Source organism: Bradyrhizobium sp. USDA 336, assembly GCF_044908355.1.
Taxonomy (GTDB): domain Bacteria; phylum Pseudomonadota; class Alphaproteobacteria; order Rhizobiales; family Xanthobacteraceae; genus Bradyrhizobium; species Bradyrhizobium yuanmingense.
The window spans coordinates 1,465,462-1,574,601 of the sequence record NZ_JBIYDC010000002.1 but is presented as its reverse complement, the minus strand read 5'-3'; the positions used below and the strand labels follow the sequence as shown (position 1 = coordinate 1,574,601).

114 protein-coding genes, 1 tRNA gene and 1 pseudogene (1 of these 116 only partly in view) are annotated in these 109,140 nt (G+C 64.6%); 51 read left to right on the top strand and 65 right to left on the bottom strand.

The features are described from left to right. The 3 genes from ABIA45_RS08365 to glmS all read right to left on the bottom strand — a co-directional run. On the bottom strand, positions 1–34 hold the 5' end (the start) of the coding sequence (locus ABIA45_RS08365; protein ID WP_271537966.1) for an NAD(P)-dependent oxidoreductase. 824 nt of this gene lie to the left of the window's left edge; 34 of the gene's 858 nt are visible here — the first part of the coding sequence; the start codon lies at positions 32–34; its stop codon lies beyond the left edge, outside the window. 103 nt (positions 35–137) lie between these two features. Beyond that, a complete protein-coding gene (locus ABIA45_RS08360) occupies positions 138–908 on the bottom strand; it encodes a DUF502 domain-containing protein (protein WP_157286027.1) in 771 nt (256 codons plus the stop codon). A gap of 83 nt (positions 909–991) precedes the next feature. Next, a complete protein-coding gene (gene glmS, locus ABIA45_RS08355) occupies positions 992–2,818 on the bottom strand; it encodes a glutamine--fructose-6-phosphate transaminase (isomerizing) (RefSeq protein ID WP_404651672.1) in 1,827 nt (608 codons plus the stop codon). A gap of 207 nt (positions 2,819–3,025) precedes the next feature. On the opposite strand from glmS, the gene ABIA45_RS08350 reads away from it, so the two are divergent. After that, positions 3,026–3,244: a hypothetical protein gene (locus ABIA45_RS08350; protein WP_036012532.1), complete on the top strand. Its 219-nt coding sequence runs from the start codon at positions 3,026–3,028 to the stop codon at positions 3,242–3,244. A 6-nt stretch (positions 3,245–3,250) separates the two neighbouring features. Here the strand turns inward: ABIA45_RS08350 and glmU are convergent, their stop codons facing one another. Next, a complete protein-coding gene (glmU, locus tag ABIA45_RS08345; RefSeq protein ID WP_404651670.1) occupies positions 3,251–4,606 on the bottom strand; it encodes a bifunctional UDP-N-acetylglucosamine diphosphorylase/glucosamine-1-phosphate N-acetyltransferase GlmU in 1,356 nt (451 codons plus the stop codon). Positions 4,607–4,780: 174 nt separating this feature from the next. Here glmU and ABIA45_RS08340 point away from each other — a divergent pair, with 174 nt between their 5' ends. The 3 genes from ABIA45_RS08340 (at position 4,781) to ABIA45_RS08330 (ending at position 6,998) form a co-directional block, all read left to right on the top strand. Continuing rightward, positions 4,781–6,151, top strand: a complete 1,371-nt coding sequence (locus ABIA45_RS08340; protein WP_404651668.1) for a hypothetical protein — start codon at positions 4,781–4,783, stop codon at positions 6,149–6,151. A gap of 133 nt (positions 6,152–6,284) precedes the next feature. After that, on the top strand, positions 6,285–6,725 hold the full coding sequence (locus ABIA45_RS08335) for an MgtC/SapB family protein (protein ID WP_036012541.1): 441 nt from the start codon (positions 6,285–6,287) through the stop codon (positions 6,723–6,725). A gap of 117 nt (positions 6,726–6,842) precedes the next feature. Further along, on the top strand, positions 6,843–6,998 hold the full coding sequence (locus tag ABIA45_RS08330; protein WP_162131179.1) for a hypothetical protein: 156 nt from the start codon (positions 6,843–6,845) through the stop codon (positions 6,996–6,998). Positions 6,999–7,031: 33 nt separating this feature from the next. Here ABIA45_RS08330 and ABIA45_RS08325 read toward each other — a convergent pair whose 3' ends face one another. After that, the gene (locus ABIA45_RS08325; protein WP_157286031.1) at positions 7,032–7,178 is read right to left on the bottom strand and encodes a hypothetical protein; all 147 of its coding nucleotides are present in this window, start codon (positions 7,176–7,178) and stop codon (positions 7,032–7,034) included. A 141-nt stretch (positions 7,179–7,319) separates the two neighbouring features. On the opposite strand from ABIA45_RS08325, the gene ABIA45_RS08320 reads away from it, so the two are divergent. Next, positions 7,320–7,700, top strand: a complete 381-nt coding sequence (locus ABIA45_RS08320) for a hypothetical protein (RefSeq protein WP_036039729.1) — start codon at positions 7,320–7,322, stop codon at positions 7,698–7,700. Here ABIA45_RS08320 and ABIA45_RS08315 read toward each other — a convergent pair. Continuing rightward, on the bottom strand, positions 7,660–9,219 hold the full coding sequence (locus ABIA45_RS08315; RefSeq protein WP_271537959.1) for a beta-(1-6) glucans synthase: 1,560 nt from the start codon (positions 9,217–9,219) through the stop codon (positions 7,660–7,662). The two genes, ABIA45_RS08320 and ABIA45_RS08315, sit on opposite strands and share 41 nt — an antisense overlap. Positions 9,220–9,547: 328 nt before the next feature. Here ABIA45_RS08315 and ABIA45_RS08310 point away from each other — a divergent pair, with 328 nt between their 5' ends. From ABIA45_RS08310 to ABIA45_RS08270, 9 genes are all read left to right on the top strand, one after another. Continuing rightward, positions 9,548–10,135 (top strand): hypothetical protein, encoded by a 588-nt coding sequence (locus tag ABIA45_RS08310; protein WP_036012549.1) that lies wholly within the window; start codon positions 9,548–9,550, stop codon positions 10,133–10,135. A gap of 231 nt (positions 10,136–10,366) precedes the next feature. Further along, positions 10,367–13,030 (top strand): glycosyltransferase, encoded by a 2,664-nt coding sequence (locus ABIA45_RS08305; RefSeq protein ID WP_404651665.1) that lies wholly within the window; start codon positions 10,367–10,369, stop codon positions 13,028–13,030. 320 nt (positions 13,031–13,350) lie between these two features. Further along, positions 13,351–13,426 (top strand) — tRNA-Lys (locus tag ABIA45_RS08300). Positions 13,427–13,605: 179 nt separating this feature from the next. After that, positions 13,606–13,953, top strand: a complete 348-nt coding sequence (locus ABIA45_RS08295) for a response regulator (protein ID WP_036012559.1) — start codon at positions 13,606–13,608, stop codon at positions 13,951–13,953. Positions 13,954–14,068: 115 nt separating this feature from the next. Continuing rightward, on the top strand, positions 14,069–14,260 hold the full coding sequence (locus ABIA45_RS08290) for a hypothetical protein (protein WP_246732387.1): 192 nt from the start codon (positions 14,069–14,071) through the stop codon (positions 14,258–14,260). Between the two features lie 48 nt (positions 14,261–14,308). Further along, positions 14,309–14,737, top strand: coding sequence for a hypothetical protein (locus tag ABIA45_RS08285; protein ID WP_404651662.1), 429 nt, complete (start codon positions 14,309–14,311; stop codon positions 14,735–14,737). Between the two features lie 964 nt (positions 14,738–15,701). Then, positions 15,702–15,839 carry a hypothetical protein gene (locus tag ABIA45_RS08280; protein WP_404651661.1) on the top strand — a complete coding sequence of 46 codons (138 nt, stop codon included), beginning with the start codon at positions 15,702–15,704 and terminating at the stop codon, positions 15,837–15,839. Between the two features lie 111 nt (positions 15,840–15,950). After that, complete coding sequence (locus ABIA45_RS08275) at positions 15,951–16,109, top strand: hypothetical protein (protein WP_164936882.1); 159 nt, start codon at positions 15,951–15,953, stop codon at positions 16,107–16,109. 323 nt (positions 16,110–16,432) lie between these two features. Further along, complete coding sequence (locus ABIA45_RS08270) at positions 16,433–16,603, top strand: hypothetical protein (protein ID WP_198399911.1); 171 nt, start codon at positions 16,433–16,435, stop codon at positions 16,601–16,603. Between the two features lie 13 nt (positions 16,604–16,616). Here ABIA45_RS08270 and ABIA45_RS08265 read toward each other — a convergent pair whose 3' ends face one another. Together ABIA45_RS08265 and ABIA45_RS08260 are read right to left on the bottom strand one after the other, a co-directional pair. Continuing rightward, a complete protein-coding gene (locus tag ABIA45_RS08265) occupies positions 16,617–17,288 on the bottom strand; it encodes a hypothetical protein (RefSeq protein WP_271537947.1) in 672 nt (223 codons plus the stop codon). Positions 17,289–18,558: 1,270 nt separating this feature from the next. Continuing rightward, positions 18,559–21,657 (bottom strand): DEAD/DEAH box helicase, encoded by a 3,099-nt coding sequence (locus tag ABIA45_RS08260; protein WP_404655629.1) that lies wholly within the window; start codon positions 21,655–21,657, stop codon positions 18,559–18,561. A gap of 502 nt (positions 21,658–22,159) precedes the next feature. Here ABIA45_RS08260 and ABIA45_RS08255 point away from each other — a divergent pair. After that, entirely contained in the window at positions 22,160–22,444 is a 285-nt protein-coding gene (locus tag ABIA45_RS08255; protein WP_275509943.1) for a hypothetical protein, read from the top strand. A 4-nt stretch (positions 22,445–22,448) separates the two neighbouring features. Here ABIA45_RS08255 and ABIA45_RS08250 read toward each other — a convergent pair whose 3' ends face one another. Both ABIA45_RS08250 and ABIA45_RS08245 read right to left on the bottom strand, forming a co-directional pair. Beyond that, positions 22,449–22,841 carry an NUDIX hydrolase gene (locus tag ABIA45_RS08250; RefSeq protein ID WP_157286040.1) on the bottom strand — a complete coding sequence of 131 codons (393 nt, stop codon included), beginning with the start codon at positions 22,839–22,841 and terminating at the stop codon, positions 22,449–22,451. 134 nt (positions 22,842–22,975) lie between these two features. Beyond that, entirely contained in the window at positions 22,976–24,055 is a 1,080-nt protein-coding gene (locus tag ABIA45_RS08245; RefSeq protein WP_404651659.1) for an AI-2E family transporter, read from the bottom strand. Between the two features lie 227 nt (positions 24,056–24,282). Here ABIA45_RS08245 and ABIA45_RS08240 point away from each other — a divergent pair, with 227 nt between their 5' ends. Both ABIA45_RS08240 and ABIA45_RS08235 read left to right on the top strand, forming a co-directional pair. After that, on the top strand, positions 24,283–24,510 hold the full coding sequence (locus tag ABIA45_RS08240) for a hypothetical protein (protein WP_157286041.1): 228 nt from the start codon (positions 24,283–24,285) through the stop codon (positions 24,508–24,510). A gap of 102 nt (positions 24,511–24,612) precedes the next feature. After that, complete coding sequence (locus ABIA45_RS08235) at positions 24,613–24,915, top strand: hypothetical protein (RefSeq protein WP_027575377.1); 303 nt, start codon at positions 24,613–24,615, stop codon at positions 24,913–24,915. A gap of 598 nt (positions 24,916–25,513) precedes the next feature. Here the strand turns inward: ABIA45_RS08235 and ABIA45_RS08230 are convergent. Continuing rightward, positions 25,514–25,729: a hypothetical protein gene (locus ABIA45_RS08230; protein ID WP_275509944.1), complete on the bottom strand. Its 216-nt coding sequence runs from the start codon at positions 25,727–25,729 to the stop codon at positions 25,514–25,516. Positions 25,730–26,160: 431 nt separating this feature from the next. On the opposite strand from ABIA45_RS08230, the gene ABIA45_RS08225 reads away from it, so the two are divergent. The 3 genes from ABIA45_RS08225 to ABIA45_RS08215 all read left to right on the top strand — a co-directional run bounded on the left by ABIA45_RS08225 (position 26,161) and on the right by ABIA45_RS08215 (position 27,829). After that, positions 26,161–26,748, top strand: coding sequence for a formyltransferase family protein (locus ABIA45_RS08225; RefSeq protein ID WP_036012580.1), 588 nt, complete (start codon positions 26,161–26,163; stop codon positions 26,746–26,748). A 240-nt stretch (positions 26,749–26,988) separates the two neighbouring features. After that, on the top strand, positions 26,989–27,339 hold the full coding sequence (locus ABIA45_RS08220) for a hypothetical protein (RefSeq protein WP_197963953.1): 351 nt from the start codon (positions 26,989–26,991) through the stop codon (positions 27,337–27,339). Then, on the top strand, positions 27,284–27,829 hold the full coding sequence (locus ABIA45_RS08215; RefSeq protein ID WP_271537936.1) for a hypothetical protein: 546 nt from the start codon (positions 27,284–27,286) through the stop codon (positions 27,827–27,829). Before ABIA45_RS08220 ends, ABIA45_RS08215 begins: the two co-directional genes overlap by 56 nt. 51 nt (positions 27,830–27,880) lie before the next feature. On the opposite strand, the gene ABIA45_RS08210 is transcribed toward ABIA45_RS08215, so the two are convergent. After that, entirely contained in the window at positions 27,881–28,279 is a 399-nt protein-coding gene (locus tag ABIA45_RS08210) for a RidA family protein (protein WP_271537934.1), read from the bottom strand. 146 nt (positions 28,280–28,425) lie between these two features. Here ABIA45_RS08210 and ABIA45_RS08205 point away from each other — a divergent pair, with 146 nt between their 5' ends. Both ABIA45_RS08205 and ABIA45_RS08200 read left to right on the top strand, forming a co-directional pair. After that, positions 28,426–29,301: a DMT family transporter gene (locus ABIA45_RS08205; protein ID WP_404655627.1), complete on the top strand. Its 876-nt coding sequence runs from the start codon at positions 28,426–28,428 to the stop codon at positions 29,299–29,301. Positions 29,302–29,502: 201 nt separating this feature from the next. Continuing rightward, positions 29,503–30,936, top strand: a complete 1,434-nt coding sequence (locus ABIA45_RS08200) for a caspase family protein (protein WP_271537932.1) — start codon at positions 29,503–29,505, stop codon at positions 30,934–30,936. Between the two features lie 241 nt (positions 30,937–31,177). Here the strand turns inward: ABIA45_RS08200 and ABIA45_RS08195 are convergent, their stop codons facing one another. Together ABIA45_RS08195 and cysK are read right to left on the bottom strand one after the other, a co-directional pair. Further along, positions 31,178–31,417 (bottom strand): BrnA antitoxin family protein, encoded by a 240-nt coding sequence (locus ABIA45_RS08195; RefSeq protein WP_157286049.1) that lies wholly within the window; start codon positions 31,415–31,417, stop codon positions 31,178–31,180. Between the two features lie 3 nt (positions 31,418–31,420). Beyond that, entirely contained in the window at positions 31,421–32,398 is a 978-nt protein-coding gene (gene cysK / locus ABIA45_RS08190) for a cysteine synthase A (protein ID WP_157286050.1), read from the bottom strand. A 223-nt stretch (positions 32,399–32,621) separates the two neighbouring features. Between cysK and ABIA45_RS08185 the strand changes: the two genes are divergently transcribed. Continuing rightward, the gene (locus ABIA45_RS08185; protein WP_036028144.1) at positions 32,622–32,840 is read left to right on the top strand and encodes a hypothetical protein; all 219 of its coding nucleotides are present in this window, start codon (positions 32,622–32,624) and stop codon (positions 32,838–32,840) included. Between the two features lie 15 nt (positions 32,841–32,855). On the opposite strand, the gene tgt is transcribed toward ABIA45_RS08185, so the two are convergent. Continuing rightward, positions 32,856–34,001: a tRNA guanosine(34) transglycosylase Tgt gene (tgt, locus tag ABIA45_RS08180; RefSeq protein ID WP_404540989.1), complete on the bottom strand. Its 1,146-nt coding sequence runs from the start codon at positions 33,999–34,001 to the stop codon at positions 32,856–32,858. Positions 34,002–34,214: 213 nt separating this feature from the next. On the opposite strand from tgt, the gene ABIA45_RS08175 reads away from it, so the two are divergent. The 4 genes from ABIA45_RS08175 to ABIA45_RS08160 all read left to right on the top strand — a co-directional run bounded on the left by ABIA45_RS08175 (position 34,215) and on the right by ABIA45_RS08160 (position 38,422). Beyond that, a complete protein-coding gene (locus ABIA45_RS08175; protein WP_404540987.1) occupies positions 34,215–35,399 on the top strand; it encodes a patatin-like phospholipase family protein in 1,185 nt (394 codons plus the stop codon). A 135-nt stretch (positions 35,400–35,534) separates the two neighbouring features. After that, on the top strand, positions 35,535–36,281 hold the full coding sequence (locus ABIA45_RS08170) for a TetR/AcrR family transcriptional regulator (protein ID WP_036012628.1): 747 nt from the start codon (positions 35,535–35,537) through the stop codon (positions 36,279–36,281). 254 nt (positions 36,282–36,535) lie between these two features. Further along, on the top strand, positions 36,536–37,138 hold the full coding sequence (locus tag ABIA45_RS08165; protein WP_192893429.1) for a PepSY domain-containing protein: 603 nt from the start codon (positions 36,536–36,538) through the stop codon (positions 37,136–37,138). Positions 37,139–37,396: 258 nt separating this feature from the next. Beyond that, positions 37,397–38,422 carry an aspartate-semialdehyde dehydrogenase gene (locus ABIA45_RS08160; RefSeq protein ID WP_404651654.1) on the top strand — a complete coding sequence of 342 codons (1,026 nt, stop codon included), beginning with the start codon at positions 37,397–37,399 and terminating at the stop codon, positions 38,420–38,422. 97 nt (positions 38,423–38,519) lie between these two features. Here ABIA45_RS08160 and queA read toward each other — a convergent pair whose 3' ends face one another. The 5 genes from queA to coaD all read right to left on the bottom strand — a co-directional run bounded on the left by queA (position 38,520) and on the right by coaD (position 41,730). Continuing rightward, on the bottom strand, positions 38,520–39,593 hold the full coding sequence (queA, locus tag ABIA45_RS08155; protein WP_404651653.1) for a tRNA preQ1(34) S-adenosylmethionine ribosyltransferase-isomerase QueA: 1,074 nt from the start codon (positions 39,591–39,593) through the stop codon (positions 38,520–38,522). Positions 39,594–39,736: 143 nt separating this feature from the next. Next, positions 39,737–40,201 (bottom strand): peptidylprolyl isomerase, encoded by a 465-nt coding sequence (locus ABIA45_RS08150; protein ID WP_018642141.1) that lies wholly within the window; start codon positions 40,199–40,201, stop codon positions 39,737–39,739. Further along, on the bottom strand, positions 40,198–40,623 hold the full coding sequence (locus ABIA45_RS08145; RefSeq protein WP_157286054.1) for a hypothetical protein: 426 nt from the start codon (positions 40,621–40,623) through the stop codon (positions 40,198–40,200). Before ABIA45_RS08145 ends, ABIA45_RS08150 begins: the two co-directional genes overlap by 4 nt. 9 nt (positions 40,624–40,632) lie before the next feature. After that, positions 40,633–41,196: a peptidylprolyl isomerase gene (locus ABIA45_RS08140; RefSeq protein WP_212373138.1), complete on the bottom strand. Its 564-nt coding sequence runs from the start codon at positions 41,194–41,196 to the stop codon at positions 40,633–40,635. A 39-nt stretch (positions 41,197–41,235) separates the two neighbouring features. After that, positions 41,236–41,730, bottom strand: coding sequence for a pantetheine-phosphate adenylyltransferase (gene coaD / locus ABIA45_RS08135; RefSeq protein WP_036028155.1), 495 nt, complete (start codon positions 41,728–41,730; stop codon positions 41,236–41,238). A 268-nt stretch (positions 41,731–41,998) separates the two neighbouring features. On the opposite strand from coaD, the gene ABIA45_RS08130 reads away from it, so the two are divergent. Further along, positions 41,999–42,256 carry a hypothetical protein gene (locus tag ABIA45_RS08130; protein ID WP_404651650.1) on the top strand — a complete coding sequence of 86 codons (258 nt, stop codon included), beginning with the start codon at positions 41,999–42,001 and terminating at the stop codon, positions 42,254–42,256. Between the two features lie 81 nt (positions 42,257–42,337). On the opposite strand, the gene gyrA is transcribed toward ABIA45_RS08130, so the two are convergent. The 3 genes from gyrA to ABIA45_RS08115 all read right to left on the bottom strand — a co-directional run bounded on the left by gyrA (position 42,338) and on the right by ABIA45_RS08115 (position 46,304). After that, positions 42,338–45,070: a DNA gyrase subunit A gene (gene gyrA, locus ABIA45_RS08125; RefSeq protein ID WP_036044192.1), complete on the bottom strand. Its 2,733-nt coding sequence runs from the start codon at positions 45,068–45,070 to the stop codon at positions 42,338–42,340. Positions 45,071–45,262: 192 nt separating this feature from the next. Beyond that, entirely contained in the window at positions 45,263–45,661 is a 399-nt protein-coding gene (locus tag ABIA45_RS08120; protein ID WP_404540979.1) for a DUF2306 domain-containing protein, read from the bottom strand. 148 nt (positions 45,662–45,809) lie between these two features. Then, the gene (locus ABIA45_RS08115; protein ID WP_025036423.1) at positions 45,810–46,304 is read right to left on the bottom strand and encodes a single-stranded DNA-binding protein; all 495 of its coding nucleotides are present in this window, start codon (positions 46,302–46,304) and stop codon (positions 45,810–45,812) included. A gap of 437 nt (positions 46,305–46,741) precedes the next feature. Here ABIA45_RS08115 and ABIA45_RS08110 point away from each other — a divergent pair, with 437 nt between their 5' ends. The 5 genes from ABIA45_RS08110 (at position 46,742) to ABIA45_RS08090 (ending at position 53,361) form a co-directional block, all read left to right on the top strand. Then, positions 46,742–47,539: an outer membrane protein gene (locus tag ABIA45_RS08110; RefSeq protein WP_271537907.1), complete on the top strand. Its 798-nt coding sequence runs from the start codon at positions 46,742–46,744 to the stop codon at positions 47,537–47,539. Between the two features lie 237 nt (positions 47,540–47,776). Next, complete coding sequence (locus ABIA45_RS08105; protein ID WP_157286061.1) at positions 47,777–48,475, top strand: outer membrane protein; 699 nt, start codon at positions 47,777–47,779, stop codon at positions 48,473–48,475. A 223-nt stretch (positions 48,476–48,698) separates the two neighbouring features. Beyond that, entirely contained in the window at positions 48,699–49,454 is a 756-nt protein-coding gene (locus ABIA45_RS08100; RefSeq protein ID WP_404655625.1) for an outer membrane protein, read from the top strand. Positions 49,455–49,727: 273 nt separating this feature from the next. Beyond that, positions 49,728–52,709: an excinuclease ABC subunit UvrA gene (uvrA, locus tag ABIA45_RS08095; protein WP_275509954.1), complete on the top strand. Its 2,982-nt coding sequence runs from the start codon at positions 49,728–49,730 to the stop codon at positions 52,707–52,709. An 82-nt stretch (positions 52,710–52,791) separates the two neighbouring features. After that, positions 52,792–53,361, top strand: coding sequence for a DinB family protein (locus ABIA45_RS08090; protein WP_275499632.1), 570 nt, complete (start codon positions 52,792–52,794; stop codon positions 53,359–53,361). A gap of 1 nt (position 53,362) precedes the next feature. Here the strand turns inward: ABIA45_RS08090 and ABIA45_RS08085 are convergent, their stop codons facing one another. After that, complete coding sequence (locus ABIA45_RS08085; protein WP_404651645.1) at positions 53,363–53,899, bottom strand: RNA 2'-phosphotransferase; 537 nt, start codon at positions 53,897–53,899, stop codon at positions 53,363–53,365. A gap of 72 nt (positions 53,900–53,971) precedes the next feature. Here ABIA45_RS08085 and ABIA45_RS08080 point away from each other — a divergent pair, with 72 nt between their 5' ends. Then, the gene (locus ABIA45_RS08080; RefSeq protein WP_404651643.1) at positions 53,972–54,118 is read left to right on the top strand and encodes a hypothetical protein; all 147 of its coding nucleotides are present in this window, start codon (positions 53,972–53,974) and stop codon (positions 54,116–54,118) included. Between the two features lie 179 nt (positions 54,119–54,297). Here the strand turns inward: ABIA45_RS08080 and ABIA45_RS08075 are convergent, their stop codons facing one another. Together ABIA45_RS08075 and ABIA45_RS08070 are read right to left on the bottom strand one after the other, a co-directional pair. Next, positions 54,298–54,555, bottom strand: a complete 258-nt coding sequence (locus tag ABIA45_RS08075) for a DUF5615 family PIN-like protein (RefSeq protein ID WP_404651641.1) — start codon at positions 54,553–54,555, stop codon at positions 54,298–54,300. Positions 54,556–54,633: 78 nt separating this feature from the next. Further along, positions 54,634–54,861, bottom strand: a complete 228-nt coding sequence (locus ABIA45_RS08070) for a DUF433 domain-containing protein (protein ID WP_100230657.1) — start codon at positions 54,859–54,861, stop codon at positions 54,634–54,636. 98 nt (positions 54,862–54,959) lie between these two features. Between ABIA45_RS08070 and ABIA45_RS08065 the strand changes: the two genes are divergently transcribed. Continuing rightward, complete coding sequence (locus ABIA45_RS08065) at positions 54,960–55,601, top strand: HAD-IA family hydrolase (protein WP_404651638.1); 642 nt, start codon at positions 54,960–54,962, stop codon at positions 55,599–55,601. A gap of 115 nt (positions 55,602–55,716) precedes the next feature. Here the strand turns inward: ABIA45_RS08065 and ABIA45_RS08060 are convergent, their stop codons facing one another. The 6 genes from ABIA45_RS08060 to ABIA45_RS08035 all read right to left on the bottom strand — a co-directional run bounded on the left by ABIA45_RS08060 (position 55,717) and on the right by ABIA45_RS08035 (position 62,123). Next, a complete protein-coding gene (locus ABIA45_RS08060; RefSeq protein ID WP_404651636.1) occupies positions 55,717–56,670 on the bottom strand; it encodes a cytochrome D1 domain-containing protein in 954 nt (317 codons plus the stop codon). 2 nt (positions 56,671–56,672) lie between these two features. After that, complete coding sequence (locus tag ABIA45_RS08055) at positions 56,673–57,236, bottom strand: SRPBCC family protein (protein WP_157286070.1); 564 nt, start codon at positions 57,234–57,236, stop codon at positions 56,673–56,675. A gap of 945 nt (positions 57,237–58,181) precedes the next feature. Next, positions 58,182–58,949, bottom strand: a complete 768-nt coding sequence (locus ABIA45_RS08050) for an AAA family ATPase (RefSeq protein ID WP_275499638.1) — start codon at positions 58,947–58,949, stop codon at positions 58,182–58,184. A gap of 96 nt (positions 58,950–59,045) precedes the next feature. After that, a complete protein-coding gene (locus ABIA45_RS08045) occupies positions 59,046–59,906 on the bottom strand; it encodes a PCC domain-containing protein (RefSeq protein WP_271537887.1) in 861 nt (286 codons plus the stop codon). A gap of 9 nt (positions 59,907–59,915) precedes the next feature. Then, on the bottom strand, positions 59,916–61,523 hold the full coding sequence (locus ABIA45_RS08040) for an acyl-CoA synthetase (protein ID WP_271537885.1): 1,608 nt from the start codon (positions 61,521–61,523) through the stop codon (positions 59,916–59,918). A gap of 105 nt (positions 61,524–61,628) precedes the next feature. After that, positions 61,629–62,123: a hypothetical protein gene (locus ABIA45_RS08035; protein ID WP_271537884.1), complete on the bottom strand. Its 495-nt coding sequence runs from the start codon at positions 62,121–62,123 to the stop codon at positions 61,629–61,631. Between ABIA45_RS08035 and ABIA45_RS08030 the strand changes: the two genes are divergently transcribed. Continuing rightward, a complete protein-coding gene (locus ABIA45_RS08030) occupies positions 62,122–62,577 on the top strand; it encodes a hypothetical protein (RefSeq protein WP_404651632.1) in 456 nt (151 codons plus the stop codon). The two genes, ABIA45_RS08035 and ABIA45_RS08030, sit on opposite strands and share 2 nt — an antisense overlap. 83 nt (positions 62,578–62,660) lie before the next feature. Beyond that, positions 62,661–62,936 carry a GNAT family N-acetyltransferase gene (locus tag ABIA45_RS08025; protein WP_225133681.1) on the top strand — a complete coding sequence of 92 codons (276 nt, stop codon included), beginning with the start codon at positions 62,661–62,663 and terminating at the stop codon, positions 62,934–62,936. Between the two features lie 49 nt (positions 62,937–62,985). On the opposite strand, the gene ABIA45_RS08020 is transcribed toward ABIA45_RS08025, so the two are convergent. Next, positions 62,986–63,381: an SPW repeat protein gene (locus tag ABIA45_RS08020; RefSeq protein WP_404651630.1), complete on the bottom strand. Its 396-nt coding sequence runs from the start codon at positions 63,379–63,381 to the stop codon at positions 62,986–62,988. Between the two features lie 320 nt (positions 63,382–63,701). On the opposite strand from ABIA45_RS08020, the gene ABIA45_RS08015 reads away from it, so the two are divergent. After that, a complete protein-coding gene (locus tag ABIA45_RS08015; RefSeq protein ID WP_036044205.1) occupies positions 63,702–63,977 on the top strand; it encodes a GNAT family N-acetyltransferase in 276 nt (91 codons plus the stop codon). Between the two features lie 54 nt (positions 63,978–64,031). Here the strand turns inward: ABIA45_RS08015 and ABIA45_RS08010 are convergent, their stop codons facing one another. After that, entirely contained in the window at positions 64,032–64,430 is a 399-nt protein-coding gene (locus ABIA45_RS08010; RefSeq protein ID WP_157286077.1) for a DUF3597 domain-containing protein, read from the bottom strand. Positions 64,431–64,768: 338 nt separating this feature from the next. Here ABIA45_RS08010 and ABIA45_RS08005 point away from each other — a divergent pair, with 338 nt between their 5' ends. Next, a complete protein-coding gene (locus ABIA45_RS08005; protein ID WP_404651627.1) occupies positions 64,769–65,677 on the top strand; it encodes a DUF2189 domain-containing protein in 909 nt (302 codons plus the stop codon). 119 nt (positions 65,678–65,796) lie between these two features. Beyond that, the gene (locus ABIA45_RS08000) at positions 65,797–66,621 is read left to right on the top strand and encodes a lytic murein transglycosylase (RefSeq protein WP_404651625.1); all 825 of its coding nucleotides are present in this window, start codon (positions 65,797–65,799) and stop codon (positions 66,619–66,621) included. A gap of 71 nt (positions 66,622–66,692) precedes the next feature. Here ABIA45_RS08000 and ABIA45_RS07995 read toward each other — a convergent pair whose 3' ends face one another. Then, positions 66,693–66,956 carry a hypothetical protein gene (locus tag ABIA45_RS07995; protein ID WP_404651624.1) on the bottom strand — a complete coding sequence of 88 codons (264 nt, stop codon included), beginning with the start codon at positions 66,954–66,956 and terminating at the stop codon, positions 66,693–66,695. 554 nt (positions 66,957–67,510) lie between these two features. Between ABIA45_RS07995 and ABIA45_RS07990 the strand changes: the two genes are divergently transcribed. From ABIA45_RS07990 to ABIA45_RS07975, 4 genes are all read left to right on the top strand, one after another. Then, a complete protein-coding gene (locus ABIA45_RS07990; protein ID WP_007590701.1) occupies positions 67,511–67,663 on the top strand; it encodes a DUF1127 domain-containing protein in 153 nt (50 codons plus the stop codon). Positions 67,664–67,790: 127 nt separating this feature from the next. Continuing rightward, a complete protein-coding gene (gene trmFO, locus ABIA45_RS07985; protein WP_157286081.1) occupies positions 67,791–69,218 on the top strand; it encodes a methylenetetrahydrofolate--tRNA-(uracil(54)-C(5))-methyltransferase (FADH(2)-oxidizing) TrmFO in 1,428 nt (475 codons plus the stop codon). Between the two features lie 7 nt (positions 69,219–69,225). Further along, a complete protein-coding gene (locus ABIA45_RS07980; protein ID WP_128261565.1) occupies positions 69,226–70,320 on the top strand; it encodes an AMP-binding enzyme in 1,095 nt (364 codons plus the stop codon). A 95-nt stretch (positions 70,321–70,415) separates the two neighbouring features. Then, positions 70,416–70,970 (top strand): CAP domain-containing protein, encoded by a 555-nt coding sequence (locus ABIA45_RS07975; protein WP_198399917.1) that lies wholly within the window; start codon positions 70,416–70,418, stop codon positions 70,968–70,970. 12 nt (positions 70,971–70,982) lie between these two features. Here ABIA45_RS07975 and ABIA45_RS07970 read toward each other — a convergent pair. Beyond that, positions 70,983–71,455, bottom strand: a pseudogene (locus tag ABIA45_RS07970) (VOC family protein). A 148-nt stretch (positions 71,456–71,603) separates the two neighbouring features. Between ABIA45_RS07970 and ABIA45_RS07965 the strand changes: the two are divergent. Further along, positions 71,604–72,782 carry an aminotransferase class V-fold PLP-dependent enzyme gene (locus tag ABIA45_RS07965; protein WP_404540963.1) on the top strand — a complete coding sequence of 393 codons (1,179 nt, stop codon included), beginning with the start codon at positions 71,604–71,606 and terminating at the stop codon, positions 72,780–72,782. A gap of 7 nt (positions 72,783–72,789) precedes the next feature. Here the strand turns inward: ABIA45_RS07965 and ABIA45_RS07960 are convergent, their stop codons facing one another. Genes ABIA45_RS07960 through yajC form a run of 6 tightly spaced genes read right to left on the bottom strand, consistent with a single transcriptional unit; the run spans position 72,790 to position 78,431 of the window. Continuing rightward, positions 72,790–74,031 (bottom strand): threonine ammonia-lyase, encoded by a 1,242-nt coding sequence (locus ABIA45_RS07960; RefSeq protein ID WP_271537858.1) that lies wholly within the window; start codon positions 74,029–74,031, stop codon positions 72,790–72,792. Between the two features lie 45 nt (positions 74,032–74,076). Continuing rightward, positions 74,077–74,940, bottom strand: coding sequence for a phytoene/squalene synthase family protein (locus ABIA45_RS07955; RefSeq protein ID WP_271537856.1), 864 nt, complete (start codon positions 74,938–74,940; stop codon positions 74,077–74,079). Next, positions 74,937–75,320, bottom strand: coding sequence for an Mth938-like domain-containing protein (locus ABIA45_RS07950; protein ID WP_404651622.1), 384 nt, complete (start codon positions 75,318–75,320; stop codon positions 74,937–74,939). Before ABIA45_RS07950 ends, ABIA45_RS07955 begins: the two co-directional genes overlap by 4 nt. A 60-nt stretch (positions 75,321–75,380) precedes the next feature. Beyond that, positions 75,381–76,400: a protein translocase subunit SecF gene (gene secF, locus ABIA45_RS07945; RefSeq protein ID WP_271537853.1), complete on the bottom strand. Its 1,020-nt coding sequence runs from the start codon at positions 76,398–76,400 to the stop codon at positions 75,381–75,383. Between the two features lie 10 nt (positions 76,401–76,410). Then, positions 76,411–78,015 (bottom strand): protein translocase subunit SecD, encoded by a 1,605-nt coding sequence (gene secD, locus ABIA45_RS07940; RefSeq protein WP_271537851.1) that lies wholly within the window; start codon positions 78,013–78,015, stop codon positions 76,411–76,413. Positions 78,016–78,062: 47 nt separating this feature from the next. Beyond that, complete coding sequence (gene yajC / locus ABIA45_RS07935; protein ID WP_036012751.1) at positions 78,063–78,431, bottom strand: preprotein translocase subunit YajC; 369 nt, start codon at positions 78,429–78,431, stop codon at positions 78,063–78,065. Positions 78,432–78,613: 182 nt separating this feature from the next. Here yajC and ABIA45_RS07930 point away from each other — a divergent pair, with 182 nt between their 5' ends. Beyond that, complete coding sequence (locus tag ABIA45_RS07930) at positions 78,614–79,594, top strand: ATP-binding protein (RefSeq protein ID WP_271537849.1); 981 nt, start codon at positions 78,614–78,616, stop codon at positions 79,592–79,594. 176 nt (positions 79,595–79,770) lie between these two features. Here the strand turns inward: ABIA45_RS07930 and ABIA45_RS07925 are convergent, their stop codons facing one another. Then, positions 79,771–81,153, bottom strand: coding sequence for a peptidoglycan DD-metalloendopeptidase family protein (locus ABIA45_RS07925; protein WP_404651620.1), 1,383 nt, complete (start codon positions 81,151–81,153; stop codon positions 79,771–79,773). A 109-nt stretch (positions 81,154–81,262) separates the two neighbouring features. Further along, positions 81,263–81,913, bottom strand: a complete 651-nt coding sequence (locus tag ABIA45_RS07920) for a protein-L-isoaspartate(D-aspartate) O-methyltransferase (RefSeq protein WP_157286090.1) — start codon at positions 81,911–81,913, stop codon at positions 81,263–81,265. 230 nt (positions 81,914–82,143) lie between these two features. On the opposite strand from ABIA45_RS07920, the gene ABIA45_RS07915 reads away from it, so the two are divergent. After that, complete coding sequence (locus ABIA45_RS07915) at positions 82,144–82,515, top strand: response regulator (RefSeq protein WP_157286091.1); 372 nt, start codon at positions 82,144–82,146, stop codon at positions 82,513–82,515. 3 nt (positions 82,516–82,518) lie between these two features. Here the strand turns inward: ABIA45_RS07915 and surE are convergent, their stop codons facing one another. The 12 genes from surE to ABIA45_RS07855 all read right to left on the bottom strand — a co-directional run bounded on the left by surE (position 82,519) and on the right by ABIA45_RS07855 (position 94,521). Next, entirely contained in the window at positions 82,519–83,286 is a 768-nt protein-coding gene (gene surE, locus ABIA45_RS07910; protein WP_404651619.1) for a 5'/3'-nucleotidase SurE, read from the bottom strand. A 111-nt stretch (positions 83,287–83,397) separates the two neighbouring features. Beyond that, positions 83,398–83,760 (bottom strand): hypothetical protein, encoded by a 363-nt coding sequence (locus ABIA45_RS07905; protein ID WP_157286092.1) that lies wholly within the window; start codon positions 83,758–83,760, stop codon positions 83,398–83,400. A 119-nt stretch (positions 83,761–83,879) separates the two neighbouring features. Continuing rightward, on the bottom strand, positions 83,880–85,211 hold the full coding sequence (serS, locus tag ABIA45_RS07900) for a serine--tRNA ligase (RefSeq protein WP_404651617.1): 1,332 nt from the start codon (positions 85,209–85,211) through the stop codon (positions 83,880–83,882). 137 nt (positions 85,212–85,348) lie between these two features. Then, a complete protein-coding gene (tatC, locus tag ABIA45_RS07895) occupies positions 85,349–86,161 on the bottom strand; it encodes a twin-arginine translocase subunit TatC (RefSeq protein WP_157286094.1) in 813 nt (270 codons plus the stop codon). Then, complete coding sequence (tatB, locus tag ABIA45_RS07890; RefSeq protein ID WP_404651615.1) at positions 86,158–86,652, bottom strand: Sec-independent protein translocase protein TatB; 495 nt, start codon at positions 86,650–86,652, stop codon at positions 86,158–86,160. The genes tatC and tatB overlap by 4 nt, the downstream gene beginning before the upstream one ends. Before the next feature lie 89 nt (positions 86,653–86,741). Further along, a complete protein-coding gene (locus ABIA45_RS07885) occupies positions 86,742–86,975 on the bottom strand; it encodes a twin-arginine translocase TatA/TatE family subunit (protein ID WP_036012762.1) in 234 nt (77 codons plus the stop codon). Between the two features lie 164 nt (positions 86,976–87,139). After that, positions 87,140–87,895, bottom strand: coding sequence for an SMC-Scp complex subunit ScpB (gene scpB / locus ABIA45_RS07880; RefSeq protein WP_271537830.1), 756 nt, complete (start codon positions 87,893–87,895; stop codon positions 87,140–87,142). Between the two features lie 21 nt (positions 87,896–87,916). Then, the gene (locus ABIA45_RS07875) at positions 87,917–88,756 is read right to left on the bottom strand and encodes a ScpA family protein (RefSeq protein WP_036012765.1); all 840 of its coding nucleotides are present in this window, start codon (positions 88,754–88,756) and stop codon (positions 87,917–87,919) included. Further along, positions 88,753–89,781 (bottom strand): beta-N-acetylhexosaminidase, encoded by a 1,029-nt coding sequence (gene nagZ / locus ABIA45_RS07870; protein WP_404651612.1) that lies wholly within the window; start codon positions 89,779–89,781, stop codon positions 88,753–88,755. The genes ABIA45_RS07875 and nagZ overlap by 4 nt, the downstream gene beginning before the upstream one ends. A gap of 46 nt (positions 89,782–89,827) precedes the next feature. After that, positions 89,828–91,372: an SPOR domain-containing protein gene (locus ABIA45_RS07865; protein ID WP_404651610.1), complete on the bottom strand. Its 1,545-nt coding sequence runs from the start codon at positions 91,370–91,372 to the stop codon at positions 89,828–89,830. A 140-nt stretch (positions 91,373–91,512) separates the two neighbouring features. Beyond that, positions 91,513–93,303 (bottom strand): arginine--tRNA ligase, encoded by a 1,791-nt coding sequence (gene argS / locus ABIA45_RS07860; protein ID WP_404651608.1) that lies wholly within the window; start codon positions 93,301–93,303, stop codon positions 91,513–91,515. Between the two features lie 9 nt (positions 93,304–93,312). Continuing rightward, entirely contained in the window at positions 93,313–94,521 is a 1,209-nt protein-coding gene (locus ABIA45_RS07855; RefSeq protein WP_271537822.1) for a deoxyguanosinetriphosphate triphosphohydrolase, read from the bottom strand. 110 nt (positions 94,522–94,631) lie between these two features. On the opposite strand from ABIA45_RS07855, the gene erpA reads away from it, so the two are divergent. After that, the gene (gene erpA, locus ABIA45_RS07850; RefSeq protein ID WP_024342679.1) at positions 94,632–94,961 is read left to right on the top strand and encodes an iron-sulfur cluster insertion protein ErpA; all 330 of its coding nucleotides are present in this window, start codon (positions 94,632–94,634) and stop codon (positions 94,959–94,961) included. Between the two features lie 5 nt (positions 94,962–94,966). Here the strand turns inward: erpA and ABIA45_RS07845 are convergent, their stop codons facing one another. Next, complete coding sequence (locus ABIA45_RS07845) at positions 94,967–97,276, bottom strand: ATP-binding protein (RefSeq protein ID WP_404651606.1); 2,310 nt, start codon at positions 97,274–97,276, stop codon at positions 94,967–94,969. Positions 97,277–97,430: 154 nt separating this feature from the next. Here ABIA45_RS07845 and xth point away from each other — a divergent pair, with 154 nt between their 5' ends. Then, complete coding sequence (gene xth, locus ABIA45_RS07840) at positions 97,431–98,228, top strand: exodeoxyribonuclease III (protein WP_036028256.1); 798 nt, start codon at positions 97,431–97,433, stop codon at positions 98,226–98,228. Positions 98,229–98,243: 15 nt separating this feature from the next. Here the strand turns inward: xth and ABIA45_RS07835 are convergent, their stop codons facing one another. From ABIA45_RS07835 to ABIA45_RS07810, 6 genes are all read right to left on the bottom strand, one after another. After that, positions 98,244–99,071: a tetratricopeptide repeat protein gene (locus ABIA45_RS07835; RefSeq protein ID WP_157286102.1), complete on the bottom strand. Its 828-nt coding sequence runs from the start codon at positions 99,069–99,071 to the stop codon at positions 98,244–98,246. Next, entirely contained in the window at positions 99,058–100,779 is a 1,722-nt protein-coding gene (gene ilvD, locus ABIA45_RS07830; protein ID WP_404540953.1) for a dihydroxy-acid dehydratase, read from the bottom strand. The genes ABIA45_RS07835 and ilvD overlap by 14 nt, the downstream gene beginning before the upstream one ends. A 1,511-nt stretch (positions 100,780–102,290) precedes the next feature. After that, the gene (locus tag ABIA45_RS07825; protein ID WP_271537812.1) at positions 102,291–102,548 is read right to left on the bottom strand and encodes a hypothetical protein; all 258 of its coding nucleotides are present in this window, start codon (positions 102,546–102,548) and stop codon (positions 102,291–102,293) included. Between the two features lie 121 nt (positions 102,549–102,669). After that, positions 102,670–102,882 carry a hypothetical protein gene (locus tag ABIA45_RS07820; protein ID WP_036044357.1) on the bottom strand — a complete coding sequence of 71 codons (213 nt, stop codon included), beginning with the start codon at positions 102,880–102,882 and terminating at the stop codon, positions 102,670–102,672. Positions 102,883–103,032: 150 nt separating this feature from the next. Continuing rightward, positions 103,033–103,209 (bottom strand): hypothetical protein, encoded by a 177-nt coding sequence (locus ABIA45_RS07815; RefSeq protein WP_167361664.1) that lies wholly within the window; start codon positions 103,207–103,209, stop codon positions 103,033–103,035. Between the two features lie 122 nt (positions 103,210–103,331). Next, complete coding sequence (locus ABIA45_RS07810; protein ID WP_404651603.1) at positions 103,332–105,068, bottom strand: adenylate/guanylate cyclase domain-containing protein; 1,737 nt, start codon at positions 105,066–105,068, stop codon at positions 103,332–103,334. Between the two features lie 319 nt (positions 105,069–105,387). On the opposite strand from ABIA45_RS07810, the gene ABIA45_RS07805 reads away from it, so the two are divergent. Then, positions 105,388–107,568, top strand: a complete 2,181-nt coding sequence (locus ABIA45_RS07805; RefSeq protein ID WP_404651602.1) for a lytic transglycosylase domain-containing protein — start codon at positions 105,388–105,390, stop codon at positions 107,566–107,568. A gap of 180 nt (positions 107,569–107,748) precedes the next feature. Further along, entirely contained in the window at positions 107,749–107,979 is a 231-nt protein-coding gene (locus ABIA45_RS07800) for a hypothetical protein (RefSeq protein ID WP_404651601.1), read from the top strand. Between the two features lie 124 nt (positions 107,980–108,103). Here the strand turns inward: ABIA45_RS07800 and ABIA45_RS07795 are convergent, their stop codons facing one another. Together ABIA45_RS07795 and ABIA45_RS07790 are read right to left on the bottom strand one after the other, a co-directional pair. Beyond that, positions 108,104–108,292, bottom strand: a complete 189-nt coding sequence (locus ABIA45_RS07795) for a hypothetical protein (RefSeq protein ID WP_036009825.1) — start codon at positions 108,290–108,292, stop codon at positions 108,104–108,106. Continuing rightward, complete coding sequence (locus ABIA45_RS07790; RefSeq protein WP_244941489.1) at positions 108,289–108,681, bottom strand: hypothetical protein; 393 nt, start codon at positions 108,679–108,681, stop codon at positions 108,289–108,291. Before ABIA45_RS07790 ends, ABIA45_RS07795 begins: the two co-directional genes overlap by 4 nt. Positions 108,682–109,140: the final 459 nt, after the last annotated feature.

Sequence of the window (109,140 nt, the reverse complement as noted above, 5' to 3'; positions counted from 1 at the left end):
CACCGGGCGCGAGGATCGCAATGGTTTTGGACATCGTGCACTCCAGGTCGAATTCCGAGCGGCAGGTTCGGTCGACCTGAGCCTAGCAGAGGACGAATGCGCCCGCGTGAACGCGACCATCCCGCAACGGAATGGCCCTACTCCGCCTTCGCAGGCTCGGGCCGGAGCGTGGAGGCATTGGCGATCCGCGCAGCATTCGCCATGCCCGCAAGCGCGGCCGCCTTCTTCGGATCGGGCGACGAGCCCGGCTGCACCACGCCGGCCGACATGATCAGCGTCGCGGCGTCCTCGGCGGTGAGATCGACCTCGATGATCTTGCTCTTGGGGACATAGAAGAAAAAGCCGGTTGTCGGATTCGGCGAGCACGGCAGGAACACCGACACGTGCTCCTCCTGCCCCGGCAGGCTGCGCGAGATGTCCTCGTTCGGCGATTGCGAGATCAGCACGATCGACCACATGCCCGGCGAAGGAAACTCGACCAGGCCAACTCTCCGGAAGCTCGAGCCCTTGCCCGAGAACAGCGTCTCGAACACCTGCTTCAGGCCGCGATAGATCGCGCGCACCGCCGGGATCCGGCCGAGAAAGGTCTCGCCGACATCGACCAGCGTGCGGCCGATCAGATTGGCCGCGAGGAAGCCGACCAGCGTCAGCGTGAAGAATGCGACAATCAGTCCCCAGCCGGGAATGACGTAGGGAAGATAGGTTTCCGGCCGGTAGGCCAGCGGCACAAACGGCCGCACCACGCCGTCGACCCAGGTGACGAACCACCAGACCAGATAGAGGGTGATAGCGATCGGCCCCGTCACCACGAGGCCAGTCAGGAAATAATTGCGGAAACGGCCCATCAGGCCGGTATGCGGTTCCGGAACGGGATCAAGAGGCGCAGGCGCGTCGTCGCGGGGGGTCATTCGGGTTCCAGGTCGGTCGCTACCACAAGCTAGAGTCTTCTAGCAGGTTTTGGAAGAGAGCGGCCGATCGATATCCAGATTGCCTATTCCACGGTCACCGATTTCGCGAGATTGCGCGGCTGGTCGACGTCGGTCCCCATCACGACGGCCGTGTGATAGGCGAGCAGCTGCACCGGGACGGCATAGACCATCGGCGTGAAGGCTGCTGCCATATCGGGCATGACGATGGTGACGAGGGACTCGACCGTCGCCTCCGCCGCGCCCATGGCATCGGTCATCAGGATGATGTTGCCGCCGCGCGCGGCGACCTCCTGCATGTTGGAAACCGTCTTCTCGAACACGCGATCATGTGGGGCGATGACGACGACCGGCATGGTCTCGTCGATCAGCGCGATCGGGCCGTGCTTGAGCTCGCCGGCGGCATAGCCCTCGGCGTGGATGTAGGAGATCTCCTTCAGCTTGAGCGCGCCTTCGAGCGCCAGCGGGAAGCTGGTGCCGCGGCCGAGATAGAGCACGTCGCGCGACTTGGCGATCCGGTGCGCCAGCTTCTCGATCTGGAGCTCGCTCGTGAGCGCATCGGCCATCAGGCGCGGAACCTCGACGAGCCCGTGGACCAGCTTGGTCTCGTCCTCGTCCGACAATTCGCCGCGCGCCTTGCCGGCCGCGATCGCAAGGTTTGCCAGCACCATGAGCTGGCACGTGAACGCCTTGGTCGAGGCGACGCCGATCTCCGGTCCCGCCAGCGTCTGCAGCACCGTCTCGCTCTCGCGCGCGATCGTCGAGGTCGGCACGTTGACGACCGCGATCGTGTGCACGCCCTCGGCCTTGGCATAGCGCAGCGCCGCCAGCGTGTCGGCGGTCTCGCCCGACTGCGAGATGAAGATGGCGAGGTCGCCCTTGCGCAAGGGGGCCTCGCGGTAGCGGAATTCGGAGGCGACGTCGACCTCGACCGGCAGGCGCGCAAAGCGCTCGAACCAGTATTTGGCGACGAACCCGGCATAGCTCGCTGTGCCGCAAGCGGTGATGTTGATGCGCTGGATGTTCTTGAAATCGAAAGGCAGCTTGACCGGCAGCGCGACGCGCTCGGTCGCCATGTCGACGTAGCGCGCCAGCGTGTGGCCGACCACCTCCGGCTGCTCGTGGATCTCCTTGGCCATGAAGTGACGGTAATTGGCCTTGTCGACCAGCGAGGTCGAGGCGGCGTGCCTGATCTTGTCGCGCTGGACGGCATGGCCGTCCTTGTCGAAGATCGCGGCGCTCTTGCGGGTCAGCACCACCCAGTCGCCGTCCTCGAGATAGCTGATCGTGTCGGTGAACGGGCCGAGCGCGATGGCGTCCGAGCCGAGATACATCTCGCCGTCGCCGTAGCCGATCGCCAGCGGCGGGCCGTTGCGGGCACCGATCATGAGGTCGTTGTCGCCGGCGAAGATGAAGCCGAGCGCGAAGGCGCCGCGCAGGCGCGCCAGCGTCAGCTTCACCGCTTCCACTGGCCTATTGCCGCGCGTGAGCAAATCGTCGACGAGATGCAGCACAATCTCGGTGTCGGTCTCGGTGTGGAACACCGTGCCCTTCTTTTCGAGCTCCTCGCGCAGCTCGCGGAAATTCTCGATGATGCCGTTATGGACCACGGCGACGCGCTCGGTCGCGTGCGGGTGGGCGTTGTTGACGGTCGGCTTGCCGTGGGTGGCCCAGCGGGTGTGACCGATGCCGGTGGTGCCCTTGAGCGGCTCGGCCTCGAGCCGCTTCTCCAGATTCTTCAGCTTGCCCTCGGCGCGGCGGCGCTCCAGGTGCTTGCCTTCGAGCGTGGCAACGCCCGCGGAATCGTAGCCGCGATATTCGAGACGTTTGAGCGAATCCACCAATTGCTCTGCAACCGGCGCGCGCCCGAGAATGCCGACAATCCCGCACATGCGGATCACTATCCCCCAAATCGTCGAAAAATCGCCTAAACGACGCGCCCGGTTTTTAGCGAAAATCGCAGGGAACCAGATACTCAATAATTATTGCTGATTGAGACAGCACGGGCGACCGCTGCGTCGATTTGGCCGGCTTAAACCGCGCGCATTAACCTATTGTCAATACATTTGGCCAACGATTCCGGTCGGGAGAACCAGGCCATGAAAGGCTCATCCGACCGCAAGGGTCTGTCGTCGATGTATCTGCGCGCCAGCGAGACCACGGGCACGCACCTTGCGCATTGGCCGCCGCCGCTGCGCGGCAAAGAGAACAAGCCCCTCTTCATCAAGCATCCCGAAGGCGAGCCGGTGAAGCGCGCCAAGCCGCGCGGCTGGCGCCTGACCCGCGCGATCTTCTCCGAATTCGCCGACGAAGAATAGCGCCTTTCACGTCTCCGGCTTCTTGCCGCCGGTCTTCATCTCGCGATAGCGCGCCGCGCCGCCCTCGCGAATGGTCTGCTGGTTGCGCTCCAGCGCCATCGCGTCGTCGGGCACGTCTTTCGTGATCACCGATCCCGAGCCGATATAGGCGCCTTTGCCGATCGTCACCGGGGCGACCAGCGAGGAGTTGGTGCCGACGAAGGCGCCCTGCCCGATCACCGTCTTGTGCTTCTTGAAGCCATCGTAGTTGCAGGTGATGGTGCCGGCGCCGATGTTGGAATTGGCGCCGACGGTGGCATCGCCGATATAGGAGAGATGGTTGACCTTGACGCCGGCCTCCAGCGTCGCCGCCTTAGTCTCCACGAAATTGCCGATGCGCGCGCCGTCGCCGAGCGAGGTGCCGGGACGCAGCCGCGCATAGGGTCCGATCGAGACCTTCTTGCCGAGCGTGGTCTCGACGATGTGCGAGAACGAGTGGATCACCGCGCCGTCCGCGATCGACACGCCGGGGCCGATCACCACGAACGGCTCGATCGTCACGTCCTTGCCGAACACGGTGTCAGTGGACAGATACACCGTCTCCGGCGCGATCAGCGTGACCCCGGCCTCCATCGCCGCCCTGCGCAAACGCGCCTGCATTACGGCTTCGGCCTCGGCCAGTTGCGCCTTGGTGTTGATGCCGCGCACCTCGTCCTCGCTGGTCTCGATCACCACCGACTCCCATCCTTGCCTGCGGACGATTTCGACCGCATCCGTCAGATAATATTCGCCCTTGGAATTGGCATTGCCGATCTGCCCGAGAATGTCGAGCGCACGGCGGCCGTCGATCGCCATCACGCCGGAATTGCACAGATCGATCTTGCGCTCGTGCTCGCTGGCGTCGGCTTGCTCGCGGATCGCAACCAGGCGGTCGCCTTCGACGATGAAGCGGCCGTAGCCGGTCGGATCGGCGGCGCGAAAGCCGAGCGCAGCAATGGCAGCGCCGCGGGCAAGCGGCGCGCGAAGCCGCGCAAAGGTCTCGGCCGAGATCAGCGGCGTGTCGCCGAACGCGATCAGGAGATCATCGGCGCCGCGTGCGATCGCCTCGCGCGCCGCCAGCACCGCATGCGCGGTGCCGAGCCGCTCGGCTTGCACGAAGGTCAGCGCGTCGGGGCGGATGCGCTTGGCTTCATCCGCGACTGCCTGATGATCGGGGCCGATCACGACGGCAAGCGAGGTGCCGGTTCCCTTGGGTGCGGCGGCGAGCACATGCGCGAGCAGACTCTGGTGCGCGACCGTATGCAGCACCTTCGGCAGGCTCGATCGCATGCGCGTGCCTTCGCCGGCGGCGAGCACGATCGTGAGGCTGGAACGGGCGGTCATCGAAATCCTGACAGCTATGGCCGAATCAAATTGGCGCGGACGGGCGGCAACGCCCTCGGAAGCTATCGCCTAGCTACCCCCGCAAACGCCCGGAATTCAAGTGCGGCGCCCTTTTCCTGTTAATGTTCCCTGATTGATTCGGGGAAGCCGGACGGGGCTGGGCGCTTAACATTCATGGCAAAGGATTCCGACCCACTGGCGGACGCCTTCTCCACCAAGGAGACCGGCGGGCTGTTCTCCGGACTTTTGGCCGAGGAAAGCACTTTCGACCGGCGCTTGATGTGGCGGCTGGGCTCGTGGGGCGTGGCGGCCGTCGGCGCCGTCGTCTTGGCCGTGATGGCCAACCAGGCCCAGCTCGGCTGGCGGCGCGACCAGGTTGCGTCCGCCGATCTCGTGCGCCAGGCCGACCGGCTGCAGCTGCTGACCAAGGAGAGCCAGAACGAAGCGCGCCGGCTCGCCGCCGCGATCGAGACGCTGAACAGCGACCGCGACCGGCTGTATTCGCGCGTCACCGTGCTGGAGCAAGGGCTCGATTCCGTCACCGGCGCCATTGCCAAGCAAACGGCCACGCCGCCGCCGGGCGCGAAGCCGCAGGACGCAGCACCCACGGCTCCCAGTGTCGCGCCGGTCGCTTCGACGCCGACGGCGACGAGCGAGAAGCCGCGCAGCGAAGCCGCCAAGGATGGTCAAAAGGACGCTCAGAAGGATCCGCCAAAGGATGCTCAGAAGGAAACGTTGAAGGAGCCGCCGAGCCCGCCGCCGCAGACCGCGGCCGCAGCCTCCCTCGTGCAACAGACTCCAGCAATGACTTCGGCGCTGCCGACCATTCCGCTGGTGCCGGCCAAGTCGCTCATGGCGCCACCTGATCCGGCCGCATCGAAACTGATTCAACCTGAGGCAGCCGAGCAGAAGGCCGAGCCGGCGCCCGCCGCAGCCGAAATCGTGGCGGCAGCAACCAAGCCGCCAGAGCCAGCTGAGAGCGAATCCCCTGCCATCGCCGTTCAGCAGACGCGCTTTGCGATCGATCTCGGCGGCGCCAACTCGATCGACGGCCTGCGCGCGCTCTGGCGCGGCGTGACCAAGTCCAACCCGGAGATCGCAGCGCTGCGGCCGATCATCATGATCAAGGAAGGCAACACCGGCCTCGGCATGCAGCTCCGCCTGGGCGCCGGCCCCCTGGTCAATGCCGCCGCCGCCGCAAAATTCTGCGCGGGTCTCGTCGAGAACGGCCGCCCTTGCGAGACCACCGTGTTCGACGGCCAGCGCCTGTCGATGCGTGGCTCCGACAAGACGCAAGAGAAGACTCAGGACAGAGTCCCGGACAAGGGTTCGGAGACGAGCCAGGACGCTGGCCCTGCAGCCGAAACGGCGCCTGTGTCGAGCGCGAAGCCCGAAAAGCCGCAACGCCGCCGCAGCTACTCCTCAAAACGCACCAAGCGCGAGGAGTCCGCTCCCGCCGCGCAGCCGGCACCAGCGCCGGCGAAACCGGAGGCGGCAGCGTCGTCCGCGGGATCGACGCTGTCGTCGTTCTTCAGGCGGCCATGACGCCTCGGTCCCGGCGCGCACGCAGCCAGCATGCGACCAACGGACGCTTGGACCTCGGCCGCGCTTGGCAGCAAGTTCGCAGGTCCATGTCCGACGTGCGCGAAGCGTCGCCCCTCCAGAAACGCGGGTCTTGATGAACGAACTGGATGATGTGCTGAGGCTACTCGTCGCGGCGGCTACGGGCCTCGTGATCGGCATCGACCGCGACATGAACGACAAGCCGGTGGGCATGCGCACCCTGGCGCTGGTGGCCTTGGGCTCTGCGCTGATCTCGATTTCCGTGATCGAGTTTCAGAATTTGCGCGACCACCCGGATGCAGTCTCGAGGGTGGTCCAAGGCATTGTTACCGGCGTGCTGAGCGGCGTCGGCTTCATCGGTGCGGGCGTCATCCTGCACGACGTCAAGGCCAAGACGGTTCATGGCCTCACTACGGCGGCGACTGTCTGGATCGCTGCCGGTCTTGGCATCGCCTGCGCGCTGGGCGCCTGGCTGCTGGTGGGCGCCGCCATCGCAGTCACGTTATTCGTGCTGTTCGCGCTCAGCTGGCTCGAACGTCGCTTGGGGTTGAAGTAAGTCTGGTAGTCGCACATCGCCGGTGAGCGGCTTCATGCCTCCGCCCAAGTACCAAATGATACGAACGAGACCAACCAGACACGGCACACTCCGCACCGGACTTGATTCGGAGCGGAGATGACGGACGCGAACTTTCTGCGGGAGCAACTCGCGTTGATCCGCGAACTGGCCGAGCGGGCCGATCCCCACATCAGGAAGCGACTGCTCGCCTTGGCTGAAAAATACGAGCGCCGGCTGGCGGAGCAGAGCCGGAACACGCAAGGTCGCAATTGATCGCCCGCTGATCGTCCTTGGCGCAGGCGATGACTATTCCATGCGCGCCTTTTCCTTCAGATCGCGGATGCGCATCTCCGCCTCGTCCTTCGAGCGGACGATTTCCGACCAATCCTCGACCCGCGCCTCCCTGCTCAGCCTCTTGAGCTCGCTCAGCTGCTCCTGCGTCGGCTTCTCCATGCCTCACTCCTAGGCGGTGTTGGCAACACAACGTTGAGAACCAGCGGGAGGCTCGCGTGTTCCTGGAGAGTGCCCGGGCGGATCAACAGAAACCTCGCCTGCCCTGTTGCCTGGCCGCGCCTTCCCGACCATATTGCCGCCATGACAAAGAAGCCCTTCCGCCTCACGCCCTACCAGGTGCAGTTCCTGCTCGTGGTCGGATTCGTCACCGTCGGCTCTGCGCTCTACGTGCGCTATCTCGCGATCGAGTTTTCGCAAGTAGCGCTCGCCTGCGACGCCGGGCTTCAGACCCTGGTCTGCAAGTCGCGCTCGGTCTCGACCGTGCTGTTCAAGAATTCGGTATTCGGTATCGTGGCGCTGGTGGTTGCGACGCTGAACCTGATGCGGCCGTCGATCGTGCTGCTGACCGTCGGCCTCATCGCCGCCGGCCTCGGCATCGTGCTCTACAATGTCGTGCTGTCGGGCCTTGCGATCGGCCTGCTTATTCTTGGCTTTGCTCGGCCCGCGCCCGCCACAGCGTGAGGGCGAACAACAGATAGATCGCGCAGGTCCATAGCGACTGCCAATTGTCGCGGCCTTCGTTGAACAGCACGTACACGGCCGACAGCGCCAGCACCCCCGCGAACACCGCTTCGGCGATCGGACGCTGGCCGATCTGCGGCCGGTTCAGCATCAGAAGCGCAAACGGCACCACCGCCATCGTCAGCGCGGCGTAAGGAAAATCCTTGTAACGCGGGTCGAACACGAAGCCGAGCGCGGTCGCGGAAGCGATCACCGCGGTCACCGCCAGCGTCAGGCCGAGCACCGCCGTGAGCTTCGACCATTTCCGACCCTCGCGCGGGCCGAGCAGGTCGAGGAAGGTCGGCAGGCTGCGGCCGATCACCATCGCCTGCGCGCAGAAGATCGGCGACAGGATGCCGGCCAGCAGCAACGCGCCCCAGAGCAGCCAGCCGCCGATCCCGTAGCTCTCGTAATACATCTTGTCGGCGCCGATCCCGAGCAGGATTCCGGCGGTCGTCGCCGAGATGCCGACGCCCAGCCAGGCCGGGAAACGCGGCGTCCACGGCCGGCGGCGCAGCGTGATCAGCGCGACCGCGAACACCAGCACGGAAAGGCCCATGCCCGCGCCCATGTACCATTTCCAGTACGGGAAATTGCTGATCGGCTGGCCCGGCGGATATTTCAGGCTCCGGCGCACGGAGTCGTACAGGCCCCAATAGCCGCCGACGGTGCCTTCCAGCCTGCGCTTCCAGGGCTGGTCGTAGGACTCGATGAGGTTGACGCGGAACTTGTTCGCCTTCGCGAGGCCGAGGATTTCCGAGACGACGCGCGCCTGATTGGTGCGCGAGGGCAGTGCGCCGTCGCGCATGCGGCCCGCGCTCGGCCAGCCGGTTTCGCCGATCAGGATCTCCTTGCCGGGAAACGCCACCGCCATGCGCTCGCGGATCTGTTCGACATGGGCGGCAGCGAACTTCGCCTTGATCGGGAAATCCTCCCAATAGGGCAGGATATGAATCGTGACGAAGTCGACGGCGTCATACACCTCGCGGTTCTTCAGCCAATATTCCCACACATCGGCATAGGTGACGGGCACGCCGACCTGGGTCTTCACCAGGCGGATGAGAGCGACGAGGTCCGCCGTCGTCATCTCACCGCGCAGCAGCACCTCGTTGCCGACGATGACGGAGGTGATGACGTCAGGGAATTGCTTGATGAGGCGAATGGCGAGCCCGGCCTGCTCGTAGTTCTTGGTGCGGTTGCTGGAGAGCCAGATGCCCTGCAGCACCTTCATCCCGCCGACCTTGGCGGCGATCGCCGGCACCTGGTCGAGCCCGTTCTCCAGCGAATAGGTGCGGACGCAGTCGGTGATCTCCTTGAGCTGGCGCAGGTCCTGCTCGATCTGGTCGGCCTCGATATGGGTCCATGCCTCCAGCGGCGACTGCTCGCCGCGGAACGGCGCGTAGGAGACGCATTGAACCTTGTCGGCGGGATCGATCGGGGCGCGCGCGAGCGTGATCGGCGTGGCAAGCCACCACCACACGGCAGCGATCGCACCCAGTGAGACGAGCAGAAGCGCCAGTGGCGTACGAAGAGAAATCGGTTCCGTCCTCCGCGAAGGGCCGTCGATTACCTTCTCGCACGCCGTCTGCCAAGGGGGCACGTCCGGTGGATCCCTCGCGCCCCCAGGGAATTTACCTGCGCCGGTTCAAAGGTGATCTAGGATCGTGACTTTGCTGGACAAAATTCGAAATACAGGTCATGGACTCCGAAAGACTTTTCCGCCGCATTGGAGACCCATTTGGACGCCATCAGCTAGCGCGTCCGCGGGGCTCCTGACGCGGACGGCCAGCGGATACATTGGGGAATTCATGCGGCAACGGGTGTTCGAGTCACGAAATGCGGTCCTGCGGCAGTTCGCCGCCACCTTGGCCGTCTCCTGCCTGCTCGTTCTGACCGGTGCTGGCGGCGCCTCCGCCCAGAGCGGTCCGCCGGGCCCCGAACAGGGCAAGGCGGCCGCCCAGCCCGCCGACGCCGCCAAGGACGCCGCCCAGAATCAGCGCCGCACCGACGAGTTCGCGGAAGCCGCCCAGGTCATCAACGGCCCGGCCGGCAATCCCGAATGCGTCTGGCTCGGCCGGCGCGTGGTGCGGCTGATGTGGCGGGATGACCTCGACACCGCGTTCCGCCATCTCGACCTCTACGACCGTTTCGGCTGCCCCGGCGGCCACATCCAGGCCGCGTTCCGCTGCCTGACCCGCTTCGGCGGCCAGATCGATCCCAAGGTGGCGGAAACCCTGGATAGCCGTGTGCACGCGTGCTGGATCAACCCGGCCGCCCAGCCGCAGCAGGCGGCGGCTGCGGCCGCCCAGCCGGCAGCGCCGGCCGCCAATGCGCAGCCGCAGCCGGCCGCGAGCCCCTCGCCTGCGGCAAGCCCGTCCCCCACGCCGGCGAAATAGCCCAAGCCAAAATAGCTCCGGTCGTTTCAGCTGCCGTTCAGGAACGACCGGCCATAGAGACGGTTGGCACTGCCGCGCGTCGTTCAAAAAGGCCATGCCCTCATAAGGACATGAGGCCATGACAGTTGTGAAACCGCGCGGCAGAGATATGCTCCCTTTGCCGCGGACTTGGTCGGATCTCGGGGTCGGATCCGCTTCCCTGCCACCTCAGCCCCTATTGGTTTAGCCGCGATGCGCGTTGTCGCCGCCGTTCTGTTGCTCGTGTCTGCGCTCCACGCAGGCAGTTGGGGAGTCCTGCGCGACAGGGAGCCTGCGCCGGACTTCAAGGGCCTGGTGCCGAGCCTGTCCTATACGCCGTTCGAACCGGGCCATGTCGTCGACCTCAACGTCGACCCCGACAAAATTCGGTCGGACTTGAAGAAGCTCTCGACCCTCACGCGAGCGATCCGGTCCTACACCGCGACGGAAGGCAGCGAGCTGGTGCCGCCGATCGCGGCCGAGTTCGGCCTCAAGGTCACGGTCGGCGCGTGGATCGACAAGGACGAGGATCGCAACGAGCGGGAGATCAAGGCCGCCATCGAGCTCGCCCGCAAGAACAGCAACGTGATCGGCATCGTGGTCGGCAACGAGGTGATCTACCGCGGCGAGATGAAGGTCGAGGACCTCATCAGCAAGATCAAGAAGGTCAAGAGCGCGGTCCGTGTTCCCGTGACGACGGGCGAGATCTGGAACATCTGGCGTGATTTCCCGGATCTCGCCTCGAGCGTCGACTTCATCGCCGCGCACGTGCTGCCCTACTGGGAAAATTTCCGTTCGGATCAGGCCGTCGACCAGGCCGTGGACCGCTACAACCTCCTGCGCAATCAGTTCCCGGGCAAGCGCATCGTGATCGCCGAGTTCGGCTGGCCGAGCGCAGGCTATAATTTGCGCAACGCAGACCCGGGTCCGTTCCAGCAGGCGCTGACCTTGCGCAACTTCGTCACCCGCGCCGAAGCGCTCGGCATGGACTACAACATCGTCGAAGCCCTCGATCGGCCCTGGAAGTTCTTCGAAGGCGGCGTCGGTCCGTACTGGGGCGTCCTCAATGCCAGCGGCGAGCCGAAATTCGCCTGGACCGGCCCGGTCGAAAACCCCGACTATTGGAAGCTGATGGGCATCGCGCTGCTGGTCGGCGTGCTGCTGTCGCTGCCGATCCTGCGGATCGAGAAGGCGACCGCGAGGCAAGCCTTCCTGCTGTCGGCGACCGCCAACGGCGTCGGCGCCTGGGCCGCGACCGTGTTCGCCTATTGGAACGGCCACTACTTCCTGTTCGGCTCGGCTTTCGCGCTGACGCTCGGCATGATCCTCCTTGTTCCGCTGGTCCTCATCGCGATGGCGCGCATCGACGAGATCGCCGCGGTTGCCTTCGGCCGGCCGCCGCAGCGCCTGATCGCCAAGAACAAGCCGGTCGAGAACGTGCCCGAGGATTACTGCCCGAAGGTCTCGATCCATATCCCCGCTTATTTCGAGCCGGTCGAGATGCTGAAGCAGACGCTGGATGCGCTGTCGCGGCTGAACTACCCAAACTACGAATGCGTGGTCATCATCAACAACACGCCGGATCCCGCCTTCTGGCAGCCGATCCAGGACCATTGCCGCGCGCTCGGTGAACGCTTCAAATTCATCAACGCCGAGAAGGTGCAGGGCTTCAAGGCCGGCGCGCTCCGGATCGCGATGGACCGCACCGCGGCGGATGCCGAGATCATCGGCATCCTCGATGCCGACTATGTCGTCGAGCCCGACTGGCTGAAGGACCTCGTGCCTGCTTTTGCCGACCCGCGCGTCGGCCTCGTGCAGGCACCGCAGGAGCACCGCGACGGCGATCTGTCGATCATGCACTACATCATGAACGGCGAATATGCCGGCTTCTTCGACATCGGCATGGTCCAGCGCAATGAGGCCAACGCCATCATCGTGCACGGCACGATGTGCCTGATCCGCCGCGCCGCGATGGACATGGCCGGCGGTTGGTCGAGCGACACGATCTGCGAGGACAGCGATCTTGGCCTCGCCATCCAGGAGCTCGGCTGGACCACCCACTACACCAACACCCGCTACGGCGCAGGCCTGCTGCCGGACACCTACGAGGCCTTCAAGAAGCAGCGGCACCGCTGGGCCTATGGCGGCCTGCAGATCGTCAAGAAGCACTGGCGCCGCTTCCTGCCCGGCGCGAGCCGGCTGACGCCCGACCAGAAGCGCGAATATGGCCTCGGCTGGCTGAACTGGCTGGGCGCCGAAAGCCTCGGCGTGGTCGTGGCGCTGCTCAACCTCATCTGGGTGCCGATCGTCGCCTTCGCCGACATCGCCATTCCCGACAAGATCCTGACGCTGCCGATTATCGGCGCCTTCATCGTCTCGCTGGTGCACTTCCTGTCGATGTACCGCGCCCGCGTCGCCATCAAGCCCGGCCAGATGCTGGGTGCCATGATCGCGGCGATGAGCGTGCAATGGACGGTGTCGCGCGCGGTGGCGCAGGGCCTGATCACCGAGCACATCGCCTTCGCCCGCACCTCCAAAGGCGGCCTTTCCCGCATGTCGATCGAGTTCCAGGCGTTCTGGGAGGCCGTGATCGGCACCCTGCTCCTGGTCGGCGCCGGCGTGCTGATCGCCACCAACAGCTACAAGCAGATCACCGAGATCTACATCTTCGCCGGCGTCTTGGTGCTGCAGAGCCTGCCGTTCCTCGCCGCGGTCGCCATCGCCATCCTCGAGCTCAGCCGCATCAACTCGTTCCAGTTCTGGCGCGACAGCGCGATCCGCACCGCCGAGCTGATCGGCCTGCGCCCTGTCGCGCTGCCCCACCCGAGCGCAACGCCGCAGCCGGTGCCGAGCGAGGTGCGGCGGGAGACGAACTGATCCTGCTCCACGCCGGTCTTCGGACCTCGTGCTTTGAAGTCACGAGGTCTTCGGCGTGGATGGCCGGCCGCCAATCGAGGTGAGAATTTTGGCCTAAGCGACGGATAGCCCAGGCCAATCCCCGCTCCTGCCGCGATCTTCGGCAACCACCCGCACTATTGACCTCGGCAGCCACTCCCCCTACACAGCGCGGGCCGAAGGCATGATCCGGAAACAGCCGGTTTTCCCCGCAACGCGATCTCTAGGCGAAGCGGCAAGACATGCCTCTCGAATGTCCGAACACGATGGCGATCTCTTATCTTAGCCATCAGCGGCCATGGGAGCGCGTAGCTCAGCCGGTAGAGCACGTGACTTTTAATCACGGGGTCCTGGGTTCGAGCCCCAGCGCGCTCACCAATAAAATCAAGTAGCAAAAATCGAAATGCCGTCCGGCTCACCAGGAGGGCAGGAACAAAGGCCACCCGTTCCAGCTTGAGTCTCGCTGGCTCGTTGGCCGAGGCGGCCCGACCAGCCGGCACTACGTTTTCTGCGCATGGTCCTCACGTCGTGGACGAAGAGCGCGACTGGAGGGAGACTTGCGGGTTCTTGTAGCCGAAGACGAAGACCTGATCCGGGACGTGGTGGTCGACATCCTGGAAACTCACGGGCATGAGGTGATGGAAGCTGATAGCGGCGAGCGCGCGCTCGAGCTTTGTGCCGAAGCCACACCCGATCTCTTGTTCACCGACATCAGGTTGGCAGGTTCGCTGACGGGCTGGGATGTCGCCATCCAGTGCAGGCAATCCAATCCGCGCATGCCTGTGATCTACGCGACCGGCTATACGCACGCCGCTCCGCGTCCGGTGTCCGGGAGCATCATGCTCCAGAAGCCGTTCGGGCTTGAACGCCTCTTGGAAGCGATGCAGTCGCTCGCGGGCGATTAGCTGCAGCCAGCCGCGGTCATGCTCCGCAGACTGACAATTGTCAGTCGTTCGACTCCACGCAGGAACGAAGGGCCTTCCGCACGCTTTGGCAGGAATGCCAAATATCTCGCCCGGGATGATCAAGCCGCTGCGGCTCGCTCTGCTGTATGGGCACCTGATCGCGCGGGGCGCGCGGCTGTATCATCCGGGCGGCTCGCATCCGGTGTGCAGCCTGTCATTAGCCAAGCAAATGGTCGCGGCGGGTTTGCTCCACGCAAATGGCGAGAGCTTCGAGCTGACGCAGGAAGGCCGAACCTTCGCCGGTTGATGCACACTGCATCATCGGCTTCCCCATGAACTCAACGCCCGCTGGCGCGTGACCACGGTCGTGAAGTCAAGCGAGGCGTTCCAAGCAGCCCGCCCACCGGATCTGCCAAAACCGCTGAAAACTACGGTGACAGTGCACTCAACTGTGAACGAAAACCCGACCAATTACCACTTTTTCCCGAAACGATTCACATATGCGAATGAAGCTACAAAGAAGAATGCCGCTTCTGAGAGGTGCTGGGCGAATCGGGAGCATGCTTCATTGACTGACGAGGTTCCGTTGCAAAGCCGATTCTTCATTCGCATGGGCGGCAAGGGTTGGATGGTCTACGATCGAGAACGCAGGGGCCCAGCACTGATCGGGACCGACATGGCGGCCAATCTGACCAAGGAGCGAGCTGAACAATTGCTACTTCTGCTGATGCCCTCGCGCGCGGAGAAACCGCGTGCGGCGAATGGGGGTGGCTCGCGGGCGTGAACCGGCGGGCCTCCAAGGTTGCGGTCCACTTTCTCGGGCGCCGCATTCGAACGTGTTCACCGGCCACCGTTCGCGTTGCCGTCGGGGCTGGTTCTGGCCTAGACCTCGAAGATTTAATTCTGAACGGTATCTTTTGAGACACCCAGCTCGAATGTTTGAGCAGACGATATCACCCGGCGTGCCACGCTGAGTGGTGCGTCGGGCGGCCTCGGTGTGTCCGCAGCCAGCCCCGGGACGCCCGGGGCCGTTCCTTTGGATTCACGTTTGTTGATGCAGGAACATCCCTCCCGGACGAACCTGTCGTTACCAGGGCTGGCAAGTTTCATGTCGGACCTATGGTAACCAGGTAGGACCGCTATCCAGAGCGGCGGCCCTCGTTCTGAAGCGTGGCACGGGGGCCGCGCCTAGCGCCTCTTTGGCCGATCGGTTTCTGCTGATCGCGATTTAGGGTTGGCACCCTTGCGAATTGTCGGGGGCGGCTTGCCCTCGTGACTATGCCTCTCTTGCATTTGCTCGGCTGCGACTACGCGCGAGCGCAGGTCTTCCAATTCGGAAAGCCCAGAAGCAAGCTCATCGAAACGCTGCTTCAGAACAGCGGTGTGATCGAAAGTGCCCATGTACCCCCTCCGTCACCCGAGCCGACCAAAAAGTGGGAAAATCATGCAATCGAGGAATGCAGAGGCATGGAGCCAGTTCCTTTGAACAGTGCTGCGCCGTTGTCGCAGTTCGAGCGATGCGACTCGGCTCCTCCATCCGCGAACGTTCAGGGGCAGGCGTCACGGCTGCGATCCAATGACGGCCCCGACCGTGGGGGGCTTTTGGGGTGTGAGGCCGGGGCCGCTGGAGGTGCTTGGACCTTGGGGAAGGCCAAAGCCATCGAAGACTAGGAAAAATCGGCAATCACTTCTGCTCGCTTTCGCACATTGCTTGTACGTTTTGTTTGCGCAAACGGAGCCAGTTGCCAATGAAGGACTATCTGGCGCAGATCGAGAAACTTCGCAAAGATGCGGCCGAACGCGCCCTGATCCGCGACTTGGCTACCGATCCAGCCAAGCGCGAAGTATTCGACAGCTCGGAGCCGCGGTGGTGGTCGACATGCTGAGCGGAGCTGAAGAAATGCTGATGCACGGCCAATCCAGCTCAGCATAGGAACGTTTCGACCGGCGGTGAGTCCTACAGGCGCAATCCATCCCGTTTCCTCGCGGATCGAACGATGGAAAAAGCACTCGCCTATGCCATCTCGGCGGCTCTCGTGGGCTTCGGTCTCTTGATCTTTTTCGCCGGTCTGTCTTCCAGCTCGCCCGCCTTATGGACAATCGTCGCGCTGGTCCCGATCACGATCGGGATCGTGAGCGCCTTTGGTCCTGTGTGACTGATGTGGAAACCAGGGCTTTAGGTCAGCCCGTCTGTATTTTTCGAATCGGCAACCCGTGTTCGCTCTCTCGTAGCTTCCAACCGCTGGTGACGCGCGTGAGCCATTTCGTCTCGATGCTTCTGCTTGCGACGGCCCTGGTCCTGACGTTGTGCTTCGGAGTGGCGGCCTGGCGCCTCTCGGCAGACAAAGAGGCCGACATCACCGCCACGATTTCCCATCAGGAATACGGTTGGAGGCCAAGGCCCAGCAACTGAAACTTTGACAAACCCGCTGACATCGCCCCGGAAACGTGTACGCTTCCCCAAAACCGGAGGAACGGCATGTTTGAAATCAACGGTTTCGACACGGCGGGCGTCGTCAATCTCAAGCGGTCCTCACTCGCTGCGGCCCTCAAGAAGGCCCGAGAGCTGGTCCAGGACGGATGCTGGGACGTTCAGGTCGTTGATCCGACAGGCCGGGTCTATACCTCGTTCGAGGAGGAAGCGGCCTAGCTAAGACGCATCCTCAGCTCTCCGGCCCCGCCACCGCAGCCGGGACGCTCAGCGGCGCCCCTCCGATCGACACCGGGCCCAGAGGCCCCAGCGGCTTGGGCTCACGCACCAGCCGCTTGCGCATCGCGGCGGACAGTCCGTAGCGCGCATTCGCTCTGCGAACGGACGACGTCACGTCCGACATCATCACATTCTGCAGCGAGTCGACCTTGGCGATCAGCGTGGAGAGCTGCGACGAGATCTTCTTCACGTCGACCCGCTCCTCCGTGATGCTCTGCCGCAGGGACAGCAGCACCAGCGAATCCTGCTGCAGCAGGGCTGCATTCTGCTGCAGGGTCTGGTTGTTCTCCTGCAGCGAAGCCGTGTGCTGCTGCTGGGCCGACTGGATCTCTTTCAGCGCGGTGACGACCGGATCCGGCTTCGGTGCCGGTGCCTCCTGCCGCGGCAGCAGTTCGGCGAGGCTGGTAACATTCAATGACGGCATGCCGGAGGGCGACGTATAGATGGCCGCCGCGCCGTTGATGGCGAGCGCACACACCGCCAGCGGCAGGATCGTCTTGCGGCGGGGCGTGATTGGCGGCGTTTCAGCTTCCGGGCCTGCGGGCTCCTGCGCGCCTGCAGCGTCTGCAAGGGCGACGGCGTCGAGCTCTTCGGCGAAGCTTGGCGTTTCGAAGGACGTGGTCATTTGCACTGACCCCCATGGAGCGAGCAACAGGAAGCCGCCCCTGGAACGCCTCGCGACGATCCGCTTACGCAGCACCCATACACAACTGCCTAAAATTGTCGGCTTTCTGGATTAATTCCGCGTTAGCGGCGCGGACGGCGGACGGCCCGGCAACCCCGGGCTGATTACGGATCCGGTGCAAGCTCCTCGCCGCGCACCGGCAACAGCCATGCCAGCAACGGATTTTCCGAAGTTGGCATAATGCCACTGTTTTGCCCGACAAATCAACGGCCAAGTGACGGCGCCTCCGTCACGGACCCGGCACGATAGGCCTGATCCGGGTCGTGGACCACGCTTGCTTGGGCCAACCTCGGCCGCGATGGACGCGCCGATGCAGAACGCCTTATCGCACAAGCACATAGCTACTGTGCATGGGGTTGTTTTCGCACTTTCCGGTTTACCCCTCGTCCAGCAACTCGAACAGCTCGTGCGTCCGCTCAAACGCGAGCGCCACATTCCTTTGGAGAGCGCGATGCACCGAATCGACCTGTTCCCCCGTCGCTCGCAGATTACAAACCTGGTCCTATCGGGCTCGTAACGCGTTTGGGCGACACAGTCGTTCGTCGCTCGACCTGGGCCTTGGCATCCAGCACCTTGTCTCCAGCTCGTGCGGCTCGCGGCCGACTGATCTGGTCCGAAAGGCTCGAGCCTCTCCCTGACAGACGATTTGAACCAACACTGGCGTTTCCTTGAGCCTGTGTTGCCGGTCGGAATCTGCTTTGGGAGAACGCCGAACCAGCGGCCTTTTGATCTTCATTGCTCGTGCCGCTGCCAATCGCGCCGATCGGGAGGCCATTTTGAGCGTGACCAGCCCCGGCATTTCTCGCGGCCTGAGCTGCCGCCCGCGACCTCGCAGGCGTGGCGGGCTGGACGTTCGAATTGGTCGCTCCGCTGTTGGTGCGCAGATCTCCGCCGGGCGCGGTGTCCTTCGTCCCCATCCCTGGGGGAGCTGAGGGACCTGCATTGCCCGCACTCGTCCCCATTCCAGAAGGCGCCGAGCCGCCAGCGCTACCCTGCCCCGTTCCCATGCCCGCTCCGGCGGAGCCGGCATTTGCGCCGCCTGCTTGCACCAGGGCCAACAGACATGAGCTTGCGACAATCGTGGCAATCACTGGACGAATGGCATGTGACATCGGACGATCTCCTTCGCCACGCCCAAATTAACTATAATAGTGAAGCAGGGTTTCCGCTACGAATTCGCGGTTGTGCGCGCTGACGAACGCGCAAGCCCCTACCCCTCATCCAGCAGCTCGAACAGCTCCTCCACCAGCTCGAACGGCGCATCACGCACCGGGCTGTGATAGACGACGCGGTCGCCGTCGCGTTGCAGCGATTTTCCGCGCGACTTGCGCAGGCGTCCGGGCAGGAACGTCGCGGCGGCAGCTTCAGGGCCGACGTCGAGGCGGATGATGCCGCGTCGCTTGCATTCGATCCTGAGCTTGGCCGCGGCGAAGAAGTCGCGCGCGAGCTTTGGCAAGGGTCCGAAGCGGCGGGAGGTTTCCTCCTCGAGGTCGTCGAGATCGTCCTCATCGTTGCATCGTGCGGCGCGGGCATAGAGCTCGAGCCGCACCGGCTCGGACTGCACGTAGCTCTCGGGCAGCATGTCCCCGACCGGCAGGTTGAGGTCGGGCACCCACAGCTGCTCGTCGCTCTTCTCCGAGGCCATTTTCAGCAGGTGGCTGTAGAGCACCGGCCCGAACACCTGGACGTGGCCGGATTGCTGCTCCGAGAACAAATCGCCTGCGCCTCGCAGATCCAGATCGCGCTCGCTGATGGCAAAGCCCGCGCCCGGCCGGCTGAACTCCTCGAGCACGGCGAGGCGCTTCTCGGATTGTCCGGACTCCGTCTCGGTCAAGAGATGCGCGAAGGCGCGGATGCCGCCACGGCCGACGCGTCCGCGCAGCTGGTGCAGTTGAGCGAGGCCGAACTTTTCCGGCCAGCACACCACGATGGTGTTGGCGCGGGGAATGTCGAGGCCGCTCTCGACGATGTTGGTCGCGAGCAGGACGTCGGCATGGCCTTCGACGAAGCTCATCATGCGATCGTCGATCTCGTCCGCCGCCAACCTGCCATGCAGGCAGACGATGCGCAGGTCAGGCGCGACGGCCCGCACCCGCGCCAGCATGGGATCGAGATCCTGGATGCGCGGGCAGATCAGGAAGCTTTGGCCGTGGCGGCGCTGCTCGCGCAGCAGCGCCGAGGCGATCGCCGCATCCGACAGCGGCGCGATCCGGGTCGCGACCGGAAGCCGGTGCACCGGGGGCGAGGCGATCACGCTGAGATCGCGGAAGCCGGCAAGGCCGGCGGCCAGCGTCCGTGGGATCGGCGTCGCGCTCATCATCAGCACATGGACGTTCTTGGCGAGCCCGGCGAGCTTGGCTTTCTCCGCCGCGCCAAAATGCTGCTCCTCGTCGACGATGACGAGGCCGAGATCGTCGAACCTGACGTCCTTGCCGGTGAGCGCCTGCGTGCCGATCACGACCTTGATCCGGCCGCTGCGCAGGCCCTCCCTGGTCTCCCGCAGCGCCGCGCCCGATGTCGCGCGCGAGAGGTTGCCGACCTCGATGCCGAACGGGGCAAAGCGCTTCTGAAACGTCGCGACGTGCTGGCGCGCCAGCACCGTCGTCGGCACCGCGACCGCAACCTGCTTGCCCGACAGCACCACCGCGGCCGCAGCGCGCAGCGCGACCTCGGTCTTGCCGAAGCCGACGTCGCCGCAGATCACCCGATCCATCGGATGGCCGGATGCGAGATCATCCAGCACGTCCCGGATCGCCTGGGCCTGGTCGATCGTCGTGAAGTAAGGGAAACGCGCGACGAACTTCTCGTAGGCCGATCCCGGCGGCACCAGCTTTTCGCCGCGCCGCCGCCGGCGCTGGCTGATGTGCTTGGCGAGCGCCTTGCCGGCGATCTGGATCTCGCGCTCGGCCTCGCTGCGGCGCGCCCACCACGTGCTGCCGTCCGCCTTGTCGAGCGAAAGCCTCCCGAGCTCGGCGGCGTAAGGCCACATCAAGGCGAGATCGGGCGGCGGCACCAGCACCGCATTGTCGCCGGCGAACTTCAGGCGGATCATCTCGCGCATCGCGCCGCCGCCGGTGTTGACGGTCTGCAGGCCGTCGAGCACGGCAAGGCCGCGCTGGAGATGAACGACCACCGTGCCCTGCTCCGGCGCATCGGCATGGTCGAAGGCCGCGCTCCAGGCGCGCGCCATCGGCTGCGGATGATGCGCGCGGCTGCCGAGCACGTCGGACGCCGTCACCACGACCAGAGGCTTCTTCGCCGGCACGACGAAACCGGCATCGAGATCGGCGAGCAGCGCCATCTCACCGCCCCGCCCGCGCGCCGCCTCCTCCCAGTCTTCGCAGCGCTCCGCCTTGACGCCGCTCATCCGCTCCATCACGCGCAGATCGTCCTCGTGCGCGGCAACGAGGATCAGCCGCGACCCGGCCCGGCGCGTCTCCTCGACGAAGCCGCGCAACGCCTTCCGGGAGGATGTCAGCTTCGAAAATTCCGGGATGGCCTGGAACGGTGCCGTCCGCGGCAGCACCTTGATGCCCTTGGAGAGCCGCTTCCAATCGCTGCGCCCGAGATATTCGCGCTCCCGCTCGCTGCGGGGCGCGGCCTCCTCGATCGTATCGAGCCATCCGTCGGCATGCGACGGCACGCCGGCATCGGCGATCCATCTGGCGCCCGCGCAATAATCGAACAGGCTGGCGCGCTTGCCGCCTTTGCCGGCAAGGCCGAGCCGCTCCGACATGGGATCGACGAGCAGCTCCTTGGTCTCGAAGATGATCCTGTGCTCATGCGGGTCGAAGGCCACGATCCGTTTGATCGTGTGCTGCGAATGCTCGATCCGGAACGGCCCCAGCGCGCCTGCGGGAAATATCTCGAAGGTCTGGCCGTGGAACAGCGCCCCGCCCGGATAGTCCGGCTCATCGTCGAGATCGTAACCGAGGGATTGGAGGCGGGACTCCAGCTCCTGCTCGGAGAACGTGCCGCCCACCTTCAAGCTCAGGCTCAGGCGCGACAGGCTGGCCGGCGGCGGCATGCGCTCCATCACCGCTTCCGCCGTCGATACGAGAAACACGGGCTTCTTGGATTTCGCAAGACGCCTCAGCACGGAGGCTCTGCGCCCCGCGAGCTCGTGCGAGGGCTCCAGCTGATCGAACGGCAAGGTGTTCAAGCGCGGAAACACCAGCACCTCGCAGGCGGGGTCGAGCGCGTGAATGACGCTGCCGAGCCGCTCCGCCCTGTTCTCGCTCTCGGCGAGAAACACGATGCCGCTGCGTCCGGACTGCTTCCATTGTGCAAGCAGATGAAGGGCCATCATGCCGACAGGCGACGAAGACGAGATCGTGGCGCGCTGCGATCCTTTGCTCTTCTTCGGCGGCTTCTTGGCCACCCTTGCCTTCGTGGAAAGCCTCACTTGGACCCGTTTCTGCTCTTGAACCGCCGCAAACTGAATGCGAGCCGCCTTGCCCCTCGAATCGGCAGCTCGGCGCCATGCATATGGGATTTGCCCTGCGAACGCACCCCTCCTCAACAACGTTCGAGACGGCGGCGCGATCCCTTTCGATCTGCTCTTGGCTGTGAGAATGGAGGCACGAAAAAGCCCCAGCGCTTGGAGCCACGCTGGGGCGTTTCGTTCGAAATGAATCGGTTAAGCAATGACGTCTTCATAGCAGCGGTTTCGCCGCGCGCTTGTGAACTGGTTCACACGCCTTGCTGGCTCGGCGATATCTGGCGGCATCCAGCCACACGCCGGCATTCAAGCTTTCTTCAGACATTTCGGATCAGCTGACGATCCATTTCAAAGTGATTGTCATCCGCGCATGAGTTCGGTCCAGGTTCAGTGCACGCGGTGCAAGAACGTGTTTCGCGATCGCGCCGGCCGATTGCAGGACGGCTATTCCAGGCAATGTCCGAGCTGCGAAGTCGTGCTGTTCTTCGCCGAGGACTCGCAGCATCCTTTCATCAAGCGGGCAATGCGCAGTGCGCGCCAGGTCCGCAAGGAGATGCGGGAGCTCCAGGCCGCGAAGCTCGCCGCACCCGAGCCGGCGGCGGCGCAGTCGAGGAGATTTGCCGGCAGGACGCGATCGGCGACGCGGGAGGACTAGCGGCTCAGCTTCGCCGCCGCTTGCGCGGAAACAGGCGGTCGCGGATGTAGCGCGAGGTCGCCGTCAGGCGGATGCCGCGGGGCTTATGCCAGGCGGCGCGGTCGATCTCCTTCTTGTCGCCGATCGCCAGCCTGCCCTTGGCGGACTTGGCGATGAAGATCGCGTCGCTCATCTTGCGGCCGGAGCGCTTGTTCCTCGCCTTCACTTCCTTCCAGAGGCTGATCCTGCCGAGCTTCAGCTTAGGCAATTCCTCCTTGATCTCGCGCCGCAGGCAGTCCTTCTCCGACTCGCGCGCACGCTTGCGGCCGCCCGGAAACATCCAAAGGCCGTCCGACCGGCGTCTGACCAACAATACCTTGCCGCGCCTGGCGGCAACCAGCTTGGAAGACTTTGCCATTGCTGCCGTTGTCGAAAACAGAATCGACCCAATGGTAACTTGTCTAGTCGAACAGACAAGTTAGCGACGCGCCTTGATCACAGGCCACGAGCTATCCGGCATGGGCGGCTGACACTGCGCTGGCGGGCGCGAGATCACCCCTTCCCCGCCTCCGCCCGGTCCTCGGTCCTGATCCAGGCCATCATCATTTCCCAGGCCACCGACAGGATGATCGGTCCGATGAACAGTCCGACGATGCCGTGGGCCAGCGTACCGCCGATCACGCCGACGAAGATCACGATGGTCGGGGTGGTCAGGCCACGGCCCATGACGAGCGGCTTCAGCATGGTGTCGATGAAGCCGACCAGGACGAGGAACACGGTGAGCAGCAGCGCCGTGGTGACGTCCTTGGCGGTCCAGATCCAGATGATCACAGGCAGCAGCACCAGGAAAGCACCGATCTGCACGATCGAGAGCAGCAGCACGATGAAGGCAAGGAGGCCCGCGCTCGGCACCGAGGCGAGCTTGAAGCCGATTCCGGCGAGCAGCGCCTGGACGATCGCCACGCCAATGACGCCCTGCGCCACGGCGCGGATGGTCGCACCGGCGAGCGAGAGGAAATGCTCGCTTTGCTCCGGCACGATGCGAAACAGGAAGTTGCGGCCGGCCGCGACCAGGCGTGGCCCATGCGGAAACAGGAAGCCGGCCACGAACACGGAGACGAGAAACTGGAGCGTGCCAAGGCCGGCGTCGCCCGCGAGCGAGAGCAGCGGGCCGGCCAGCGGCTGAAGATACGGCGCCACCTCGCGCACCGCCGTCCGAACGTTGTTGTAGGCCTGATCCCAGAGCTCGTAGAGCCAGGGGCCGACCAGCGGCCAGGACTTGAGCTGCTCCGGCGCCGATTGGAGCACGAGGTCGCCGGTGCCGAGCTGGTGCGCCAGCTCACGCACGCCGTCCACCGCGCTGATGCCGAGCCAGGTCGCCGGACCGATGACGATACCCAGCGTGACCAGGGTCAGGATTGCTGCTGCGATTTTGGGCCGGCCGCCCAGGATCTTTGCAACCCAGCTGAACGCCGGATAGAACGCGACCGCCAGCACGCCGCTCCAGGCCAGGATCGGCACGAATGGGCGGATGATCAGGAAGGTCCAGATGATCAGCAGGGCGAGCAGGCCGAGGCGGATCACGAGCTGGATGACGTCCTCGCCCGTCAGCAACTGACGGAGGCTTTTCACGGGCACAGCTTTCCTTGCGGCATGAACGCAACTTCCGCGCTTGCGGGCTCAGCCGTTATTGCCAGCAACGCATCTGGCGTCAAGACGACCGGGTGCCGGATACCGCATCGTCCGTCCCAACCCGGCTTGGCTAACGCGGGTTAACCGGATTTCCCCGCGCCGGTTTACGCCGCTGCAAATGCTGGTGACTACCTTCCATCCGCAGTCACCGAAATGCATTCTGGGCCATGGCCAACAGCATCTGGACGATCGAACAATTCACCTGTGCGAGTTGCGGCATGAACTACACCGCGACCAGAGAGGAGCACAGCGAGGCTCACAGCGGCAGCTTCAAATGCGGCATCTGCAGCGGCATCGTGCATGCCTGGTCCGGCAAGCACCACTTCTTCGGCTGGCAGGCCGTGAAGACGAGGCCGCCCGTGTTCGGGCGGCGCTGGGCCGGCGTCGAATGGTAAGCCGCCTGCGCTGACGCCGGATCCGCCGAATTGCGCCGGCGCCGTTTGCACTCCGTTCACCGATCGCGGCTAGATCAGGACGGATCCTCCGCTTCGAACGCCATGGCCGATCTTAACGCCGTCCTGACCAGGCTCAACGACCGTCTGCTCCGCCTCGAGGGCGAGCTGTTCGTGCTGCGCTCGCTGGCGCGCGCGACATTGACCGCGGGCGACGACCATGCCGCGCGCATGCGCAAGCTGGTCGAGGCCGCAAAAGTCGCGCTCGACGACGAGGCCAAGCGCCCTCTCGACAAGCCGACCCGAAAGTATGTCGATGCCGCAACCGCACTGGTGGAGGAACTGCTGGTCGAACCCACCCCGGCGCGGCCGCTGTTCACGGTGATCGACGGCGGCCGGCGCGACTGAGCGCGCCCGCCTCAGCACGGCGATGACTACCGCCCATACATGCCCGGCGCACGTGCCCTGTTCGGGTAGCACTGTCCCAGCGAGTAATTGTAATCGTAGCCGTGCGGACACAGCCCGCCGCGTTGTCCATAATATTGAGGGTGACCGTAAGCGCCGGGCGCGTGCGCACGATTTGGGTAGCACTCGCCTGTCGAGTAATTATAGTCGTAACCGTGCGGGCACAGGCCACCACGGCGCCCATAGCCAGAGCCGTGGCCCCCGGTGTAGACACCCGGCGCGTGACGGTCGTTGGGATAGCAGCGGCCATTCGAGTGGTTGTAATCGTAGCCGTGCGGACATTGCCCGCCCGGACCGCCCCTGAACTGAACCTGCTCCACCATGGGCGCTGTCGGCGCCGCAGGCACGGTTGCAAACGCAAGCAGGCCGGCCAGCGCAAGTTCGATCATGACGATTCCTCCAAATCACGGGGACAAGCCTATCAGGATTCGCGTCCCACGAAACGACATGGCAATTGAGGCATGGCTGGCCTGACCCCCGCATGAACCGGGCTCGGACTGCGACAATGCATCAACGCCGGCATCGCGCACGATGCCGACGTCTAGATCGTGGACTTATCCGCCTTGAGCCGGCCGAGCCCCGCCTCGATGATCGCGATCTCCTCGTCGATCTGACCGATCGGCAGGCTGAAATCATAGCCGGACCGGCTCTTCAGATCGACCGCGAGCCGCTGCCTGTGCATCATCAGCTCGTCCAGTCCACGGCGGTTCTTCAGACGCACATAGGCGTCGACGATCTGCTCGATCGCGTTCGGCATGAGATCTGTCCCGGCGAAAAGGCCCGGCGGCGCGCCCACGCAGGCAGGCGATTTCGATGTCGCGGTACGCAATACAAATCCGCGACGGATTCGTCGATACGCCAAGCTGGTTGAGATCGTGTTACCGTCCGATGACTTCGTGAGGCGCGGCGTGAAAAGGCCGCCGGCGGCCAAAGCCGGGTTCGAAAACGGATGCGGGTTGAAATATCGCCAGCCCCCGGTTGGCGCACCTTTATCAGCTGATCGGACGCATCTCTGTTAAGAACGAAACACAGGAACCGCTACAGGCGCTCGTCGACGAAGCAGGGCCCCAGGCAACGCTAGGCGCCCGGCGCATTGTTGATAACCCACGCAAACGCTGTGCGGGTGGTGACAGGGCACGCGGACGTGTTATCGGGGGATGACGCAGATGCGAGACGGATCGGACACCCATGCGAATTACCCTCGTCGGCTCCCGCCATTTTGGCGTGACCACCCTGAACATGCTCCGGGAGCACAGCGTCTCGGTCGTCCGGGTCGTGGTGGCGGACGCCGATGACCGCCTTGCCGCGGCGGCCAAGGCGGCGGGCATCGAGGTGCAGGTGCAAGCCAATCCCAAGCTGGTGGTGGCCTCCGAGATCGCCCCGGACACCGATCTGATCATCACAGCGCACAGCCATGCCAGGATCGGCAAGGATGCGCTCGCCGCCGCCAGGCTCGGCGGGATCGGCTATCATCCATCGCTGCTGCCGCGCCACCGCGGCAAGGCCGCGGTGGAATGGACCATCAAGGAAGGCGACCCGATCGCCGGCGGCACGATCTACCATCTCGCCGACCGCATGGATGCCGGCGCGATCGCCGCCCAGGACTGGTGCTTCGTCAAGAAGGGCGAGACTGCACGAGAGCTTTGGGAGCGCGCGCTGGCGCCGCTCGGGCTCAAGCTGCTGGCCGATGTGATCGATTACGCCAAGGTCCACAAGGCGCTACCCGCCAAAGTCCAGGACGAGCAGTTCGCGACCTCCGCGCCAAGTCTCTCCTGAGCCAAGCCCCTCTGAGCCAGTCCTCTGAGCCGAAGTCTCCTGGAGCAAGCTCTTTCCGAGTCGTCCTGACGTTTACCCTTAACGTGCGGCGCTCTTGATTCTGCTTCGGAAATTGGAGCCAAAAGCGCAAATAAACCATTGTTCCCAAAGGAACAATTTTCGCTTTGGCATCGCAACAAATTTCCGTCACATTTCGTCCGAATAAGCGTCAGCAACTCAGACACATTCAAGGACGAATTCATGCGTTTTGGTCGCATTGCGGTGTTCTGTGCCGCCCCAGTTCTCGCTGGCACCCTCGCCGCCCCCGCCTTCGCCCAAAATCCCTACGACGGCAATTGGCAAGTCACCATCGTGACCAAGAGCGGTTCGTGCGAGCCGACCGCAAGCTCGATGCTGACGGTTGCCGACGGCAAGATCACCGCGCCCGGCGCTAACGTTTCCGGCACCATCGGCAGCGGGGGACTTGTGAAAGTTTCGATCAATGGTGCATATGCCAACGGTCAACTCAGCGGCAACGCCGGATCGGGGAAGTGGAATGGAGCATCTGCAGGCATACCGTGCAGCGGGCGGTGGGAAGCATCGCGTCAATAAACCAATTGAGGCTCGCGCCCGGAACCGGCGGCTGCTGATTGCGGCCGCCGTTTTGTTTACGGCGGGGATCGCTACCACCCAAAGCAAGGCCCAGTCCGGCCCGTTCGCCCCGCTGGCGGGCAGCTGGAGCGGCGGTGGCACGGTTACGCTGGATGACGGCTCGACCGAGCGGATCCGCTGCCGGGCCAAATACGCTCCGATCGGACCGACCATGGAGATGTCGCTGACCTGCGCCAGCGATGCCTACAAATTCAACCTCGGCGCCAACGTGAAGGCCGAAGGCGGCGCCATTGCAGGCAGTTGGTCTGAGACCAGCCGCAATATCTCCGGTTCGCTCCAGGGCCGCGGCAGCGGCGGAAGCTACGAGCTGGTGGCCTCAACCGCGGGCTTCAACGCCAACATCTCTCTCAAGACGTCCGGCAACAAGCAGAACGTCACGATGCGCGCGGACAGTCAGTTCCGCGGCGCGAACATCTCGATGTCGAAATAAGACGCAAGTTGACGCGACAGTCGATCCGGCGCCCGCGCCGGATCGATTTTTTTATGGGCCGGGCACGTACGCGGTGACCTCGATCTCGACCTTGGCACGCTCGTCCACGAGGCCTCCGATATAGAGCAGCGTCGAGGGCGGAAAATTGCGGCCGAGCGTTTCCTTCCAGGCCGCGCCAATGCCGGCACCTGCCGCTTCGTACTCGGCGCGGCTGGTCAGGTACCAGGTCAGGCGGACGATGTGCTCGGGGCCGGCACCGGCCTCGGCCAGCAGCTTGACGATCCGCTTCAGCGCCGTCGCGACCTGGGCTGCCATGTCGGGATCGTAACTGCCGGCCTCGTCGCCCCCGGTTTGGCCGGCGAGTACCACCCACCGGCCCGGCCCCTCGGTCACGACGCCATGGGAAAAGCCGCGCGGTTTTTTCCACTCGGCCGGCTGCAAGATGCGCATGGGCAATGCCTCCCGATCTTTGTCGTTGTTCGCTGATTGCCTTAGCATGCAGCCCAGCATCGCTGCATCCACAGATTTGGCCGTTGCAAACGGCGGCAATGTCGCCGATACCGGCCGCCCCTCCTATCCGTCCACATCCGCCGCAGATGAGCACCACACCGTCGAAAATGATGGCTGCACTGTGGATGGCCGGCTGGCTGTCGCTGATGCTGATCATGGCGGTGGCCGGGCGCGAGACCACGCGCGAGCTGAATGTTTTTCAGATCATGGAAATGAGGTCGCTGGCCGGCTTCGTCTTGCTCTCACCGATCATCTACCGCGCCGGCGGCTGGAGGGTGCTCAAGACATCGCGCCTGCCGCAGCATGTCGGCCGCAATTTGGTGCACTATGTTGCCCAGCTCGGCTGGTTCTTCGCACTGACACTGATTCCGATCGGCCAGGTGGTGGCAATCGAGTTCACCATGCCGATCTGGACGGCCGTCCTCGCGGCGAGCTTCCTGTCCGAGCGGATGACGCCATGGAAGATCGCCGCCATCGTGCTCGGCCTCGTCGGCGTTATCGTCATTGTCCGCCCCTCGACCGGGGAGATCAATCCAGGGCAGGTCATCGCGCTTGGCGCCGCCATGGGATTTGGCGTCGCGATGGCGCTGGTCAAATCGCTGACCCGCACCGAGAGCGCGCTCTCGATCCTGTTCTGGATGCTGGTGGTGCAGTCGGTTGCGGGCTTCATTCCGACGCTGATGGTCTGGACCTGGCCGTCGCTCTATGTCTGGGGCTGGGTCGGCGTGATCGCCGTCTGCGGCACGTTCTCACATTATTGCCTGGCCAGTGCGATGCGCTACGCCGACGCGACGATCGTGGTTCCGATGGACTTCCTGCGGGTTCCACTGACTGCAACTGCCGGTTGGCTGTTGTATTCCGAGCGGCTCGACTCCTGGACCGTGCTCGGCGCCGCGCTGATCCTGTTTGGCAATTTACTCAATTTGAAGCCCGCTTCGTCGGTTCCTGCCCGCGCTAGGTGAACCTCGCGCCGCCTCGCGCGACAAAACCAAGTGGCCGTGTGATTTGGATCACGTTGGAGCGACACTCCATCGTGCACATTCGGCCACACAGCAGCGGGTTGAACGCAACGGACTGCCGTTTTGGTGGCGCGAAGTCGGGCACTTCGTGTAGGTTCGTTGCCGATCTGTTGCTGCCTGCAATTCGATTCTGGGGATTTCAGAATGCGCTATCTCACCCTCCTCGCTTCGCTGATGTGCATTGCGCTGTCGGTCAGTGCCGCCAAGGCTGACCGCCGCGTCGCTTTCGTGGTCGGCAACGGCTCCTACAAGAATGTCGCACAATTGCCGAACCCGCCGATCGACGCCAAGGCGATGGCGGCCACGCTGCGCAATGTCGGATTCGAGGTGATCGAAGGCTCCAATCTCAGCCGCGACCAGATGACCGAGAAGCTGCTTGATTTCGGCCGCAAGGCGCAAGGCTCCGATATCGCGCTGTTCTATTATGCCGGCCACGGCATCGCCGTCAGCGGCACCAATTACCTGCTACCCGTCGACGCCGACATCAAGTCGGAGATGGACGTCAAGCTGGGCGCCGCCATCAATATCGACCTGACTCTCGAGCAGACCATGGGCGATGCCAAGGTCAAGCTCGTCTTCCTCGATGCCTGCCGCGACAATCCGTTCGCCGCCAAGATCAAGTCGAATTCGGCGACGCGCAGCGTCAACGTCCAGAGCGGCCTCGCCGAGATGAAGTCCGGCGAAGGCACGCTGATTGCGTTCGCCACCGGCCCGGGCCAGACCGCACTCGACGGCCAGGAGGGCAACAACAGCCCGTTCACGCGGGCGTTGATCGACAACATCACCAAGCCTGGCGTCGAGATCCAGCAGGCCATGACGTCGGTGCGCGCTCAGGTCAATGAAGAGACCCGCAAGGGCCAGCTGCCCTGGGGCCACACCAACCTGACCGGCTCCGTCTATCTCAATCAGGCGCCGACCACCCAGGTCGCCGCTGCGGCCCCGACCGCGACCGGCATCGTGCCGGCGGCGACCGGAAGCTCGGACGGTGTCGAGCTCGAATACTGGCGCTCGGTCAAGGAGTCCAACAAGGCCGAGGAGCTCAATGCCTACCTCACCGCTTACCCGAACGGCCAGTTCAAGGCGCTGGCGCTGGCGCGGCTGGCGGCGATCAAGAGCGGCCCCTCGACCGCGACCCGCACGCTCAATGCCGGCGTCGATCCCGCCACCTTCACGGATGAGGCTACCCAAGTGACCGAGGACCAAATCGGTCTCGACAAGAACAAGCGTCGCGACGTGCAGCGTCGACTCACGGCGCTCGGCTTCGACACCAACCAGACCGGCGTATTCAACGACGAAACGCGGTCCGTGCTCAAGCGCTGGCAGACGGCGCGCGGCTACCCGTCGTCAGGCTACCTCAACAAGCACCAGCACAAGGCCCTGCTCTCGGAAATCGTGGCTGCCCCGGCGACGGCGAGCGACGGCAGCCAGAAGCCGGCTCGGCGCGCCGCCACCGCCCCGGCTCAGAGCAGCGCGCCGGCACCGGCTCCCCAGCCACGCAGCAATCCCGGCGATGCTGCCGGTGCGGCCTTCGTCGGCGGCGTCGTCGGCGGCATGATGGGCGGCATGTTCCGTCGTTGAGTCGAAACGAGATCGACAATGCAAAAAGCCCGGCTCGCGCCGGGCTTTTTCGTTGGTGCGATGATGCTGCCGCGTACTCCGTCATTGCGAGCGCAACGAAGCAATCCAGAATCTCTCCGCGGTGACAGCCTGGATTGCTTCGTCGCAAGAGCTCCTCGCAACGACGATGATAGAGATGTGCGCCAAACGGATGTCACAGTCTGCGGAGAGACGCCGCTGGTCGGACGTGTCCGGTCGGAGCCTACTTCCCTGCCACCTTGCGCAGCGCCTCGTTGATGCGATCCTGCCAGCCGGGACCGCCCTCCTGGAAGAACTCCAGCACGTCCTGGTCGATGCGCAGCGTGACCTGCTCCTTGATGCCGGGCACGGCGTTTTGCTTGGGCGGCGCGGCGGCGACCTTGGCCGTTACCTTCTTGAACGCCGCCTCGGCCTCGGTCCTGGCATCGCCCAGCGTGCGCGGCCGTCTCGTTTGATCCGCCATGTCCTAGATTCCCTCAAACAGAGCCGTCGAAAGATACCGCTCGGAGAAGGACGGCACGATCGCCAGGATGGTCTTCCCGGAAGCTTCCGGCCGCTTGCCGATCTCGAGCGCGGCGGCGATCGCAGCGCCTGAGGAGATGCCGCCCGGAATGCCCTCATGCCGCGCCAGCGCGCGCGAGGTCTCGATCGCCGTGGTCGAGTTGATCTTCACGATCTCATCGATCACGGAGCGGTCGAGGATGTCAGGGACGAAGCCGGCACCGATGCCTTGGATCTTGTGGGGAGTATGCTGTCCCCCCGAGAGCACCGGGCTCTCCTCCGGCTCGACCGCAACCACACGCAAGCCCGGCTTGCGCGGCTTGAGCACCTGGCCGACGCCGGTGATCGTGCCGCCGGTGCCGACGCCGGCCACGAAGAAGTCGATGCTGCCGCCGGTGTCGCTCCAGATCTCCTCCGCGGTGGTGCGGCGGTGCACCTCCGGATTGGCGAGGTTCTTGAACTGCTGCGGCATCACCGAATTCGGCGTCGTCTTCAAGAGCTCCTCGGCGGCCGCGATGGCGCCCTTCATGCCCTGCGCCGCCGGCGTCAGCACCAGCTCCGCGCCGAGAAAGGCCAGCATCTTGCGTCGCTCGATCGACATCGATTCCGGCATCACCAGCTTGAGCCGGTAGCCGCGGGAGGCCGCCACGAAGGCGAGCGCAATGCCGGTATTGCCGGAGGTCGGCTCGATCAGCACGGTGTCCGGCTTGACGATGCCCGCCTTCTCCATCGCGATGATCATGGCCGCTCCGATACGGTCCTTCACGCTCGCGGCAGGATTGAAATATTCTAGTTTTGCCAAAATGGTCGCGTTCACGTCGTGCATACCGGGCAGCCGGCGCAAGCGTACGATGGGCGTGTTGCCAAACGCATCGACGATCGAGTCATAGATCCGGCCACGGCCGGGTTGGTGCGCTGCACCCGTGTTGGACGATGCGTCCATGATGAACTCCCTGTGGCGACGATCTGCACGTCTGTCGCGGCCTTGCGCAGTTACGGACAGCTTGCGGCGACGCGCAAGCGGCAATGCAGCACATGTTAAATACGCTGCATCGCAAAATCGCGTGAGCTTTAATTAGCAGAAAACCAACGCATTTGTGTTGCGACCTCGTCAACTGATTCTGCTTATGTTAGACTTAGGTCTAGAAAGCAGGGAGGTCACCACGATGTCAGCGGTTGCTGAAGTGATGTCGACCGTAGCGCTAAGGCGTGATCCGCGTTGCAGCGAGTTGCCGACCTGTCCCGTCTGCGCCGACTCCATGGTCGCCGCTGAAGCGTCTGCCTACGTCTCGGACCACATCATCAGCTATCTCTGGACGTGCGACAATTGCGGCTACGGCTTCGTGACCAAGCATGCCGTGAAGCGGCGGCTCGTGTGCAACTGAGTTTGGACCATTGATCTAGCGCGGGGCGATATCGCCCCTCGCCCAGTCCGCGCGCGTACGCTGATAGAACTCCTCGAAATTTCCTTGTGCGATCGCGTCCCTGATGCCCTGCATCAGGGACTGGTAGTACGCGACATTGATCTCGGACAGCAGCATCGCGCCCAGCGTCTCGCCCGCCTTGACGAGATGATGGAGATAGGCGCGCGCGCAGTTCCGCGTCGACGGCCATGAGCTCTCTTCATCGAGCGGACGCGGATCGTCCGCATGGCGCGCGTTGCGCAAATTGACCTGGCCGTGGCGCGTGAAGGCGACGCCGTGCCGGCCGTTGCGGGTCGGCATCACGCAGTCGAACATGTCGATGCCGCGCCTCACCGCTTCGAGGATGTCATCGGGCGTGCCGACGCCCATTAGATAGCGTGGCCGCTGCTTCGGAAGCAGCGGCGCGGTCTCGTCGATCATCGCCAGCATGACCGCCTGCGGTTCGCCGACGGCGAGCCCGCCGATCGCATAGCCATGGAAGCCGATCCCGACCAGGCCTTGCGCGCTCGCGTGGCGTAGCTCGGGCACGTCGCCGCCCTGCACGATGCCGAACAGCATGTAGCCATCCGGGGCGCTCGCGAAGGCGCGCTTGCTTCTCTCCGCCCAACGCAGCGACAATTGCATCGCGCGCTCGATGTCGGCGCGCTCGGCAGGCAACCGCACGCATTCATCCATCTGCATGGCGATGTCGGAGCCGAGCAAACGCTGCACCTCGATCGACCGCTCCGGCGACAGCTCGACCTTGGCGCCGTCGATGTGCGAGCGGAACGTGACGGCGTGCTCGCTGACCTTGCGCAAATCCGCCAGCGACATCACCTGAAAGCCGCCGGAATCCGTCAACATCGGTCCGTTCCAGCCTGTGAACGTCTGCAAGCCGCCGAGCGCCGCGATCCGCTCGGCGCTTGGACGCAGCATCAGATGGTAGGTGTTGCCGAGCACGATGTCGGCGCCGGCATCGCGCACCTCGCGCCAGTGCATGCCCTTCATGGCACCGGCGGTGCCGACCGGCATGAAGGCCGGGGTCCGCACCACGCCATGCGGGGTGGTCAGCCGCCCGGTGCGCGCGGCCCCGTCGGTGGCGAGCAACTCAAAGTGATTGGGAAGGTCATTGTCGGGATTCATGGCGGTGCTTATTGCGTGTCGGAGCAGGCTGATCAACCCGCCGACCGCGCTGGGGCCGGTTTTTGCATCAGACTGGGACACCGACCACACAAGGATCGTGCGCCGCGCCCTTGTCAAACGAAACGATACAGTGTAGTTTTGTGCGCGGGGCTGGACGAGATGCCGCGGCGAACTTGCCGGCGGCGGTAGATGCGTGATCGCCAGCCACCGACAATGCCGTACCCTTCGTGTTCGACCGACGCATCCGTCTCCTCGCGTGACCGGATCAGGCAGACTGGTGTCGGCCTGATCGGATTAGTGCTCCTGATCTGCAGCCTGGCGCTCGGCGCCTGCACCTCCCTGCCCCGCACGCCCTATACCGCCGCGGAGGCGAGCACGTCGCGCGTGCTCGATATCGAGGGTCTGCGGCGCTACGCCGACGAGCCGGTCACCAAGTTCAGCTTCGAGAAGGACAACAGCACTGCCACGAGAACCTATCTGGCGCTCTCCGGCGGCGGCGCTGACGGCGCCTACGGCGTCGGCGTGCTCGCCGGCTGGACCGCGACCCGAACCCGCCCCAGCTTCTCGGTCGTCTCGGGCGTCAGCACCGGCGGCCTGATCGCACCGTTCGCGTTTCTCGGACCGCAATATGACGACACGCTGAAGGAGGTCTACACCAGCGGTATCGCGGAGAGTCTCCTGAACGATCCCAGCATCATGCGCGTGCTGTTCGGATCCGGCCTATTCGGCAACACCAGGCTGCGCGAGCTCGTCGCACGCTATGTCGGACCCGAGATCATGGCGCAGGTCGCGCGCGAGAATGCCAAGGGCCGCAGGCTCTTGGTGGTGACGACCGATCTCGACACGCAGCGCACCGCGATCTGGGACATGGGCAGGATTGCCGCGGTCGGAACGCCCGAGGCGCTCAAGCTGTTTCGCGACGTGATGGCAGCCTCCGCCAGCATTCCCCTGGTGTTTCCGCCCATCATGATCGACGCCGAAGGCGGGGGCCGCAAGTTTCAGGAGATGCATGTCGACGGCGGCGTGACCGCGCCGGTGCTGACCTTGCCGGAAGCTCTGCTGTTCCAGAGCGGCCGTCTGCCCGGCAATGCGAGGATGGACATCTACATCCTCGTCAACAAGAAGATCGAACGCAATTTCGAGCTGGTGTCCAATGGCACCATCGACGTCGCTTCACGCAGCTTGTCGGCGATCACCCAATCGCAGACGCGCTCGATCATCTTCTCGACCTACGATTTCGCCAAGCGCAACCGGCTGGGCTTCCATCTTTCCTACATCGCGCGCGACTATCCCGCCCCGCCGTCGGAAGGATTCGATACCGGCTATATGCGGGCGCTGTATCAGTACGGATACGAGAAGGCTGCATCCGGCCAGGCCTGGTCCTCAACCCTGCCGTGATCCCTCGTGACGGAACGAGGCAATACCGAAACCGTTGACGATATGGCCAATTCGGCCAGATTCGCGATGACGATTCCGCTCCTGCGCGATATAGAGCGAATGACCGATATCACGACCGCGCAGGAATCATTGGGCATGGGATTGACTGCGACCAGGACAAGACCGGCAGCGCCACGGCGCGAGGTACCGAAATCGCGCGGTGGCCGGCCGACGAAGACTGCTGCGATCGAGCGCGATCTGCGGCTGATCGAGGTCGCCACCCGCCTGTTCCTTGATCGCGGCTTCGATGCGACCTCGCTCGATGCGGTCGCGGAAGCTGCGCGGGTCAGCAAGCCCACCGTCTATTCCCGCTATGGCGACAAGCGCGGCCTGTTCGCGGCCGTGCTGAGGCGCGAGATCGAGCGCTGGCTTGCGCCGCTGTCGGCGGCGGCGGAGACGCAGCTCTCCAGCGCCTCGAACATCCCGGTCGAGCAGCGGCTGGTCGAGATCGGACGCGAGATGCTGACCTTCACCTGCGGCCCGGATGCCGTCGCCTTCAGCCGCATGATGACGGCACAGGCGATCAACTTCCCCGACGTCGCCAAGCTCGGCAAGGAGGAAGGCTGGCTGAAGGCCGTCGCCACCACGGCGCGCTTCTTCGACCATCTGGTGGCGCAAGGCGCGCTCGATGTCGACGACACCACCATCGCAGCCGAGGTGTTCCTCGACGTCGTCGTCGGCCACACCCATCGTATGGCGACGTTCGGAACGGCGCTGGAGCTGAAGGCTGCCGAGAAGCGCATGCGCGCGGCGATCAAGCTGTTCCTGGCCGGCGCGCTGGGGCCTGCCGACCGCGTCCAGGACACCTCGAAACTCGCGCCACGGCGCCGCTCCTCCCGCTGACAATTCCGTGAGCTTGCGTGCTTTCCCCAAGGGGCGACGATGCGGCGTCATTGACCGAAATAAAACGATACGGTATGGTTTAGTTATAAGGCGATGCGGACCGCTTTTTTCACCAGCCCCAAAGGAGGCCCGTATCACCCAGATCGCCGCGCCGGGTACAGCCTGCCGCGGCGCTCCGCGGCCGGCCGATGCCCAAGGCCGGCCGCGAATTCTTTACGATCATCCGGCACACTCGCTGGCCGAGGGTTTCGAGCATGACGACTGCCAAACGATGGACCTCGCACCTGCTTGCGATCGCATTGCCCGCGCTGCTCATCGCCGCGCCGGCACAGGCTGTCGTGACCGCGAGCACGCCGACCGCGCTTCACAGCGACACAGATGGTGATGCCGAAGCGGACCGCCAGGCAGTCAGCCGCGAAATAGAGCGATTCCGCAGCTCCTCGATCACGATCAGCCAGGCCATGGCGATTGCCGAAGCCCGCCATGCCGGCGCCACCACTGCCGATGTGAGCTTCGACGGCGGCTCGGGCGTGCCGGTCTACCGGGTGAAGACCCTGCACAACGACCGGATCTGGCGCCACACCATCAATGCTTCGACCGGCGAACTGGTCGGCGGGGAAGCCGCCCTGCCCCTCACCGAGCTCGACCGCGAGGACCGTAGCAACCTCGCAGCGCTGGGTGCGATCAGGCACCGCCTCTCCGATGCCGTGCGCGTCGCCGAGCGTGCCGCCGCGGGCAAGGCCATCAGCGGCGGGCTGGTCCGTGAACGCGGTCGGCTGAACTTCTCGATCGTCGTCGTCAGCGGCGACGACCTCAAGGAGGTCACCCTGGAGCCACCGGGCGCCAAGGGGAAATAGCGGGTGCCAAATAGCGGCAGGCTGCCCCCGGCATCGTCCGGACCGAAAAGCCATTGACGGGGGCAAGACTCTCCCGCATAAGTCGCCGCCATGTTCACGACCACCAAACGCACGACCAAAACCACCACGGCCGAAGGGGCCCGGGGAGGCGTGCGCGCGTAGGTCGTCGACTTAAACGCATCAGCTCTACGGCAAGCCCCGCCCTCGATGGTCCGGGGCTTTTTTGTTGTCTAAATTCTCAATGCAACGGAGGACAAAGTGAGTAACGATCCCGTCGTCGCGATTGTCGGCGTCACCGGCGCGGTGGGCGCCGAATTCATCGCCACCATGGACAAGCGCGGCTTTCGCGTCGGCAAGCTCAAGGCACTGGCGAGCGCCCGCTCGGCCGGCAAGACGGTGTCGTTCCGCGGGCAGAGCGTGGCCATCGAGGAGTTGACCGAGCGCTCCTTCGACGGCGTCGACATCGCCCTGTTCTCCGCCGGCGGCAGCATCTCAAGGAAGTATGCGCCGATCGCGGTGAAGGCCGGCGCCATCGTGGTCGACAATTCCTCGGCCTTCCGCATGGATCCGAACGTGCCGCTGGTGATCCCCGAGATCAACGCGAGCCGCATCCGCGACCACAAGGGCATCATTGCCAACCCGAACTGCGCCGCGATCACCGCCCTGGTGCCGCTGTGGCCGATCCACCAGCACAACCGCATCAAGCGCGTGATCATCTCGACCTATCAGGCGGCCAGCGGCGCCGGCGCCGCCGCGATGGAGGAGCTCGTCGAATCCACCCGCGCCAACCTCAACGGGCAGGTCTATACGCCCAAGGTGATGCCGCACCCCTACGCCTTCAATCTGTTCAACCACAACACCGCCATCGACCCCGAGACCGGCTACAACGACGAAGAGACCAAGGTCATCAAGGAGACCCGCAAGATCTTCGAGGACGACAGCATCGCCGTCGGCGTCACCTGCGTGCGTGTGCCGGTGCTGCGCGCCCATTGCGAAGCCATCACCTTCGAATGCGAGAAGCCGATCAGCGAGGACCAGGTCCGTGCCATCATGGCGCAGGCGCCCGGCGTGAAGGTGGTCGACGACCGCGCCAAGAACTACTTCCCGATGCCGATCGACGCCTCGGGCCAGGACGACGTCCTGGTCGGCCGCATCCGCAAGGATCTCAGCGACCCCACCGGGCACTCGATCTCGATGTTCGTGGCGGCCGATCAGCTGCTCAAGGGCGCGGCGCTGAATGCGGTGCAGATCGCGGAACTCCTGCCGCAGCGGGTGATGGCGTAACGAAGGTTGCGTAGGGTGGATTGGCCGAAGGCGTAATCCACCTCTTCGCTTCCGCGGAGACGAGCAGTGGTGGGTTACGCCTTGCGGCTAACCCACCCTACCGCTCGGCCCGAAACAGCAAACACGCATCGCCATACGAATAGAAGCGATAGCCCTGCGCGATCGCGTGCGCATAGGCCTGCTTCATCGTCGCGAGCCCCGAGAAGGCCGACACCAGCATGAACAGCGTCGACTTCGGCAGGTGGAAATTGGTTATCAGCGCGTCGACCGCGCGGAAGCGGTAGCCGGGCGTGATGAAGATCGACGTCTCGGCTGCGAATGGCTGGATCGTGCCGTCCTCGCTCGCGGCGCTTTCGAGCAGCCGCAACGACGTCGTGCCGACCGCAACGATGCGGCCGCCGTTCTTCCGCGCAACGTTGAGCCGCTCCGCCGTTTCGGCCGAGATCGTGCCCCACTCGGCGTGCATCTTGTGGCCGTCGGTGTCGTCGACCTTGACCGGCAGGAACGTCCCTGCCCCGACATGCAGCGTCACGCGGTTGAGGGCAACGCCGCGGTCGCGCAACGACTGTTCCAGCGCCGGCGTGAAATGCAGTCCCGCGGTTGGCGCTGCAACTGCGCCTTCACTCGCCGCGAACATGGTCTGGTAATCAGCGAGGTCCTGATCGTCTGGCGTGCGCTTGGAGGCGATGTAGGGCGGCAGCGGCGGGCTGCCGAGATCGGCGATGGCCTGGTCCAGCGCCGGGCCGTGGAACGAGAACGCCAGCGTCACCTCGCCCTCGGTGCCCTTGGCCTCGACCTCGGCGTCGAGATGACCGAGCAGGCAGACCTTGCCTTCGTTGCCAAAGCGGATGCGGTCGCCGGGGGCGAGCTTCTTGGCCGGCTTCACCAGCGCCTGCCAGCGCGAGCCGTCGAGACGCTTGATCAGTGTCGCCTCGATCTTCGGCTCGGTGTCGCGGCCGATGCGGCGACCCTTCAATTGCGCCGCAATCACCTTGGTGTCGTTGACGACGAGTTGGTCGCCCGGCCTCAGCCATTGCGGCAGGTCGGAAATGATCTGGTCGCGCAGCGCGCCATTCTCGACGACTAGCATCCTCGCGGAATCGCGCGGGCTCGCCGGACGCAAAGCGATGCGCTCGGGCGGCAGATCGAAATCGAAGAGATCGGTGCGCATGAGCAGGCTTGGCGCGACACAGCCAGACCTCATGGTGAGGAGGCGCTTAGCGCCGTCTCGAACCATGAAGGCCGGGTTGCAGCAGTGGGGCCTTCATCCTTCGAGACGCGCGTTCCGCGCTCCTCAGGATGAGGATCGAGTGACTATTCCTTGTCCGCGGCCATCCGCGCCTTGACGATCTTGTCGGGGTTTTGCACCGGCTCGCCGCGCTTGATCTTGTCGACGTTCTCCATGCCCTCGGTGACCTTGCCCCACACCGTGTACTGGTTGTCGAGGAAGCGGGCGTCGTCGAAGCAGATGAAGAACTGGCTGTCGCCGGAATCGGGATTGGCGGCGCGGGCCATCGAGGCGGTGCCGCGCACATGCGGCTCCTTGTTGAACTCGGCCTTCAGCTTCTTGCCGGAGCCGCCGGTGCCGGTGCCGTGCGGGCAGCCGGTCTGCGCCATGAAGCCCTCGATCACGCGGTGAAACACGATGCCGTCGTAGAAGCCCTCACGGACCAGCTCCTTGATGCGCGCGACATGGCCGGGCGCGAGGTCGGGGCGCATTTCGATGGTGACGGGGCCCTGCGTGGTCTCGAGGATCAGGGTGTTTTCGGTGACGCTCATGCTCGTCTCTCTTGCGTTGGGGGTGAAGTCTTCTCGGGTGACGTCTTGCGGCTGCGGAACTGGATCGCGAATGGACGTCCCGCGGCGGCGCCGGCCATTGCATCGGTAAATGGCACCGGCGTGCAGCGTTGCAACGCCTCCATCACCGCGATCCGGTATTGCAGCCGGTCATTGTCGGAGGCCTCCGCGGATTCATAGGTAATCCTCGGATGGCCCAGAATGTTTCCGGCCCGGTTAAAGCTCACGAGGACGGTGATGTCGAGTGGGCGGGCCCTCGCCGGCGACGGCGGTCTCCAGCAGGTGCGCAGGTGCCGGAAGATGTCCTGGATCGTGTCGACCTGGGCGGCCTCCACGGCCGCACGGGAGGTGGCGAGCAGCAGCACCACGGCAACCAGCAGGAGCCTGCCCCCGCGCCACGCCATGGCCCCCGCCTATTTGATGTCGGAGGCGACCTGCACCTTCACCATCTTGTCGGGATCGGTGACGGAGCCGCCGGGCGAGCCGGGGGGCGCCTTCTTGAGCTTGTCGACGACGTCCATGCCCTGCACCACCTCGCCGATCACGGTGTACTGGCCGTCGAGGCTGCCGCCGTCGGCGAACATGATGAAGAACTGCGAGTTGGCGCTGTCGACGCTGTCGCCGCGTCGGGCCATGCCGACGATGCCGCGGGCAAAATGCACCTTGGAGAATTCCTGCTTCAGGTTCGGGTATTTCGAGCCGCCGGTGCCGTTGAATTTCTCGCCGTCGCCGGTCTGCGCCATGAAGCCGTCCATGACGCGGTGGAACGGCACGTTGTTGTAGAAGCCCTCGCGCGCGAGCTGCTTGATGCGCTCGGCATGCTGGGGCGCGATGTCGGTCCTGAGCTTGATGACGATGCGGCCCTTGGTGCTGTCGATGACGATGGCGTTGGCCTTGTCGAGATTTGCCGGCAATTGCTGCGCCACCGCCGGTACCGCGAACAGAAGCGCGGCAAGAACTGCGAGAATTCGGATCATGACAACTCCGGATCAGAGAGAAGAGGAAGCGCGCCGTTTTCAGGCGAATTTGGCCTTGAGCTGTGCCGCGACCTGCGGCGGGACGAAGGCCGAGACGTCCCCGCCCATGCCGGCGATCTGGCGCACCAAAGTGGCGGTGATCGGGCGGACCATGGGAGAGGCCGGCAGGAAGACCGTATGCACCTCGGGAGCCATGGCCTCGTTCATGCCGGCGAGCTGCATCTCGTAGTCGAGGTCAGTGCCGTCGCGCAGGCCCCGAATCATGATGGTCGCGCCGTGCTTGCGCGCTGCGGTGACCGACAGATCGTCGAACGTCGTCGCCTCCAGCACGCAGCCGGCTTGCGCCGCGATCGGACCGCAGACGTCCTCGAGCATCTTGAGGCGCTCCTCGGTCGAGAACAGCGGTTTCTTGCCGGGATGCACCCCGATCGCGACCACGAGCCTGTCGCACAAGGAAACGCTGTGCCGGACCACGTCCAGATGGCCGTTGGTGATGGGGTCGAAGGAACCTGGGTAGAAGGCGATGCGCGGCATGGCCCCGTCCTACCGCGCCCGGCCCGGGCCGGCAAGCCGGGCAGGTTCCTTGCCCGTTTCCGGTCCAGCCCCTCCGAAAATGTCCCGTCGGGGGTCAGCGGCAGCCGGTTTGTTTCGCCCTCGGGGCGACCACGAAACAAAACGGAGCGGGAACGAAACCATTTCCCACATCGGCGAAGACGTCCGGAAACTGGCCATGGTTACTAATCCGGGCCAACGAACGACGGGCGCGTACTGGGCGTAGGCGGCCGCATCACAGGGGACTGTCATGATCAAGACCATTTCAGCGATCGTTCTGTCTGCGTGTGTTGCCGCGGCCCTCACCCTACTGCCCGGCTTTGCCCCGAAGGTTGAAGCCAGCGTGCCGCAGCCGCTGGCCAAGAGCGACCGGCTCGACATCCGCAGCATCGGCCGTGACTGCTCGCAGCAGGCCTGGCCGAACTTCGAAGCCTCCTGCCTGCGTAGCGCCGGCACCAAGGCCAATGTCCGCGAGGCACGCCTCGTGACCGCCAACCGCACGCCGTAATCGGGCTTGACGATTTCGCGTCAGCTAGGCGGTTCACAGCCCGGATCGAGCGCAGCGCAATTCGGGCTGCCTGGCTGAACGTTACTCCCCGTTGGCTCCGTTGCCGTTCTCGGCCTCTTCCGTGATGTGCTCGACTGACACCACGTGCTCGTCCTCGGCGGTGTCGAACACGATCACGCCTTGCGTCGAGCGGCCGGCGATGCGGATGCCTTCGACCGGGCAGCGGATCAGCTGACCCTTGTCGGTGACCAGCATGATTTGATCCGCCTCCTCCACGGGGAACGAGGCGACGAGATTGCCGTTGCGGTTGTTGACGCTCATGGCGACGATGCCCTTGCCGCCGCGGCCGGTGGTGCGGTACTCGTAGGACGAGGTCCGCTTGCCGTAGCCGTTGACGGAGACGGTCAGCACGACCTGCTCCTGCGCCGACATTTCGACATAGCGCTCCTGCGGGAGCTGGAAGCTGCCCGAGGTCTCCTCGGCCTCGGCATCGGCCGGTGCCTCTTCCGCGGCGGCTTCGCCCGCGACCGCGCGGCGCATCTTCAAATAGGCCGAGCGCTCGTCCGAGGTGGTGTCGACGTGGCGCAGGATCGCCAGCGAAATCACCTTGTCGCCTTCGCCGAGCGCGATGCCACGCACGCCCATCGAGGTGCGCCCGGTGAACACGCGCACGTCGGTGACGGGGAAGCGGATGCACTGGCCGCCGGCAGCGGTCAGCAGCACGTCGTCGCGCTCGGTGCAGATCTGCACGTCGACGATCGCCTCGTTGTCGTCGAGCTTCATCGCGATGATGCCGGAGCGGCGGACGTCGACGAAGTCGGACAGCTTGTTGCGCCGGACGTTGCCGCCCGTGGTCGCGAACATCACGTCGAGCTGGCCCCAGGTCGATTCATCCTCCGGCAGCGGCATGATGGTGGTGATGCGCTCGCCCTGCTCCAGCGGCAGGATGTTGATCATGGCCTTGCCGCGCGCGTTCGGCGCGGCCATCGGCAGCCGCCAGACCTTTTCCTTGTAGACCTGGCCGCGCGAGGAGAAGAACAGCACCGGAGTATGGGTCGAGGCGACAAAGAGCCGGCTGACAAAATCCTCGTCGCGGGTCTGCATGCCGGAGCGGCCCTTGCCGCCGCGGCGCTGCGCCCGGTAGGCCGACAGCGGCACGCGCTTGACGTAGCCGGCGTGCGAGACCGTGACGACCATGTCCTCGCGCTGGATCAGGTCCTCGTCCTCGACCTCGCCCTCCTGCTCCATGATCACGGTGCGGCGGGGCGTTGCGAACTCGGCCTTCACCTCGGCAAGCTCGGTCTTGATGATGTCCAGGATGCGCGCGCGTGAGCGCAGGATCGCGAGATAGTCGCCGATCTCCCCGGCGAGCTTCGACAGCTCGCCGCCAATCTCGTCGCGGCCGAGCGCGGTGAGACGTGCGAGACGCAATTCGAGGATCGCCCTCGCCTGCTCCAGCGACAGGCGGATCGTGCCGTCCTCGTTGATCCGGTGACGCGGGTCATCGATCAGCGTGATGATGTCCTCGACGTCGCGCGCGGGCCAATCGCGCGTCATCAGGGTATCACGGGCCGCCGCTGGTGTCGGCGAGGTGCGGATCACCTTGATGATCTCGTCGATGTTGGCGACCGCGATGGCGAGGCCGACCTGCTCATGGGCGCGCTCACGCGCCTTGCGCAGCTTGTACTTGGTGCGCCGGGTGACGACCTGCTCGCGGAAGCCGACGAAGATCGTCAACATATCCTTCAAGTTCATCGTCTGCGGACGCCCGGAATCGAGCGCAACTGCGTTGACGCCGAAGCTCGTCTGCAGCGGGGTGAACTTGTAGAGCTGGTTCAGTACCACGTCGGGCACGGCGTCGCGCTTGAGCTCGACGACGACGCGATAGCCTTCGCGGTCGGACTCGTCGCGCAGGTCGGAGATGCCCTCGATCTTCTTTTCCTTGTAGAGCTCGGCGATGCGCTCGACCATCGTCGCCTTGTTCACCTGATAAGGAATCTCGGTGATGACAATCGCCTCTCGATCCTTGCGAATGGTCTCGAACGTGACCTTGCCGCGCATGACGATGGAGCCGCGGCCGAGATGGTAGGCGCTGCGGATGCCCTGGCGTCCGAGGATGATGCCGCCGGTCGGGAAATCCGGGCCGGGAATGATGTTGATGAGCTCGTCGATGGTCAGCGAGGGATTGTCGATCAGCGCAATACAGGCGTCGATCACCTCGCCGAGATTGTGCGGCGGGATGTTGGTCGCCATGCCGACGGCAATGCCGCCGGCGCCGTTGACCAGCAGGTTCGGGAACCGCGCTGGCAGGACCACCGGCTCCTTCTCGGAACCGTCGTAATTGTCCTGGAAGTCGACGGTGTCGCTGTCGATGTCCTCGAGCAGCTTCAGCGCGATCTTGGTCAGGCGGGACTCGGTGTAGCGCATGGCCGCCGCCGGATCGCCATCGACCGAGCCGAAATTGCCCTGCCCGTCCACCAGCAACTCGCGCATCGAGAAGTCCTGCGCCATGCGCACCAGCGCGTCATAGATCGCCTGGTCGCCATGAGGGTGGTATTTACCCATGACGTCACCGACGATACCGGCGGACTTCTTGTGCTTCTTGTCGGGCGTGAAGCCCTGCTCGTTCATCGAGAACAGGATGCGCCGATGCACCGGCTTCAGGCCATCGCGCGCATCGGGCAGCGCGCGCGATACGATCACGCTCATGGCGTAATCGAGGTAGGACTTCTTCATCTCGTCGAGGATGGAGACGGGGCGAATGTCCGAGGGTTGCGCCGGCTGGTCGCCGGGCTTGTTATCGTCGTCAGCCAAGGGGAAATCCGGTGAGGTTTTATCTGGGAATCATATAGCGCATCGAGGGTTGGATAACCACCCTGACAGGGCCGCCGGAAGCGCTTTTTCCCTTCGTTTTTTCATGCACTTACCGGGGTGACGAGAGGTCATTTCCGGACAGCCCTCGGACGTCGGCAACCCCTGCGCCGGAGAGTGGATTTCGGCCACGGCTCAAGGCCCGAAAACCACTGTATGCATGAGCCGGCCGGGCATGAGGGTGAACAGCCCGGCAATGACGAGTGCGCCGAAGAAGATCGAGGCCATCGTGATCTTGTGGCGGCGAACATTGTGAGCTCTTGCAGCCGTCACGCCCAATACGAGCATCGCCAACGCGAAGATCGAGAGCAGATGGATCGGGCTCCATTGACCGACCAGACGGATTTCGTGAATCCAGAACGAGGTGAGCGCCACGACGAGCATCAGCACCACCCAGACCCAGCCCAGAGCCCGGTGCGGAAGGGTGCCCTTGGGGGCGATGAGCTGAACAATTCCGAGGACGAATGCAGCCATCGCGGCAAAGGCATGCAGCGGGATCGCCGGAGCAGCAGCAAGAAGCGGTCCAAGACTCATGCAGCAGTCCCCGATCGGCAGCGGCTCGCCGTCTGACGCACAACATGAGGCAAGCTTAGAAAATCAAGCTTTGCCCGTTGATTGACGAGAAATCCAAGCGCGGCACGCGAGCACACCGATGCAAAGGACGAGCGCCCGCTATTTGACCTCAGAACGGGATATCGTCGTCCATGTCGCTGTTGCGGCCGCCGCCGGCGGCAACGGGACGGCGCGGCGCGCTGCTGACGGGTCCGGAGGAGCCGAAGTCGCCGCCCGGCTCGTCGCCGAAGCTGCCGCCTCCGCCGCCGCCACCGCGGCCGTCGAGCATCGTCAGCGTCGAGTTGAAGCCCTGCAGCACGACCTCGGTCGAGTACTTCTCGACGCCGCTCTGGTCGGTGTACTTGCGGGTCTGCAGCGCGCCCTCGATGTAAACTTTCGCGCCCTTCTTCAGATATTGTTCGACGATCTTGCAAAGCGGCTCAGAGAAGATCACGACCCGATGCCACTCGGTCTTCTCCTTGCGCTCGCCCGTGTTCTTGTCGCGCCAGGTCTCCGAGGTCGCGATGCTCAAATTCGCGATCGGCCGCCCGTCCTGGGTGCGGCGGATTTCGGGATCCTTGCCGAGATTTCCAACCAGAATGACCTTGTTGACGCTTCCCGCCATCGCCGCTCTCCACTCCGAATGCCACTGAATTTCAAAAGGGCGAATCCGCTGCCCGCGTTCCTCTGCGCCCGCTAGGGCGACCCTATACGCTTGCGGGCACCGATCAGCCTGCCACCCCCGGGGTTATCCCCATATATAGCATCCCCTTCCGTTTTGTTCCAGATTTGTTCTTCATCGCAATAGGACAGCCATTCTGGCCCATTGCCAAAATAATGAGCAGCGCTCCGATGGAACCTTCTTGGGTTCCCCTGAACGAGAAAAACCGCTTAACATTCATTAATTTGTTCCATTCACTTGAGTGGCGAGTGTGGCATTCCGGAGACGGACTCTGCCCCATTCTTAGGCTACATTCGCGTTGGAATTGATTCATATGGGCGTCGCGCCTGATCAGCCGCTTCGGGGAGTTTCAAGAAGCGGACGAAACTGGGGAGACTGTAATGAACAAGGTTCTGTTTGGTGCAATCGGTGCAATGGCGTTGGGGCTGTCGGGGCCGGCAAGTGCAGCGGATCTTGCTGCGCGTCCCTACACAAAGGCTCCGGCCCCTGTCGCTACCGTTTACGACTGGAGCGGCTTCTACATCGGTATCAACGGCGGCGGCGGCACGAGCCGTAAGTGCTGGGATTTCGTCGACACCACGGGCCTCGTCACCGGCGCCGCCGGCACCCTCGTCGGTGAAGGATGTCACAACGCGACCGGAGGCACGGTCGGTGGCCAGGTCGGCTACCGCTGGCAGTCCGCTAATTGGGTGTTCGGCGTCGAAGGCCAGGGCAACTGGGCCGACTTCTCCGGCGACAATGTCAGCCTCGTCTTCCCGGGCTCCGCGCTCGTCACCGGCAGCCGCAACCGGTCTCAGATCGATGCCTTCGGCCTGATCACCGGCCAGGTCGGCTATGCCTGGAACAATATCCTGGTCTACGTCAAGGGCGGCGCCGCCGTCGTCAGCGACGAGTTCGACGTCTACGCGGCGCCAGGCACGCCCGGTGCGGGCACCCTGCTCGCCTCGGCCGATCACACCCGCTGGGGCGGCACCGTCGGCGCGGGCGTCGAGTTCGGATTCGCACCGAACTGGACGCTCGGATTCGAGTACAACCACCTCTTCCTGGGCCACCAGACCCGGGACTTCACGACGCCAGGCGGTGCCTTCTTCGGATCCGATCGCATATATCAGGACGTCGACATGGGTTTGGTCCGGCTGAATTATCGCTTCGGCGGCCCGCTGGTCGCGAGGTACTGATTCCCTCTGATTTCGTGAGCGATGGAAGGGCCGGCCCCAGCGCCGGCCCTTCTTTTTTGCGCACGACGGCTGGACGTCAATAAGTCAGCAACCATCACCTTTTCGGCTGTTGTGGCTTTTCGGAGACACAACTTGCGGCTTTGGTGGTGTAAAGACGGCGCCAGTTGGGCCGTTGAGTCCGCTGCCCTTCCGTGAGGGAAGGCAACAACAGAAACTGGGACTGGGATTAAGTTGAAAATGAAAAAGGTTTTGTTGGCTTCGGCCTGTTTGTTCGCTCTCGCGGCCCCCGCTTCGGCTGCTGATCTGGCAGCCCGCCCCTACACCAAGGCGCCCGCGCCTGTGGCCTCGGTCTACAACTGGACCGGCTTCTATCTCGGTATCGTCGGCGGCGGCGCCTGGGAAAACAGCTCCGATGATCCGCGCATGCAGGGCGGTTTCGTCGGCGGCACCGTTGGCTACAACTGGCAGACCTCCAACGTCGTGTTCGGCATCGAAGCTGATGGCGCGTGGGCTGACGTAAACGCCTCAGCGACCGGTCTTGTTGATTTTGGTGGCGCCCTCGTTCCCACGACGGTCAGTTCGCGTATCGACGCGCTCGGCACCGTGCGTGGTCGCATCGGCTGGCTCGCTTCCCCGAGCGTCCTGCTGTACGCCACGGGTGGTTACGCCTGGATCAACAACAAGATCAGCGTCAGCGCGCCCCCTGTTCTGAGCCTCTCGGAGAGCCAGTTCCATTCGGGCTGGACGGTCGGCGCGGGCGTCGAGGCGATGTTTGCTCCGAACTGGTCGGTCAAGGGCGAGTACCTCTATCGCAGCCTGGGCGGCGAGACCTACTTCTCGGGCGTCTTCCCGGTCAACACCGGCACTCTCGACCTCCACACCGTGCAGGTCGGCGTGAACTACCACTTCGGCGGCCCGGTCGTCGCCAAGTACTGAGCTTCGTCTCTGACGCATCATCGTCACGAAAGGCCGGCCTCGCGCCGGCCTTTTTGTTTGTTGCGGCCGCCCGTTCGCTCGCGTTTTCGAAGGGGTGTGGCCGCTGGGTGACACAACCTTTGGCTTAAATGGTGTAAAAGCAATGACGTTGCTTGAGTCATAAGGTCCGCTGCTCTTCCGCTCTCCGGAAGACCGGAATGAGAAATGGAAGTGGGGAATGGATATGAAGAAGCTTTTGATGGCTTCGGCCAGCTTGTTCGCACTCAGCGCGTTGTCACCGGCCTCGGCGGCCGATTTGGCGGCCCGCCCCTACACCAAGGCTCCGGTGGCGCCGATCGCGGTGTACAACTGGAGCGGTTTCTACCTCGGCGCCAACGCCGGCGGTGGCTGGAGCCGCAACTGTTGGGATCTCACCAGTGTCGGCCCCGTCGTGGTCGCTCCGGCGGTGGCCGAAGGTTGTCACAATGCGACCGGCGCACTCGTCGGCGGCCAGATCGGTTATCGCTGGCAGTCCGCCAACTGGGTGTTCGGTCTCGAAGCCCAGGGCGACTGGGCTGACCTGAAGGGTTCGAACATCAGCTCGCCTGCCGCGCTCGCGCCGCTGGTGAACGAGACCAGGATCGACGCCATCGGCCTCTTCACTGGCCAGGTCGGTTATGCCTGGAACAACGTGCTTTGGTACGTGAAGGGCGGCGCTGCCGTCACTCACAACAAGTACACTGGCAGTTTTGGCGGCGTTACGCTCGACACCGCGAACGAAACGCGCTGGGGCGGTACGGTCGGCACCGGCATAGAATTCGGCTTCGCCCCGAACTGGTCGGTCGCTGTCGAATACAACCACCTGTTCATGGGCAGGCACAACGAGACCTTCACCTTCCTCGGCGTGACCACTCGCACCGACAGCATCAAGCAGGACGTGGACATGGCTACCGTTCGCCTCAACTACACCTTCGGTGGCCCGGTCGTCGCGAAGTACTGATCAAGACCGACGTCACATCGTCACGAAAGGCCGGCCTCGCGCCGGCCTTTCTTTTTGCCGGGTTGCTCCGGGAGCGGTTCCGCGCGTTCCTGCTGCCAGATCCCGCCAGCACGCCAACAATCCGTTGACGATTCGCAAGTCCCACTGGAAATCCGCCGCCGTTCTTCCTACGTTCGCTGCCATACCCATCGGCGCCGATCCCGGTTCCGGGCGCAGCGCGCCTTTTTTGTTGGCGCGATCGCGCACCTTTGGGCTTCCTTGAGGGCAACTCGGATGGATGAAGTGATCAAGGCGAAGCGCCAACAACAGAACGCGGGCTCGAGCCTGCGCGCAATTACGATCCGCGGCGCGCGCGAGCACAACCTCAAGAATATCGACGTCGAGATTCCCCGCGACAAGCTGGTGGTGTTCACCGGGCTATCCGGCTCCGGCAAATCCTCGCTCGCCTTCGACACGATCTATGCCGAGGGCCAGCGCCGCTACGTCGAATCGCTGTCGGCCTATGCTCGCCAATTCCTGGAGATGATGCAGAAGCCCGACGTCGACCAGATCGACGGCCTGTCGCCGGCGATCTCGATCGAGCAGAAGACGACGTCGAAGAACCCGCGCTCCACCGTCGGCACCGTCACCGAGATCTACGACTACATGCGCCTGCTCTGGGCCCGCGTCGGCGTGCCCTATTCGCCGGCCACGGGCCTGCCGATCGAGAGCCAGACCGTCTCGCAGATGGTCGACCGCGTGCTGGCGCTGCCCGAGGGCACCCGCCTCTATCTGCTCGCCCCCGTCGTGCGCGGCCGCAAGGGCGAGTACAGGAAGGAGCTCGCCGAATGGCTCAAGAAGGGCTTTCAGCGCGTCAAGATCGACGGCACCTTCCACGAACTAGCGGAAGCCCCCAGCCTCGACAAGAAATTCCCGCACGACATCGACGTGGTGGTCGATCGCATCGTGGTGCGCGCCGATATCGGCCAGCGCCTCGCCGAGAGCTTTGAGACCGCGCTGAAGCTCGCCGAAGGCCTTGCCGTCGTCGAGTTCGCCGATGCGCCCGCGGCTTCTGCGCCTGCGGAGGAAAAGAAGAAGACCGCGAAAATCCACGACAAGAGCGGGCCCGAGCGCATCCTGTTCTCGGAAAAGTTCGCCTGTCCGGTCTCCGGCTTCACCATCCCCGAGATCGAGCCGCGCCTGTTCTCCTTCAACAATCCCTATGGCGCCTGCCCCGCCTGCGGCGGCCTTGGCGTCGAGCAGCATGTCGACGAGGACCTCGTCATCCCCGAGAAGGATCTGACGCTGCGCAAGGGCGCGATCGCGCCCTGGGCCAAGTCGTCGTCGCCCTATTACGTGCAGACGCTGACCGCGCTCGGCAAGCACTACAAGTTCACGCTCGACACCAAGTGGAAGGATCTGCCGAAGAAGACGCAAAACGCGCTCCTCTACGGCTCGGGCGAGGACGAGATCAAGTTCTCCTACGAGGACGGGGTGCGCTCCTACGACACCAAGAAGCCGTTCGAGGGCGTCATCACCAACATCAACCGCCGCTACCGCGAGACCGAGAGCGAGTGGGCCCGCGAGGAGCTGGCGAAATATTTCCACGACGTCCCCTGCGAGGGCTGCAAGGGCTTTCGGCTCAAGCCCGAGGCGCTCTGCGTCAAGGTCGGCGGCAAGCATATCGGCGAAATCTCGGAGCTGTCCGTGAAGGGCGCCGGCGCGTGGTTCGAGACCGTGCCAGAGGCGCTGAACGCGCAGCAGAACGAGATCGCGGGCCGCATCCTGAAGGAGATCCGCGAGCGCCTCACCTTCCTGCTCGACGTCGGCCTCAACTATCTCACGCTGTCCCGCTCCTCCGGCACGCTGTCCGGCGGCGAGAGCCAGCGCATCCGCCTCGCCTCGCAGATCGGCTCGGGGCTCACGGGCGTGCTCTACGTGCTGGACGAGCCTTCGATCGGCCTGCACCAGCGCGACAACGCCCGCCTGCTCGATACGCTGAAGCGGCTGCGCGACCTCGGCAACACCGTGGTCGTGGTCGAGCATGACGAGGACGCCATCCGCCTTGCGGACTACGTGCTCGACATCGGTCCCGGCGCCGGCATGCATGGCGGCAACATCGTCGCCGAAGGCACGCCCGCCGAGATCATGCGCAACCCGAAATCGCTGACCGGCAAGTACCTCACCGGCGAGCTCGAGGTCGAGGTGCCGGAGCGGCGTCCGCCGAACCATCGCCGTACCATCAAGGTGGTGAACGCGCGAGGCAATAACCTCAAGAACGTCACGGCGGAGATTCCGCTCGGCCTGTTCACCTGCGTCACCGGCGTCTCCGGCGGCGGCAAGTCGACGCTGCTGATCGACACCCTCTACCGCGCCATCGCCCGCAAGCTGAACAATGCCAGCGAGGGCGCCGCCCCGCACGACCGCATCGAGGGCCTCGAGCACATCGACAAGATCATCGACATCGACCAGTCGCCGATCGGCCGCACCCCGCGCTCGAATCCGGCGACCTATACCGGCGCCTTCACGCCGATCCGCGAATGGTTCGCCGGCCTGCCTGAAGCGAAGGCGCGCGGCTACGAGCCCGGCCGCTTCTCCTTCAACGTCAAGGGCGGCCGCTGCGAGGCCTGCCAGGGCGACGGCGTCATCAAGATCGAGATGCACTTTTTGCCCGACGTCTACGTCACCTGCGACGTCTGCAAGGGCAAGCGCTACAACCGCGAGACGCTGGAGGTGCTGTTCAAGGGCAAGAGCATCGCCGACGTGCTCGACATGACTGTCGAGGAAGCCGCTGAGTTCTTCAAGGCGGTGCCGCGCGTGCGCGAGACCTTCCAGACCCTGCATCGCGTCGGCCTCGACTACATCCATGTCGGCCAGCAGGCGACGACGCTCTCGGGCGGCGAAGCCCAGCGCGTCAAGCTCGCCAAGGAATTGTCAAAGCGCGCCACCGGCCGCACGCTCTACATCCTGGACGAGCCCACCACCGGCCTGCACTTCCACGACGTCAAGAAGCTCCTGGAGGTGCTGCACGAGCTGGTCGCGCAGGGCAACACGGTCGTCGTCATCGAACACAATCTCGAAGTCATCAAGACCGCCGACTGGGTCATCGACTTGGGGCCCGAAGGCGGCGACGGCGGCGGCGAGATCGTCGCGTGGGGCCCGCCGGAGGACATCGCCAAGGCGCCGCGGAGCTATACGGGGAAGTTCCTGGCTCCCGTGCTGGAGAAGGCGCGGAAGCCGAAGCGGAGGCGAACCGCGAGCGAGGCGGCGGAGTAGATTGCGCTGCATCGAAGCCACAGGGCTGTAGCGCGGATTAGCGGAGCGTAATCCGCCACTATTCGATCGGGAAAGAGCCGACATGTCCGCTGGACTCGTCCAAACCTACCGCGCCTTCGCCCACAACAACGCTTGGGCGAACCATCGCCTGCTCGCCGCCTGCGCTGCGCTATCCCAGTCTGAATTCGAAGCCCACCGCACCGGCTTCTTTCCAAGCCTGCAGCGTACGCTGAACCACATCTACATCATCGACTTCTTCTACATCGATGCGCTTGAAGGGGGCTGGCTCGGACCGGCAGCCTGGAAGAACGAGGTGCCGTACCCCTCGTTAGCCGAGCTCAAAGCTGCCCAAGCCGCAATGGACAACCGCCTGATTGCGATCTGCGATGCGCTGACAACTAAACGGCTCGACGCCTTCGTCCGGATCAACCGCGACACGACCGTGCAGACCGAACGCTGCGACCGACTGCTCATGCATCTCTTCCAACATCAAATTCATCATCGCGGACAGGCGCATGCCATGCTGTGCGAAACGGATGTCGCGCCCCCGCAGCTCGACGAATTCTTCGCGGAAGGCGAAGCGCCGCTGCGAGCCGCCGAATTCGCCGAACTAGGCTGGACCGAGGAGACTGTTTGGAAATCCAGGACGTAAGCTAGGCCAAGAACTCCGGCGGCACATGGTCGGTCAGCCACACACCGTTCTCTGCGCGAAAAAAATTGAATCCCTTGGCATGCATGCTGCCGGCATCGACCTTGAAGATGTGCGGCTTGCCGTGGCGCTGACCGACACGCTGCGCCGTTGCCTCGTCGGAGGACAGGTGCACCTGCTGGCGCGCCTGCGGCTTCAGGCCCTCGGACAGGATCGCCTCGACAAACCGTGTCGCCGTGCCATGATACAGGATCGACGGCGGCTCCTGCGGCGCCAAGCCAAGTTCAACCGAGAAGGAATGTCCTTGCGCGGCGCGAATGCGATCAGTTTCAGGGGATAGCGAGAAACGCTTCTTGTCGCTCTCTGCGACGACACGCAGCAGATCGTCGCGGCCAAACTTTGTGCCGGCGGCATTTCCCTTGGCGATCAGGTCGTCGATGCTGGCCCACCCGTGCGAATCCAGCACCAACCCGATCGTTTCCGGCTGGTGGCGCAGGATGAGGCTCAGAAACTTGCTGAGCTGGGTGTCATTGATCGGCATGGTTACCCTTCCAGTCCCGCATCACTACACTCAAGTGGTTGGCAAGGCCAGATGATCGATCTGGAGGGAGCAATGGCCAGTCGAACCCATACGCTATTTCGGAACGCGATCCTTGCCGAGCAACAGGTGACTTGCGTCTACGAGGGCCGCCGTCGCGAGCTCTGTCCGCATATCATCGGCACCAACAAGTCCGGCGAGGAAGCCGTGCTGGCCTGGTAGTTTGCAGGCGAAAGCAGCGGACGGCTGCCGCAATGGCGGTGCCTAAAGCTGGCCAATGTCAGTGGTGCCCGGGCGCGGGATGGCCGCTGGCATGAAGGCGGCTCGCATCGAACAACCCAGACTTGCGTCAGCAACATCGATCTCGACATCAACGTTGACGTCCGCGGGCTGCGGTCTCGCTAGCTTCCGACGAATTCAATCACCGCCTCGCCCCGTGCGACGGCTTCGGCAATTTGAGGCATGGCGGCTAGAAACTGGCGGATCAGCGCGCGATTATCGATGTTGCCCACGCGCACCCATAGCACGATCGGTCCCTGACCCTTTGCAACGCGAAGAAGCGAAAAGTCGCGATCCTTGGTGACGAGAACAGCCGATCGAGAAATGGCTTCGTTCCAGATCACCCCGTCGATCGCATTTGCCATCCCGAACTCGGCCACATGACCGCGTCGTATCCGGCGCGACGCATGGCTTCCGCGAGTGCCGAAGGAAGCTGAGCATCGATCAAGTATGGCAAGCTATTTGGCCGCTATGATCGGGTGGTCGACCTGACGGGCGGCGTAGGCGAGCACCGCGTCGATGTCGGCCTCTTCCAAATATGGATAATCCTCGAGAATACTCTCGCGCGACTGTCCCGCGGACAGCAATCCCAGAATGTCGGCGACCGTAATGCGCAGATCGCGAATACAGGGGCGTCCATGCATACGCTGCGGATCGACCGTAATCCTTGCCAGTAGCTCCGACATCTGTCACCTCTGGATCTCAATATAGCATTTCCAATCACATCTGTCAGCGCGTCGCCGGCTGGACACGACGTGCCAGCCCCCGGTGCTTCCGTCTCCTCATGCCCTACGCCCTCGCCATCTTCGATCTCGACGGCACGCTCGCCGACAGCTTTCCCTGGTTCCTGCGCACCATCAACGATGTCGCTGATCGCTTCAATTTTCGTCGCGTCGCGGATGGGGAGATTGAAGAGCTGAGGCACGCATCGAGCCGCGAGATCCTCGCCCGGCTCGAGGTGCCCTTGTGGAAGCTGCCGGCGATCGCGCGGCATGCGCGGCGGCTGAAGGCGGAGGCTGCAGCTGAGATTCCGCTGTTTGCCGGCGTCGAGGCGATGCTGCGGACGCTGGCCGAGAACGGCGTGCAGCTGGCGCTGGTGACGTCCGACAGCGAGGCCAATGCGCGCGAGAAGCTTGGCGAGGCTGCAGCGTTGTTCGAGCAGTTCGACTGCTCTGCCTCGCTGTTCGGCAAGGCCGCGAAATACCGCCGGGTCATCCGGCGCGCGGGCGTTGAGCTCGACAAGGTCATTTCGATCGGCGACGAGGTCCGCGACATCGAGGCAGCACGGGCCGTTGGAATTGCCTGCGGGGCGGTGTGCTGGGGCTATGCGGCGCCGGCGGCGTTGCGGGCGTTCGGGCCGGATCATGTGTTCGAGAGGATGGATGAGATTGCATCGACGCTAGCTCGGACTCGTAGGGTGGGTTAGCCGCGCATTCGCGGCGTAACCCACCACTTCTGTCTCCCCTGAAACCAAAGAGGTGGGTTACGCCTTCCGACTGCGCTCCGCGCAGCCGCAAGGCTAACCCACCCTACACACCCCCCTACTCCGTCCTGCGCAAGAATGCGCCGAACGCACGTGGGCCGTCGCCGGTCTTGATCTCGCCGATCACCTTGAGCTCGGCCGCGTCGATGATGCTTAGCGTGTTGCTCTCCCAGCAGGCGACGATGACGCGCTTGCCGTCGGCAGTTGCCGCAATGCCTTCGGGATAGTCGCCGACATGGATGCGCTTGACCGGCTTGAGGCTCGCCAGGTCGAACACGCTGACGGTGCCGCCATATTGGTCGCTGACGAAGCCCCGGCCTTGCGTCAGCGCCACCGCATAGGGGCGCATCCCCGCCGGCACGCGGCCGATCTCGCGGGCCTTCGCGATATCGATCACGGAGACGTCGTCGGAGCCGACATTGGCGGTGTAGGCGCGCTTGCCCTCGACATCGATGGTGACGCCGAATGGACGGGTGCCGACCTTGATCAGGGCCTTGCGTTGGCGCGTCGCCGTGTCCACCACCGAGACGCTGTCGTCGTCGCGGTCCGCCGAGAGCAGTAGCTTGCCGTCGGGCGTCACCGCAAGACCCGACGGCGAGGCGCCGACCGCGATGCTGGCGACAACGCTGCGCGAGGCCGTATCGATCACCCGCACCGCGGCCGCGTACCAATCGGCGACATAGACTGTCTTGCCATCGGGCGCCACGGCAATGCCGAGCGGCCCGCCACCGACCTCGACGCGGCCGGCGACCTGCCGCGTGGCAGCGTCGACCACCGTCACCGCCTTGGCATCCGGGCTCGTGACATAGGCAAAGCGCCCGTCGGCGCTGACGGCGACGCCCGCCGGCTTGCCGCCGATCGGGATGGTCGCAACGCCGCGCGATGCCGCGAGGTCCACGACCATCAGATCGTCGCTGAGCTGGTTGGTGACGAACGCCTCGTCGGCAGCTGCGCTGCCGAGGCTCGCATGACAAAGGCTGGCGGCGAGCGCCGCCAGAACCCGCGCCCGCACGATCAGCTACCGCTCTCGATCTTCTTCTTGAGCGCCTCGAGCCCGGACTTGTAGAGCCCGCTCACCGCCTTGATCGCGGCCTCGTCGCTCAGCTCCGGCGGCGGGTCGTTGTTGGGATAGCCGCGATAGAATGCGCCGGCCCATTCCAGCTTGGCCTTGCCGTCGGGCGCGGGCGAGACCGTCAGGGTCGAGGAATAATTGGTCACAGGCAGCACCTTCACGTCGACCTTGGTGATCCGGTACGAATAGCTCTGCATGTCGGGCTCGTATTTGTAGAGCTCCTCCTCGACCGTTCCGCCGCCCGTCAGGGTCAGCTTGCGTGTGGCGCCGATCTCGTTGCCCTTCTCGCCTTCGGTCTTGGTGACCGGCTGAAGCCAGCTCATGTCCTGAAAATTGCCGATCACCGCCCACACCTTGGCCGGAGCCGCGTTGATCTCGATGGATTCCCGCACCTTCTGCCGCGTCGGTCCATGGGCCCGGACCGGCTCGAAGGCCGTCATCAGAGCCATCCCCGCCACCGCCAGCGCCGCCACCCCGGCGATCGCCGGTCCGCTTCTCATCCTCATCTCGTTTCCTCGTTTCTCAATCTGCGCGACTTGGGACGCGCGCTGAGGTCATGCTAGCGCATTTTTGGGCCATGGGGAGACCCGTTCGTGGCACGGCGGTGGCAAAGCCAATGCACACCATTGATTGGGTTGGCGGACGAGCAAAACACCAGACCGGGGTCAACCATGCCAAGCCGAAATAATTCGCTTTACTCGAATTCGGAATTATCGCATGTTGCGACCACCCCAACCCGGGCCGAGGGGCGCATCGCGATCGTCACGAACGCGGGATGGGAGGTGGTGGACGCAGGCAGCGTCGCGCGCAAGCGGTTTGCAGGGCGGATCACTCCGTGAGCAGGCGAGGCGCGCACACGACGGGCGCAGTCTGCGTACGGCAAAATCGTGTGGTCCTGGCGCCCCGGGGTCTGTGCGCCAAGGCTTGCGGTGACGTTGCGGGCCGACCGGGCCCCGCACCGTCAGTCATCCGCAAGGCGACGGGGGGCAATAGTGCATCGCTCCCCGGGGAGAGCACGACATAAGCCGTCAACCCACTGCGCAGGGAAGGCCGGATGTTTGGCTTCACCTGTATGCCGCTGTGCAGCTTTTTCAAGCACACGCTTCGCACAGTGGACCGCGGGTGCCAGCCGGCACCCGGCCTTCCCTGCGCCCTCGGCATTTTCGAGGGTGGTGAATGCAGCAAAGCTCGGGCGGACTCTGCCGCGAGGATGCGAGCCTATGCCAGCCAATCGACGACGGTCTCGTGCCCCGGACGCTGCGCAGCACGAAGTGATGCGCTGCAGAGCCGGGCCCACGTATCCGCGGTATTGGGAGTTGCTGGGTCCCGGCTCTGCGCCGCAACGCTCACGCGTTGCAGCTTGTCCGGGACACGAAGGTTGGCCGCTGGATTGCTTCGTCGCAAGAGCTCCTCGCAATGACGGCGGAGAGAACGACCGTCGACTACGACATTCACTCCCCCAGCGTCGCCTCCACGAACCCGCGCGGATCGGCACAAAACTCGCGCATCAGCCGGTAATGGTCGGTCTGCTCCACCGTGACAAGCTCCAGGCCGTATTTGCCGAGCCGCAGCAGCCGCGCGTTGGGATAGGCCATGAGCATCGGCGAATGCGTTGCCATGATGACCTGGCAGATGCGGGACTCTTCCATGCGCCGCAGCAGCTTGAGGAATTCGATCTGGCGCGCTGGCGACAACGCCGATTCCGGCTCGTCGAAGATGAAGATGCCCTGGCGCTGGCAACGCTCCTCGAAGAAACGCAGGAAGCCTTCGCCATGGGAGTGCGACAGGAAATCGGGGCCGACCTGGCCGGCGTCGCGCGCAGCCTTGTCCAGATATCGCGCGACCGAGAAAAAGCTCTCCGCACGAAAGAACCAACCGTTCGTAATCTTCGGCAGCCAGCTTGCGCGCAGCGCCTTGGAGAGTTGGCCGCCCATCTCCTCGCGCGCTTCGGAATGATCGACCGGCCTGTAGCCCTTGCCGCCGCCGGCATCGTCATAGCCGGCGAGCGCTGCGATGCCTTCGAGGATGGTCGACTTCCCGGTGCCGTTTTCTCCGACGATGATCGTGATGGGGCTGTCGAAGCTAAGCTCGAAATCATCCGGGAAGATGGGCAAGCAAAACGGATAGGCCTCGCGGTCGCGAACCTGCGACGGGTCGAGCCATATCCGCTTCAGATACGGCGCTGGCAGGTTGATCGTTCGATTGCCTTTTCGTGCCATGACGTCCTGCCGCTACTCGCATCCGCAACGGAACATGACAGGAACATCCGGATTGCAAAAGCGCTATCTTGCACCCGCCACGTCACGGCGCACGAGCTAGTCCCCTGCCTCCAGCACCAGCTCCATCGTCATCAGCACCGGATTGTCGCCACGGATCAGACGCCCCTCCGCAACGCCGCCGGTGTAGTCGATCAGGGCGACATCGAGCGCAGCTTCCAGCGCGCCGGAGGCGCCGGGCGCGATTGTCCCTGCCGTGATTGCCAGCTCCGTCGCAAACGGCTCGGTCACGCCGCCATGGCTGAAGCGCGCGCCGATGGTCGAGCCGACGCCGCCATGGATCTTCGCGCGGGCGATGCCGTTCGTGCGGCAGAACGCTTCGAGTGCGCCGGCAAAATCCTGGTTCGGGCGCAGGCGGAGCGCGAAGGCGCGGCTCGTCGTGCGCGCGCCGGTGCTTGCAGCCGCGACCGGTCCGAACAGCTTGAAATTGGTCTCCGCATCCGGCTCGGCCGTGAACATCGCACCGTCCAGACCGAAGGCCTCGACCTCGAACGGCTCGGCGACGACGGTCTCGTCCGGCATCATGTGGCCACCGCTCGTCTTGCCGTCAGCCTCCGTCCACAGTCCGTGGCAATGAAAGAACGGCGCACCGTCGCGCGTGCCGAGCGTCATGCTGCCGAGCCTCAAACGCGTCGCGCCGGCGGGCCGGAACGTATCGCTGTAGAACGCCGCATTCTCACCGGTCTTCGACAGCGCCGGCATGACATAGGCGAACGGCCCCAGCGCGCCGCGGCGGAAGTTCAGCACGCCGCCAGCAAAGCCCTCCGACGCAAAGCCGCGCCGCGCTGCCTCCAGAAGCGGCATGCCGGCCTGAAGCGTGAAGGAAAAGGCGCGCCCCCTCGCCTCCACCCATTGAATGCGTTCGGGAGGCGGCGCCCCCGGCTGCTTGATACTCCGCATCTGCTGTGCTCAGCCGGTCTTCGTCTTGTCGAGGTCGAGCAGCCCGCGCGCCTCGAGCTCGTCGCGCACCATGCGCTTCGGCACCTTGCCGTAGCCCGATTTCGGCAGCGCGTCCCAGAAGAAGAAGCGCTTCGGCATCTTGTAGCGCGGCACTTTCGGCGACAGGAACGCCGCCATCTCCGCTTCGGTCACCGCCTTCGCGCCTTTTCTGACGACACAGACGGCGACGCCGACCTCGCCCCAGGTCGCGTCGGGCACGCCGAGCACGGCGACCTCGCCGATCCCGGGATGGGTCAGGATCTTCTCCTCGATCTCACGCGGATAGATATTGGAGCCGCCGGAGATGTACATGTCCGACGCACGTCCGGTGATGTACACAAAACCCTCCTCGTCCATGTGGCCGAGATCGCCGGTGCGGAACCAGCCGTTGCGGAACGCCTTCGCATTGGCTTCGGGGTTGTCGTAATACCCGGCGAACACGGCAGGCCCGATCACGCAGATCTCGCCGCTCTGGTTGGCCTTGAGCTCGCGGCCCTCATCGTCCTGAATCGACACCTGCATGCCGGTACGCTCGAAGCCGCAGGTGCCGATCCTGGCGTGCGGGCCGTCCTCCGGGTCGTGCAGCGCCGCCGGCAATACGGTGATGTTACCGGTGACCTCACCGAGGCCAAAATACTGCACGATCACCTTGCCGAGCTTCTTCAGCGCCGCCTTCTGGTCCTCGCGATACATCGGCGCGCCCGCATAGATGACGTAGCGCAGCGAGGAATGGTCATACTTGTCGGCGGCGGGATGCTCGACCATCATCTTCAGGATGGTCGGCACGGTGAAGAGATTGCTGACGCGATGCGCCTCGATCAGGCGGAACGCCTCGTTGATGTCGAATTTCTCGGTCGGCAGCAGCACGGTGCGCGCGCCGCGCGCGGTCTGCATCAATTGGTGCACGCCGGCGCCGTGCGACAACGGTGCCACCACCAGCGAGGCATCCTGCTCGGTCGTGCCGGGCGTCAGATCGGCGAGATGATTGGTGACGACGAATCCCATCTGGCCATGGGTGAGCACGGCTGCCTTGGAGCGTCCGGTGGTGCCGGAGGTGAAGAAGAACCAGCAGGGATCGTCATGCTCGACGGCGACATTCTCCACAACGGCGCCCGCATGCGAGGCGATCGCATCGGCCACCGAGCGCTCGCCGAACGCGGCCTTGCCGTCGACGCTCCAGGTGAACTCCAGCGCACCGTCCTTCACCGCCGCGGCGTGCTCGGGGAAATCGACATGGCACAGGAACGCCTTGGCGCCGGAGGCCTGCGCGAGATAGCTGACTTCATCCGGCATCAGACGGAAATTGGTGGGCACCCAGACCGCGCCGAGGCGAAACGCGGCGAACATCGAGACAAACATCTCATCGCCATTCTTGGAATGGACGAGGATGCGATCGCCCTTGGCAATTCCCCGCGCGGCGAGCGCCGCGGCCAGGGCGGAGACCTGCGCATCGATCTCGCGCCAGGTCCAGGACTTGTCTCCCCAGACGAAGCCGGGACGCGCGCCATGCCGCCGCGCATTCTGGGTCAGCATATAGGCGAGATTCATGACGCGGCGGGACATGCGCAGGGGCTGCATTGGGCTTCCTCTTCGACGACGGGCGGCACGCAAGCCGTCCGTTCATTGCAGCCCATTTATCGCCATCGCCAGCGGCCCTGCAAGGCCGGCTGCCGCGGACTTGGCCTACTGCTTGAACGCAAAAGGCGTCGCCGTGATGGCCTTGGTCTTCCAGCAGGCTTGCGGACCAAAGCCGCCGCAGAAACTGCCATGCAGATCGAAGCGGATCGTGCGCGCGGCGCCGCGCTTCACCGGCGGGGCCATGATCTTATAGCGGAGCACGTAGCCGTCGAACACCTCGCGCACGCTGCCGTCCGGCAGCGTCACCAGGATCTTCACGACGCAGCCGCCGGTTCCGCAATAGGTCGTCTCGCGATCGCCGCATTTGGTGTCCTGGAAATCGACGATGTAGTCCTCACGTCCATCGCCGGTCAGGTCGATCCGGCGCACCGTATCATGCGCGAAGGTCACCTCGCCGCCTTGCTGGCTCTCGCATTCCTCATTGGCAAAGCGCACAGCCTTCTGCACGCCGGGCGGATAATCGGCCGGATTGAACGGCTTTGCGTCGTCGGCACGCGCGCCGGTCACGAGCAAGCTGAGCAGAAGGATCAGATATCGCATGGTCGTTGGTCGCAACCACAACCGCTATCGTTCAGAGAATCTTAAACATGATCGACGCAACCTCGCTCAGTTCTCGCGTACAGAGTGCCGCATCATGGTCAAAGCGCCTGCCCTCCTTCTGTTGTCATTGGCGCTCGCCGGATGTGCCGCGACTCCGCAAGCGCATCTGGCATCCGGCCCCGTCGTCAAGCCTGCGCGCTATGCCTGGGATGGCGCCGGCGAGGATCCCAACCGGCCCCGCGCTGCCTCGCAGCCGACACGAACCTACAGCCGCTCCGAGCGCAACAGGTTGCAAGCCGAGGCTCAGCCCCATTCGAGGGAATGGTGGCAGGCGCAGGATGGCATCGAGGCCGAACAGGATGCCAGGGTCAACCGCTCCCTGGTCATCTGCCAGGGCTGCCTCCGCCCGCAGCCACAGGCCGAAGATTCCAGGCTCGCCAAAGCGACCGATTAAACGGAACAGCTTCGGATTGGAAACCCCGGCCGGACCGTGCGTTACGCTCTCGTGCGCGAGGCCCGCAGCTGCAAGGCAACGATATGAGCGACGTCATCAACAACAAGGCCCATCACCGCTATGAGCTCGACGTGGAGGGTCATCTTGCGACCGAGCACTACCGGCTCGACGGCGGTGTCATCACCTTCGAGCACACCGACGTGCCGAAGGAGCTTGGCGGCAAGGGCATTGGCTCGAAGCTGGTGCAAGGCGCGCTCGACCAGGTCCGCGCCGAGGGATTGAAGCTGATCCCGCAATGCCCGTTCGTGAAGGCGTGGATCGACAAGCACCCGGACTATGCGGATCTCGTGACACGGTGAGTGCACAGGCCCGCCGCTCGTGGCCGGCGGGCCTGCCGTAACTTACGGTCTATTGTCCGTGCTTGAGCAAGTCCTGGTCATTCATATCCCAGTCCTGCCACAGCTGGAGAATGCCGAGCAGCACCACCACCGCACCAAGGGTCGTGTGATAGATGCGGAGAAATCCCTCACCGGAATAGCCGATCACGTATGGCGAGGCGATGAGCCACAGTCCGACCAGGATCGTCGTCACCTCTTGCCAGCGCTGCAAGGCGACATATTCGAGCTGGCTGATGCCAAATACGACGAGACCGATCGCAACCGTGTTCAGGATGGCCGTCTGGTGACCGGAGATCGCCTGATCCTGGATCGGGAACCACGGCGAGGCCACGATCAACGCGCCCAGCAGCATCCCACACCAGTCTTCCCATGTTCGATGAGTATTCAAGAAACCAGAATCCGACATCGTACCCTCCTGCAAAAGAGGCATACGTCTGCGGCTGGCGATCATGACACTCCGAATGTGTAGCGACCCTGCCGGCCGCATTCGGGCGTATGTCCTTTCCAGGACGTGGGAACCGAACCCCGGCTTGCAAGAGCGGTATCGGGAATTATTTGCGGAGCCGCGGACCATGCTCGCCGGGCGCCATGGCCATACCGCAGTGCGGTGAGGGCGGCGCGCATTTGCAGATATCTCATCTGCGCCAATCTCCCCTGGTCTCACCTTGGCAAGGGCCGTGTCAGCCCCCTAGATCAGGAGGCATCTGCAGTTCGGAGGGATCCCGCATGGCGGCTTCGGTACGCGACAACAAGGACAGGAGCCGCTTCGAGCTCGATGTCGGCGACGACATCGCCTTCGCCAATTACCGGCTGACTCCGTCGGCCGTAATCATCACCCACACCGAGACGCCGCGCGCGTTGCGCGGGCGCGGCATCGGCTCCGAGCTGGTCAAGGGCGCGCTCGACTTGATCCGGCGCGACGGCAAGAAGGTGATCGCCGGCTGCGGCTTCGTCGTCGACTATCTCGACCGGCATCCGGAGGATGCGGATCTGGTCGCCTGAACGCAAAAGGGCCCGCGGCGATCGCGGGCCCTGCGGCACTACCCCCAGGTCCGGTCAGTGCTTGATCTCCGGCGGCAGCTTGCCGCCATTAGCGGCGAGCTTGGACATCACCTGCTTGTGCAGCCAGACGTTCATGCTCGCCGAGTCGTTCATGTCGCCGCTGTAGCCCAGCTCCTTGGCGAGATCCTTGCGCGCAGCGAGGCTGGAATCGATGTCGAGCGCCTTCATGAGATCGACGATGGAGGTACGCCATTCCAGCTTCTCGCCCTTGTGCGCGGCCGCCGCCTTGTCGACGATCGCCGCCACGTCGACCGCGGCCATGGGCGCGCCGGCCGGAGCCGAAGGACTTGCCGACCCTGCGGGGGCGCCCGGCGAAGCGGCGCCACCGGCCGGTGCAGCGGAGGCCGGCTGGCCGCCGAAGATCGCGCTGATGATTTTCCCGAAAATGCTCATGTCTGCTCCCCGAAAAGGAATCCGTTGGAAGGGCCTTGCGTGGCACTTATAGACGAAGTTGGTGCGCCGCGCCCGCGAACTTCCGCGAGCGGACAGCAGCATCAGCTTATCTGCGGCGAAATGACGACAGAATGACGCCGCATTGATTGCGCCGCGGCATCGAATTTCATCCAAGCGTGAGGGACAGGACTCGGACTTGGGAGTATGCTTGCCGTTCAGCTCGCGATGCCATCCGGAATTCGCGTCTGGTCGGGATCGCGGGATTTCAAGAGAATGGGCGGCCGCTTGCGCCGTTTGCCGGCGCCGGATGCAGCCGCTTGGCAAGGGAGCTAGCGACCATGGCCACACTCTACCAGGGCAATGTCCCCACGGTGGCCCAGCCCACGGATGCGGCTGGACCGGTGATCCGAACCATTCAATTGTCCGATCTGCACGACGCGCTCAGGCGCGGCTGGGAGGATTTCAAGGCCGTTCCGAGCCACGCGATCATCCTCTGCGTGATCTACCCGGTGCTCGGCCTCATGCTCGCCCGTGTGGTGATGGGCTATTCGGTGCTGCCGCTGCTGTTTCCGCTCGCCGCGGGCTTCGCGCTGATCGGGCCCTTCGCTGCGCTCGGGCTCTACGAGCTTTCCAGCCGACGCGAGCGCTATGAACCGGCCAGCGCCTGGGATGCCATGGAGGTGCTGCGATCGCCGTCGTTCGGCGCGATGCTCGGCCTCGGTACGTTGCTGCTCGCCCTGTTCGTCACCTGGGTGGCGACCGCGCAGGCGATCTATGTCGCGGCGTTCGGCTACGAGGGCGTCACCGGATTCTCAGACTTCATGATGCGCGTGCTGACGACGCAGCAAGGCTGGTGGCTGATCGTGGTTGGCTGCGGCACCGGATTCCTGTTCGCGCTCGCCGCGCTCTGTCTCAGTGCCGTGTCGTTCCCCTTGATGCTGGACCGCCATGCCGGTGCGTTCGAGGCGATGAGCACCTCGCTGCGCGTGGTCGCGAAAAACCCGGTGCCGATGGCGGCCTGGGGCCTGATCGTGGCGGTGCTGCTCGCGCTCGGCACGATCCCGGCCTTCCTCGGCCTCGCCGTTGTGGTCCCGCTGCTCGGGCACGCCACGTGGCACCTCTACCGCAAGGTGATCGCGTCCGATCCGGGCGCACGTCCGGTCCCCCCTCCGCCGCATCGGCCGCGCAAGCCGGCCGCCGACTTCCCGGCCAACCTTTTCCCGTGGCGGAATCGGACTGACGTCTGACAATCTCGTGACGTGCGGCCCTGGCCGGTTCGGACAGGGCCGCGCGCCTTGCTTTGGCCGCGGTTACAGCCGAGATTATGCTGCCGGTCAGGTCAATTCACGGAAATCCATTTCATCTGATGACTCCGACGATTTCTCGTCTTGCTCTCGCAGCCTTGGCCGTCTCCGCGTCCCTTTTCTCAGTCCAGGCAGCGCCCGCCGCGGTTGCCTGCGACTCGGGCAATTTCGACGCTTGGCTGGCTGATTTCAAAACCGACGCTGCGGCGAAGGGCATCTCGCAGCAGACCATCACTGCCGGCCTTGCCGGCGTCACGCTCGACCAGAGCGTGCTCAACCGCGACCGCTCGCAAAAGGTCTTCACCCAGAGCTTCGAGGAGTTCTCCGGCCGCATGGTGCCGCCACGCTTGGAGCGCGGCTCCAACAGGATGAAGCAATACGGCTCGGTGCTGTCGCGCATCGAGCAGGCCTATGGCGTGCCGGGCGAAGTCCTGGTCGCGATCTGGGGCCTGGAGACCGATTTCGGCGTCAACACCGGCAAGTTCGCAACCATCCGCTCGCTTGCAACGCTCGCTTACGATTGCCGTCGCTCCGAGCAGTTTCGCGCCGAGCTGTTGGATGCGCTGCGCATCGTCCAGCGCGGCGATCTTGCGCCCGCCGAGATGAAAGGCGCCTGGGCCGGGGAGCTCGGCCAGACCCAATTCATGCCGTCATCCTGGATGAAATATGCCATCGACTTCGACGGCAACGGCAAGCGCGATCTTCTGCATAACGTGCCCGACGTGCTCGCCTCCACCGCCAATTATCTGGTCGGCTATGGCTGGCAGAAGGGCAAGGACTGGCAGCCGGGCAGCCCGAACTTTGAGGTGCTCAAGCAGTGGAACAAGAGCGAGGTCTACTCCAAGACCGTGGCCTATTTCGCCGCCCAGCTCGCACGCGCCCCTTAGACTAACACGTCAAAACGCTTGGGCCGATCGCAAGGCGACCGGCCCTCTTGGGTGAATTTACTTGGGGGCGTTTACTTGCCCATGGTGGCGTGCATCGCCTTGCTTAGATGCGCGCCGCATGCACCCATTTTGCCGTTGAGCAGCGAGTCCTGAGCCGCAGCGATCTCCTTCTGCGCGACGAACTTGCTGTCGCCGTCGGCCATGTTCTCGATCGCAGTTTCGGTTTTCTCCAGATTGGCCCCGCTGCAACCGCCGATGGCGTGCTTGGCGGCCTGGGCGGGCGCGACGGCGAACGCAACAGCGGCGACGGCGATAACCCCGAGTAACTTCGTCATGACGTTACTTCCTTCTTCAGATGAGGCAGACCAGCGAAATTGCCGGAATCTGCAGCACGACTTTTCTCAGGGCGCGGCAACTTGCCGCAATCAACTCCTCGCGAGAACTGCGTGATGTTGCACTCGGCACAGAGCAGCATGCAGAGATTCGGTGCGCCGATGTACGAATATCGGTGCCGGAACGGCTTTTGAATGAATCAATTTTCACTTCTAAGATTTCGGATGCATGCAAATCATGCATACGTGTTTTGGGCTGAGTCGCTATTACGCTCGCTAGCGCACTGTGAAAAGCACCCTATGTCCACGTGGGCGTTGCACGTCTAGGGTTTGAGCATAAGCCCGTGAATTCACGGTGATTTGTGGCTCCCAGTCGGACATAGTGCCCGGCGGACGAGCAGGAGCGCCCGTCAGTTAATCGTTGGTTACGATCGATATGCGTACAGCGCTTAGCTGCATCGCAACATCGGAACTTTCGCACTGCACCACTCTCACTTATATTCATTTCAACGATGAGGCCTCAAGCAAAGGCTGAATCGAACTACAGGAGACTACCAATGCTGCTCTCGCTCATCCGCATGATCCAGGCCTTCCGGGACTATCAGCGCAATGTTGCCGAGCTGTCCCAGCTCAGCGATCGCGAATTGGCCGACATCGGCCTCGATCGCTCGGACATCCCGCGCGTTGCCGCCGGTCAGTATCAGGGCTGATATCCTTCAGCCCTCCACTAGAACGGACCGATAGCGCCCGCCTCGTGCGGGCGTTGTCGCATCTGGTGGCAGAAAACTCGATCTCGGCGATTCCACTCTCCGCCGAAAAGCGCTACCTGTCCGCCCCATGACAGGACCCCAATCCAACCTCGTCCACGTGATCGGTGCCGGCCTCGCCGGTTCGGAAGCTGCCTGGCAGATTGCGAAGTCCGGCGTGCCCGTGGTGCTGCACGAGATGCGGCCGACCCGCATGACCGAGGCGCACCGCACCGACGGACTTGCCGAGCTCGTCTGCTCCAACTCATTCCGCTCGGATGACGCCGCCAACAACGCCGTCGGCCTGCTCCATGCGGAGATGCGCCGCCTCGGCTCGCTGATCATGCGCGCGGCCGACGCCAACCAGGTGCCCGCCGGCGGCGCACTCGCGGTCGATCGCGACGGCTTCTCGGCGGCCGTCACCAAGGCGCTGAACGATCATCCCCTGATCGAGATCGCGCGCGGCGAGATCGCGGGCCTGCCGCCGGCCGCGTGGAGCAACGTCATCGTCGCCACCGGCCCCCTCACCTCCGCGCCGCTGGCCGACGCCATCCGCGAGCTGACCGACGAGAACGCCCTCGCCTTCTTCGACGCCATCGCGCCGATCGTGCACCGCGAATCCATCGACATGTCGGTGGCCTGGTTCCAATCGCGCTACGACAAGATCGGCCCCGGCGGCAACGGTGCCGACTACATCAACTGCCCCATGACCAAGGAGCAGTATGAGGGCTTCGTCGCCGCACTGATCGCCGGCGAGAAGACTGAGTTCAAGGAATGGGAGACCAACACGCCCTATTTCGACGGCTGCCTGCCGATCGAGGTGATGGCGGAGCGCGGCCCCGAGACGCTGCGTCATGGTCCCATGAAGCCGGTCGGCCTCACCAATCCGCACGATCCCACCACCAAGCCCTACGCAATTGTTCAGCTGCGCCAGGACAACAAGCTCGGCACGCTCTACAACATCGTCGGCTTCCAGACCAAGCTGAAGTATGGCGAGCAGCAGCGCATCTTCCGCACCATTCCGGGGTTGGAGAACGCCGAATTCGCCCGCCTCGGCGGCCTGCATCGCAACACCTTCCTGAACTCGCCGAAGCTGCTCGACGGCCAGCTGCGGCTGCGCGCACAGACGCGGCTGCGCTTCGCCGGCCAGATGACGGGCTGCGAAGGATATGTGGAATCCGCCAGCGTCGGCTTGATCGCGGGTCTCTATGCAGCCGCGGAAGCGCGCGGCGAGACGCTTGTCAGCCCGCCGGCTACGACCGCACTGGGATCGCTGCTCGGTCACATCACCGGCGGCCATATCGAGACCATCGAGCCGGGCACGCGCTCGTTCCAGCCGATGAACATCAATTTCGGCCTGTTTCCACCGCTCACGAGCGTGCCTACGAAGAAGCCCGACGGCACGCGGCTGCGCGGCAACGAGAAGACGGTGGCCAAGAAGCAGGCGCTGAGCGCACGGGCGCTCGCCGATCTCGATCGCTGGATCGCCGATCACCTGCGCATTGCCGCCGCCGCGTGAGTTTGCAATGAGCTTGCCCAAAGACGACGCCGCAGAGCTGTCGGCGCGCTGGACCGAAGGCGTGATGCTCAAGCGCGACGTGTTCTCGACTGTCGAGCGCGGCCGTTTCCGCAGCGAAAGCGGCGAGATCGACGCGGTGCTGCGCCGGCTCGACGAGGTGCCATGGTGGTCGTTTCTGCTGGCACGCCACCTGTTCGCCCGCGAGAAGCAGGCCCTGGTGCGGGCCAAGGGCCTCGACGTCGGCCCCGAGCTGCTCTGGGCCGGGCGCCGCGCTCTGGTGCGCGGCTTCGTCGACGGCGTCGCGCTGCACCTGGCAAAGCCCCATGGCGATGTCGCCTATTTCCGCTCCGCCAAGGCCGCACTGCGTCGGCTGCGCCGCGCCGGCATCTGCCACAACGATCTCGCCAAGGAGCAGAACTGGCTGGTCGGCCGCGACGGCCGCGCCTATGTCACCGACTTCCAGCTCGCCGCGTGCTTCAAGCGCCGCGGCCGGCTCTATCGCATCCTCGCCTATGAAGACCTCCGGCATCTGCTCAAGCACAAGCGCTCCTACGCGCCCGAGGCGCTGACGCCGCGAGAGCGAAAGATCCTGGCGAGGAAGTCGTTCGCCGCGAGCCTGTGGCTCGCCACCGGCAAGAAGGTCTATCGCGCCATCACCCGCGGCCTGTTCAACTTCACCGACCGCGAGGGCGGCGGCCGTCGGCTCGTCAACGACGCGCCGGTGCTGGCCGAGTTGATCCGCCGGAATCCCGCCGTGCGCGACGCCGCCATCGTCGCCTTTGCCGACCGTCGCTCCGGCGTCGGGCTTTACGCCTTCGTCGAAGCCGATCAGGCCGCGCTCGAGGGCCAGCTCCGCAGCGAGCTTGCCGCCGCCAAGGGACCGAAGCCGCCCGAGCACATCCAGGTCGTGCACGCCCTGCCACGGAACACCAGCGGCAAGCCGCGCATCGAGGTCCTGCAACTGGTCGCCATGAACCAGCTCGACCTGATCGAGCCGATGATGAAGAACGAGCAAGATCGCGCCTTCCTCAAGGATATCCTGGAGCAGCGCAAGAACCTGCGCGACCGCTTCAATTTCGAGGCGAAGCTCCCGACGAGCTAGCGCGGAATCTGCGCCTTGAAGCCTCCACAATGGCGATCGAGAAGCGCTTGGATCACGCAGAATTGGCAGAGATCATGGGCGCTCGGGGGACGATGATGCATCGTATGGTTGGCGGAACGATCGCCGGCCTTGTGCTGCTGGCAGGGGCGCCTGCGCTGGCCGACTCACCGGCGGAGCTGATCTCCAGCTTCCGTCTCAAGCATGGTGAGGCCCGCGTTGTCCGCGACGCCACCCTCGATCGCATAGCCATGGATCAGGCCCGCGCGATGGCGGCGAAGGACGACCTCAGCCACGACGCACTCGGCCCATTCAACCGGCGCGTCGCACCGGCCGGCGCGGGCCGTGCCGCAGAGAACATCGCCTACGGCTACGAAAGCTTCGAGAAGACGCTGGGCCAGTGGATCGACTCCTCCGGGCACCGCAAGAACCTGTTGCTGCACAACGCCTCGCGCGTCGGCATTGCCAGCGCCAAGAATGCGAGTGGCAAGCGCACTTATTGGGCAATGGTGATCGCGGGCGATTACGGGCTCAAGGGCAAAGGCAAGAAAAAGGACAAGGAGCCCGTCGTCGCGGTGAAGCGCGAGGTACCGCCCGCGAGCAAGCCGAAGTCCGGCAATTGTCACGTCAAGCTGCTCGGCCTCTGCATCTGAGGCGCGACCGTCTCAGCCGCGGCGCGCGGCTTCGATCGCGGCGACGTCGATCTTCGTCATCCCCATCATCGCATCGAAGGCGCGCTTGGCCTCCGTGCCACCGGCGGCCAACGCCTCAGTCAGCACACGCACGTGATCTGCCAGGAGACTCCCCATCTGTCCTTGCACCAGCCGCACGCACTCTCCTGCCCGCCATTGCCGACGATGGCGTTCCAGTAGCGATCGGTCTCCGCCTGATCGTCGGTGGCGATCTGGAACGAGAAGGCCTCGTTGTGCTTGAAGACGGGTCCGCCATTGAGGCCGAGACAGGCAACGCCGGCTACTGTGAACTCGACGGTCAGGACATCGCCTGCCTTGCCGGACGGATAGTCGCTGGGCGCGCGATGGACCGCACTCACCGCGCTGACGGGAAACGTCTCGGCATAGAAGCGGGCCGCGGCTTCAGCATCCTTGTCGTACCAGAGGCAGATCGTGTTCTTTGCCATTGGGTATTCCCTGTGATTCCGTGCCAGATTGCGCTTCCGATCAGCATAGGCATCCCGATCCGCATGCTCCAGCTGGAACAGTCGTTTGCCCGAGCTTGCTCGCGTACGTCATTGTGTCTACGAGGAACCTGACGATGGAGGCTCTGACGTGATCGACATCAACCAGATTCGTGCCGACACGCCTGCTGCCTCCCGGCTCGCGTATCTCCACAATGCCGGTGCGGCTCTCATGCCCGCGCCCGTCGTCGCGGCGATGAAGGGACATATCGATCTCGAGACCGAGATCGGCGGCTATGCCGCAGCCGATCGCGCGTCAGATCGGCTCGAAGCCGTTTACGGCTCAGTGGCCCGGCTCCTGAACGCATCGCCGGATGAAATCGCCCTGGTGGAAAACGCGACGGTTGCCTGGCAGATGGCGTTCTATTCGCTTCCATTTCGAGAGGGCGACCGGATCCTGACGGCCGAAGCGGAGTACGCCGCCAACTATGTTGCGTTTCTTCAGGCCGCCAAACGCACAGGCGCGGTCATCGATGTGGTACCGAGCGATGCGACGGGCGAGTTCGATGTCGGCGCACTCGAACGTATGATCGACGAACGCGTGAAGCTGATCGCCGTCACCTGGGTTCCGACCAATGGCGGGCTAACCAATCCCGCAGCGGCCATCGGCAGAATTGCGCGAGCACACGGCATCCCCTATCTGCTCGATGCCTGCCAGGCGATCGGCCAGATGGAGGTCGACGTCGAGGCGATCGGTTGCGACATGCTGTCGGCCACGGGACGCAAATTCCTGCGGGGGCCGCGTGGTACCGGCTTTCTCTATGTGCGCGGCCCGCTGCTGCAGCAGCTCGAGCCACCGATGATCGACCATTTTGCAGCGCCCTGGGTCTCGCGCGATGAATATCGGCTCCGCGACGATGCCCGCCGCTTCGAGACATGGGAGAATAATTACGCCGCCCGGCTTGGGCTCGGCGCTGCCGTCGATTATGCGCTCGACATCGGCATGGATGCCATCGAGGAGCGCTGCCGGCTGCTCGCGGGCCGCCTTCGCAGCGGCCTCGCTTCCATTCGCGGCATCACTATTCACGACCTTGGCCGCAAGCCTGGCGCCATCGTCAGCTTCACTTTGGATCGATATGAAGCGGAGGCCATTGTCAGCAGCGCCGCGGCGGCGGGCATCACAATCGGCGCTTCAGACCCGTCGAGTACCCGCATCGATGCCGAGATCCGCGAGCTGCCGCCGCTCGTCCGGGCTTCTCCCCACTACTACAACACCCAAGCCGAGATCGACCGGCTGATCGACCACGTCGCGGATTTGGCGTCACGTTAGCGCGTGCTCAGGTGCAGCGCGCGCTCAGTCCGGATGCGCTGAGCCTGGCCATCACCTCGTCGAGATGCGCGGCATCGCGGGTCTCAATGACAAGCTGCAGCAGCGTCGCCTTGGCCGGCAGGTCGGAGAAGGTCCGCTGGTGTGAGACCTCGATGATGTTCGCACCCGCCTCGGCCAGCAGTGCCGCTACCGCGGCGAGCTGCCCCGGCCTGTCGGGGATATCGAGCGACAACTGCGTCAGCCGCCCCTCGCGCGCCAGCTCGCGGGTGAGCACGGAGGCGATCAGCCGCGTGTCGATATTGCCTCCACTCAGCACGAGGCCGACCTTCTCGCCGGCAAAGCGGGACGGATCGGACATCAGCGCGGCGAGGCCGGCGGCGCCAGCGCCCTCGACGACGGTCTTCTCGATTGAGATCAGGGTCGCGACTGCGCGCTCGAGCTCGGCTTCGTTGACGAGCGCAATATCGTCGACGAGGCGCCGAACGATTTCGGTGGTGATCTTGCCCGGTGATTTCACCGCGATGCCCTCGGCGAGCGTATCGCCGCGCGCCGGCAGATTGCCGTCGTGAATGGCGTTGTACATCGAGGGATAGAGCCAAGCCTCGACGCCCAGTATCCTGAGCGACGGCTTGATCGACTTCGCGGCAATGGCAATCCCGCTGATCAGACCGCCGCCGCCGATCGGGACGACCAGCGTGTCGAGTTCCGGGACCGCCTTCAGCACTTCCAGCCCGATCGTGCCCTGCCCGGCGATGACGAGCGGATCGTCGTAAGGATGGACGAAGACCATGCCGTGCGCTTCACCGTGGCTGCGCGCAAAGGCGGCCGCCTCCTCCAGCGTCGCGCCCGTGACCACCACCTCGGCGCCGTGATGCCTGGTGTTCTCGATCTTCACCATGGGCGTGCCGATCGGCATCACGATGGTGGCGGGAATGCCGAGCCGCTTGGCGTGATAGGCAACGCCTTGCGCGTGGTTGCCCGCGGACATCGCGATCACGCCCCGCGCGCGCTCGTCCGGCGTCAGCGCGGTGAGCCGGTTGAGCGCGCCGCGCTCCTTGAACGAGGAGGTGAACTGCAGGTTCTCGAATTTGAGCCAGATGTCGCAGCCGCAGATGCTGCTCAGCGTCCGGCTGTGGCTACAGGGCGTCTCGACAACGGCGCCTTGGATGGTCTTGGCGGCGGCGTGAATGTCTTCCGGGGCGACCGGAAGGCCGCTGAGATCGAACGAGCTTTGGGACATGTCAGCCATAGGACAGCATAGAGCATTTGGGCGGGCCAGGCGATAAGCCGGCGTCTATTTGGTAAATTCACGCGATCGCGAGGCGCGCCACAGCGTCCAGAGCGTGCGCAACCGCGAGGTCGGCTGCAACCTAAACGGATTGCGTCCCGGGCGCGACAGGCGCTCGAGATCGGCCTGCGCCTGGCGCAGCGGCAGAAACGCCGGCCGCAACGGCGGCGCCAGCTGCGCCAGCAGCGATGAAGCCGCGGTCATATGCTGCCGGGCTTCGCCCGCGAGCTGCTCCAGCACCGCATGGAGATTGGGCGTCTCCTTGCCGGCGAAGACATCCCCCATGCTGCAATCGTGCTGCTCCAGCACCTGCTGCGGCACGAACAATTGCCGGTGCGCGGCATCGCGCGGCAGATTGGCGATGACCTGCACGATACCCTGCGCCAGCCCGGCATGGCGGGCGACATGCTCGGCCGCCTCCGAAGGCGGTCCCAACACTTGCGCTGCCAGGGCAAACAACGCCGATGAGGTCGCCGCGAGGTAACCTTCCAGCGCGGCCATGGTCGGCATCGGGTCGTTGTAGAGATCGAACTGGTGCTCCTCGGCAAGCAGCGACAGCGGCTCGACCGGCAGGTCGAAATCGCGGATCGCACGAAGCAGCTCCGCCGCCACCGGATTACCCTCGGCGCTGCCATGGACATGGCCCGACAGCATGTCGGTCCACCATTGCAGGCGGATCTCGCCGGGCAAGGGCTGGCTCACCTGGTCGCGGACGCGGACGATCTCGACGTTGAAGGCGTACAGCGCCAGCAACGCGCGGCGCTCGGCGGCCGCCACGAATAGGGTCGCGGCGTAGCGCGGAAAGTCATGGCTGCGCACGAGATCGGCGCAGAACGCGGCGGAGTCGGATGGCGGCGCCGGGCTGCTCATGGCACGGCGATCAGCGCGGCGGCAACCCGCCGCCGTTCGCCGATCATGATGTTGTAGGTGCGCACGGCCGGGCCGGTCTGCATCGTGTCCAGCACCACCCTCACCGCCTTGAGCGCCTGACGCAGCTCCGGCGGCGGCAGCCACAGCCCCGTTCCAGAGCCGACCAGAAGCGTGTCGATGCTGTTGGCCGCCGTGAACACCCGATCCAGCGAGTAGCGGTCGATCTTCGCGGGGTCGGTCACGTCCCAGGCCCAGATCGCGTCGGGCAGGCAGAGCAGCGAGCCCCGATGGGACATGCCGGCAAAGGCGAAGCCGCCTTTGCCATAGGCGTCGATCGGCGCCGAGCGCGGGAAATGCGGAGCGTTGGGATCGCCGGCCATGAGTTTCGTCCGAATGGGCTTACTGCCCTCGCAAACGCCTGCGAGGGCACGAGGTTCGGATCATGCCTTGCTTTTCTTCGCCGGCGTCGTCGTATCGGGCGCGTCTTCGCGGTGCTCGCCGACGCCGAGATAGATCAGGATCGGCGCTGCAATGAAGATCGAGGTGTAGGTGCCGACCAGCACCACGCCGAACATCATCACCGCGGTGAAGCTGTGGATAGCATGGCCGCCGAACAAGAGCAGCGCGAGCAGCGCGAGCGTCACCGTGACGTGGGTGATGATCGAGCGCGACAGCGTCGAGTTGATGGATTCGTTGAGCAGCTGGGGCATCGGCATCTTCTTGTAGCGACGCAGCATTTCCCGGATGCGATCGTAGATGACGACGGTGTCGTTGAGCGAGTAGCCGAGAATCGTCAGAAGCGCGGCGATGCTGGTCAGATCGAAATCGACCTGGCTGATCGACATGAAGCCGATCGTTAGCACGATGTCGTGCACGTTGGCGATCATCGCGCCCAGCGCGAACTGCCATTCGAACCGGAACCAGAGATAAATCAGGATCCCGACGATCGCGAGCATCAGGCCGAGCATGCCGTAGGCCAGGAGCTCGCCGGCGACGCGCGGACCCAGCACCTCGGTGCGCTGAATGTCGACACTGTCGCCAAGCGCGCCACGAACCTTCTGCAGGGCTGCCTGCTGGGCCGCGTCGCCGCCCGGCTGCTCCGCAACGCGGATCAGGACGTTCTCCGGACCGCCGAACTGCTGCAGCTGGACCTCGCCGAGGCCCAGGCCGTCGAGCGAGGTACGCATCGCCGCGATGTCGGCGGCGCCGGACTTCGCCTTCACCTCCAGCAGCGTGCCGCCCTTGAAGTCGATACCGAGGTTCAGGCCGTGGGTGAAGAACAATACGATCGCGACGATCGACAGCGCCGCCGAGATCGGAAAGCTGATGCGACGGAAGCGCGTGAAGTCGAAATGCGTATCGTCGGGGACGATGCGCAGCGACGGCAGCAGGCCGAGCGCCGAGACCACGGTGAGAATGGCGATGAGAACGCCGAGCCCGATGAGAACGGTCTGAGTCACGATCAGGCTCCTAGATCGGCACGCTCTGCGGCCGCTTCCACCGCACCCACCAGGCGACGATCAGCCGGGTCAGGGTGAAGGCGGTGAACACCGTGGTGATGATGCCGATGCCGAGCGTCACGGCGAAGCCGCGCACCGGACCGGTGCCGATGTAGAAAAGCACCGCGGCGGCAATGAATGTGGTGATGTTGGAATCGAGGATGGTGGCGAGCGCCCGCTTGAAGCCGGCGTCGATCGCCGAGATCGCATTGCGTCCGCCGCGCAATTCCTCGCGGATGCGTTCGTAGATCAGCACGTTGGAATCGACGGCGATGCCGACGGTGAGCACGATGCCGGCGATACCAGGCAGCGTCAGCGTGGCATTGAGCAGCGACAGCAGGCCGAAGATCATTGCGACGTTGATGGCCACCGCGATGTTGGCGAACACGCCGAACAGCCGGTAGGTCACGAGCATGAAGATGATGACGAGGATCGAGCCGACATAGGCCGCCAGCTGACCCTTCTCGATCGAGTCCTGGCCGAGTCCCGGACCCACGGTGCGCTCCTCGACCACCGTGAGCGGAGCCGGCAATGCGCCGGCGCGCAACAGGATGGCCAGATCGTTGGCCGACTGCACCGTGAAATTGCCGGAGATCTGGCCCTGGCCGCCGGTGATGGGCTCGCGGATGACGGGCGCCGAGATCACCTTGTTGTCCAGCACGATCGCGAACGGCAGCCCCACGTTCTCCTGCGTGGCCTGCGAGAATTTGCGCGCGCCCGAGGTGTTGAACTTGAAGCTGACGACCGGCTCACCCGTGCGCTGGTCAAAGGTCGCCTGCGCATCGGTCAGGTCGCCGCCGGCGACCAGCACCTGCTTCTTGACCACGTAGGGCGTCGGCGGAGGCGAGGCGCTCATCAGCAGTTCGGATTCCGGCGGCACCCTGCCCGCTTGCGCCTGATCCGGCGGCACGGAGGTGTCGACCATGCGGAATTCCATCTTCGCGGTCCTGCCCAGCAGTTCCTTCAGGCGGGTCGGGTCCTGAAGACCGGGGACCTGCACCAGGATGCGGTCGTTGCCCTGGCGCTGGATGACGGGCTCGACGGTGCCGAGCTCGTTGACGCGGCGTTCGACGATCTGGATCGACTGCTCGATGGTCTTTCGCAGGCGATCGAGCACCGCGGCCTGCGGGACGCTCAGGCGGATCACCCCGCCGCCGGCATCAGTCACCTCGAGGTCACGCTGACCGCTGGATCCCATCAGGCCGCCCAGCGGCTGGGACAGCTCGCGCAGCTTGGCGAGCGCCGGCTGCACGTCGGTTTCCTTGGTGATGCGAACCTCGACCGCGTCATTGCGGACGGTGACGCCGCCGGTGAAGCCGATCTTGGCGTCGCGCAACGTCCGGCGAACCTCGTCGCGGATCTGATCCAGCCGTTCCTTCTTCACATAGGCAGCGTCGACCTCGAGTAGCAGATAGGAGCCGCCCTGGAGGTCGAGGCCGAGCACGAGGCGGCGCTGCGCCCAGGCGGGCCAGCTCTTGACTTGCGCCTCGGGGAAGAAGTTGGGGACCGCGCAGAGGCACACGATCAGCGCCGTCAGGATAATCCCCAGCGCCTTCCACCGCGTGAAATACAACATCGACTGGACCTGTCAGATCAGGAGACTTGAGACTCGCGGTGAAGCTCTCACTTCGCCGCGGTGTCGTCCTTGGCGCTCTCTTTTGCGCTTTCCTTGGCCGGCTCGCCCTTGGCACGAACGCCCGAGATCATCTGGCGCATCTGCCGCACGCGCACGCCGTCGGAAATCTCGAACTCGATCTGGTCGTCGTCGACCACCTTGGTAACCTTGCCGACGAGACCTCCCGAGGTCACGATGGTGTCGCCGCGGCGGATATTCTTCACGAGCTCGGCGTGGTCGCGGACCTTCTTCTGCTGCGGGCGCAGAATCAGGAAGTACATGATCACGAAGATCAGGGCGAACGGCAGCAGCGACATCAACATGCTGTTGGTGTCGCCAGCGGCCGCGGCCTGGGCATACGCAGGGGTAATCAGCATTCGGACGATCCTCGTGAGAACGGGGGAAAGCCGGTCAGGCCCTCGAAGGCGACCGGTTCGGTCAAATTCGCGCGGACTATAGCGGCCATTGCCCCAATTGCAACGCTGCCAGACAGCCCTTTTGGGCCACCTTGCGGCGGCCCGTGAGGCCCGATAAGGCTGCGTTCTCAGGAACTTCGGACATGCCCAAAAACCATAGCAAAAGCCCGGCCGGCAAAGGCCCCCGCACCCCTGCCAACAAGCCCACCCGTGTCGCGGCAAAACGCCCCACGGCGGCGGTCACCAAGGCAGAGCCAGACCCCGCGCAGGAGCGCATCGTCCGTGCCCTGGAGACCATTGCGGCGCACCTCTCCGCCCAAGGCAAGCCGGCGGTCGAGGCCGAGTCGTTCAAGCGGGCGGACGCCTATGTCTGGCATCCCGACGGACGCCTCTCGGCGGTGCCGCGCGTGAGCCGCGTCGAGCTGTTCCTGCTCAAGGGCGTCGACCGGATGCGCGACATCCTGATGGAGAACACCGAGCGCTTCGCCAACGGCCTGCCTGCCAACAACGCCCTGCTCTGGGGCGCACGCGGCATGGGCAAGTCGTCACTGGTGAAGGCAGCGCATGCCAGCATCAACGCGGAGCGCAAATCGGCCGACAAGCTCAAGCTGATCGAGATCCACCGTGAGGACATCGAGAGCCTGCCGGCCCTGATGGAGCAGCTGCGGGCCTCTTCCTTCCGTTTCATCGTGTTCTGCGACGACCTCTCCTTCGACGGCAACGATGCCTCCTACAAGTCGCTCAAGGCGGTGCTCGAAGGCGGCATCGAGGGCCGGCCAGAGAACGTCGTCCTCTACGCCACCTCCAACCGGCGCCATCTGCTGGCGCGGGAGATGATCGAGAACGAGCGCTCGACCGCGATCAATCCGGGCGAAGCGGTGGAGGAGAAGGTCTCGCTGTCGGATCGCTTCGGCCTCTGGCTCGGCTTCCACCGCTGTAGCCAGGACGAATATCTCGCCATGGTGAGCGGCTATTGCAGCCATTTCGGCATCGGGATCGACGACGAGGCGCTCGAGCGCGAGGCGCTGGAATGGTCGACGACACGCGGCTCGCGCTCGGGCCGCGTTGCCTGGCAGTTCGTGCAGGAGCTGGCGGGACGGCTGGGTGTGAAGCTGACGGCGTAGTAGCGCGAGCTGTTACCCCGAATTCAACTGTCATCGCCCGCCTTGTGCGCGCTTGCGCACTGGAGCGGGCGATCCGGTATTCCAGAGACCGTTGTGATCGATCGAGAGGCTGCGGCGTACTGGGTCGCCCGGTCGAGCCGGGCGACGACACTGTTCGTGCGGAGGCTACGTAAGTCTCACGCCCCGTTGAGGAATTGAAGCGGGTCAACCGGGCTCGATCCCTTGCGGATCTCGAAGTGGAGCTGCGGCGACGCCACTTCCCCGGATTGACCCGACTTGGCAATGACCTGGCCGCGCTTGATGGTATCGCCGCGCTTCACCAACAGCTCACTCGCATGGGCATATGCGGTGACGTAGCCGTTGGAGTGCCGAACCAGAACCAGATTGCCGTAACCCTTCAGCTCGTTGCCGGAATAGGCGACGACGCCATCTTCGGCCGCCTTGACCGGCGTCCCCTCGGGCACCGCCAGATTGATGCCGTCATTGGACTTGCCATTGGTCTTGGCACCGTAGCTCGTGACCACCTTGCCGCGGACGGGCCAGCGGAAGGTCGGCAGCGCGCCGGTGGCCTCCGCAGCCTTCGCCGGCGTCTCGGCAGCCTTCTCTTCCACATTGCTCGTGGCCTGGGCGAGCCGCGCGCTCTGCACGGGCGCAGCGGCCGTGGCCACCTTGGTCACGGGCGCCGGAGCTGCCGCGACGGGCTGGAGCGTTCCGGCCACCGGTGCAGCCGCGATCGGAGCCGCAGCGACCGCCGCGACGGCGGCTGTCTTGGCACCGGGCACGGTCAGCTTGGTGCCGAGCTTCAGCTTTGCCGACGGATCGAGGCCGTTGGCACGGGCGAGCTCTGCCGCCGAGATGCGGTTCTTGCGCGCGATGCTGGCGAGCGTGTCGCCGCGGTTGACGAAGTGCGTGCTCGGCGGTGCCGCGACGGCAGCAACCGGCTTCGCCGCAGGCACTGCCGCGACCGGGGCCATCGCGGGCGCCGGTGCAGCTGCCGTCGCCGGCGACGGAATGATCAGCTGCTGGCCGGGCGAGAGCGCCCGCGGACCCTTGTAGCCGTTGGCGGCAAGGATCGCCTGCGGCGTGACGCGATAGCGCTTGGCGAGCACGTCGAGCGTGTCGCTGGTACCGACGATGATCTTGGTTCCGCCGGCCGGCTGGGCGGCCGCGACCGACCGCGGCGGGACGGTGGCCGTGGTCTCCAGGTGCGGTTGCGCCGGGGGCGCATATGAGCTGACGCCGCGTCCGCCACCGGACACCCCGCCCCCGGAGGCAACGGGATAGGACTGCGGGGCAGACACCGTGGGCGGAGGCAAAGCCTGCGACTGGTAGTAACCGGGCTGCGTCTGCGGCCGCGCATATTGCGGCAGCTCACGCTGCGGCGGCGGTGGCTGCTGCACCGAACCGGTCTGCTCGGAGGCGAAAGGATTGGAGAAGTTCGTCTGGGACAGCCGCGACGACATGTCGGCGCTGCACCCTGCAAAGCTGAAGGAGATCAGCGCCAGCACCGCGACCTGCGGCACGCGGCGCGAGTAAAGCAACTCGGCGACAGCGGACATGGTTACTCACTCGTACGCAACAGAACTGGTGTTTTAAGTAAACACGCGCCGAGTAAATAACGGCTTAACCCTCACAATAAGATGTTGGCGGCACTGCCGATCCGGGATTCTACAGCTCCCGCGCCACCCCGGGCAGTGCCGGCACGAAGCGGACCTCGACGAGTTCCTTGCGCTCGATTCCGGTTTCGCTGCGGGCCAGGCGGGTCAGCGTCTGCACGCCCTGATGCGGGCCGACCGGGGCGATCAGGATGCCCCCGACCTCCAGCCGCTCGACCAGGTTCTCCGGTATCTGCTCCATCGCGGCGGTGACGATGATGCGGTCAAACGGGCCGATGTTGGGAGGCAGATTGAGACCGTCACCGAGCATCACCTCAACATTGTGACAATCGAGCTTCTCAAGCCGGGCGCGTGCCGTGTCGGCGAGCTTGCGATAGCGCTCGACGGTCAGCACCTGGCCGGCCAGCCGCGACAGCACGGCGGCCTGGTAGCCGGAGCCGGTGCCGATTTCGAGCACCCGGTGCTGCTTCTGGAGCTGGAGCTGCTCGGTCATGTAGGCGACGACGAAGGGCTGGCTGATGGTCTGCCCGCAGGCGATCGGCAGCGCGCTGTCACGATAGGCGCCCTCGCGATCGGCCTCGTCGACGAAAAGCTCGCGCGGCACCTCTTCCATGGTCCGGAGCACGGCCTGATCGCTGATGCCCCGACGCCTCAGGGTGAGCTGAAACATCATCTTTTCCGGCGGGTGCTGGTGGGGCGTCATTGCTGCTATTGCTCATCTCGTCCGGGCGGATCGCGGCACTGCACCGCAAGAACCCGAGACGAGAATCTTGTTCCGGCTCAGGAACTCATGATAGCGTTTCAGTGCAGCATTTGACCACAACAAGGCTTTCAAAGCGCTAAGCCATTTGCGGGATTTGCGTTCGCCGAAACGCGCATTGCGTCGCTTATCGTTATCTGCGAACGTTTACGGGAATGGGCAAGGACTCAACCATGACTGCGACAGGGCTTTCGGGCCGCTCTGTTTTCCTCGTCGAGGACGAGGTCATGATCAGAATGATGGTTGCGGACATGCTGGAGGAGCTCGGCTACAGGGTTGCCGCCGAAGCGGGCGACATCAATGAGGCCATGCGGCTTGCGCAATCCACCGAGTTCGATCTCGCCATTCTCGACGTCAACGTCAACGGCAAGGTCATCTCGCCGGTCGCCGATGTCATCATGGCCAAGGGCTGCCCGTTCATCTTCGCTACCGGTTACGGCTCCTCCGGCTTGCCCGAGCAATATCGCGACCGGCCGGCGCTCCAGAAGCCGTTTCAGCTCGACGCGCTCGGCAAGACCATCGAGGCCGCGCTTCGCGGCAGCTAACCCTTATTTCAGGGTGAGGCCAAGCGCTTCCGAAAACGCCTCGTCGGTGCGGTCGAGCCTGAGCGGGGTGACCGAGACGTAGCGCTCGCGCAGCGCCGCGAGATCGGTGCCGTCGGCGGGCGTGTCGAGCATCGCGGTCCGCTCGAATCCGATCCAGAAATAAGGATTGCCGCGGCCGTCCCGGCGCTCGTCGATCCTGAGGAAGCCGAGATTGCGCTTGCCTTGCCGCGTGACGCGGATGCCCAGCACATCCTCCGGCGCGCAGGATGGGAAGTTGATGTTGATGACGGTGTCCTTCGGAACGCCGGCGGCGATCACCTTGCGCAAGATATCCGGCCCGAATTTGCGGGCCGTCTCCCACGGCGGCCGTTCGCGGGTCTCGACGCTGAACTCCTGCGACAATGCGAATGACGGCAACCCCAGGATGGTGCCTTCCAATGCGCCGGCAATGGTGCCGGAATAGACCACGTCCTCGGCGACGTTGCGGCCCTTATTGACGCCGGACAGCACGACATCGGGCAGCTTGGCTCCCAGAATATGGCGCGCTCCCATGATGACGCAGTCGGTCGGCGTGCCGCGCACGGCGAAGTGCCGTGGGCCGACCTCGCGCAGACGCAAGGGATCGTTCAGCGACAGCGAGTGCGACACGCCGGACTGGTCGAGCTCGGGCGCCACCACCCAGACATCATCGGTCAAAACGCGCGCAATCTCCTCCACGACCTCAAGGCCGGGAGCGTGGATGCCGTCGTCATTGGTGCAGAGAATGCGCATGCGGAAGGTTCGATTCCTGAAAGCGGGTCTGAGCCGTCTTATCCGGCCAGCGCCGATCAGGCAAACCGGACGATTGCGGCGGGCCGGCGGCTGGTTCCCTGGCTGGTCCCGCTAGCGGCGAACGCGCCATTGCGGCAGGAAGCGCGCAAGCCGGCCTTCTGCACGCAGTTGCATCGCCGGCACGACCGGGTTCACGACGGAAGCCTCGATGACGCCGAGCGCCTTCAGCTGCGCGACGAACGGATCGGACGTCGGCTCCTGCGGAAAGCGTTCGCGTGCCACGCTCAGCGCCTTGTCGAAATCCGCAGCATTGACCCCGGGCTTGGCCCGCCGGCTCTGCACGAGATCGTCGTCCCAGAGCCGCGCGATCTCGATGTCGAGAACGCCGCGGAGGCGCTGATCGATGGCCTGGATCCCGGCCCCCGTCACCGCCCATTGTCTGCCGACCCAGAAGATGTCGCGGTGCAAGGCCATGAACGGAGGGTTCGCGTGGACGGGCCGGCAGGATAGCGGGCCGCCCGATCTTCGCAACGCGATTCTCGTCATGCCGCGTTTTCGGACGCGAACCGGTGTCCACTTCGCGGGAAAACGCTTTAGTCGCGCGCGATCACCTTCAGCCCGCCCATATAGGGCTGGAGCACGTCCGGAACCGCGATCGAGCCGTCCTCCTGCTGATAGGTTTCCATCACGGCGATCAGCGCGCGGCCGACGGCGGTGCCGGAGCCGTTCAGCGTGTGCACGAAGCGCGGCTTGCCGTCGGGCCCGCGCGAGCGCGCATCCATGCGCCGTGCCTGGAAGTCGCCGCAGACCGAGCAGCTCGAGATCTCGCGGAACGCCCCGCCCTCGCCCTGCCCGGGCATCCAGACCTCGATGTCGTAGGTTTTTTGCGCCGAGAAGCCTATATCTCCTGCGCAGAGCGTCATCACACGGTAATGCAGGTCGAGCTTCTGCAGCACCTGCTCGGCGCAGGACAGCATCCGCTCCAGCTCGTCCCTGCTGGTCTCAGGCGTCGTGATCGAGACCAGCTCGACCTTGGTGAACTGGTGCTGGCGGATCATGCCGCGGGTGTCGCGCCCCGCCGCACCCGCCTCGGCGCGGAAGCATGGCGTCAGCGCGGTCAGCCGCATCGGCAATTGCTTCTCATCGAGGATGGATTCGCGGGCGAGATTGGTGAGCGACACTTCGGCGGTGGGGATCAGACCGAGGCGCTCGGTCTTCAGCCGCTCATGGTCCGGCGAGGCGAGCAGCTCGCCCTTGATCGCCCAGAACTGATCGTCCTCGAATTTCGGCAATTGTCCGGTGCCGAACATCACCTCGTTGCGCACCAAGAGCGGCGGATTGATCTCGGTGTAGCCATGCTCGGTGGTGTGCAGATCGAGCATGAACTGGCCGATGGCACGCTCGAGCCGCGCCAGCCCCTTCTTCAGTACAACGAAACGCGCGCCGGAGAGCTTTGCCGCCGCTTCGAAATCCATGTAGCCGAGAGCGGTGCCGAGATCGTCATGCAGCTTCGGCGCGAATGCGTAGTTGCGCTTGTTGCCGTACACGTGGTGCTGCACGTTGCCGTGCTCGTCGACGCCGTCGGGCACGTCGTCGAACGGGATGTTCGGGATCGCGGCCAGCTCTTTGTTCAGCTCATCGTCGGCGGCTTTCGCCGCCGCTTCGAGCTCCGGCATCGTGGTCTTGAGCTCGGCGACCTCGGCCATCAGCTTGGCCGCACGCGCCTCGTCCTTGGCCTTCTTGGCATCGCCGATTTCCTTCGAAGCTGCATTGCGCCGCGCCTGCGCCTGCTCGGAGGCCAGGATCGCCGCACGCCGCTTCTCGTCGATCGCGAGCAGCGAGGCCGACATCGGCGTCAAGCCACGCCTCGCGAGGCCGGCGTCGAAGGCTTGCGGATTGTCGCGGATCGCTTTGATGTCGTGCATGGCTGTCTTCCCGTCATGGCCGGGCTTGTCCCGCCCATCCACGTATCTGCCGCCTTAGATCAAGTCGTGGATGCCCGGGTCAAGCCCGGGCATGACGAATCATGGGCTGGACAACGACATGATAGTGCGAAAGTGCCCTACTCCGCCGGATTGGCCGGCGTCGACACGTCAGTGCCGGTGGCAGCCTGTGCGGCGGCCGCTTTCCTCTCCACCATCGCCACCGCGAGGATCGAGCCCTCGTAGAGCGCCATCAGCGGAAACGCGAGGGAGCACTGGCTGAGCACGTCGGGCGGCGTCAGCACGGCTGCGATCACGAAGGCCATGACGATGAAGTAGCGGCGCTTCTCGCGCAACATTGTCGAGCTGACGATGCCGATCCGCCCGAGCAGCGTCAGGATCACCGGCAATTGGAAGGCGATGCCGAAGGCAAAGATCAGCGACATCATCAGCGACAGATATTCGCCGACCTTGGGCAACAGCTGGATCTGCGCAGTTTCGTCGCCGCCGGACTGCTGCATGCCGAGCGAGAAGCGCACCAGCATCGGCAGCACGACGAAATAGACCAGCGCCGCGCCCAGGACGAAGAAGAACGGCGTCGCGACCAGATACGGCAGGAACGCCTGCTTCTCGTGCTTGTAGAGCCCGGGCGCGACGAACTTGTAGATCTGCGTCGCCACGATCGGGAACGAGATGAAGCCGGCGCCGAACAGCGCGAGCTTGAGCTGGGTGATGAAATATTCGAGCAGCGCCGTGTAGATGAATTTCGAGTTCTCCGGACCCGCAATCCACACGAACGGCCAGACAAGGACGTTGTAGATCTGCTTGGCGAAGAAGAAGCAGAAGATGAACGCAATGCCGAAGCCGAGCAGCGCCTTGATCAGCCGCGAGCGCAGCTCGATCAAATGGTCCATCAGCGGGGCTTTGCTGGCCTCGATATCGGCGTCGGTCATGACGCTTTGGCGTCCTTGATCGCTTCGGATGGCGCGGTGTCCTGCGCAACCTTTGCCTGTTCGACCTCACGGGTGATCGCGAGCGGCTCGTCCGCGGCCGCATGCGCTTCGGCTTCCATGAAGGTCGACGGCGTCGGGGTCTCCGGTGTCGTGGGCGTGACGGGCGGATCGACGGCGATGGCCGCCGGCGTCTCGGCCGGCTTGTCCAGCGCATCGATGCGAAGCGCGTCGCTCACGTCCTTCTGGAGCGAGCTCATCGGATTGAAACCCGTGGCGGCTTCCTTGACCTCGTCGAAGCTTTTCTTGAGGTCGGCCATCTCGGCCTCACGCATCGCCTCCTGGAACTGGCCTTGGAATTCGGCCGCCATCTTGCGCGCCTTGCCCATCCACTGCCCGACCATGCGCAGCACGCCCGGCAGCTCTTTCGGGCCGATGGCGATCAGGGCCACGACCCCGATGAGGACCAGTTCACTCCACCCGATGTCGAACATGAGGTCTTCCGTTCACGCGAAGCCGGAGCCGGCCCATCCCTTGCGCGCAGGATCGGGCCGCTACCCGCGTCTCGCGTGCTTCTTCCGGCTCAGACGGCCTTGCTGCCGACGTCGGACCGTGTCGCGGTCGGCGCAGCATTGTGCTCGATCGACTTCGCCGGCTCGGGCTTCTCGGCAGCCTTGTCGTCGTCCTGCATGCCCTTCTTGAACGCCTTGATGCCCTGAGCCACGTCGCCCATCAGATCCGAAATCTTGCCGCGGCCGAACAGCAGCAGGACCACTGCGATCACCAAGATCCAGTGCCAAATGCTGAGTGAACCCATCCTGCAACCCTCCAAACGCGCATGGCCGGGGACCCGGCCGATCTCACCGAAACCTAGGCTTGGCAGGCCTCAAAAACAAGGACCAAGGCAGCGCCAATTCGCTGTCGGCGCTACGCAATCTTGCTAGTGTTAACTGGTCGCAGGGCCCGTAATTCGCCGGTACGTCAGTCCTCGGCGCCGCCTTCGCTGCCACCCTCATTGCCGCCTTCTGGCGGGCTCTCAGGCTCGACCGCAGGCGCAAGGGCGAGATCGAGGTCATCGCCCGGTTCCAGCGGATCCTCGTCCTCACGCAGCGCCGGATCGTCCGACGGCGTCGGCACGCTGAACCCGGTGGGCAGGCGCGAATCCAACAGGCCCGTCCCCTTCAGCTCTTCCAGGCCCGGCAGGTCGCCGAGCTGTTCCAAGGTGAACTGCGACAGGAACTCCTCGGTGGTTCCGAAGGTCAAGGGCCGGCCCGGCGTCTTGCGCCGGCCGCGCGGCTTGATCCAGCCGGTCTCCAGCAGCACGTCGAGCGTGCCCTTTGACGTGACGACGCCGCGGATCTCCTCGATCTCGGCCCGCGTCACCGGCTGGTGATAGGCGATGATCGCGAGCACCTCGATTGCGGCCCGCGACAGGCGGCGGGTCTCGGTGCTCTCCCGCGTCATCAGCCAGGCCAGATCGCCCGCGGTGCGGAACGTCCATTTGTTGGCGACGCGAACGAGATTGACGCCGCGCGAGGCATAATCGGCTTGCAATTGCTCGAGCGCAGTCTTGACGTCGACGCCCTCGGGCATGCGCTTGGCCAGCGTCGCGGTGTCCAGCGGTTCATTCGAGGCGAACAGCAGCGCCTCCAGCAGCCGCAACTCCTCAGGACGCGCCTGGGATTCGTTCTCCATCGGCTCGGCCTCTTCTACCCGCACTTCAGCCAGGCTTGCCATGGCAGATTCTCCTTCTTGCACTTAAGCGACCGGCGCATCAGGCGCAGGAGCTGCGTCCGGGACCGGTTTTGGGCGCCCCTTCCGGAAATAGATCGGCGCAAACGCTTCCTTCTGATTCAGCTCGAGCTGACCTTCGCGCACCAGTTCGAGCGCGGCGGCAAAGCTTGAGGCGAACACCGTCGCGCGCTGCGTCGGGTCGGCGACATGCCGGATCAGGAAGTCGTCGAGAACACCCCAATCGTCCTGCTCGGTGATGCTGCCGACCAGCCGCTCCAGCGTGGCGCGCGCTTCGGCGAGAGACCACACCGTGCGCTTGGCCAGATGCACGCTCGCCAGTACGCGCGACTGGCGTTGCGCGGCATAGGCGGTGAGCAAATCATAGAGCGTGGCCGTGTACTTCGGGTGCTTGATCTCGGCGATGTGCTCGGGCTCGCCACGCGCGAAGATGTCGCGCTGCAATTGCGGCCTGTTCATCAGCCGGTTGGCGGCTTCGCGAATGGCTTCCAGGCGGCGCAGCCGGTTGGCGAGCGCCGTCGCCATCTGCTCGGCGCTCGGGCCTTCCGCGCTCGGCGGCTCCGGCAGCAGCAGGCGCGACTTCAGGAAGGCAAGCCATGCGGCCATCACCAGATAGTCCGCGGCGAGCTCCAGCCGGATCTTTCGCGCGGCTTCGATGAAATGGAGGTACTGGTCGGCGAGCGCGAGGATCGAAATCTTGGCGAGATCGACCTTCTGCTGCCGCGCCAGCGCGAGCAACAAATCGAGCGGGCCCTCATAGCCCTCGACGTCCACCACCAACGCCGGCTCACCCTCGGCGAGCTCTGCGGGCCGCCCGGTTTCGAACGATAGGATTTCTGCAGTCATGCCGATGCCGTGTTTGCCCGTGCGATCAATGCATCCAGTTCGGCGCGTGCGGCCACGCGGTCGAACGGCTGCGGCGGCTTGCGTGCGGCGAGCGCGGCGTTCGCCCGCTCCAACGCCCCACCGGCCAGTTCAGGTGTCTCGCCGGCGACGTTGCGCATCTCCTCGATGTTGCCGTTGCAATGCAGGGCCACGTCGCAGCCGGCCGCGAAGATCGCGCGAGTCCGCTCGGCGATATTCCCCGACAGCGCGTTCATCGACACGTCATCACTCATTAACAAACCCTGGAACCCGATTGCGCCGCGAATCACGTCAGCAATCATTGTCGCAGATGTCGTCGCCGGATGGGCGGGGTCGAAGGCGCTAAACACAACATGTGCAGTCATGGCCATCGGCAGATCAGCCAGCGGCTTGAATGCGGCGAAATCGGTCCGCTCCAGCTCGTCCCGGGGCGTGTCGACGGTCGGCAGCTTGAAATGGGTGTCGGCGGTGGCGCGGCCATGCCCGGGAATATGCTTGAGCACCGGCAGCACGCCGCCCTGCTCCAGGCCCTCGGTGACGGCGCGGGCGATCGCCGCGACCTTGCCCGGTTCGGTGCCGTAGGCCCGGTTACCGATGACCGCATCGGCGCCCGGCACCGGCACATCCGCCAAGGGCAGGCAATCCACGGTAATGCCGAGATCGGCGAGATCGGCTGCGATCAGGCGGGCACTGAGGCGCGCCGCGGTGAGCCCGAGGGCCGAATCAGTGTCGTACAAATTCGCGAATACGGCCCCCGGCGGATAAACCGGCCAGTGTGGCGGCCCCAGCCGCTGCACCCGTCCCCCCTCCTGGTCGATCAGGACCGGCGCGTCGGGGGCCTTCGCGACCGAACGCAATTCCGCAACCAATGCAGCAACTTGAGCCGGTGTCGCGACATTGCGCTTGAACAGGATGAAGCCCCATGGGCGTTCGGCACGGATAAACTCCCGCTCGGCGGCGGTCAGTTCCGTTCCGGATACGCCGGTAATGAAGGCCCGCGTGCTCATAACGGCCGATTAACCCTGCCCCGCGAGGGGGTCAAGGAAACGGCCGTTAATTCCTCTGGACGAAGCAGGCAGACAGGCCTGCGGACTTCAGATTGTTGCAGGCCTGCGTCGCTTCCTCGGCCGAACCGTAGGGGCCGGCGAAGGCGCGGTAGACGACTCCCTTGCCCTTGTCGGTGAGGTCGACACGCTTGATGACGGGCGAACGGGAACCGAGCACGCTGCCGTATTTGCTCTGAAGCACCCGGTAGGATGCGGCGGCGCTATCCTCGCTCTGCTGCGAGGAGACTTGCACGATGTAGCCGCCACCGCTGCTGGTCGGCGCGATCTGCGTCGGGTTGGTCGCAGCCATCCGCTGCGGCGGCTCGGCCGCCGGGGACGATTGCGGCGCCAGCGACATCGGCTGGTTGGCGCTGGCATTGGCCGAGGTCGGCGGATTGCGCGGCGCGGCGGGCGCAACCGGCGCGGCAACAGGCTTCGGCGCCGCGGGCGGCGGCTTGGCGGCGGCCGATTGCGGCACGGCGCTATCGGTCTGATCGCCCTTCACCGCAACGGTCCTGATCGCGCGCGGCGAATTGTTCGGCAGCGTGCCGTTGCTCGGGCTCGGGCCCGCGCTCGGCGGCGGCACGGTGGATGGCGACACGCTCGCGACCGAGGGCGGGTTCGCATTCTGGTTCAGCGGCGGGAACACCACGCGCGGCCCGCCCGCCTTGGCGTTGACGTCGACGGGCGCCTCCTCGCGCGGCACGATCTTTTCAGTGCCGTCACCGCTGACCATGCGGTCCGGCACCTTGGCCGCGGAGTCCGTCGGCGCCGGCACGATCTTGGTCGGCGTGTTGTCGGCCTTGATGATCGGCGGCTCGCCGCTGCGAGGCGAGCCGATATAGGTCTTGTAAGCGAATGCAGCACCGGTGCCGAGCACGGCAAGCGCCAGGATCGCCGCGACCGTCATCATGCCGCCGCGCTGCTTCTTCGGCTCCTCGACCTCTTCCTCGGGATAGTCGCTTTGGTAGGCGTAAGGGTCGTCGGGATAGGCCGGCTCGCGCTGATAGTCCTGCTCGCTCGTCTCCAGCCGACCATAGAGCGCATCGTCGTAGCGCGACGGATCGGGCTGCGCATACGGTTCCTGATAGGACTGCTCCTGGTAGGCCTGACCATGCTGCTGATAGGCCTGCTCCGGATGAGCCTGATCTTGATAGGAGTCCTGGTAGGCCTGCGGCTGATGAACGACAGGCTCGGGCGCGGCGGGCTTGGCCGCGTAGCGATGCAGCGGATGAACCGGGCTTACGGTGACCGGATAGTCAGGCTCGGGCGCGGGTGCCGGCTGCGGTTGTACGTTGGCACGCCGCATCCATGACGGCGGCGACGGTGCCTGCTCCGCGTAGTCCTGCTGATCATCGAGCTGGCGGTAATCGTGGTCCTGATAGCTATGGGCGGGCGCCGCCGGCGGACGCGACTGCGCTGCAAACGGATCGGTCTGCCCGATCAGACGGGCGAGCTCGGCCAAGGGATCGCTATCCGCCTTCCCATGCTGGTCGCCGCCGCGACCATAGTCATCGGAAGGAAACGGTCTGTCCTGATATCGTTCGGCCATCGTGATGATGCGTCCCTTCGGGAAAGCCGCGCGCCCCTCGACCAAGGCACGGCTTTCGACCCACAAGGCTTTCAACCAAGTCTAAGCGATCCGGCTTCTGCCGGTTACCCCCGAATTCCCCTTAAGTAGTTCGCCCCAAACTACCGCATCTCGTCCGGGGCATGGACGCCGAGGATGGCGAGGCCCGATGCCAGGACCGAGACGACGCCCTGGACCATTGCCAATCGCGCCTTTGTAAGATCTGCATCATTATTGATAATGAAGCGTAAATAGGGCAAATCGCGCCCTTTCGTCCAAAGTGCATGAAATTCGCTGGCTAAATCATAGAGATAAAAGGCAATTCGGTGCGGCTCATGGGCCGCGGCGGCAGCTTCTAGCATGCGCGGATAAATTGCGAGGCGCTTAAGAAGATCGAGCTCTACTGGGTCCGACAACCGTTCCACCGCCGACTCAGCGAGCCATGCGATCCGCGCGCCGGCATCCTCTGGGAGTTCCGGGAACACCTCGGCGCGGGCATTGCGGAAGATCGAGTGACCGCGGGCATGGCCGTACTGGACGTAGAACACCGGGTTGTCCCGCGACTGTTCCATGACCTTGGCGAGATCGAAATCGAGCACCGCGTCGTTCTTCCGGTACAGCATCATGAAGCGGACGGCGTCCTGGCCGACCTCATCCACCACTTCACGCAAGGTGACGAAGTCCCCGCTTCGCTTGGACATCTTCACCGGCTCGCCGTTGCGCAAGAGCTTCACGAGCTGGACGATCTTGACGTCCAGCGATCCCTTAGCCGACGTCGTCGCCTTCACCGCGGCCTGCATGCGCTTGATGTATCCGCCGTGATCGGCGCCCCAGACGTCGATCATCTCGGCAAAGCCGCGGTCGAACTTGTCCTTGTGATAGGCGATGTCGGAGGCGAAATAGGTATAGGAATTATCCGACTTGATCAGCGGACGATCGACGTCGTCACCATAGGCGGTCGCCCTGAACAGCAACTGCTCGCGGTCTTCCCAATCCTCGACCGGCGCGCCCTTCGGCGGCGGCAGGCGGCCTTCGTAGATGTCGCCTTTGGCCTTCAGGAAGTCGATGGTCTCGGCAACCTTGTTGTTGCCGGTCTCGATCAGGGAGCGCTCGGAGAAGAACACGTCGTGGCGGATGTTGAGGGCGGCGAGATCGTCCTTGATCTCGTCCATCATCATCGCGATCGCCTTGGCGCGCACGGTCGGCAGCCACTGGGCCTCGCTCATCGCGAGCAGCTTGTCGCCATGCTCCGTCGCCAGCGCCTGCCCGACCGGCTTGAGGTAGTCGCCGGGATAGAGCCCTTCCGGGATCGCGCCAATATCCTCGCCGAGCGCTTCGCGATACCTCAGGAAGGCTGAGCGCGCGAGCACGTCGACCTGGGCTCCGGCGTCATTGATGTAATATTCGCGCGTGACATCGTGGCCGGCGAACTGGAGCAGGCTCGCCAGCGCGTCGCCGAACACGGCGCCGCGGCAATGGCCGACATGCATCGGCCCGGTCGGATTGGCCGAGACGTATTCGACATTGACCTTGGCGGCGCCCCGGATGCGGCCGTATTCGGCACCCTCGCGCAGCACCGTGCGCAGCGCCTCGGCCCAGGCGGCGGGCTTCAGAGTCAGATTGATGAAGCCGGGACCGGCGACATCGACCTTGGCGATCAGCGCGTCGGAACGCAGCCGTTCGGCAATCTGCTCGGCGAGATCGCGCGGCTTTGCCTTTGCCTCTTTCGCAAGCACCATGGCGGCGTTGGTCGCCATGTCGCCATGGGAGGTATCGCGCGGCGGCTCGACGACGACGCGGGAGAAATCGATGCCCTCGGGCCAGCTGGAATCCGCCGCAAGCGCGCGGCAGGCGCCGTGCACGCGTGCGAGCACGTCGGCGAACAGATGCAGCGATGAGGATGTCTGGGGCATGGCCGCCGCCTAACGCAAATCCGGGGTCGAGTCAAAGAGCCGCTGGTGCTCGGTCAGGGCGAAGCGGTCAGTCATTCCGGCAATGAAATTGCCGATCCGGCGGGCCCGGTCGCCCTCGTCGTCCGCCTCAGCCCCCAGCAGCCATTCCGGCGGCAGCTCGCTGGGGGATTTCAGGTATTTCGCGAACAGGTCAAACAGGATCTGCTCGGCCTCGCCCATCACCCGCATCACCCGCGCGTGGCGATACATGTGCTGGTACAGGAAGCGTTTGATGGCGGCCTCTTCCTCCGCCACCTCGGCGGGAAACGCGACCAGCGCCCGGCTCTGCCGCCGGACATCCTGGGCCGATTGCGGCTTCACGGCCGCGAGGTTCTTCTCTGTCTCCGCAAACACCGCTCCGATCAGGTGCGAGATCAGCTCCCGCACCAGCTCGGCACCGCGCCGGACGTCTTCAAGATCGGGATAATGCGCCGCAGTCTCGGCGATGATCTCGGCCGTCAGCGGCATCACCTTGAGATCGTCGAGCTGGAACAGGCCGGCGCGCAGACCGTCATCAATGTCATGGGCGTCATAGGCGATGTCGTCGGCGATCGCGGCGACCTGCGCCTCCAGCGAGGCGAAGCTCCACAATTCGAGATCGTAGGTCTTGACGTAGTCGGCGATCCCGACGGGAACGCCATGCTCGCGGTAGCGCCCGACCGGGGCGCCGCTGCGATCGGTCAGCGGCCCGTTGTGCTTGACGATGCCTTCCAGCGATTCCCAGGTGAGGTTGAGCCCGTCGAACTCGGGATAGCGGTGCTCGAGCGAAGCCACGACGCGCAGCGTCTGGGCATTGTGGTCGAACCCCCCGAACTGCTTCAGGCAAGCATCCAGCGCCCGCTCCCCCGCGTGCCCGAACGGCGGATGACCGAGGTCGTGGGCCAAGGCCAATGTTTCGGTGAGATCCTCGTCGAGCCCGAGCTGGCGGGCCAGCGCGCGGGCGATCTGGGCCACCTCCAACGAATGGGTCAGCCGGGTGCGGTAGTGGTCGCCCTCGTGGAACACGAACACCTGGGTCTTGTACTTCAGGCGTCGGAACGCGGTGGAATGGATCACCCGGTCGCAATCGCGCCGGAACGGGCTGCGGGTCCGGCTCGGGGGCTCGGCGACCAACCGGCCGCGGCTGCGATCGGGGTCGCAGGCATAGGGCGCTCGGGGGGCTGCCATTCCGACGGACACGGCGAATTTAGTCCCTATCCATTTGATTCTGCGTATGGTGGCACTTAACTATGTCGGGTGCGGGATACCAAATGAATTGGGTATGACGCCGGGACTATCGGAGACCAGCAATGACGACTGCCGTGACCATCAGCGACCGGGCCGCACGCCGGATTGGGGAGATCCTCAAGGGTGAAGGTTCTGGCGCGATGCTGCGCATCTCCGTCGAGGGCGGCGGCTGCTCCGGCTTCCAGTACAAGTTCGACATCGACCGTGCCCGCACCGACGACGATCTCGTGATCGAGCAGGACAATGCGGTGGTGCTGGTCGATTCCGCCTCCCAGCCGTTCCTGGCGGGGTCGCAGGTCGATTTCGTCGATGACCTGATCGGCGCCTCGTTCCGCGTCAACAATCCCAACGCCACCGCGTCCTGCGGCTGCGGGACGAGCTTCTCGGTCTAGCGCGCCTACGCGCCCGTTATCTGCCTTTCCTCGTCCGTCCAGGCCACCTCGGTCGGCATCAATGCCGGCTGAAGCGGCGCGTCCGCCGACATGACGTAACCATCCAGCGCCCGCAGGAGCGCTCCGACCAGCGCCGGCTTTCGCAGCGGCTTGGCCAGGAAGTCCGACATGCCGGCTTCGCGGCAGATCTTGATGTCCTCGGGGAAGGCATTGGCGGTCAGCGCGATGATCGGCAAGGCTTCGAAGCGCTCGCCTTGCGCGCGGATCGCCCGGGTGGCGGCGAGCCCGTCCATGTCGGGCATGCGCACGTCCATCAGCACGACGTCGTAATTGCCTTCGCAGGCTGCTGCGACGGCTTCGGTCCCGTCGGTGACGACACGCAGCTCGATGTCGAATGCCCCCAGCATCTTGCTCACGACCATGCGGTTGACCGCATCGTCCTCCGCGACCAGCACCTTCAACGGCCGGTCGAGACCGGCGATCCGGGCCTTGAGCTCGTCGGCTTCGTCGCGGCCGCCAGCCTGATCGGACGCCTGCGCCTGGCTCCAGGGCAGGACCAGCGTGAAGCGGAAGGTCGAGCCCTTTCCCGGCGTCGAGATGACGCCGATCGTGCCGCCCATCTGCTCGATGATCCGCCTGCTGATGGCAAGGCCGAGGCCAGTGCCGCCGAAGCGGCGGCTGATCGAGGCATCGGCCTGGGCGAAATCGCTGAACAGCAGACCGAGCTTGTCGGGCGCGATACCGATGCCGCTGTCAGTCACCGTCCATTCGACGGTCGCCAGCAGGTCGCGCCGCGCCTGGCAGGTCGCCGATATCGTCACCTCGCCTTCGTCGGTGAACTTCACAGCGTTGGAGGCGAGATTGAGCAGCACCTGGCGGATGCGCGCGACGTCGCCGCGGAGCGTCGGCGGCAGGTTCGGATCGAGCTCGACCTTAACCGTGAGCCCCTTGCTCTTGGCGCTGGCGCGCACCACGGTCGCAACCGTCTCGACCAGCGCTTGCGGCGCGAAGTCGATCGCCTCGAACTGGAAGCGGCCAGCTTCCAGCTTGGAGAGGTCGAGAATGTCGTTGAGGATGCGCTGGAGGTTGTCGCCGGACTCGCGGATCGTGGTGACGGCCTCGCGCTGCTCCGGATCGAGCCTGGTTTCGAGGAGCATGCTGGCAAGACCGAGCACGCCGTTCATGGGCGTGCGGATCTCGTGGCTCATCACCGCCAGGAAGTCGGACTTGGCGCGGCTTTCGGCCTCGGCCCTTTCCGCGCGCCAGCGTTCGGTGACGTCGCGTCCGAAGCCGCGATAACCGAGGAAATGACCGTCACGATCATGGGCCGGCTTCGCCGTCAGCGACCACAGCCGGGCCTCGCCGCCTGCGACGACCTTGAGATTCATCTCGTGCAGCGGCTCGGCCTGCTCCATCAGGCCGACGATGTTGTAGGCCGCTGACTTGTCCTCGGGGCAGAGCATGTCGAGCACGTCGGCGAACTGCGCGCCTTTCAGCAGCGGAAGCGGCAGCTGCGCGACGTCCGCGAAGCGCTCGGGCACGTCGACGAGGCGTCCCTCGGCATCGGTCTGCCAGAGCCAGTCGCTGGCGTTCTCCTGAAAATCCTTCAGCAGCAGCGAGATGATCTCCGTCTGGCGCTCGAGCTCGAGCTGGGCCTTGAGATTGCCGAGGAAGAGGTTGCCCTGGGAGACGATGTTACGCGCCATGAAGAATGCGAACAGCAGCAGGAACACGGCGGTCACCAGATATGGGCCGGTGCCGCACAGGAGCAGCGCGCCGGCGCAGGCAATCGTCATGGTCGCGAGATAGACGAGGCCCGCGCGCGGGAAGGTCGAGAGCGTGAAGGCGCCGCCCGACATCATGCCGACCATCAGGCAGGCCAGGATCAATTGGCTGGTCGGCTCGATGCGGCTGAACAGAGCGAGCGGCAGCGCGCCCCAGATCGCGGCGAGAAAAAATGCCTGCCGCAGCGTCTGCCGCGCCGCGCGGGGCGAAGCCTCCTGCGGCGGGTTCTGATGCGACTTGTGCCACGCGCGCACCGCGAGCGAGGCGGTCGCGGCGAGCGTCAGGCCCCAGATCGCGAGGAAGTCGTTCCAGCCCCTGCCCCAGAACAGGATCAGCACGATGGCGACGTTCAGCATCGTCACCGCCATCGTCACGGGGATCAGCTGGGTCACCGCGTCGATCTGATTGGCGCGGATGCGGCGGATCTCGCGCTCGCTGAGATCGGCGGTCAGACCGTCCTCGATCTCGAAGCCGCCGAGCCAATACAGGAACGCGCCGATCAGGCCGTCACGCGGCTGAGTTCGATTCATCGCCTTGTCCGGCCATCCATCCGAGGAACCTCTTGACGATCAATGGCCTGCGGCCTGCTTAAGCCGGGTTAATTTTGTGGGAGATTTTGCGGACGGCTTGACGGGCGCGTTTGCATTTTGTTCTAACCAAGACCCCCTGCCCGGAGCCCTCCCAATGCCCATCAGAGTAGCCACCTGGAACGTGAACTCGGTCCGGCAGCGGATCGATCTGCTCCTGACCTGGCTGAAGGAGTGCCAGCCGGACATCGTCTGCCTGCAGGAGATCAAGTGCGTCGACGAGGCCTTTCCGCGGCTCGAGATCGAGGCGCTCGGCTACAACGTGGTGACGCACGGGCAGAAGACGTTCAACGGCGTCGCCCTGCTCTCCAAGCTCAGGTTCGACGAGACCAAGTCGGGCCTCGCCGGCGACGACGAGGATAGCCATGCCCGCTTCCTCGAAGGCGTGGTGACGCTCAAGCGAGGCGTGCTGCGCATCGCCTGCCTCTATCTGCCCAACGGCAATCCGGTCGGGACCGATAAATATCCCTACAAGCTCAAATGGATGTCGCGGCTTCTTGATTATTCGAAGGAGCGACTCAAGGAGGAGGTCCCGCTGATCCTGGCCGGCGATTTCAACGTCATCCCGCATGCCCGCGACGTGCACAATCCGGCCGCCTGGACCGAGGACGCGCTGTTCAAGACGGAGACGCGGGAGAGCTTCCAGTCCCTGCTCGGCCTCGGCCTCAGCGACGCCTTGCGCGCCGTCACCGACGAGGGCGGGCTCTACACGTTCTGGGACTACCAGGCCGGGGCCTGGCAGAAGAACCAGGGGCTGCGGATCGACCACCTGCTGCTGTCGCCGCAGGCCAGCGACAAGCTCGCCAATGTCGGCATCGACAGCTATGTGCGCGGCTGGGAGAAGCCGTCGGACCACGTGCCGGTGTGGGCGGATCTGGATCTCGAGGCGGCTTAAGGCCGCCTCAGCCGATCACTCCCGACGCCCCTGCACCCATTGCTCCAGCATTTGCAGGGCCATAGCGCGGTCGTCGTCGGAGGCCTTGGCGAAGGCGCGGTTGTAGCTTTCCTTGATCCAGACCTCGTCGGCACCGGCGCTGTCGCGCGCCAGCGTCAGCCACATCAGGCCGCGCGCGGCCTGCCGCGGCAGGCGGTCGCCGTTGAACAGCATCTGGCCGAGCAAGGCCTGGGCCTGGTGCTGGCCCTTCTGCGCGGCGAGGCCAAGCCAGCGCGCGCCATAGCGGTAGTCCTCGCGCGAGGCGTCCGGGGTCTTCAGGTACAGACGGGCGAGGTCGTATTGCGCGTCCGCGTTGCCGAAATAGGATGCGGCATAGGAGAACATCTCGCGGGCGCGGTCCGGGTCGGCCTTGACCTTCGAATTCGGGATGCCGGCCAGATAGTAGCGGCCGAGCGCGACGAAGGCGTTGGCCACGATCTGCGCCTGCGGCGCCGACGGGCTGTCCTCGGCATGCGCATTGGCGATCCGGCTGAAATATTCGAAGGCCCGCAGGTCGTCCTGGGCGACGCCGTCGCCGTTGGCGTACATGCGGCCGAGCTTCCACTGCGCGATGGGGTGGCCGCCCTCGGCGGCATATTGCAGCGCGCTGAGCGAGGTCTCCTGGGTTGCGACCTGCGGCGGAACCTTGGTGCGCACCGCACCCGCAGCGCCGGGCAAGGTCGTCACGACCGGGATTGTCGCATCCTTGGGATTGACCGGCGAACCGTCGAAGGCGAACGCCGGCACGGCCAGCGCAGCCGCCCCCAACACAAACGCAACTGTGGCACGCCTAAATGTCCGCATAGCACTGTTTCTCGTGCGCGCCGCCCGGATGGGTCACTGCCCCCCCGATCGCCGGTCCAACCTGCTGAGCATATTTCCAGAGCGCACCCGACGTGTGGTTAGTCGCGCGGGCGCTCCATTTGGTTCTGCGCTGGGCGAGCTCGGCGTCGCTCAATTTTACGTTAAGGGTACCGGCCACCGCGTCGATTTCGATGACGTCGCCGTCCTCGAGCAGCCCGATCGGGCCGCCGACCGCCGCCTCCGGCCCGACATGGCCGATGCAGAAGCCGCGGGTGGCACCGGAAAAGCGACCGTCGGTGATGAGCGCGATCTTGCCGCCCATGCCCTGGCCGGTCAGCGCTGCCGTGGTCTGGAGCATTTCCCGCATGCCGGGACCGCCCTTCGGCCCCTCGTAGCGGATCACGATGACTTCGCCTTCGCGGTAGGTGCGGTTCTGGACCGCCTCGAACGCGTCCTCCTCACGGTCGAAGCACCTGGCTGGACCGGTAAACCTGAGGTTGGACATTCCCGCGACTTTCACGATCGCACCTTCTGGCGCCAAATTGCCCTTCAGGCCGACCACACCGCCTGTCACGGTGATGGGCTTGTCTGCCGGGTGCACCACGTCCTGGTGCGGATTCCATTTCACGCTCTTGAGGTTTTCAGCGATCGTGCGGCCTGTGACGGTAAGGCAATCACCGTGCAGGAAGCCGTTGTCGAGCAGCGTCTTCATCAGAAGCGGTATGCCACCTACTTCAAACATGTCTTTGGCGACATAACGGCCACCCGGCTTCAAATCCGCGACATATGGTGTCTTTTTGAAGATTTCAGCGACGTCGAACAGGTCGAATTTGATGCCGACCTCGTGCGCGATCGCAGGCAGGTGCAGCGCAGCATTGGTCGAGCCACCGGACGCGGCGACCACGGCGGCCGCATTCTCCAACGCCTTGCGGGTAACGATGTCGCGCGGCCGGATGTTCTGGGCGATCAGGTCCATCACCTTCTCGCCCGCGGTCATGCAGAAGGCGTCGCGGATTTCGTAGGGCGCCGGAGCACCGGCCGAGTACGGCAGCGCCAGCCCGATCGCCTCGGAGACGGTCGCCATGGTATTGGCGGTGAACTGCGCGCCGCAGGCGCCGGCCGAGGGACAGGCGACGCGCTCGATCTCGTCGAGGTCCTCGTCCGACATGGCGCCGACCGAATGCTTGCCGACCGCCTCGAACATGTCCTGCACGGTGACCTGCTGCCCACGGAAATTGCCGGGCAGGATCGAGCCGCCATAGATGAAGATCGAGGGCACGTTGAGGCGGACCATCGCCATCATCATGCCCGGCAGCGACTTGTCGCAGCCGGCGAGCCCGACGAGCGCGTCATAGGCATGGCCGCGCACGGTCAGTTCAACCGAATCGGCGATGCATTCGCGCGACGGCAGCGAGGAGCGCATGCCGTCATGACCCATGGCGATGCCATCGGTCACGGTGATGGTGCAGAATTCGCGCGGCGTGCCGCCGGCGGACGCGACGCCCTTCTTCACCGCCTGCGCCTGACGCATCAGCGCGATGTTGCAGGGAGCAGCTTCGTTCCAGCACGAGGCGACGCCGACGAAGGGCTGGTGGATCTGCTCGGTGGTCAGACCCATGGCGTAGAAGTAGGACCGATGCGGCGCGCGCGCAGGGCCTTCCGTCACGTGACGGCTCGGCAGCCTTTGCTTGTTGATCTTCGCGCCCATCGCAACCAGCTTCCCCTGCCAACCCTTTCAGACCCGAAAAATCAGAGCCAAGATTTGAATCGACCTTGGGATTTTCTCGTCGCCTTCGAAGACCGCCACTGCCCTTAAAACATTAGAGCGATTTTATTCATGTTCGGGTGTGGCCAAAAAGCGGCGGCGATGCGAACCGCCGGTGATGAGGATTAAATCCGATGTGGGTGTTGCACAGGCAGCACAATCGTTACCGGGAAGACACGGGCTTCCTTACGTGGATACCTCGCTAGAATGACGATCCACAACCTGAGATCTTTCGGAAGGCACAGAACATCCGCTCTGGACGACAGGCGGCATACCGGAAGTGAGTCGACGGCGGCCCCACGCGAAGCGATGCACATCGCTCGTGTCCCGGACAAGCTGCAACGCGGGGCGTTGCGGCGCAGAGCCGGGACCCAGGGTGACATGGTACGGCGCAGATTGATGGGCCCCGGCTCGGCAGCGCATCGTCGAACCGGACGATGCTTCGCATCGCCGGGGGGACGCTGCGCGTCCAGGGCACGAGAGAGTGTAGCGCTCGCTCTCTCCTCCTCGTCGTTGCGAGGAGCCCTTGCGACGAAGCAATCCAGAATCCCGCCGCGGAAAGATTCTGGATTGCTTCCGCCTTCGCCAAAGGCTTCGGCGGACAAGTCGCTGCGCTCGCAATGACGGAGTGTGAGGCGACGCTGCGTTCTCCAAGTAACACTTGTCATTCCCCGCGAAGGCAAGGAATCCAGCACGCCGCGCCCCCTCGTTTCAATCACTGGCGTCTCGGCGTACTGGATCGCCCGCCTTCGCGGGCGATGACAGCGAGTGTGGAGGTGCAGACATGCCTTCGCATTCTCGCGGCTGATTTCGCCCGAGCTTTGCTTGGTCACTTCACCCTCTTTTCCAAGAGGGCGCAGGGAAGGCCGGGTGCCGGCGGCACCCGCGGTCCGCTGCGCGAAAAGCACGCAGGAAGAACCGCACAGCAGCATACAGGTGAAGCCCAACACACGGCCTTCCCTGCGCGATGGTCGGACGGCTTATGCCGCGCTCTCCCGGGAGCCGAGTTCCCTCTGGCCTCCCTCACTCCCGCGAAAGTCACCGGCACCGCGCCGGTTGACGCCAATGCCGCATTCGCCAGAGCTTGACCGTAGCAACGACGGCCAGGACCACACGGTTTTGCCGTACGCGCGGTTCGTTGGCGCCGCAGGGTTCGACGGCGTTGTGCACGTTGCCATCGAAATGCCGGCGCGACGAACCTGACAGCGCCGCTCGTCCGTACGAAGCTTAGGGGCTCACGGAGAGCAATCCGCCCTGCCCTCAGCTCTCGTACACGACGCTGCCGCGTCCACCGCAAGCCCGGCTCGCGACAATGACGACCTCATGATCGCCCCTCGAGATTGAGCCGGGATGGGCGACACATACGTCATTTCCGAATTTCGGTAAAGCGGAATATTTTTATGCGGGCAGATTGACAGAGAAGCGAAACACCGACGAGACGACGACGCCGAACATCAGGACCGCCCGCGCGAGCGTTGCGCCTGGGCCCAGGCGACAGCGACATCGCGTGGCGGGGCATCCACGCGCTTGATGGGGGTCAATTCGCCGGAGGCCGAGACGATCGCCGTTTCTTCGCGGCGGCAACGCGTGCAGACGAAGCGGACCTCGTGCGGCGACGCCGACCAGTTCGACCGTTTCACATTGGCCGCCATCGGCCAGGCATCGCAATGCGAGCACGACACCAGAAATCGACCGGGATCGAGCATACCCATTCCATTGGACTCCGCGTCCTGCCGCCTCCTTCAATGATCAATCCATGTAAATCGTTCCGGTGCTCCAGCACCGCCGGCATTGGCTCGAGGGCCCTACCGGTTCCGCGCATCCGCAAAGTGCTCAGCGAGCGCCCTTGAGGGTGCAGGAGGTCGTGCAGGTGACCGTCGTGCCGCGGTCGCACGTTTTGCAGGCGCTGACGCACTGGTTCATGTCGCGTGGATTGTAGCTGTAGTTGCGCAACGGACAGGCCGGCGTCGTCGAGCCGGTGATGTCCTGCTCCTGATCGCAGGCCGCCGTCATGAGCGCGAATATGATCACTGCAACGAGGCGCATGGGATTGCCTGTCAGACATGGCAAATCACACTCACGAGGCGCGCTGCATTGCAGCGAACCCCGGCCTTCCCACCAACGAGTGTCGCCGACCGGCGGTGCTCGCTTGCTCCAAGGATGCGCGCCAAACGTTAAGAACGGATTTCAGCCGGCTCAGGCCGCAGCCGTCGTCGCGATCGCCTGCCGGATATCGACGGCCAGCTGACGGTACTGTTCCCCGAGCTTCAAATAGAACTCGCGCTTGCTGCTGTCGGTGGCGAGCTTGGCGATCAGCTCGCATTCGGCGGTGAGCGTCTCGAACCGTTCCAGCCTGTCTTCGAGATGTGTCATCGGCGTGTCCCCATCAGACGCCTCATGGACATCCAACCTAAGCCCGGGAAATAGGTCACGGCGAACATCGTTATGGAGTAGCATCTTTTTTCCGGCGCGGCGTGCCCGACCGCAAAGCACGGCTATTTCTGCTCCAGCCGCCAGACGCCGTCCCAATCGGGATCCGGCGGATTGGCCACAAATTGAGCGATGCGGCCGAGCATCGTGCGCGAGGGGCCGTCGCCGGGGACTGCCTCGAGCGCCGCGTTGAAGGCGGCGCGGGCCTCGTCGAAGCGCCGCGCACGATAGGCGGCGAGACCATCGGCATAATGCGTGCGCAAGCTCACTTGCGCATTGCTGAGCGCGCCTGGTCTCGCCATCAGCTCGAAGATCGCCTGCGGCGCGCTTTGGCCCGCGACCGCCAGACGATCGATCTCGCGCAATTCCAGGCGCGATCCGATCCCGTCCGCGGTCGCCTGCGAGATCAGGATGCGGGTGCCGTAGACCTTGTTGACGGCCTCCAGCCGCGAGGCGAGATTCACGGCGTCGCCCATCACGGTGAAGCTCATCATCAGCTCGGAACCGATACTGCCGGTCAGGACCTCGCCCGTGGCGATGCCGACGCGAAGATCGCACGGCGCCGGCATGGCGCGGATGCCGAGCAGGTCCGGCAGCTGCTTCTGCAGCGCGGGCACCTGATCGGTCATCTCGACGGCGGCGAGCCCTGCGAGCAGACCCTGCTCATCCTCCTCGATGAAGGGCGGCCCCCAATAGGACATGATGGCGTCGCCGATATATTTGTCGATGATCCCGCGATTGTTCCTGATGGGAGCGGACATCACGGTGAAGTAGTGGTTCATCACCTTGACGAGGCCGCGCGGCGTCATGCCCTCGCTCATCGAGGTGAAGCCGCTCATGTCGCAGAACAAGATGGTCATCACCCGGCGCTCACCGTCGATGGCGACCTCCGGCCGGTCGATCAGGCCCTGCACCACCTTCGGGTCGATGTAACGGCCGAAGGTCTCGCGAATGCGCTCGTTGTGCCTGAGCTGCTCGATCATGCGGTTGAAGGCGGCAGCGAGCTCGCCGATCTCGTCCTGTGTCGAGACGGTGATGGGCTTGTCGAACCGGCCCGCCTCGACCTCGCGGGCGCCGGCCAGCAGCAGGCGCACCGGTCGCGTGATGCCGCTACTCACCAGCAGCGCAAACACGAAGCCGACGATCGCCGCGAGCAGGGTTACGACCCCAGAGACGATGATCGTCTGGTGCTGGCGGCCGATCACCTGAGACGTCGAGAAATAGACCTGCGCCAGCATGTCGGCGCGGATCGCATCGACCTTCCGGTTGAACGCATCGCGCAGCGTGTCGAGGTGTTCCAGCGTGCCGCGGGCCGCGGCCATATCCTTGGCCTCGACCTGCTTGAGCAGTTTCGCATTGCCCTCGTCGAGATCGCGCCGCAGCTCGGTGACGGAGCTTTCGATCCGGACGTCGAGCCGTGCCAGCGCGGCGTTGTCGGAATACGTCCTGGAGTCGTCGATGATCGCGTTGATGAGCTTGCGAGCGGCCTCGGCCTCCCGCTCGAAATTGCGGTCCAAGGCCTCGAAGTCGCGAAGCCGCGCCGCGTAGGCCTCCTCGTCCGACGGCGCCTCCATCCTGGTCATCACCATCCGCCGCTGCGCCAGCGCCCGTTCCAGCGAGCGGATGTTCGCGCGCGCCAGATGGCTATAGGCCGGGATGTAGCGGTTGGTCAGCTCGTCGAGCAAAATGCCGACCTGGCTGGACATCACCATCGACAGGATCGAGGTGACCAGCATCAGAACGATCAATCCGAGCGCGATGCCGACGATCTTGCGCCGGATCGACTGGTTGAAAATCGGCATAGGTACAGGGCAAAGGCTGAAAGGGATGAAGCGAGGGAACTCATACACCGGATTTGGCCGAGGCAACACGTGCAATCTGGCCGTTCTGGCGTCCTGTACCGCGCGCAATCGTCGCGCGAAGCCTGGTCGTTAACAAAAGGTTAAAACTGCTGCCTCTTCCGTCCTTTCGGAAGTTCCCCAGTTCCTATCCGTATTTTTCCGCATTGTTGCGACAGCTTGAGGATGCGACACGATCCCGACGCATCGTTCGGTGTTTTGATTCGCAAGCCGCATGTCGCGGACCTTGGTTTGTAGTGGTTTTCGCAGGGGGGACCATCCAATGAACCAGTGCCTACGCTCGCTCGCGTGTGTCGTTGCCGTGGCCGCGATGGCCCTCCTTCCCACCGAGCTGGCGGCGAAGAGCAGTCAAAAATCATCCGCACCGAAGAAGACGCATGAGGCGAAAGCGGGCAAGCACCGCCACGCTTCCGCCGGCAAAGCGCGACACGGCAAGCACGCCGAGGCCAAGCGCAAATCGAAGAAGGCGGTCGAGGAGCCCGCGGCCAAGCCGGCGCTGACCGGCGATCTCGCCGCGCTGAAGGACGCCATCGACCTGACGCGCAAGGGCAAGACCGAAGACGCGAGCGCTGCGCGCGACCGCATCACGGACCCTGCCGGACAGAAGCTCGCCGACTGGTTCATGCTGCGCCATCCCGACAGTACCGCGAATTTCAAGCGCTACGCCGCCTTCCTCGCCGCCAATCCCGGTTGGCCGAGCAGCGCCCTGCTCCGCCGCCGTGCCGAGGCACGGCTGTGGCAGGAGAAGGCCGACGCGGCCATCGTGCACAAGTTCACGATGGATCGCCCGACCAGCGCCAAGGGCAAATTCGCACTCGCGCGCGTCCTGCTCGCCGAAGGCGAGACCGACAGGGCTGCGCGGCTGGTCCGGGAAACCTGGCGCGCGGAGGAACTGTCCGAGCGGAGCGAAGAGGATTCCTATGCGGCGTTCGGCGACCTTCTGTCCGCCGACGATCACCGCGCGCGCATGGACAAGCGCCTCGGCGCCAAGGATTATGCAGGTGCGCGGCGCGCGGCGAAGCGGCTCGGCGAGGACGCGCTCGCGATCGTGAAGGCCTGCGCCGCCGTCACCGGCAAGGCGAGCAAGGCCAAGGATCTGCTCGAGGATGTCGCGGCCGAGGAGCGACGCGATCTCGGTTACGTGCTGTGCCGCGCGCAGTGGCATCTTCAGAACGACCGCATCGACGACGCGGCCGAGGTGATCCTCGCTGCCAAGCCCGACATGATGGCCGCGCAGGACACCGATGCCTGGTGGCGCGAGCGCCGCATGCTGGCGCGCAAGCTGCTCGATCAGGGCAAGGCCAGGATCGCCTATGACGTGGTGCACACGGCCGCGGTGCCGGAAAAGGAGGTCTACCGCGTCGACTATCACTTCATGTGCGGCTGGATCGCGCTACGCTATCTCGACGATCCCAAGACGGCGATGGTGCATTTCGCCTCGATCGACGCTGGCTCGGCCAATCCGATCGCGCTGTCGCGGGCGCATTACTGGCGCGGCCGCGCGGCTGAAGCCATGGGCGCGACAGCCGACGCGCGCATGAGCTACCGGGCGGCGGCGCGCTATCACACCGCCTATTACGGCCAGCTCGCCCGCGCCAGGCTCGGCCTCGACGGCATCGAGCTGCGTCCGCCCTCGCCGGTGCTGGCCTCGGCCGATGCGCAGCTTGCGGACGAGCGCGTGCGCGCCGCCGACATGCTCTACGGCATCGGCGAGCGCGACATGGTGTTCTATTACGCCGAGGATTTCGCCAAAGAGAGCACCGACGTCGCCGCGCTGGAAGCGCTCGGCGAGCTTGCGGGCCGGCGCAACGATGCGCGCGTGATGCTGGAGGTCGGCAAGACCGCGCTGGCGCGCGGGCTCGCGCTCGACCATTACGCCTTCCCGACCATCGGCATCCCCGAGCACAAGCAGGTCGCACCGGCGATCGAGACCAGCGTGATCTATTCGGTGGCACGCACCGAGAGCTCGTTCGAGCAGCGCGACAAGTCGCATGCCAACGCGGTCGGGCTGATGCAGGTGACGCCGGAAGCGGGACGCGACACCGCGAAGCGCTTCGGCCTGACTTACGACTGGGACAGGATGGTCTCCGACCCCGTCTACAACACGCAGATGGGCGCCGCCGAGCTCAGCGCGCTGTTCTCGGAATATCGCGGTAACCAGATCATGACCTTCGCCGGATACAATGCCGGCCGCGGCCGCGTGCGTGAATGGGTGCAGAAGCGCGGTGATCCCCGGGACCCCAACGTCGATCCGGTCGACTGGGTCGAGCGCATCCCGCTGTCCGAGACGCGCAACTACGTCCAGCGCGTGATGGAGAACGTGCTGGTCTACCGGGCAAGGTTCGAGGGCAGCAGCATGATCGCCGGCAAGAGCGACCAGCGCGTGGTGACGCACGAGGCCAGCGCAACGGAGCCAGCGGCGGCCGCAGCACCCATTCCCTGATCGACGCCGCCGGGGCTGGACGCGGCGCCTGCAAGGATACGGTGCTGCGGCTTCTACGCGCGTGCAGTCGCGCAGCTAAAGCGCGATGCGATTAGGATGAATCATCATCGCGCTTTAGGTTATTGTTTGAGCATGATCGTTTCGGAAATCCGCTTCACACTTTTCAGGATCATGCTCTAGATGTCACCTCATTCCATCGTGATCGGGTCGCGACTGTCCAAATATGCGCCGGTCAAAGCTCTCGCGAAGGTCCAGGCGGTGATCGTGCAGCTCCAGCACCAGACGGCACTCATCACCGTCAACGTCTGGATCATGCTGCCAGCGGCGAGCTCGACCTTGCCGGCGATTGGCTCCGTCCGCCCAGGCACCGGCCAGTGCATGAACAGCGTGGAGAATTCGCCGCGCCGGTAACAATCGTCGTCACAGTAACGGCGCTGCGTCCGCGCATGGCGGACATAGCCGGAGCGGAGCGGCCGCGAGCATGTGCTGCATGCGGCCGCGTGCAACGGGGGCTCGTGATTGACCACCACGAATTTCATGAAGCCGCTCTCACGCCATCTTTCGCGAGCGTCTCGCAGAACAGCGCGTAGCACTGATGATCGCAGTAAGGCAGACGGGTCGCGATCTCGCGCAAATAGCTGCCGCTGATCGGCTCGCAGCACTGCATACACGAGGTCTGCCGGAACGGGGTCCGGCCGTTGACCAGCACGAACGCGAATCTCATGTGGCACCTCCCAAAGCGAAGCAGTAAACGCTGTCGAGCGGAGACAGTGCGGGCGGTGGAGCGCACAGATGGTTCCGGCCGTCCGGATTATCCCTGTTTCGCTCCACCTTTTGCGGTGGGATCAGAATGTATCTCCCGTCCTCCCGGCGCCGTGCATAGATCTGGTCGCCGATGTACTTGATGTCGGTCGGATAACAGTCGGCGCTGTTGCAGCAACTGACGCCCGGATTGTCCGGCATGCGCCAGGTCGAATAGAATTTTTCGTGCAGCGCCTGGTCCTGGGGCGGATGCCGGCGATGAACGGCACCGTGTCCTGCCTCCTGTCCGTGGGCGGCCGCGATGGGGGCGATGAGAACGATCCAGCAGAAGAGCTTGCATGAGCGGTTCAACGCACGGCCTCCCGGATCAACTCTCCAATCCAGCCTTATGCGACCTGGGCCCGAAACAACCACCGGCGGTCGCGTTCGCTTCGCGTGCGGAAACGATCAACGCACTTCTTGGAGCAGAGCGCCGTGCGCCAGGAATAGTAGCGGATCAGGCCAAACTTGCCGCCGCACACCGCGCAGCCATTGACTGAGGAGCAACTTTCGGACGCCGATAGGCGACGCTCAGGAAGTACCGACATATCGCACATTGTTGTCTCCCTCTGTTGCTTGCGCTTTTCTCGCTGTTCGCTTCGACACTCCCGATGGTCGAGAGGCTAGTCCGCCGGGCACGAAACGCTCAATTGTACGGAGGTAAAATGGCCGACATGACTAGGCATGGAGGAGCTATACCTAAGTTTGTCCCGTATTCGCCCGGGCCCACGCTGCTCGAGTTCAACGAGACGGCGCACGACGCACCGGCTG

Excerpts from the sequence above, each read along its gene's own strand:
- ABIA45_RS08360 (WP_157286027.1), bottom strand. The coding sequence starts at position 908 with ATGACCCCCCGCGACGACGCGCCTGCGCCTCTTGATCCCGTTCCGGAA.
- glmS (WP_404651672.1), bottom strand. The coding sequence starts at position 2,818 with ATGTGCGGGATTGTCGGCATTCTCGGGCGCGCGCCGGTTGCAGAGCAA.
- ABIA45_RS08350 (WP_036012532.1), top strand. The coding sequence starts at position 3,026 with ATGAAAGGCTCATCCGACCGCAAGGGTCTGTCGTCGATGTATCTGCGC.
- glmU (WP_404651670.1), bottom strand. The coding sequence starts at position 4,606 with ATGACCGCCCGTTCCAGCCTCACGATCGTGCTCGCCGCCGGCGAAGGC.
- ABIA45_RS08340 (WP_404651668.1), top strand. The coding sequence starts at position 4,781 with ATGGCAAAGGATTCCGACCCACTGGCGGACGCCTTCTCCACCAAGGAG.
- ABIA45_RS08335 (WP_036012541.1), top strand. The coding sequence starts at position 6,285 with ATGAACGAACTGGATGATGTGCTGAGGCTACTCGTCGCGGCGGCTACG.
- ABIA45_RS08330 (WP_162131179.1), top strand. The coding sequence starts at position 6,843 with ATGACGGACGCGAACTTTCTGCGGGAGCAACTCGCGTTGATCCGCGAA.
- ABIA45_RS08325 (WP_157286031.1), bottom strand. The coding sequence starts at position 7,178 with ATGGAGAAGCCGACGCAGGAGCAGCTGAGCGAGCTCAAGAGGCTGAGC.
- ABIA45_RS08320 (WP_036039729.1), top strand. The coding sequence starts at position 7,320 with ATGACAAAGAAGCCCTTCCGCCTCACGCCCTACCAGGTGCAGTTCCTG.
- ABIA45_RS08310 (WP_036012549.1), top strand. The coding sequence starts at position 9,548 with ATGCGGCAACGGGTGTTCGAGTCACGAAATGCGGTCCTGCGGCAGTTC.
- ABIA45_RS08305 (WP_404651665.1), top strand. The coding sequence starts at position 10,367 with ATGCGCGTTGTCGCCGCCGTTCTGTTGCTCGTGTCTGCGCTCCACGCA.
- ABIA45_RS08290 (WP_246732387.1), top strand. The coding sequence starts at position 14,069 with ATGATCAAGCCGCTGCGGCTCGCTCTGCTGTATGGGCACCTGATCGCG.
- ABIA45_RS08280 (WP_404651661.1), top strand. The coding sequence starts at position 15,702 with ATGAAGGACTATCTGGCGCAGATCGAGAAACTTCGCAAAGATGCGGCC.
- ABIA45_RS08275 (WP_164936882.1), top strand. The coding sequence starts at position 15,951 with ATGGAAAAAGCACTCGCCTATGCCATCTCGGCGGCTCTCGTGGGCTTC.
- ABIA45_RS08270 (WP_198399911.1), top strand. The coding sequence starts at position 16,433 with ATGTTTGAAATCAACGGTTTCGACACGGCGGGCGTCGTCAATCTCAAG.
- ABIA45_RS08265 (WP_271537947.1), bottom strand. The coding sequence starts at position 17,288 with ATGACCACGTCCTTCGAAACGCCAAGCTTCGCCGAAGAGCTCGACGCC.
- ABIA45_RS08260 (WP_404655629.1), bottom strand. The coding sequence starts at position 21,657 with ATGATGGCCCTTCATCTGCTTGCACAATGGAAGCAGTCCGGACGCAGC.
- ABIA45_RS08255 (WP_275509943.1), top strand. The coding sequence starts at position 22,160 with ATGAGTTCGGTCCAGGTTCAGTGCACGCGGTGCAAGAACGTGTTTCGC.
- ABIA45_RS08250 (WP_157286040.1), bottom strand. The coding sequence starts at position 22,841 with ATGGCAAAGTCTTCCAAGCTGGTTGCCGCCAGGCGCGGCAAGGTATTG.
- ABIA45_RS08240 (WP_157286041.1), top strand. The coding sequence starts at position 24,283 with ATGGCCAACAGCATCTGGACGATCGAACAATTCACCTGTGCGAGTTGC.
- ABIA45_RS08235 (WP_027575377.1), top strand. The coding sequence starts at position 24,613 with ATGGCCGATCTTAACGCCGTCCTGACCAGGCTCAACGACCGTCTGCTC.
- ABIA45_RS08230 (WP_275509944.1), bottom strand. The coding sequence starts at position 25,729 with ATGCCGAACGCGATCGAGCAGATCGTCGACGCCTATGTGCGTCTGAAG.
- ABIA45_RS08225 (WP_036012580.1), top strand. The coding sequence starts at position 26,161 with ATGCGAATTACCCTCGTCGGCTCCCGCCATTTTGGCGTGACCACCCTG.
- ABIA45_RS08220 (WP_197963953.1), top strand. The coding sequence starts at position 26,989 with ATGCGTTTTGGTCGCATTGCGGTGTTCTGTGCCGCCCCAGTTCTCGCT.
- ABIA45_RS08215 (WP_271537936.1), top strand. The coding sequence starts at position 27,284 with ATGGAGCATCTGCAGGCATACCGTGCAGCGGGCGGTGGGAAGCATCGC.
- ABIA45_RS08210 (WP_271537934.1), bottom strand. The coding sequence starts at position 28,279 with ATGCGCATCTTGCAGCCGGCCGAGTGGAAAAAACCGCGCGGCTTTTCC.
- ABIA45_RS08205 (WP_404655627.1), top strand. The coding sequence starts at position 28,426 with ATGAGCACCACACCGTCGAAAATGATGGCTGCACTGTGGATGGCCGGC.
- ABIA45_RS08200 (WP_271537932.1), top strand. The coding sequence starts at position 29,503 with ATGCGCTATCTCACCCTCCTCGCTTCGCTGATGTGCATTGCGCTGTCG.
- ABIA45_RS08195 (WP_157286049.1), bottom strand. The coding sequence starts at position 31,417 with ATGGCGGATCAAACGAGACGGCCGCGCACGCTGGGCGATGCCAGGACC.
- cysK (WP_157286050.1), bottom strand. The coding sequence starts at position 32,398 with ATGGACGCATCGTCCAACACGGGTGCAGCGCACCAACCCGGCCGTGGC.
- ABIA45_RS08185 (WP_036028144.1), top strand. The coding sequence starts at position 32,622 with ATGTCAGCGGTTGCTGAAGTGATGTCGACCGTAGCGCTAAGGCGTGAT.
- tgt (WP_404540989.1), bottom strand. The coding sequence starts at position 34,001 with ATGAATCCCGACAATGACCTTCCCAATCACTTTGAGTTGCTCGCCACC.
- ABIA45_RS08175 (WP_404540987.1), top strand. The coding sequence starts at position 34,215 with ATGCCGTACCCTTCGTGTTCGACCGACGCATCCGTCTCCTCGCGTGAC.
- ABIA45_RS08170 (WP_036012628.1), top strand. The coding sequence starts at position 35,535 with ATGGGATTGACTGCGACCAGGACAAGACCGGCAGCGCCACGGCGCGAG.
- ABIA45_RS08165 (WP_192893429.1), top strand. The coding sequence starts at position 36,536 with ATGACGACTGCCAAACGATGGACCTCGCACCTGCTTGCGATCGCATTG.
- queA (WP_404651653.1), bottom strand. The coding sequence starts at position 39,593 with ATGCGCACCGATCTCTTCGATTTCGATCTGCCGCCCGAGCGCATCGCT.
- ABIA45_RS08150 (WP_018642141.1), bottom strand. The coding sequence starts at position 40,201 with ATGAGCGTCACCGAAAACACCCTGATCCTCGAGACCACGCAGGGCCCC.
- ABIA45_RS08145 (WP_157286054.1), bottom strand. The coding sequence starts at position 40,623 with ATGGCGTGGCGCGGGGGCAGGCTCCTGCTGGTTGCCGTGGTGCTGCTG.
- ABIA45_RS08140 (WP_212373138.1), bottom strand. The coding sequence starts at position 41,196 with ATGATCCGAATTCTCGCAGTTCTTGCCGCGCTTCTGTTCGCGGTACCG.
- coaD (WP_036028155.1), bottom strand. The coding sequence starts at position 41,730 with ATGCCGCGCATCGCCTTCTACCCAGGTTCCTTCGACCCCATCACCAAC.
- ABIA45_RS08130 (WP_404651650.1), top strand. The coding sequence starts at position 41,999 with ATGATCAAGACCATTTCAGCGATCGTTCTGTCTGCGTGTGTTGCCGCG.
- ABIA45_RS08120 (WP_404540979.1), bottom strand. The coding sequence starts at position 45,661 with ATGAGTCTTGGACCGCTTCTTGCTGCTGCTCCGGCGATCCCGCTGCAT.
- ABIA45_RS08115 (WP_025036423.1), bottom strand. The coding sequence starts at position 46,304 with ATGGCGGGAAGCGTCAACAAGGTCATTCTGGTTGGAAATCTCGGCAAG.
- ABIA45_RS08110 (WP_271537907.1), top strand. The coding sequence starts at position 46,742 with ATGAACAAGGTTCTGTTTGGTGCAATCGGTGCAATGGCGTTGGGGCTG.
- ABIA45_RS08105 (WP_157286061.1), top strand. The coding sequence starts at position 47,777 with ATGAAAAAGGTTTTGTTGGCTTCGGCCTGTTTGTTCGCTCTCGCGGCC.
- ABIA45_RS08100 (WP_404655625.1), top strand. The coding sequence starts at position 48,699 with ATGAAGAAGCTTTTGATGGCTTCGGCCAGCTTGTTCGCACTCAGCGCG.
- uvrA (WP_275509954.1), top strand. The coding sequence starts at position 49,728 with ATGGATGAAGTGATCAAGGCGAAGCGCCAACAACAGAACGCGGGCTCG.
- ABIA45_RS08090 (WP_275499632.1), top strand. The coding sequence starts at position 52,792 with ATGTCCGCTGGACTCGTCCAAACCTACCGCGCCTTCGCCCACAACAAC.
- ABIA45_RS08085 (WP_404651645.1), bottom strand. The coding sequence starts at position 53,899 with ATGCCGATCAATGACACCCAGCTCAGCAAGTTTCTGAGCCTCATCCTG.
- ABIA45_RS08080 (WP_404651643.1), top strand. The coding sequence starts at position 53,972 with ATGGCCAGTCGAACCCATACGCTATTTCGGAACGCGATCCTTGCCGAG.
- ABIA45_RS08070 (WP_100230657.1), bottom strand. The coding sequence starts at position 54,861 with ATGTCGGAGCTACTGGCAAGGATTACGGTCGATCCGCAGCGTATGCAT.
- ABIA45_RS08065 (WP_404651638.1), top strand. The coding sequence starts at position 54,960 with ATGCCCTACGCCCTCGCCATCTTCGATCTCGACGGCACGCTCGCCGAC.
- ABIA45_RS08055 (WP_157286070.1), bottom strand. The coding sequence starts at position 57,236 with ATGAGGATGAGAAGCGGACCGGCGATCGCCGGGGTGGCGGCGCTGGCG.
- ABIA45_RS08050 (WP_275499638.1), bottom strand. The coding sequence starts at position 58,949 with ATGGCACGAAAAGGCAATCGAACGATCAACCTGCCAGCGCCGTATCTG.
- ABIA45_RS08045 (WP_271537887.1), bottom strand. The coding sequence starts at position 59,906 with ATGCGGAGTATCAAGCAGCCGGGGGCGCCGCCTCCCGAACGCATTCAA.
- ABIA45_RS08040 (WP_271537885.1), bottom strand. The coding sequence starts at position 61,523 with ATGCAGCCCCTGCGCATGTCCCGCCGCGTCATGAATCTCGCCTATATG.
- ABIA45_RS08030 (WP_404651632.1), top strand. The coding sequence starts at position 62,122 with ATGGTCGTTGGTCGCAACCACAACCGCTATCGTTCAGAGAATCTTAAA.
- ABIA45_RS08035 (WP_271537884.1), bottom strand. The coding sequence starts at position 62,123 with ATGCGATATCTGATCCTTCTGCTCAGCTTGCTCGTGACCGGCGCGCGT.
- ABIA45_RS08025 (WP_225133681.1), top strand. The coding sequence starts at position 62,661 with ATGAGCGACGTCATCAACAACAAGGCCCATCACCGCTATGAGCTCGAC.
- ABIA45_RS08020 (WP_404651630.1), bottom strand. The coding sequence starts at position 63,381 with ATGTCGGATTCTGGTTTCTTGAATACTCATCGAACATGGGAAGACTGG.
- ABIA45_RS08015 (WP_036044205.1), top strand. The coding sequence starts at position 63,702 with ATGGCGGCTTCGGTACGCGACAACAAGGACAGGAGCCGCTTCGAGCTC.
- ABIA45_RS08010 (WP_157286077.1), bottom strand. The coding sequence starts at position 64,430 with ATGAGCATTTTCGGGAAAATCATCAGCGCGATCTTCGGCGGCCAGCCG.
- ABIA45_RS08005 (WP_404651627.1), top strand. The coding sequence starts at position 64,769 with ATGGCCACACTCTACCAGGGCAATGTCCCCACGGTGGCCCAGCCCACG.
- ABIA45_RS08000 (WP_404651625.1), top strand. The coding sequence starts at position 65,797 with ATGACTCCGACGATTTCTCGTCTTGCTCTCGCAGCCTTGGCCGTCTCC.
- ABIA45_RS07995 (WP_404651624.1), bottom strand. The coding sequence starts at position 66,956 with ATGACGAAGTTACTCGGGGTTATCGCCGTCGCCGCTGTTGCGTTCGCC.
- ABIA45_RS07990 (WP_007590701.1), top strand. The coding sequence starts at position 67,511 with ATGCTGCTCTCGCTCATCCGCATGATCCAGGCCTTCCGGGACTATCAG.
- trmFO (WP_157286081.1), top strand. The coding sequence starts at position 67,791 with ATGACAGGACCCCAATCCAACCTCGTCCACGTGATCGGTGCCGGCCTC.
- ABIA45_RS07980 (WP_128261565.1), top strand. The coding sequence starts at position 69,226 with ATGAGCTTGCCCAAAGACGACGCCGCAGAGCTGTCGGCGCGCTGGACC.
- ABIA45_RS07975 (WP_198399917.1), top strand. The coding sequence starts at position 70,416 with ATGCATCGTATGGTTGGCGGAACGATCGCCGGCCTTGTGCTGCTGGCA.
- ABIA45_RS07960 (WP_271537858.1), bottom strand. The coding sequence starts at position 74,031 with ATGGCTGACATGTCCCAAAGCTCGTTCGATCTCAGCGGCCTTCCGGTC.
- ABIA45_RS07955 (WP_271537856.1), bottom strand. The coding sequence starts at position 74,940 with ATGAGCAGCCCGGCGCCGCCATCCGACTCCGCCGCGTTCTGCGCCGAT.
- ABIA45_RS07950 (WP_404651622.1), bottom strand. The coding sequence starts at position 75,320 with ATGGCCGGCGATCCCAACGCTCCGCATTTCCCGCGCTCGGCGCCGATC.
- secD (WP_271537851.1), bottom strand. The coding sequence starts at position 78,015 with ATGTTGTATTTCACGCGGTGGAAGGCGCTGGGGATTATCCTGACGGCG.
- yajC (WP_036012751.1), bottom strand. The coding sequence starts at position 78,431 with ATGCTGATTACCCCTGCGTATGCCCAGGCCGCGGCCGCTGGCGACACC.
- ABIA45_RS07930 (WP_271537849.1), top strand. The coding sequence starts at position 78,614 with ATGCCCAAAAACCATAGCAAAAGCCCGGCCGGCAAAGGCCCCCGCACC.
- ABIA45_RS07925 (WP_404651620.1), bottom strand. The coding sequence starts at position 81,153 with ATGTCCGCTGTCGCCGAGTTGCTTTACTCGCGCCGCGTGCCGCAGGTC.
- ABIA45_RS07920 (WP_157286090.1), bottom strand. The coding sequence starts at position 81,913 with ATGACGCCCCACCAGCACCCGCCGGAAAAGATGATGTTTCAGCTCACC.
- ABIA45_RS07915 (WP_157286091.1), top strand. The coding sequence starts at position 82,144 with ATGACTGCGACAGGGCTTTCGGGCCGCTCTGTTTTCCTCGTCGAGGAC.
- surE (WP_404651619.1), bottom strand. The coding sequence starts at position 83,286 with ATGCGCATTCTCTGCACCAATGACGACGGCATCCACGCTCCCGGCCTT.
- ABIA45_RS07905 (WP_157286092.1), bottom strand. The coding sequence starts at position 83,760 with ATGGCCTTGCACCGCGACATCTTCTGGGTCGGCAGACAATGGGCGGTG.
- serS (WP_404651617.1), bottom strand. The coding sequence starts at position 85,211 with ATGCACGACATCAAAGCGATCCGCGACAATCCGCAAGCCTTCGACGCC.
- tatC (WP_157286094.1), bottom strand. The coding sequence starts at position 86,161 with ATGACCGACGCCGATATCGAGGCCAGCAAAGCCCCGCTGATGGACCAT.
- tatB (WP_404651615.1), bottom strand. The coding sequence starts at position 86,652 with ATGTTCGACATCGGGTGGAGTGAACTGGTCCTCATCGGGGTCGTGGCC.
- ABIA45_RS07885 (WP_036012762.1), bottom strand. The coding sequence starts at position 86,975 with ATGGGTTCACTCAGCATTTGGCACTGGATCTTGGTGATCGCAGTGGTC.
- scpB (WP_271537830.1), bottom strand. The coding sequence starts at position 87,895 with ATGGCAAGCCTGGCTGAAGTGCGGGTAGAAGAGGCCGAGCCGATGGAG.
- ABIA45_RS07875 (WP_036012765.1), bottom strand. The coding sequence starts at position 88,756 with ATGACTGCAGAAATCCTATCGTTCGAAACCGGGCGGCCCGCAGAGCTC.
- nagZ (WP_404651612.1), bottom strand. The coding sequence starts at position 89,781 with ATGAGCACGCGGGCCTTCATTACCGGCGTATCCGGAACGGAACTGACC.
- ABIA45_RS07865 (WP_404651610.1), bottom strand. The coding sequence starts at position 91,372 with ATGGCCGAACGATATCAGGACAGACCGTTTCCTTCCGATGACTATGGT.
- argS (WP_404651608.1), bottom strand. The coding sequence starts at position 93,303 with ATGCCCCAGACATCCTCATCGCTGCATCTGTTCGCCGACGTGCTCGCA.
- erpA (WP_024342679.1), top strand. The coding sequence starts at position 94,632 with ATGACGACTGCCGTGACCATCAGCGACCGGGCCGCACGCCGGATTGGG.
- ABIA45_RS07845 (WP_404651606.1), bottom strand. The coding sequence starts at position 97,276 with ATGAATCGAACTCAGCCGCGTGACGGCCTGATCGGCGCGTTCCTGTAT.
- xth (WP_036028256.1), top strand. The coding sequence starts at position 97,431 with ATGCCCATCAGAGTAGCCACCTGGAACGTGAACTCGGTCCGGCAGCGG.
- ABIA45_RS07835 (WP_157286102.1), bottom strand. The coding sequence starts at position 99,071 with ATGCGGACATTTAGGCGTGCCACAGTTGCGTTTGTGTTGGGGGCGGCT.
- ilvD (WP_404540953.1), bottom strand. The coding sequence starts at position 100,779 with ATGGGCGCGAAGATCAACAAGCAAAGGCTGCCGAGCCGTCACGTGACG.
- ABIA45_RS07825 (WP_271537812.1), bottom strand. The coding sequence starts at position 102,548 with ATGGGTATGCTCGATCCCGGTCGATTTCTGGTGTCGTGCTCGCATTGC.
- ABIA45_RS07820 (WP_036044357.1), bottom strand. The coding sequence starts at position 102,882 with ATGCGCCTCGTTGCAGTGATCATATTCGCGCTCATGACGGCGGCCTGC.
- ABIA45_RS07815 (WP_167361664.1), bottom strand. The coding sequence starts at position 103,209 with ATGACACATCTCGAAGACAGGCTGGAACGGTTCGAGACGCTCACCGCC.
- ABIA45_RS07810 (WP_404651603.1), bottom strand. The coding sequence starts at position 105,068 with ATGCCGATTTTCAACCAGTCGATCCGGCGCAAGATCGTCGGCATCGCG.
- ABIA45_RS07805 (WP_404651602.1), top strand. The coding sequence starts at position 105,388 with ATGAACCAGTGCCTACGCTCGCTCGCGTGTGTCGTTGCCGTGGCCGCG.
- ABIA45_RS07800 (WP_404651601.1), top strand. The coding sequence starts at position 107,749 with ATGTCACCTCATTCCATCGTGATCGGGTCGCGACTGTCCAAATATGCG.
- ABIA45_RS07795 (WP_036009825.1), bottom strand. The coding sequence starts at position 108,292 with ATGAGATTCGCGTTCGTGCTGGTCAACGGCCGGACCCCGTTCCGGCAG.